This is a genomic window from Rhizobium sp. AC27/96 (genome assembly GCF_001692325.1).
In the GTDB taxonomy this organism is placed as follows: domain Bacteria; phylum Pseudomonadota; class Alphaproteobacteria; order Rhizobiales; family Rhizobiaceae; genus Rhizobium.
Genome location: NZ_LXKN01000005.1, coordinates 54635 through 168211 on the forward strand (window position 1 = coordinate 54635; position 113577 = coordinate 168211).

The 113577-nt window shown below is 60.5% G+C and carries 106 protein-coding genes and 1 tRNA gene (1 of these 107 running past the window's edge); 68 read left to right on the top strand and 39 right to left on the bottom strand.

Features of this window, described 5'->3' with window-relative positions:
- From sdhA to A6U86_RS08250, 18 genes are all read left to right on the top strand, one after another.
- Positions 1–313 carry the 3' end of a succinate dehydrogenase flavoprotein subunit gene (gene sdhA, locus A6U86_RS08165; RefSeq protein ID WP_068388853.1) on the top strand. Its footprint begins 1529 nt before the window's first position, so 313 of the gene's 1842 nt are visible here — the last part of the coding sequence; its start codon lies off the left edge, out of view; it ends in the stop codon at positions 311–313.
- A gap of 17 nt (positions 314–330) precedes the next feature.
- Positions 331–1110 carry a succinate dehydrogenase iron-sulfur subunit gene (locus tag A6U86_RS08170; RefSeq protein ID WP_068388856.1) on the top strand — a complete coding sequence of 260 codons (780 nt, stop codon included), beginning with the start codon at positions 331–333 and terminating at the stop codon, positions 1108–1110.
- Positions 1111–1157: 47 nt separating this feature from the next.
- A complete protein-coding gene (locus tag A6U86_RS08175) occupies positions 1158–1964 on the top strand; it encodes a nucleotidyltransferase domain-containing protein (protein WP_068388859.1) in 807 nt (268 codons plus the stop codon).
- Between the two features lie 145 nt (positions 1965–2109).
- The gene (locus tag A6U86_RS08180) at positions 2110–2631 is read left to right on the top strand and encodes a protease inhibitor Inh/omp19 family protein (RefSeq protein ID WP_068389205.1); all 522 of its coding nucleotides are present in this window, start codon (positions 2110–2112) and stop codon (positions 2629–2631) included.
- A 61-nt stretch (positions 2632–2692) separates the two neighbouring features.
- Positions 2693–3856, top strand: coding sequence for a cell division protein ZapE (gene zapE, locus A6U86_RS08185; protein WP_068388862.1), 1164 nt, complete (start codon positions 2693–2695; stop codon positions 3854–3856).
- Between the two features lie 180 nt (positions 3857–4036).
- Positions 4037–4999: a malate dehydrogenase gene (gene mdh, locus A6U86_RS08190; protein WP_068388864.1), complete on the top strand. Its 963-nt coding sequence runs from the start codon at positions 4037–4039 to the stop codon at positions 4997–4999.
- Positions 5000–5026: 27 nt separating this feature from the next.
- Positions 5027–6220, top strand: coding sequence for an ADP-forming succinate--CoA ligase subunit beta (sucC, locus tag A6U86_RS08195; protein WP_068388866.1), 1194 nt, complete (start codon positions 5027–5029; stop codon positions 6218–6220).
- A gap of 5 nt (positions 6221–6225) precedes the next feature.
- Positions 6226–6717, top strand: a complete 492-nt coding sequence (locus A6U86_RS08200; RefSeq protein ID WP_068388869.1) for a DUF1579 family protein — start codon at positions 6226–6228, stop codon at positions 6715–6717.
- Positions 6718–6729: 12 nt separating this feature from the next.
- Positions 6730–7632: a succinate--CoA ligase subunit alpha gene (gene sucD, locus A6U86_RS08205; protein WP_068388874.1), complete on the top strand. Its 903-nt coding sequence runs from the start codon at positions 6730–6732 to the stop codon at positions 7630–7632.
- Between the two features lie 177 nt (positions 7633–7809).
- On the top strand, positions 7810–10794 hold the full coding sequence (locus A6U86_RS08210; RefSeq protein WP_068388877.1) for a 2-oxoglutarate dehydrogenase E1 component: 2985 nt from the start codon (positions 7810–7812) through the stop codon (positions 10792–10794).
- Between the two features lie 11 nt (positions 10795–10805).
- On the top strand, positions 10806–11048 hold the full coding sequence (locus A6U86_RS08215; protein ID WP_068388880.1) for a hypothetical protein: 243 nt from the start codon (positions 10806–10808) through the stop codon (positions 11046–11048).
- Positions 11038–12270, top strand: coding sequence for a 2-oxoglutarate dehydrogenase complex dihydrolipoyllysine-residue succinyltransferase (gene odhB / locus A6U86_RS08220; RefSeq protein WP_068388883.1), 1233 nt, complete (start codon positions 11038–11040; stop codon positions 12268–12270). Before A6U86_RS08215 ends, odhB begins: the two co-directional genes overlap by 11 nt.
- Positions 12271–12281: 11 nt before the next feature.
- On the top strand, positions 12282–13031 hold the full coding sequence (locus tag A6U86_RS08225; RefSeq protein ID WP_068388886.1) for a DUF4241 domain-containing protein: 750 nt from the start codon (positions 12282–12284) through the stop codon (positions 13029–13031).
- 53 nt (positions 13032–13084) lie between these two features.
- Positions 13085–13555: a hypothetical protein gene (locus A6U86_RS08230; RefSeq protein WP_198929036.1), complete on the top strand. Its 471-nt coding sequence runs from the start codon at positions 13085–13087 to the stop codon at positions 13553–13555.
- Positions 13552–14307: an SDR family oxidoreductase gene (locus A6U86_RS08235; RefSeq protein WP_068388889.1), complete on the top strand. Its 756-nt coding sequence runs from the start codon at positions 13552–13554 to the stop codon at positions 14305–14307. Before A6U86_RS08230 ends, A6U86_RS08235 begins: the two co-directional genes overlap by 4 nt.
- An 18-nt stretch (positions 14308–14325) precedes the next feature.
- Positions 14326–14964, top strand: a complete 639-nt coding sequence (locus A6U86_RS08240; protein ID WP_068388892.1) for a LysE family translocator — start codon at positions 14326–14328, stop codon at positions 14962–14964.
- 28 nt (positions 14965–14992) lie between these two features.
- Positions 14993–16399: a dihydrolipoyl dehydrogenase gene (lpdA, locus tag A6U86_RS08245; RefSeq protein WP_068388895.1), complete on the top strand. Its 1407-nt coding sequence runs from the start codon at positions 14993–14995 to the stop codon at positions 16397–16399.
- Between the two features lie 114 nt (positions 16400–16513).
- Complete coding sequence (locus A6U86_RS08250) at positions 16514–19375, top strand: pitrilysin family protein (protein ID WP_068389211.1); 2862 nt, start codon at positions 16514–16516, stop codon at positions 19373–19375.
- A gap of 68 nt (positions 19376–19443) precedes the next feature.
- Here A6U86_RS08250 and A6U86_RS08255 read toward each other — a convergent pair whose 3' ends face one another.
- From A6U86_RS08255 to A6U86_RS08270, 4 genes are all read right to left on the bottom strand, one after another.
- A complete protein-coding gene (locus tag A6U86_RS08255) occupies positions 19444–19947 on the bottom strand; it encodes a hypothetical protein (RefSeq protein ID WP_141683657.1) in 504 nt (167 codons plus the stop codon).
- A gap of 42 nt (positions 19948–19989) precedes the next feature.
- Positions 19990–21033: a TraB/GumN family protein gene (locus tag A6U86_RS08260; protein ID WP_068388901.1), complete on the bottom strand. Its 1044-nt coding sequence runs from the start codon at positions 21031–21033 to the stop codon at positions 19990–19992.
- Positions 21034–21127: 94 nt separating this feature from the next.
- Complete coding sequence (locus tag A6U86_RS08265) at positions 21128–22219, bottom strand: TraB/GumN family protein (protein WP_068388904.1); 1092 nt, start codon at positions 22217–22219, stop codon at positions 21128–21130.
- Between the two features lie 130 nt (positions 22220–22349).
- The gene (locus A6U86_RS08270) at positions 22350–23285 is read right to left on the bottom strand and encodes a tyrosine recombinase XerC (protein ID WP_068389213.1); all 936 of its coding nucleotides are present in this window, start codon (positions 23283–23285) and stop codon (positions 22350–22352) included.
- A 244-nt stretch (positions 23286–23529) separates the two neighbouring features.
- Here A6U86_RS08270 and A6U86_RS08275 point away from each other — a divergent pair, with 244 nt between their 5' ends.
- The 12 genes from A6U86_RS08275 (at position 23530) to A6U86_RS08330 (ending at position 37203) form a co-directional block, all read left to right on the top strand.
- The gene (locus A6U86_RS08275) at positions 23530–24474 is read left to right on the top strand and encodes a GNAT family N-acetyltransferase (RefSeq protein WP_068388907.1); all 945 of its coding nucleotides are present in this window, start codon (positions 23530–23532) and stop codon (positions 24472–24474) included.
- Between the two features lie 25 nt (positions 24475–24499).
- Positions 24500–25636: an AAA family ATPase gene (locus A6U86_RS08280; protein ID WP_068388910.1), complete on the top strand. Its 1137-nt coding sequence runs from the start codon at positions 24500–24502 to the stop codon at positions 25634–25636.
- Positions 25637–25662: 26 nt separating this feature from the next.
- Complete coding sequence (locus A6U86_RS08285; RefSeq protein ID WP_068388913.1) at positions 25663–26373, top strand: uridylate kinase; 711 nt, start codon at positions 25663–25665, stop codon at positions 26371–26373.
- 183 nt (positions 26374–26556) lie between these two features.
- Positions 26557–27306, top strand: coding sequence for a hypothetical protein (locus tag A6U86_RS08290; RefSeq protein ID WP_141683658.1), 750 nt, complete (start codon positions 26557–26559; stop codon positions 27304–27306).
- 300 nt (positions 27307–27606) lie between these two features.
- Positions 27607–28908, top strand: coding sequence for an SIR2 family protein (locus A6U86_RS08295; protein WP_068388920.1), 1302 nt, complete (start codon positions 27607–27609; stop codon positions 28906–28908).
- A 356-nt stretch (positions 28909–29264) separates the two neighbouring features.
- Positions 29265–31496, top strand: a complete 2232-nt coding sequence (locus A6U86_RS08300) for a primosomal protein N' (RefSeq protein ID WP_068388925.1) — start codon at positions 29265–29267, stop codon at positions 31494–31496.
- 112 nt (positions 31497–31608) lie between these two features.
- Positions 31609–31992, top strand: a complete 384-nt coding sequence (locus A6U86_RS08305; RefSeq protein WP_068388928.1) for a DUF4345 domain-containing protein — start codon at positions 31609–31611, stop codon at positions 31990–31992.
- A 262-nt stretch (positions 31993–32254) separates the two neighbouring features.
- A complete protein-coding gene (locus tag A6U86_RS08310) occupies positions 32255–32821 on the top strand; it encodes a F0F1 ATP synthase subunit delta (protein WP_068388931.1) in 567 nt (188 codons plus the stop codon).
- Positions 32821–34350 carry a F0F1 ATP synthase subunit alpha gene (gene atpA, locus A6U86_RS08315; protein ID WP_068388934.1) on the top strand — a complete coding sequence of 510 codons (1530 nt, stop codon included), beginning with the start codon at positions 32821–32823 and terminating at the stop codon, positions 34348–34350. Before A6U86_RS08310 ends, atpA begins: the two co-directional genes overlap by 1 nt.
- A 29-nt stretch (positions 34351–34379) precedes the next feature.
- Positions 34380–35264, top strand: coding sequence for a F0F1 ATP synthase subunit gamma (locus A6U86_RS08320; RefSeq protein WP_068388937.1), 885 nt, complete (start codon positions 34380–34382; stop codon positions 35262–35264).
- Positions 35265–35287: 23 nt separating this feature from the next.
- Positions 35288–36718 carry a F0F1 ATP synthase subunit beta gene (atpD, locus tag A6U86_RS08325; RefSeq protein WP_068388939.1) on the top strand — a complete coding sequence of 477 codons (1431 nt, stop codon included), beginning with the start codon at positions 35288–35290 and terminating at the stop codon, positions 36716–36718.
- A 77-nt stretch (positions 36719–36795) separates the two neighbouring features.
- Complete coding sequence (locus A6U86_RS08330) at positions 36796–37203, top strand: F0F1 ATP synthase subunit epsilon (RefSeq protein ID WP_068388942.1); 408 nt, start codon at positions 36796–36798, stop codon at positions 37201–37203.
- Between the two features lie 410 nt (positions 37204–37613).
- Here A6U86_RS08330 and A6U86_RS08335 read toward each other — a convergent pair whose 3' ends face one another.
- The gene (locus tag A6U86_RS08335; RefSeq protein WP_068388944.1) at positions 37614–38519 is read right to left on the bottom strand and encodes a LysR substrate-binding domain-containing protein; all 906 of its coding nucleotides are present in this window, start codon (positions 38517–38519) and stop codon (positions 37614–37616) included.
- 116 nt (positions 38520–38635) lie between these two features.
- On the opposite strand from A6U86_RS08335, the gene A6U86_RS08340 reads away from it, so the two are divergent.
- The 3 genes from A6U86_RS08340 (at position 38636) to A6U86_RS08350 (ending at position 42477) form a co-directional block, all read left to right on the top strand.
- The gene (locus tag A6U86_RS08340) at positions 38636–39781 is read left to right on the top strand and encodes an iron-containing alcohol dehydrogenase (RefSeq protein WP_068389215.1); all 1146 of its coding nucleotides are present in this window, start codon (positions 38636–38638) and stop codon (positions 39779–39781) included.
- 1 nt (position 39782) lies between these two features.
- Positions 39783–41282: an aldehyde dehydrogenase gene (locus A6U86_RS08345; protein ID WP_068388947.1), complete on the top strand. Its 1500-nt coding sequence runs from the start codon at positions 39783–39785 to the stop codon at positions 41280–41282.
- Between the two features lie 73 nt (positions 41283–41355).
- Positions 41356–42477: a mandelate racemase/muconate lactonizing enzyme family protein gene (locus A6U86_RS08350; RefSeq protein WP_068388950.1), complete on the top strand. Its 1122-nt coding sequence runs from the start codon at positions 41356–41358 to the stop codon at positions 42475–42477.
- A gap of 40 nt (positions 42478–42517) precedes the next feature.
- Here the strand turns inward: A6U86_RS08350 and A6U86_RS08355 are convergent, their stop codons facing one another.
- A complete protein-coding gene (locus A6U86_RS08355; RefSeq protein WP_068388953.1) occupies positions 42518–43729 on the bottom strand; it encodes an acyltransferase in 1212 nt (403 codons plus the stop codon).
- A gap of 194 nt (positions 43730–43923) precedes the next feature.
- A complete protein-coding gene (locus tag A6U86_RS08360; RefSeq protein WP_068388956.1) occupies positions 43924–44499 on the bottom strand; it encodes an NADPH-dependent FMN reductase in 576 nt (191 codons plus the stop codon).
- Between the two features lie 74 nt (positions 44500–44573).
- Between A6U86_RS08360 and soxR the strand changes: the two genes are divergently transcribed.
- A complete protein-coding gene (gene soxR / locus A6U86_RS08365) occupies positions 44574–45038 on the top strand; it encodes a redox-sensitive transcriptional activator SoxR (protein WP_068388960.1) in 465 nt (154 codons plus the stop codon).
- A 111-nt stretch (positions 45039–45149) separates the two neighbouring features.
- Here soxR and glpD read toward each other — a convergent pair whose 3' ends face one another.
- Together glpD and A6U86_RS08375 are read right to left on the bottom strand one after the other, a co-directional pair.
- Positions 45150–46661 (bottom strand): glycerol-3-phosphate dehydrogenase, encoded by a 1512-nt coding sequence (gene glpD, locus A6U86_RS08370; protein WP_068389217.1) that lies wholly within the window; start codon positions 46659–46661, stop codon positions 45150–45152.
- A gap of 115 nt (positions 46662–46776) precedes the next feature.
- A complete protein-coding gene (locus A6U86_RS08375) occupies positions 46777–47550 on the bottom strand; it encodes a DeoR/GlpR family DNA-binding transcription regulator (protein WP_068388965.1) in 774 nt (257 codons plus the stop codon).
- Positions 47551–47646: 96 nt separating this feature from the next.
- On the opposite strand from A6U86_RS08375, the gene A6U86_RS08380 reads away from it, so the two are divergent.
- The 3 genes from A6U86_RS08380 to A6U86_RS08390 all read left to right on the top strand — a co-directional run bounded on the left by A6U86_RS08380 (position 47647) and on the right by A6U86_RS08390 (position 49182).
- Entirely contained in the window at positions 47647–48417 is a 771-nt protein-coding gene (locus A6U86_RS08380) for an SDR family NAD(P)-dependent oxidoreductase (RefSeq protein WP_068389221.1), read from the top strand.
- Positions 48418–48519: 102 nt separating this feature from the next.
- A complete protein-coding gene (locus tag A6U86_RS08385) occupies positions 48520–48858 on the top strand; it encodes a helix-turn-helix transcriptional regulator (RefSeq protein WP_068388969.1) in 339 nt (112 codons plus the stop codon).
- 108 nt (positions 48859–48966) lie between these two features.
- Positions 48967–49182 carry a hypothetical protein gene (locus A6U86_RS08390; RefSeq protein ID WP_068388972.1) on the top strand — a complete coding sequence of 72 codons (216 nt, stop codon included), beginning with the start codon at positions 48967–48969 and terminating at the stop codon, positions 49180–49182.
- Between the two features lie 121 nt (positions 49183–49303).
- On the opposite strand, the gene A6U86_RS08395 is transcribed toward A6U86_RS08390, so the two are convergent.
- Positions 49304–49789, bottom strand: coding sequence for a MarR family winged helix-turn-helix transcriptional regulator (locus tag A6U86_RS08395; RefSeq protein ID WP_068388974.1), 486 nt, complete (start codon positions 49787–49789; stop codon positions 49304–49306).
- A 63-nt stretch (positions 49790–49852) separates the two neighbouring features.
- Here A6U86_RS08395 and A6U86_RS08400 point away from each other — a divergent pair, with 63 nt between their 5' ends.
- From A6U86_RS08400 to A6U86_RS08435, 8 genes are all read left to right on the top strand, one after another.
- The gene (locus tag A6U86_RS08400; protein ID WP_068388977.1) at positions 49853–50818 is read left to right on the top strand and encodes a zinc-binding dehydrogenase; all 966 of its coding nucleotides are present in this window, start codon (positions 49853–49855) and stop codon (positions 50816–50818) included.
- A gap of 99 nt (positions 50819–50917) precedes the next feature.
- Positions 50918–51811: a LysR family transcriptional regulator gene (locus A6U86_RS08405; RefSeq protein ID WP_068388980.1), complete on the top strand. Its 894-nt coding sequence runs from the start codon at positions 50918–50920 to the stop codon at positions 51809–51811.
- Between the two features lie 162 nt (positions 51812–51973).
- Positions 51974–52453 (top strand): formate dehydrogenase subunit gamma, encoded by a 480-nt coding sequence (locus A6U86_RS08410; RefSeq protein WP_068388983.1) that lies wholly within the window; start codon positions 51974–51976, stop codon positions 52451–52453.
- The gene (locus A6U86_RS08415) at positions 52450–54006 is read left to right on the top strand and encodes an NADH-quinone oxidoreductase subunit NuoF (protein WP_068388987.1); all 1557 of its coding nucleotides are present in this window, start codon (positions 52450–52452) and stop codon (positions 54004–54006) included. Before A6U86_RS08410 ends, A6U86_RS08415 begins: the two co-directional genes overlap by 4 nt.
- Positions 54007–54011: 5 nt before the next feature.
- Positions 54012–56891, top strand: coding sequence for a formate dehydrogenase subunit alpha (fdhF, locus tag A6U86_RS08420; protein ID WP_068388992.1), 2880 nt, complete (start codon positions 54012–54014; stop codon positions 56889–56891).
- A 229-nt stretch (positions 56892–57120) separates the two neighbouring features.
- Positions 57121–57948, top strand: a complete 828-nt coding sequence (gene fdhD, locus A6U86_RS08425) for a formate dehydrogenase accessory sulfurtransferase FdhD (RefSeq protein WP_068388995.1) — start codon at positions 57121–57123, stop codon at positions 57946–57948.
- Positions 57938–58204 (top strand): formate dehydrogenase subunit delta, encoded by a 267-nt coding sequence (locus A6U86_RS08430; RefSeq protein ID WP_068388999.1) that lies wholly within the window; start codon positions 57938–57940, stop codon positions 58202–58204. Before fdhD ends, A6U86_RS08430 begins: the two co-directional genes overlap by 11 nt.
- Positions 58205–58311: 107 nt before the next feature.
- Positions 58312–59973: an OFA family MFS transporter gene (locus A6U86_RS08435; protein ID WP_068389002.1), complete on the top strand. Its 1662-nt coding sequence runs from the start codon at positions 58312–58314 to the stop codon at positions 59971–59973.
- A gap of 68 nt (positions 59974–60041) precedes the next feature.
- Here the strand turns inward: A6U86_RS08435 and A6U86_RS08440 are convergent, their stop codons facing one another.
- From A6U86_RS08440 to rocF, 3 genes are all read right to left on the bottom strand, one after another.
- The gene (locus tag A6U86_RS08440; RefSeq protein WP_068389005.1) at positions 60042–61715 is read right to left on the bottom strand and encodes a PAS domain-containing methyl-accepting chemotaxis protein; all 1674 of its coding nucleotides are present in this window, start codon (positions 61713–61715) and stop codon (positions 60042–60044) included.
- A gap of 301 nt (positions 61716–62016) precedes the next feature.
- Positions 62017–62493, bottom strand: a complete 477-nt coding sequence (locus A6U86_RS08445) for a chemotaxis protein CheW (protein ID WP_068389008.1) — start codon at positions 62491–62493, stop codon at positions 62017–62019.
- Between the two features lie 371 nt (positions 62494–62864).
- On the bottom strand, positions 62865–63800 hold the full coding sequence (gene rocF / locus A6U86_RS08450; protein WP_068389011.1) for an arginase: 936 nt from the start codon (positions 63798–63800) through the stop codon (positions 62865–62867).
- A 125-nt stretch (positions 63801–63925) separates the two neighbouring features.
- Here rocF and A6U86_RS08455 point away from each other — a divergent pair, with 125 nt between their 5' ends.
- Positions 63926–64366 (top strand): Lrp/AsnC family transcriptional regulator, encoded by a 441-nt coding sequence (locus A6U86_RS08455; RefSeq protein ID WP_198929033.1) that lies wholly within the window; start codon positions 63926–63928, stop codon positions 64364–64366.
- Between the two features lie 3 nt (positions 64367–64369).
- Here the strand turns inward: A6U86_RS08455 and A6U86_RS08460 are convergent, their stop codons facing one another.
- From A6U86_RS08460 to A6U86_RS35135, 4 genes are all read right to left on the bottom strand, one after another.
- A complete protein-coding gene (locus tag A6U86_RS08460; RefSeq protein ID WP_068389014.1) occupies positions 64370–68554 on the bottom strand; it encodes a translocation/assembly module TamB domain-containing protein in 4185 nt (1394 codons plus the stop codon).
- 65 nt (positions 68555–68619) lie between these two features.
- The gene (locus tag A6U86_RS08465; protein ID WP_068389017.1) at positions 68620–70545 is read right to left on the bottom strand and encodes an autotransporter assembly complex family protein; all 1926 of its coding nucleotides are present in this window, start codon (positions 70543–70545) and stop codon (positions 68620–68622) included.
- A gap of 317 nt (positions 70546–70862) precedes the next feature.
- Positions 70863–71150, bottom strand: a complete 288-nt coding sequence (locus A6U86_RS08470; protein ID WP_068389020.1) for a glycine zipper domain-containing protein — start codon at positions 71148–71150, stop codon at positions 70863–70865.
- A gap of 91 nt (positions 71151–71241) precedes the next feature.
- Complete coding sequence (locus A6U86_RS35135; RefSeq protein ID WP_141683659.1) at positions 71242–71487, bottom strand: hypothetical protein; 246 nt, start codon at positions 71485–71487, stop codon at positions 71242–71244.
- Positions 71488–71664: 177 nt separating this feature from the next.
- Here A6U86_RS35135 and hemA point away from each other — a divergent pair, with 177 nt between their 5' ends.
- Entirely contained in the window at positions 71665–72876 is a 1212-nt protein-coding gene (gene hemA / locus A6U86_RS08475) for a 5-aminolevulinate synthase (protein WP_068389233.1), read from the top strand.
- A 67-nt stretch (positions 72877–72943) separates the two neighbouring features.
- Here hemA and A6U86_RS08480 read toward each other — a convergent pair whose 3' ends face one another.
- The 3 genes from A6U86_RS08480 to dxr all read right to left on the bottom strand — a co-directional run bounded on the left by A6U86_RS08480 (position 72944) and on the right by dxr (position 75866).
- Positions 72944–73576, bottom strand: coding sequence for a LysE family translocator (locus tag A6U86_RS08480; RefSeq protein WP_068389023.1), 633 nt, complete (start codon positions 73574–73576; stop codon positions 72944–72946).
- A 144-nt stretch (positions 73577–73720) separates the two neighbouring features.
- On the bottom strand, positions 73721–74635 hold the full coding sequence (locus A6U86_RS08485; RefSeq protein ID WP_068389026.1) for a pyridoxal-phosphate dependent enzyme: 915 nt from the start codon (positions 74633–74635) through the stop codon (positions 73721–73723).
- A 37-nt stretch (positions 74636–74672) separates the two neighbouring features.
- Positions 74673–75866, bottom strand: a complete 1194-nt coding sequence (dxr, locus tag A6U86_RS08490; protein WP_068389035.1) for a 1-deoxy-D-xylulose-5-phosphate reductoisomerase — start codon at positions 75864–75866, stop codon at positions 74673–74675.
- Positions 75867–76065: 199 nt separating this feature from the next.
- Here dxr and A6U86_RS08495 point away from each other — a divergent pair, with 199 nt between their 5' ends.
- Together A6U86_RS08495 and A6U86_RS08500 are read left to right on the top strand one after the other, a co-directional pair.
- On the top strand, positions 76066–76332 hold the full coding sequence (locus A6U86_RS08495) for a BON domain-containing protein (RefSeq protein ID WP_068389039.1): 267 nt from the start codon (positions 76066–76068) through the stop codon (positions 76330–76332).
- 84 nt (positions 76333–76416) lie between these two features.
- The gene (locus tag A6U86_RS08500) at positions 76417–76866 is read left to right on the top strand and encodes an Ivy family c-type lysozyme inhibitor (protein WP_198929034.1); all 450 of its coding nucleotides are present in this window, start codon (positions 76417–76419) and stop codon (positions 76864–76866) included.
- Between the two features lie 500 nt (positions 76867–77366).
- Here the strand turns inward: A6U86_RS08500 and A6U86_RS08505 are convergent.
- Both A6U86_RS08505 and A6U86_RS08510 read right to left on the bottom strand, forming a co-directional pair.
- A tRNA-Arg gene (locus A6U86_RS08505) sits at positions 77367–77443 on the bottom strand.
- Positions 77444–77562: 119 nt separating this feature from the next.
- Positions 77563–78723: a M20 aminoacylase family protein gene (locus A6U86_RS08510; protein ID WP_068389045.1), complete on the bottom strand. Its 1161-nt coding sequence runs from the start codon at positions 78721–78723 to the stop codon at positions 77563–77565.
- Positions 78724–78917: 194 nt separating this feature from the next.
- Between A6U86_RS08510 and A6U86_RS08515 the strand changes: the two genes are divergently transcribed.
- Positions 78918–80084 (top strand): D-alanyl-D-alanine carboxypeptidase family protein, encoded by a 1167-nt coding sequence (locus A6U86_RS08515; RefSeq protein WP_068389047.1) that lies wholly within the window; start codon positions 78918–78920, stop codon positions 80082–80084.
- A gap of 15 nt (positions 80085–80099) precedes the next feature.
- Complete coding sequence (locus A6U86_RS08520; protein WP_068389050.1) at positions 80100–81299, top strand: GTP-binding protein; 1200 nt, start codon at positions 80100–80102, stop codon at positions 81297–81299.
- 405 nt (positions 81300–81704) lie between these two features.
- On the opposite strand, the gene A6U86_RS08525 is transcribed toward A6U86_RS08520, so the two are convergent.
- From A6U86_RS08525 to A6U86_RS35575, 5 genes are all read right to left on the bottom strand, one after another.
- Entirely contained in the window at positions 81705–81938 is a 234-nt protein-coding gene (locus tag A6U86_RS08525; RefSeq protein WP_068389053.1) for a sulfurtransferase TusA family protein, read from the bottom strand.
- A complete protein-coding gene (locus tag A6U86_RS08530) occupies positions 81931–83226 on the bottom strand; it encodes a murein L,D-transpeptidase family protein (protein WP_068389236.1) in 1296 nt (431 codons plus the stop codon). The genes A6U86_RS08525 and A6U86_RS08530 overlap by 8 nt, the downstream gene beginning before the upstream one ends.
- A gap of 230 nt (positions 83227–83456) precedes the next feature.
- The gene (locus A6U86_RS08535) at positions 83457–84410 is read right to left on the bottom strand and encodes an acetyl-CoA carboxylase carboxyltransferase subunit alpha (RefSeq protein ID WP_068389056.1); all 954 of its coding nucleotides are present in this window, start codon (positions 84408–84410) and stop codon (positions 83457–83459) included.
- A gap of 63 nt (positions 84411–84473) precedes the next feature.
- Positions 84474–85430, bottom strand: coding sequence for a site-specific tyrosine recombinase XerD (gene xerD, locus A6U86_RS08540; RefSeq protein ID WP_068389239.1), 957 nt, complete (start codon positions 85428–85430; stop codon positions 84474–84476).
- 14 nt (positions 85431–85444) lie between these two features.
- Positions 85445–85612, bottom strand: coding sequence for a hypothetical protein (locus A6U86_RS35575; RefSeq protein ID WP_174072410.1), 168 nt, complete (start codon positions 85610–85612; stop codon positions 85445–85447).
- A 158-nt stretch (positions 85613–85770) separates the two neighbouring features.
- Between A6U86_RS35575 and A6U86_RS08545 the strand changes: the two genes are divergently transcribed.
- From A6U86_RS08545 to A6U86_RS08555, 3 genes are read left to right on the top strand one after another with little or no spacing between them, the layout of a single operon-like run.
- Positions 85771–86364, top strand: a complete 594-nt coding sequence (locus A6U86_RS08545; RefSeq protein WP_068389061.1) for a shikimate kinase — start codon at positions 85771–85773, stop codon at positions 86362–86364.
- The gene (gene aroB, locus A6U86_RS08550) at positions 86361–87491 is read left to right on the top strand and encodes a 3-dehydroquinate synthase (RefSeq protein WP_068389064.1); all 1131 of its coding nucleotides are present in this window, start codon (positions 86361–86363) and stop codon (positions 87489–87491) included. Before A6U86_RS08545 ends, aroB begins: the two co-directional genes overlap by 4 nt.
- Entirely contained in the window at positions 87491–88801 is a 1311-nt protein-coding gene (locus tag A6U86_RS08555) for an HlyC/CorC family transporter (RefSeq protein ID WP_068389068.1), read from the top strand. Before aroB ends, A6U86_RS08555 begins: the two co-directional genes overlap by 1 nt.
- A gap of 18 nt (positions 88802–88819) precedes the next feature.
- Here A6U86_RS08555 and A6U86_RS08560 read toward each other — a convergent pair whose 3' ends face one another.
- A complete protein-coding gene (locus tag A6U86_RS08560) occupies positions 88820–89107 on the bottom strand; it encodes a BolA family transcriptional regulator (protein ID WP_068389069.1) in 288 nt (95 codons plus the stop codon).
- A gap of 106 nt (positions 89108–89213) precedes the next feature.
- Between A6U86_RS08560 and A6U86_RS08565 the strand changes: the two genes are divergently transcribed.
- The 4 genes from A6U86_RS08565 (at position 89214) to A6U86_RS08580 (ending at position 94154) form a co-directional block, all read left to right on the top strand.
- Positions 89214–89834, top strand: a complete 621-nt coding sequence (locus tag A6U86_RS08565; protein WP_068389070.1) for a J domain-containing protein — start codon at positions 89214–89216, stop codon at positions 89832–89834.
- Between the two features lie 308 nt (positions 89835–90142).
- Entirely contained in the window at positions 90143–91132 is a 990-nt protein-coding gene (gene cobS, locus A6U86_RS08570) for a cobaltochelatase subunit CobS (RefSeq protein ID WP_068389242.1), read from the top strand.
- Positions 91133–91149: 17 nt separating this feature from the next.
- On the top strand, positions 91150–93051 hold the full coding sequence (cobT, locus tag A6U86_RS08575) for a cobaltochelatase subunit CobT (protein WP_068389076.1): 1902 nt from the start codon (positions 91150–91152) through the stop codon (positions 93049–93051).
- Positions 93052–93089: 38 nt separating this feature from the next.
- Complete coding sequence (locus tag A6U86_RS08580) at positions 93090–94154, top strand: esterase-like activity of phytase family protein (RefSeq protein ID WP_083196764.1); 1065 nt, start codon at positions 93090–93092, stop codon at positions 94152–94154.
- A gap of 134 nt (positions 94155–94288) precedes the next feature.
- Here the strand turns inward: A6U86_RS08580 and A6U86_RS08585 are convergent, their stop codons facing one another.
- Complete coding sequence (locus tag A6U86_RS08585) at positions 94289–94924, bottom strand: queuosine precursor transporter (protein WP_068389080.1); 636 nt, start codon at positions 94922–94924, stop codon at positions 94289–94291.
- A gap of 117 nt (positions 94925–95041) precedes the next feature.
- Positions 95042–95344 carry a 50S ribosomal protein L28 gene (rpmB, locus tag A6U86_RS08590; RefSeq protein WP_068389082.1) on the bottom strand — a complete coding sequence of 101 codons (303 nt, stop codon included), beginning with the start codon at positions 95342–95344 and terminating at the stop codon, positions 95042–95044.
- Positions 95345–95581: 237 nt separating this feature from the next.
- Between rpmB and A6U86_RS08595 the strand changes: the two genes are divergently transcribed.
- Together A6U86_RS08595 and A6U86_RS08600 are read left to right on the top strand one after the other, a co-directional pair.
- On the top strand, positions 95582–96358 hold the full coding sequence (locus A6U86_RS08595; protein WP_068389087.1) for a DUF3108 domain-containing protein: 777 nt from the start codon (positions 95582–95584) through the stop codon (positions 96356–96358).
- Between the two features lie 140 nt (positions 96359–96498).
- Positions 96499–97398 (top strand): DMT family transporter, encoded by a 900-nt coding sequence (locus tag A6U86_RS08600; RefSeq protein WP_068389245.1) that lies wholly within the window; start codon positions 96499–96501, stop codon positions 97396–97398.
- A 21-nt stretch (positions 97399–97419) separates the two neighbouring features.
- On the opposite strand, the gene A6U86_RS08605 is transcribed toward A6U86_RS08600, so the two are convergent.
- The 3 genes from A6U86_RS08605 to gloB all read right to left on the bottom strand — a co-directional run bounded on the left by A6U86_RS08605 (position 97420) and on the right by gloB (position 99908).
- Positions 97420–98577 (bottom strand): esterase, encoded by a 1158-nt coding sequence (locus A6U86_RS08605; protein ID WP_068389090.1) that lies wholly within the window; start codon positions 98575–98577, stop codon positions 97420–97422.
- A 135-nt stretch (positions 98578–98712) separates the two neighbouring features.
- Positions 98713–99138 (bottom strand): cupin domain-containing protein, encoded by a 426-nt coding sequence (locus tag A6U86_RS08610; RefSeq protein WP_068389093.1) that lies wholly within the window; start codon positions 99136–99138, stop codon positions 98713–98715.
- Positions 99138–99908 (bottom strand): hydroxyacylglutathione hydrolase, encoded by a 771-nt coding sequence (gene gloB / locus A6U86_RS08615; RefSeq protein ID WP_068389096.1) that lies wholly within the window; start codon positions 99906–99908, stop codon positions 99138–99140. Before gloB ends, A6U86_RS08610 begins: the two co-directional genes overlap by 1 nt.
- Positions 99909–99961: 53 nt before the next feature.
- On the opposite strand from gloB, the gene A6U86_RS08620 reads away from it, so the two are divergent.
- The 4 genes from A6U86_RS08620 to A6U86_RS08635 all read left to right on the top strand — a co-directional run bounded on the left by A6U86_RS08620 (position 99962) and on the right by A6U86_RS08635 (position 103335).
- Positions 99962–100741, top strand: a complete 780-nt coding sequence (locus A6U86_RS08620; protein WP_068389259.1) for a class I SAM-dependent methyltransferase — start codon at positions 99962–99964, stop codon at positions 100739–100741.
- A gap of 102 nt (positions 100742–100843) precedes the next feature.
- Positions 100844–101953: a histidinol-phosphate transaminase gene (gene hisC, locus A6U86_RS08625; RefSeq protein WP_068389099.1), complete on the top strand. Its 1110-nt coding sequence runs from the start codon at positions 100844–100846 to the stop codon at positions 101951–101953.
- Positions 101950–102879: a prephenate/arogenate dehydrogenase family protein gene (locus A6U86_RS08630; protein ID WP_068389102.1), complete on the top strand. Its 930-nt coding sequence runs from the start codon at positions 101950–101952 to the stop codon at positions 102877–102879. The genes hisC and A6U86_RS08630 overlap by 4 nt, the downstream gene beginning before the upstream one ends.
- A gap of 27 nt (positions 102880–102906) precedes the next feature.
- The gene (locus tag A6U86_RS08635; RefSeq protein ID WP_068389105.1) at positions 102907–103335 is read left to right on the top strand and encodes a GNAT family N-acetyltransferase; all 429 of its coding nucleotides are present in this window, start codon (positions 102907–102909) and stop codon (positions 103333–103335) included.
- Positions 103336–103339: 4 nt separating this feature from the next.
- Here A6U86_RS08635 and A6U86_RS08640 read toward each other — a convergent pair whose 3' ends face one another.
- Positions 103340–104353, bottom strand: coding sequence for a DUF2125 domain-containing protein (locus A6U86_RS08640; protein ID WP_068389107.1), 1014 nt, complete (start codon positions 104351–104353; stop codon positions 103340–103342).
- A gap of 52 nt (positions 104354–104405) precedes the next feature.
- Here A6U86_RS08640 and A6U86_RS08645 point away from each other — a divergent pair, with 52 nt between their 5' ends.
- Positions 104406–104939, top strand: coding sequence for a gamma-glutamylcyclotransferase (locus tag A6U86_RS08645; protein WP_068389108.1), 534 nt, complete (start codon positions 104406–104408; stop codon positions 104937–104939).
- 33 nt (positions 104940–104972) lie between these two features.
- Here the strand turns inward: A6U86_RS08645 and A6U86_RS08650 are convergent, their stop codons facing one another.
- From A6U86_RS08650 to ftsE, 4 genes are all read right to left on the bottom strand, one after another.
- A complete protein-coding gene (locus A6U86_RS08650) occupies positions 104973–105773 on the bottom strand; it encodes a 1-acyl-sn-glycerol-3-phosphate acyltransferase (RefSeq protein ID WP_068389109.1) in 801 nt (266 codons plus the stop codon).
- A gap of 98 nt (positions 105774–105871) precedes the next feature.
- The gene (locus A6U86_RS08655; RefSeq protein WP_068389262.1) at positions 105872–106588 is read right to left on the bottom strand and encodes a YdcF family protein; all 717 of its coding nucleotides are present in this window, start codon (positions 106586–106588) and stop codon (positions 105872–105874) included.
- A gap of 75 nt (positions 106589–106663) precedes the next feature.
- Positions 106664–107611 carry an ABC transporter permease gene (locus tag A6U86_RS08660; RefSeq protein ID WP_141683662.1) on the bottom strand — a complete coding sequence of 316 codons (948 nt, stop codon included), beginning with the start codon at positions 107609–107611 and terminating at the stop codon, positions 106664–106666.
- 91 nt (positions 107612–107702) lie between these two features.
- Positions 107703–108362: a cell division ATP-binding protein FtsE gene (gene ftsE, locus A6U86_RS08665; RefSeq protein ID WP_068389118.1), complete on the bottom strand. Its 660-nt coding sequence runs from the start codon at positions 108360–108362 to the stop codon at positions 107703–107705.
- Between the two features lie 208 nt (positions 108363–108570).
- Here ftsE and A6U86_RS08670 point away from each other — a divergent pair, with 208 nt between their 5' ends.
- The 3 genes from A6U86_RS08670 to A6U86_RS08680 all read left to right on the top strand — a co-directional run bounded on the left by A6U86_RS08670 (position 108571) and on the right by A6U86_RS08680 (position 110599).
- Positions 108571–109230 (top strand): FxLYD domain-containing protein, encoded by a 660-nt coding sequence (locus A6U86_RS08670; RefSeq protein WP_068389120.1) that lies wholly within the window; start codon positions 108571–108573, stop codon positions 109228–109230.
- Between the two features lie 201 nt (positions 109231–109431).
- Positions 109432–109977, top strand: a complete 546-nt coding sequence (gene hpt, locus A6U86_RS08675; protein WP_068389122.1) for a hypoxanthine phosphoribosyltransferase — start codon at positions 109432–109434, stop codon at positions 109975–109977.
- 262 nt (positions 109978–110239) lie between these two features.
- Positions 110240–110599 (top strand): response regulator, encoded by a 360-nt coding sequence (locus A6U86_RS08680; RefSeq protein ID WP_068389128.1) that lies wholly within the window; start codon positions 110240–110242, stop codon positions 110597–110599.
- A gap of 74 nt (positions 110600–110673) precedes the next feature.
- On the opposite strand, the gene A6U86_RS08685 is transcribed toward A6U86_RS08680, so the two are convergent.
- On the bottom strand, positions 110674–113427 hold the full coding sequence (locus A6U86_RS08685; protein ID WP_068389130.1) for a TIGR02302 family protein: 2754 nt from the start codon (positions 113425–113427) through the stop codon (positions 110674–110676).
- Between the last annotated feature and the right edge of the window lie 150 nt (positions 113428–113577).

The window sequence follows — 113577 nt, forward strand, 5'->3', positions numbered from 1 at the left end:
CAAGGTCACCGACCGCTCGCTGATCTGGAATTCCGATCTGGTCGAGACCCTGGAACTGCACAATCTGATGGCCAACGCCATCACGACGATCTACGGCGCCGAGGCCCGCAAGGAAAGCCGCGGCTCGCATGCACGCGAGGATTATACCGAGGGCAAGTTCGCCGGCCGCGACGACGAGAACTGGCGCAAGCACACGCTTGCCTGGATCAACGAAGCCGGCGATGTGAAGCTCGACTATCGTCCCGTCCACACCGACCTGATCGCCGAAGGCATCGATCCGCACAAGATCGAGCCGAAGGCACGCGTGTATTGATCTGAGAGGAACTGACCATGGTTGAACTCGCTCTCCCCAAGAACTCTCAGATGCGCGAAGGCAAGGTCTGGCCGAAGCCGGTCGGCGCCAAGAATACGCGCGAATTCCGCGTCTATCGCTGGAGCCCGGATGACGGCCTGAACCCGAGCATCGATACCTACTATATCGATATCGACGATTGCGGTCCGATGGTGCTCGACGGTCTGCTCTACATCAAGAACAAGATCGATCCGACCCTGACACTGCGCCGTTCCTGTCGCGAGGGCATCTGCGGCTCCTGCGCGATGAATATAGACGGTACCAACACGCTCGCCTGCACCAAGGGTCTCGACGAGATCAAGGGCACGGTGAAGATCTATCCGCTGCCGCATATGCCCGTCGTCAAGGACCTTGTGCCTGACCTGACGAACTTCTACGCCCAGCATCGCTCGATCGAACCGTGGCTGAAGACGGTTTCTCCGCCGCCGGCCAAGGAATGGAAGCAGAGCCATGAGGACCGCCTGAAGCTCGACGGCCTCTACGAATGCATCCTGTGCGCCTGCTGCTCGACCTCCTGTCCGAGCTACTGGTGGAACGGCGACCGCTATCTCGGTCCTGCCGTGCTGCTGCAGGCCTATCGCTGGCTGATCGACTCCAGAGACGAAGCCAAGGGCGAGCGCCTTGACAATCTCGAGGATCCGTTCCGCCTCTATCGCTGCCACACGATCATGAACTGCGCGCAGACCTGCCCGAAGGGTCTGAACCCGGCCAAGGCGATCGCCGAAATCAAGAAGATGATGGTCGAGCGGCGGGTCTAACCCGCCGGCGACTACCCAAGCCAAGTGGCGATGAGGAAGATGCTCGCATGACCATCGAAGGCTTTGCCCCGGAGGCCGTGGCCGAAATCCGGCTGCGGCTTGCTTCGGTCAAGGCCGAGGGCATCCGCATCGGTTTTGCCATCGAAAGCGGGAGCCGTGCCTGGGGTTTCCCTTCGCCTGATAGCGACTACGATTGCCGCTTCGTCTATGTCAGGTCGGAGCAGGATCATCTGACCTTGTTTCCTCATCGCGATGTCATCGAGTTTCCAACCGTCGGTGATATCGATACCGGTGGATGGGATCTGCGCAAGGCGCTGCTTCTGGCGCTGAAGGGCAATGCCGTTCTTGTCGAGTGGCTGAAATCGCCCATCGTTTATGAAGAGGAAATCGGTTTTCGTGATCGACTAGGCACGTTGCTGCAGGAAATCATGGTGCCGGAGAAGGTCGCTCAGCACTATATCGGCCTGATGAAACAGCATCGGCCCGATGGGAGCGCTGAACCCGTTCGCTTAAAGAAGCTGCTTTATTCCATCCGCCCTGCAATAGCGCTCGAATGGATGCGGCAAACGGATTTTGCCAGGCTGCCGCCAATGAACATGCTCGAATGTCTTGCCGATATCGATTTGGACAAGGACATTCGGGCAACCATTCTGCAGTTGGTGGCGGTCAAGAAGGAGACGCGCGAAATGGGAGAAGGCGTACCGCCGGCACCGCTCACGGAGTTTCTATCGGTCTCGCTCGGACGCTATTCCGATTTCTCGGTCAAGTTTCGCGAAGACCATGGGCGGGACAAAAGCATGCAGGAATTTGCCGATCGCTTCTATCTGGATGAGGTTCGTCGCGTTAGGCCTTGAAACCACCCGATTCTTGTCCAGCTATGGCCTGCGGCAATTTATGGCGGTATCGACTTGATTAACCAAAGTGAAATACGATAATTCCCACATCATTGAGCATCACTTTGCAAATGTCAGCGGTGGACGATTAATTAGGAGTGTGATGATGCAGTTCAGATATGCAGTGACGGCTGCGGTGATAGGCCTGTCGCTTGCCGGTTGCCAGCGCACAGCATACAACGACAATTATTCGGCTCCGCCGGTGCAGGCAGCGCCTGTTCCCTCCGTTCAGTCAAGCCAGCTTCCTCCTGCGAACGGCGGCGACCCCTCGCAGTTTCCGGCCGCGCCGTCGAATGCGCCGAATGCGGGCAATCCGCAACAGCAGCAGGCGATGGCCGCTTCCGCCATGGACGTCACCAAGGAGTCGATGGTCGGCAGTTGGAAGGTCAGCAACGGCGGATCGAGCTGCGACATGTTCCTGACGCTCACCAATCTCGGCAGCGGCTCTCGCGGCGGCACGCGCGGTTGCTCGGGCGAGCTTACCGCAATGGGCTCCTGGGAAGTTTCCGGTAAGCAGATTCTTTTGAAGAATCGCGACGGCAGCACGATCGGTACCCTCTACAAGACGGCCGATTCGCGCTTTGACGGCTCTACCGCTTCCGGCCAGCCGATCGGCCTTAGCCGATAAGCTTATCTGACGGGGCAGCGTCTTTCGGCGCGCCCCTTTTTGCACAGGCGGATATTTCCCCATGCAGCCCATGCCCGACTATTCCCTCAGCGTCAGCGAGCAGCTGAAGGCGTTGACGGCTTCCGGATCGCTTCAGGTGGATTCGGCGCAGATGAATGTGGCGAAACTGCTCGATCGCGTGCTTGCCGATCTCAAGCGGAGGCGCCCGGCCAGCAAGGCGAGCGCGCTCGGCTGGATGTTCGCCGCGCGCAGGAAGCCGGTCGAAACCGTCAAGGGCCTCTATATCCACGGCAGTGTCGGGCGCGGCAAGACGATGCTGATGGATATGTTCTTCGCCATGGCGCCCTGCCAGAAGAAGCGCCGCGCGCATTTCCATGAATTCATGACCGATGTTCACAACCGCATCGCGGCGCAGCGGTTGAAGTTCAAGAATGGCGAGACGAAGCAGGCCGATCCGCTGCCGCCGATCGCGGCCGATCTTTATGGCGAGGCCGAACTGCTCTGCTTCGATGAGTTCACCGTCACCGATATCGCCGATGCGATGATCCTGTCGCGGCTATTTTCCGAGCTTTTTTCGCTCGGATGCGTGCTGGTTGCCACCTCGAATGTGGAGCCGGACAACCTCTATCGTGACGGGCTCAATCGCGGCCTGTTTCTACCCTTCATCGATCTCTTGAAGCGCTACGTCGATGTGGTGACGCTCGATTCGCCGACCGATTACCGCATGGAGAAGCTGAACAGCCAGCCCGTCTATCTCACACCGCTCGACCAGCGCACCGATATGGCGATGGATGCATCCTGGATGCAGGCGCTGCACGGACGCCGGGCGCAGCCGATGGAGATTCCGCGGAAGGGGCGCTCCATTCACGTGCCGCTGGCGGTCGACCGCATGGCGCGCTTTTCCTTCACCGATCTTTGCGAAGCCGCACTTGGTCCTGCCGATTTCCTCGCCATAGCCGAGCGTTTCGATACGATCTTTCTCGACCGCGTACCGAAGCTCGGGCCGGACAAGCGCAACCAGACCAAGCGTTTCATCATTCTGATCGACACGCTTTACGATCATAATATTCGCCTTTATGTTTCCGCAGCGGCCATGCCTGAGGAATTGCTGGTCGAGCGGCGTGGAACCGAAGGCTTTGAATTCGACCGCACGACCTCCCGGCTTTTCGAGATGCGCAGTGCCGAATATCTGGCCCAGACTCCGGCTAAGCGAGCCGCCGAGTAACAATTCGGTGACAGAATTTCTTACGTTTACGTAAGAAATTATCGATCTAACCGATTGAAATTGCTGATCTCAAAATAATCAATTGCCAATTTCCGCCTTTGGGTCTATGCGATTGGCGGCTATTGTGGATGCCTTGCATGGCGTCCCGCCACGGATTTTGATCGCAAAGGATACACCGAAATGGCGCGCAACAAGATCGCACTTATTGGTTCTGGCATGATTGGTGGCACGCTGGCGCATCTCGCCGGCCTGAAGGAACTGGGCGACATCGTCCTGTTCGACATCGCGGACGGCATTCCTCAGGGCAAGGGTCTCGACATCGCCCAGTCTTCTCCTGTCGAAGGCTTCGACGCCAATCTGACCGGCGCCAGCGACTATTCGGCGATCGAAGGCGCTGACGTCTGCATCGTCACCGCCGGCGTTGCCCGCAAGCCGGGCATGAGCCGCGACGATCTTCTCGGCATCAACCTCAAGGTCATGGAACAGGTCGGCGCCGGCATCAAGAAGTATGCCCCGAACGCCTTCGTGATCTGCATCACCAACCCGCTCGACGCCATGGTCTGGGCGCTGCAGAAGTTCTCAGGCCTTCCGGCCAACAAGGTCGTCGGCATGGCCGGCGTGCTCGATAGCTCGCGCTTCCGCCTGTTCCTCGCCAAGGAATTCAACGTCTCCGTCGAAGACGTCACCGCTTTCGTTCTCGGCGGCCACGGCGATTCGATGGTTCCGCTCGCTCGTTACTCCACGGTTGCCGGCATCCCGCTGACGGACCTCGTCACCATGGGCTGGCTCACCGCCGAGCGCCTTGAAGAAATCATCCAGCGCACCCGTGATGGCGGCGCCGAGATCGTCGGCCTGCTGAAGACCGGCTCGGCCTATTACGCTCCGGCCGCCTCCGCCATTGCAATGGCTGAATCCTACCTCAAGGACAAGAAGCGCGTTCTGCCCAGCGCTGCCCATCTCGATGGCCAGTATGGCGTCAAGGACATGTATGTCGGCGTTCCCACGGTTATCGGCGCCGGCGGTGTCGAGCGCATCATCGAGATCGACCTGAACAAGGCCGAGAAGGAAGCCTTCGACAAGTCGGTCGCATCCGTCGCCGGTCTTTGCGAAGCCTGCATCGCCATCGCGCCGTCGCTGAAGTAATTTCTGCGTTATAACAGGGATAAATCCATGAACATTCATGAATATCAGGCCAAGGCTCTGCTGAAGACCTATGGCGCACCCGTCGCGGACGGCGTTGCCATCTTCTCTGCCGACGAAGCTGCCGCCGCTGCCAAGCAGCTTCCGGGCCCGCTTTACGTCGTCAAGAGCCAGATCCACGCCGGTGGCCGCGGCAAGGGCAAGTTCAAGGAACTGGGCCCCGACGCCAAGGGCGGTGTTCGCCTCGCCAAGTCTGTCGAAGACGTGGTTGCCAACTCGAAGGAAATGCTCGGCCACACGCTGGTGACCAAGCAGACCGGCCCGGCCGGCAAGCAGGTCAACCGCCTTTACATCGAAGACGGCGCCGACATCGACCGCGAACTCTACCTCTCCATCCTGGTTGACCGTTCGGTCGGCCAGGTTGCCTTCGTCGTTTCGACCGAAGGCGGCATGGACATCGAAACCGTCGCGCATGACACGCCGGAAAAGATCATCACCGTCGCCATCGAGCCTTCGACTGGCGTTACGGCTGCCAACTCGGCTGCTCTTTCCGATGCGCTGAAGCTCGAGGGTGCTGCCCGCGAAGACGCCGCCACGCTCTTCCCGATCCTCTACAAGGCCTTCGTCGAGAAGGACATGGCGCTCCTGGAAGTGAACCCGCTGATCGTCATGACCAATGGCCGGCTGCGCGTTCTCGACGCCAAGGTTTCCTTCGACGGCAACGCGCTGTTCCGTCATGAAGACATCCGCGCGCTCCGCGACACGTCGGAAGAAGACGAGAAGGAAATCCAGGCGCACGAATACGATCTCGCCTATGTCGCCCTCGACGGCAACATCGGCTGCATGGTCAACGGCGCCGGTCTCGCCATGGCGACCATGGACATCATCAAGCTCTACGGTGCTGAGCCGGCGAACTTTCTCGATGTCGGCGGTGGCGCCACCAAGGAAAAGGTTACGGCCGCTTTCAAGATCATCACTGCCGATCCGGCTGTCCAGGGCATTCTGGTCAACATCTTCGGCGGCATCATGAAGTGCGACGTCATTGCCGAAGGCGTGCTTGCAGCCGTCAAGGAAGTCGGTCTGAAGGTTCCGCTCGTCGTTCGCCTCGAAGGCACCAATGTCGAGCTCGGCAAGAAGATCATCAACGAATCCGGTCTCAACGTCATCTCCGCAGATGACCTGGACGATGCCGCCCAGAAGATCGTCAAGGCAGTCAAGGGCTGATCGGGATGGCTGCTTCCTTTACTCCAACGGCTGCTCATCTTCGCCTCGGTGCCTTTGCCGGCACCTGGGAAGGGGAAGAGCATGTCGCGGCTTCGGCCTGGACGAAGGAAGGCACGGCAACAGCGCGGCTCACGGCCGAGTGTCTGTTCGGCGGATTCTTCGTCGAGCAGCGCTACGTGCAGACGCGTGATGGCGAAACCTCCTTCGAAGCGCGGAATATTTTCGGCTTCGACGGAACGGATCAGGCCTACAAGCTCTATCAGTTCGATACGGTGGGCTTCGTGCCCGCAGCGCCGGCCGCCGGCGAATGGATCGACGACAGGCTGGTTCTGACCAGGGTCTCGCCGCGCGGTGCGCAGCGCACTCTCTTCCAGTTCGAAAATGAAGACTGCTACCGCATGGGCGTCACTTTTGCGCCCGCCGGCAGCGATACATGGCAGGAGGTTGTCAGCGGCTTGTACCGTCGCGTTGCCTCTGCGTCTTCCAACCTCTCGTAACAAAGGCCTCGCATGTCTATTCTCATCAACAAAGACACCAAGGTTCTGGTTCAGGGCCTGACCGGCAAGACCGGCACCTTCCACACTGAACAGGCGCTTGCCTATCACGGCACGAAGATGGTCGGCGGTATCCATCCCTCCAAGGGTGGCGAAACCTGGACCGGCAAGGACGGCGAAAAGCTGCCGATCTTCAAGTCCGTTGCTGAAGGCAAGGACGCCACGGGCGCCAACGCCTCGGTCATCTACGTGCCGCCGGCAGGTGCCGCGGCTGCGATCCTCGAAGCGATCGAAGCCGAGATCCCGCTCATCGTCTGCATCACGGAAGGCATTCCGGTTGCCGACATGGTCAAGGTGAAGGATCGCCTGATCAAGTCGAAGTCGCGCTTGATCGGGCCGAACTGCCCGGGCGTTCTGACCCCGAACGAATGCAAGATCGGCATCATGCCGGGCTCCATCTTCAAGAAGGGCTCGGTCGGCGTTCTCTCGCGTTCCGGCACGCTGACCTATGAAGCCGTGTTCCAGACCACCAATGAAGGCCTCGGCCAGACGACGGCTGTCGGCATCGGCGGCGACCCGGTCAAGGGCACGGAGTTCATCGACATTCTCGAGATGTTCCTTGCGGACGACGAAACCAAGTCGATCATCATGATCGGCGAAATCGGCGGTTCGGCTGAAGAAGAAGCCGCACAGTTCCTCAAGGACGAAGCCAAGAAGGGCCGCAAGAAGCCGATGGTCGGCTTCATCGCCGGCCGCACGGCACCTCCCGGCCGCACCATGGGCCATGCTGGCGCCGTGATTTCCGGCGGCAAGGGCGGCGCGGAAGACAAGATTGCGGCGATGGAAGCGGCAGGCATTCGCGTGTCGCCGTCGCCGGCGCGTCTCGGCAAGACGCTGGTGGAAGTCCTGAAGGGCTGAGCCTACCTATAGCAAGACCCGGACGGGGAGCGGCAAACGCCCATCCCGTCCGGCCTTCCAATTCGCAAGTGCAGATGTGCGGTCCAAGAGGGCCGCTGACGAAATAGGGTCGCCGGACGTCCATAAGCCGGCAATGCAAACAAGTCGGGAGGCGGACGAAGGCGTCCGCATATCACCATGGCAAGGCAAGAAGCCAACGAGCAATTTCAGATCACTTCGTTCCTGGACGGCGCGAACGCTGCTTATATCGAGCAGCTCTACGCGCGCTACGAGGACGACGCATCGTCGGTATCCGACGAGTGGCGGTCATTCTTCAAGGCGCTGGAAGACAGCCCCGGCGATGTGAAGCGGGCGGCCAAGGGCGCTTCGTGGCAGCGCAAGAACTGGCCGATCCCGGCAAATGGCGAGCTGATCTCCGCCCTCGACGGCAATTGGGGCATCGTCGAAAAGGCCATCGAAACCAAGGTCAAGGCCAAGGCGGAAGCCCAGGGCAAGCCGACCGATACCGCAGACATCCTGCAGGCGACGCGCGATTCCGTCCGCGCCATCATGATGATCCGCGCCTATCGCATGCGCGGCCACCTGCATGCCAAGCTCGACCCGCTCGGCATCGCCGCTCCGGTCGAAGACTACAAGGAACTGTCGCCGGAAGCCTATGGCTTCACCGAGGCTGACCTCGACCGCAAGATCTTCATCGATAACGTGCTCGGCCTCGAATATGCGAGCGTGCGCGAAATGATCGAGATTCTCGAGCGCACCTACTGCTCGACGCTCGGCGTCGAATTCATGCACATCTCCAATCCGGAAGAGAAGGCCTGGATCCAGGAGCGCATCGAAGGCGTCGACAAGGGGATTGCTTTCAATCCCGAGCGCAAGAAGGCGATCCTGCAGAAGGTCATCGAAGCCGAAGGCTACGAACAGTTCCTCGACGTCAAGTTCAAGGGCACCAAGCGTTTCGGCCTCGACGGCGGTGAATCGCTGATCCCGGCGCTGGAGCAGATCCTGAAGAGCGGCAGCCAGCTCGGCCTCCGGGAAGCTCTGTTCGGCATGGCCCATCGCGGCCGCCTGAACGTGCTTTCGCAGGTCATGGGCAAGCCGCATCGCGCCATCTTCCACGAGTTCAAGGGCGGCTCCTACGCACCGGACGAAGTCGAAGGCTCGGGCGACGTCAAGTACCATCTCGGCGCCTCCTCGGATCGCGATTTCGACGGCACCAAGGTCCACGTTTCGCTGACGGCCAACCCGTCGCATCTGGAAATCGTCAATCCGGTCGTCATGGGCAAGGCCCGCGCCAAGCAGGACATGGGCGCCACCCTCTGGGACGGCGATATCATTCCGTTGTCCGAACGCGCCAAGGTCGTGCCGTTGCTGATCCATGGCGACGCGGCTTTCGCCGGCCAGGGCGTGGTTGCCGAAATCCTCGGTCTGTCGGGTCTGCGCGGTCATCGCGTCGCCGGTACCATGCACGTCATCATCAACAACCAGATCGGTTTCACCACCAATCCGGCCTTCTCGCGCTCGTCGCCCTATCCGTCCGACGTCGCCAAGATGATCGAAGCGCCGATCTTCCATGTGAATGGCGACGATCCGGAAGCCGTCGTCTATGCGGCCAAGGTTGCGACCGAATTCCGCATGAAGTTCCACAAGCCGGTCGTGATCGACCTGTTCTGCTATCGCCGCTACGGCCATAATGAAGGCGATGAACCGTCCTTCACGCAGCCGAACATGTACAAGGTCATCCGCGCCCACAAGACGGTGCTGCAGCTCTATTCGCAGCGCCTGATCAGCGAAGGCGTGCTGACCGAGGGCGAAGTCGAAAAGATGAAGGCCGACTGGCGCGCTCATCTCGAGGAAGAGTTCGAGGCCGGCCAGCATTACAAGCCGAACAAGGCCGACTGGCTTGACGGCGAGTGGTCGGGCCTGCACACGGCAGACAATGCCGACGAGCAGCGCCGCGGCAAGACCGCCGTGCCGATGAAGACGCTGAAGGAGATCGGGCGCAAGCTGTCGGAAATCCCGGCTGGCTTCCACGCGCACCGCACCATCCAGCGCTTCATGGAAAATCGCGCCAACATGGTGCAGACCGGCGAAGGCATCGACTGGGCCATGGCGGAAGCCCTGGCATTCGGCGCGCTTGTCGTCGAAGGCCACAAGATCCGCCTCTCTGGCCAGGATTGCGAACGCGGCACCTTCTCGCAGCGTCATTCGGTTCTCTACGATCAGGAAACCGAAGAGCGCTACATTCCGCTCGCCAACCTGTCGCCGACCCAGGCCCGCTACGAAGTCATCAACTCGATGCTTTCGGAAGAGGCTGTCCTCGGCTTCGAATACGGCTATTCGCTGGCCCGCCCGAATGCGCTGACGCTCTGGGAAGCCCAGTTCGGCGATTTCGCCAACGGTGCGCAGGTCGTCTTCGACCAGTTCATCTCGTCCGGCGAACGCAAGTGGCTGCGCATGTCCGGTCTCGTCTGCCTGCTGCCGCATGGCTATGAAGGTCAGGGTCCGGAACACTCTTCCGCCCGCCTCGAGCGTTATCTGCAGCTCTGCGCCGAAGACAACATGCAGGTCGCCAACGTCACGACGCCGGCGAACTACTTCCACATCCTGCGCCGTCAGCTGAAACGCGACTTCCGCAAGCCGTTGATCCTGATGACGCCAAAGTCGCTGCTGCGCCACAAGCGCGCCGTGTCGAGCCTTGCGGAGATGGCGGGGGAAACCTCCTTCCATCGCCTGCTCTGGGACGATGCGGAAGTGATCAAGGATAGCCCGATCAAGCTGCAGAAGGACAACAAGATCCGTCGCGTCGTCATCTGCTCGGGCAAGGTCTATTACGATCTGCTGGAAGAGCGCGAAAAGCGCGGCATCGACGATATCTACCTGCTGCGCATCGAACAGCTCTACCCGTTCCCGGCCAAGGCGCTCATCAACGAGCTCAGCCGCTTCCGCAATGCGGAGATGGTCTGGTGCCAGGAAGAGCCGAAGAACATGGGCGCATGGTCCTTCATCGATCCTTATCTGGAATGGGTACTTGCCCATATCGATGCCAAGTACCAGCGCGTTCGCTACACCGGCCGTCCGGCCGCCGCCTCGCCGGCGACGGGCCTGATGTCCAAGCATCTGTCGCAGCTTGCGGCGTTCCTCGAGGACGCGCTCGGCGGTTGAGGGGTTGCGCGATGACACGTTTTCGTTTGAAAATCGCGTCGTCGCGCTCCAGCCTTCCGCAGGATGCGACGGGGGAGAAGATGGCAGCCATGCAGCAATACGCCACCTATCGCCTGCACGAAGCAGATGCCCGATCGGCCGCCGCCGGTTGGGCAATTGCTGCGCATGGCGCTATTCGTTCCCCGGCCATCTGTCGCCGGAATTCCATCCAAACTCATAATGACGAAAATCAGGATCTGAACAATGGCCACTGAAATCCGCGTTCCTACCCTCGGCGAATCCGTCAGCGAAGCGACCGTCGGTACCTGGTTCAAGAAGGTCGGCGACGCCATCAAGGCCGATGAGCCGCTTCTCGAGCTCGAAACCGACAAGGTAACGATCGAAGTTCCGGCACCTGCGGCCGGCACCCTGTCCGAAATCGTTGCCCAGGCCGGCGAAACCGTAGGTCTCGGCGCGCTGCTCGGCCAGATCGCAGCCGGCAACGCCGCCGCCGCACCGGCTCAGGCTGCGGCGCCCGCCGCTCCGGCACCTGCCGCTGCCGCACCGGTTGCAGCGCCCGCCGTCTCCGCTCCGGCTTCCGCCATGCCGGCGGCTCCGGCAGCCGCCAAGCTGTTGGCCGAAAACAACATCTCCGCCGATCAGGTCGATGGCAGCGGCAAGCGCGGCCAGGTGCTGAAGGGTGATGCGATCGCCGCCGTTGCCAAGGCCGCCTCGGCGCCGGCCGCCGCACCGGCTGCTCCGGTCGCCGCGCGCGCGCCGACCGCCGTCGAGGACGTCAGCCGCGAAGAGCGCGTCAAGATGACCCGCCTGCGCCAGACGATCGCCCGCCGCCTCAAGGATGCGCAGAACACCGCCGCCATGCTCACCACCTATAACGAGGTGGACATGAAGGCCGTCATGGACCTGCGCAACAAGTACAAGGACATCTTCGAGAAGAAGCATGGCGTGAAGCTCGGCTTCATGGGCTTCTTCACCAAGGCCGTCACCCACGCACTGAAGGAACTGCCGGCTGTCAACGCCGAGATCGACGGCACCGACATCATCTACAAGAACTACTGCCACATCGGCATGGCTGTCGGCACCGACAAGGGTCTGGTCGTTCCGGTCATCCGTGATGCCGACCAGATGTCGATCGCCGAAGTCGAGAAGGAGCTTGGTCGTCTGGCAAAGGCTGCCCGCGACGGCACGCTGTCGATGGCTGACATGCAGGGCGGCACTTTCACCATCACCAATGGTGGCGTCTATGGTTCGCTGATGTCCTCGCCAATCCTGAATGCGCCGCAGTCGGGCATTCTCGGCATGCACAAGATCCAGGAACGTCCGGTCGCCATCGGCGGTCAGGTCGTCATCCGTCCGATGATGTATCTGGCGCTCTCCTATGACCACCGCATGGTCGACGGCAAGGAAGCGGTGACCTTCCTCGTGCGCGTCAAGGAAAGCCTGGAAGATCCGGAACGTCTGGTTCTCGATCTCTAAGGAGCTGGATCATGTCGACATGGCCCATGCGGACGCTGCGCGGATTGATGTGCGCCGTTGCCGCATGGATGCCGTCATCCGCCGGTGCGGGTGATCTCGACATTTCCAAGCTCAGCAGCAATCTCGATCTGGCGTCGCTCGGCGACGCCGATCTTGCAGCCCGGTCGATCTCCGTCCTTCGCATCGGCAATGTCGCACTGACCTCCGGCCGCATCGTTGCCAGCGACCCGCTGGTCGAGCCGGAGCGTTCGGCGCTCGCCAGAACCGTGACCCCGGGCGAATATCCCGTGACGCTCTTCGGAGCCTTCGGCCGTATTGCGGCTGCGAGCATGCGATTTGCCGAGGGCAGACCGGTGCGCTGGGAGCTGGCCGTGATCCCGGGTCAGGATATCAATTCGCTGAAAGGCGACGAGTTCTTCGGCTATCCGGTCGATGCCGGTCTCGGTTGCTATATGGATGCCGATACCTATGCTCTCATTCAGGAGCGGGAAAAGCAGGTCCAGGCGGAGAAATCGACATCCGATATCAATTATTACGACGATGTCCTGGCGCCGGAGCTGGAGGCGAACAAAGACGATTATGCCATGCACCGGCCGATATCGGGAAAGCACGGCAATGTCGCCATCTTCTCCAGCGGCTGGGGTGATGGTTTCTATCCGGTCTTCTGGGGTCTCGATGCCGGCGGAAGGCCGCTGGTTCTGTTTACCGATTTCGGCGTTACCGAGAATGCCGACGGTCGACGCGAGCCGGGAGGTCAATGATCATGCCGGCTGACCGCATGATGACACGATTGGCGGCTTCATGCTGCACGGCGATGGCTTTTGCCGTGGCTTCATTGCCTGCACATGCGGACGAATGCGTGCAGGAAAAAGCCGTTTACGTTGATATGGACAATGCCTACGAGCTTCGTTTCGAGCCCATGGGCTCGGAATCGGCGCTCAGCAACAGGTTCAAGCTGACCGTGCGCAATACTGCCGTCGTCGCCGATGGCATTGTCATGCGCACCGACGATCAATTGCGCGCGGACGGCCGGATCATGTTTGCATGTCCGGAAGGCGATGTGACCGGGGCTGATCTCAGAGCCTGCACCGTCTGGCAGGGCATGGTCTACGCCTCCGATCTCAAGGGGCATATTCGCGTGCTGCCGGCCGAAGGCGAAAGCGCGGCGGACCGGCTCTTCCTGCCGGCACTCGGCCCCTCGATCCAGAAGTCGTCCCTCTGGGGCGAAGGCAAGGCAACCGTTGCGCCCTGGGATGTCCTCAGCCTGAAAGGATGCGGCCAATGACCGACGATACACCTGTTCTTCTCGTCACCGGCGGCAGCCGCGGCATCGGCGCCGCGGTTTGCATTGCCGCCGCGCAGCATGGCTGGGCGGTTGCGGTCAATTACGCATCCAACAAGGATGCGGCCGAAGCCGTGGTAGAGACCATCCGCCAAGCGGGCGGCGAGGCCATTGCGATTGCCGGCGATGTCGGCAAGGCCGAAGACATCAAATCCATCTTTGCCCAGGTCGACGCGCATTTCGGCCGCATCGACGGCCTGGTCAACAATGCCGGTATTGTCGGGGTTATCCAGCGCCTCGACGAAATGACGCCGGAGCGGCTGGACCGCATGTTCCGCGTCAATATCACCGGCTCGATGCTGGCGGCCGCCGAGGCCGTGCGCCGCATGTCGACCCGCCACGGCGGCAAGGGTGGCGTGATCGTCAACGTCTCTTCGCTGGCCGCTACCTTGGGCGGTGGCGGGCAGTATGTCGATTATGCCGCCTCGAAGGGCGCGATCGATACCTTCACCGTCGGGCTCGCGCGAGAAGTTGCGGCCGAAGGCATCCGCGTCAATGCCGTCCGTCCCGGCATCATTGATACCGATATTCACGCCGCCGCCGGCCTGCCGGACCGGGCTCGCGACATCGCGCCGCAACTGCCGATGAAACGGGCGGGAACGGCCGATGAAGTCGCCGACTCCATCCTCTATCTCTTGAGCCCGCATGCATCCTATATAACGGGTGCGCTGCTCGACGTGAGCGGCGGCCGCTGATCAGAATGGGTGGGTGACATGCAATATATTCTCGAATTCCTCGGCCTGATGGCTGTCTTCTCGATCTTCATCGTTGTTCCCGGTGCCGATTTTGCCGTGATCCTGCGCCAGAGCATCGTGCATGGCCGCCGCGCCGCCATGATGACCGGGCTTGGCATGGGCTTCTCTCTGCTCTTTCACATCAGCTACACCATTCTGGGTCTCGGCCTGATCGTGTCGCAATCATTGATGCTGTTCAGCATGATCAAATGGGCCGGCGTTCTCTACCTGGTCTATCTGGGCATCAAGTCCTTCCGCGAGCCGGGCTTCAAGGTGGCCGAAATCGAGATCACCGATGCGGACCGCAAGCCGGTCTCCGTCTGGCGTTGCCTGGCGACGGGCTTCATCACCAATGCGCTCAATCCGAAGCCGGTGCTGTTTTTCCTGTCGCTGTTTTCGACGCTCGTGCACCACGACACCCCGGCCTTGATCCAGTTCAGCTATGGCATCGGCATGGCTACGGCGCTCGTCGCCTGGTTTGCCGGCGTCTCCATCTTCTTCACCGTCAAGCCGGTTCGCGATCGCTTCATCGCGTCGGGCAAATGGTTCAACCGCATCACCGGAGCGGCGCTCGTCGGCTTCGGCATCCGCCTCGCCCTGGCGCGGGCGGCCGACTAACAGAGATATAAAACAAGGAAATTAAACCATGTCCTACGATGTGATCATTATCGGAACCGGTCCCGGCGGCTATGTCTGCGCAGTCAAGGCAGCGCAGCTCGGCCTGAAGGTGGCGGTCGTCGAAAAGCGTGCGACCTATGGCGGCACCTGCCTCAACATCGGCTGCATCCCTTCCAAGGCGCTGCTGCATGCTTCCGAAATGTTCCACCAAGCGGGCCATGGCCTGGACGCGCTCGGTGTGGAAGTTGCCGCGCCGAAGCTGAACCTGGGCAAGATGCTGGCGCACAAGGATGCGACCGTAAAGTCGAACGTCGAGGGCGTCGCCTTCCTCTTCAAGAAGAACAAGATCGATGCCTTCCAGGGCACCGGCAAGATCGTTGCCGCCGGCAAGGTTGCCGTGACGGCCGACGACGGCAAGGTCACCGAGATCGAGGGCAAGAACATCGTCATCGCCACTGGCTCGGATGTTGCCGGCATTCCCGGCGTGCCGCTCGAGATCGATGAGAAGGTCATCATCTCGTCGACCGGCGGCATCGCGCTCGACAAGGTGCCGGGCAAGATGATCGTGGTTGGCGGTGGCGTTATCGGCCTCGAGCTCGGCTCGGTCTGGTCGCGCCTTGGCGCCAAGGTTACCGTTGTCGAATATCTCGACAGCATCCTCGGCGGCATGGACGGCGAAGTCTCCAAGCAGTTCCAGCGCATGCTCGCCAAGCAGGGCCTGGAATTTCACCTGGGCGCCAAGGTTGTTGGCGTTGAGAAGTCTGGCAATGGCGCGAAGGTCACCTTCGAGCCGGTCAAGGGCGGCGACAAGGTTGTACTCGACGCCGATGTCGTGCTGGTCGCGACCGGCCGCAAGCCGTATACGGCTGGCCTTGGCCTGGAAGAAGCCGGTGTCGTGCTCGATAATCGTGGCCGTGTCGAAATCGACGGCCACTTCAAGACCAATGTCGCCGGCATCTATGCTATCGGCGACGTCGTGAAGGGCCCGATGCTGGCGCACAAGGCCGAAGACGAGGGCGTGGCGCTGGCCGAAATCCTCGCTGGCCAGGCCGGTCACGTGAACTACGACGTCATTCCGAGCGTCGTCTACACCCAGCCGGAAGTTGCTTCCGTCGGGAAGACCGAGGAAGAGCTGAAGGCTGCGGGTATTGCCTACAAGGTCGGCAAGTTCCCGTTCTCCGCCAACGGCCGTGCCCGCGCCATGCTGGCGACAGATGGTTTCGTCAAGATCCTGGCCGACAAGGAAACCGATCGGGTTCTCGGCGGCCATATCGTCGGCTTCGGCGCCGGCGAGATGATCCACGAGATTACCGTTCTGATGGAGTTCGGCGGCTCGTCCGAGGATCTCGGACGCACCTGCCATGCGCATCCCACAATGTCGGAAGCGGTGAAGGAAGCAGCGCTTGCGACCTTCTTCAAGCCGATCCACATGTAAGATCGGGCATTTAAGCTCGGTCGAATACTGGGATTGCAATGCACAAACGATGATGCGATGAACGGGACACTCGTTCATCGCATCAGCGATCCGCTCCCATCCAGCGAAGCAAGCATGTCACGCCAAATCCCAGTCATTGCCATCTCCCTGAAGCTTTTCATTGCAACTCTGCTCACGGTCCTTGTGCCCGCTGCGTTGCCGGCCCTTGCGGAAACGCAAGCCGTCGCCTGGCCGCAGGCCACCAGCGATCTGCCCGTGGAAACCGGTATCCGTTTCGGCACGTTGCCGAACGGAATGCGCTTCGCCATCATGCACAATGCGACGCCGGCGGGGCAGGTGGCGATCCGGTTTCGCATCGGCACCGGCTCGCTCCAGGAGAATGACGATCAGCAGGGCCTGGCGCATTTTCTAGAGCATATGGCCTTCAAGGGTTCCACCCATGTCGCCGAAGGCGAGATGATCCGCACGCTCCAGCGCCTTGGTCTGGCCTTCGGCGCGGATACCAATGCGTCCACCAGCTACAATGAGACCGTCTATGCGCTCGATCTGCCCGAGGCCGACAAGGAGACAGTATCCACCGGCCTGATGCTGATGCGCGAGACGGCGAGCGAACTGACGCTCGATGCCGGCGCCTTCGACCGCGAGCGCGGTGTCATCCTCTCGGAAGAGAAGCTGCGCGACACGCCGCAATATCGGGGCGGGATCGGCTTCGTGAACCTGCTGCTGCCCGGCCAGCGCGTGCCGCAGCGGCCGCCTATCGGCAAGACCGATATTATAAGCAATGCTCCGGTCGATCTGGTACGCGACTATTATCGCACCAATTACCGGCCCGAGCGTGCGACGCTGATCGTGGTCGGCGACATCGATCCGGCTGCTCTTGAAGCCGATATCCGCAACCGGTTCGGCAATTGGACGGCGAAGACGCCGGCGCCGGCGGATATCGATCTTGGTGCGCTTGAAAAGCATGGAGAGCGTGTCGGGACGGTGATCGTGCCGGGTGGTGCCACCCGCGTGCAGATCGCCTGGACCCGCCCTTACGATGCCTCGCAGGATACGGTTGCCAAGCGTCGGCAGCAACTGGTCGAAGGAATCGGCCTGGCTGTTCTCAACCGCCGCATATCTCTCTTGGCACAACAGCCCAACCCGCCCTTCGTCAGCGTGCAGGCCGGCTCACAGGACCTGTTGAAGTCCGCTCACGTCACGATGATTGCCGCTGACAGCGATCCAGACAAATGGCAGACAGCGCTCAACGCCATCGATCAGGAGCAGCGCCGCATCGCTGAGTTCGGTGCCGCGCAAAGCGAGGTTGACCGCGAGATTGCGGAATACCGCTCGACATTGCAGGCAGCGGCGGGTGGCGCGGCAACGCGCACGAGCCCGGACATCGCCGCATCGCTCGCCTGGAGTGTCGGTGAAGGCGCGGTCTTTACCTCGCCTGCAGATGATCTCTCGCTGTTCGATGCCGCAATGAAGGGTCTGACTGCCGCCGAGGTCAACCAGAGCCTCCAGGCTGCATTTGCGGGCAATGGTCCGCAACTGGTGCTGCAAATTCCGCAAATGCCCGAAGGTGGTGATGCGGCCGTCGAAAAGGCCTATGCCGATTCGCGTGCGACGCCGGTTACCGCGCCAGAGCATACGGCAGCGGTCGCATGGCCTTACACCAATTTCGGGCCATCGGGCGATGTTGCTGAACGGCGTGTGATCGATGACCTCGGCGTGACGATGGTGCGCTTTGCCAATGGTGTGCGCCTGACCGTCAAGCCGACCAAGCTCCGCGCCGATGAGGTTCTGGTCCGTGTCAATGTCGGCCACGGCCGGCTCGATCTGCCGCATGATCGGCCGCTGCCGCTTTGGGCGGCGCCGGCGGTGCCGCTGTCCGGTCTGAACGCTATCAGCTATGACGACATGCAGAAGGCATTCGCCAGCAATGTCCTCGGCAGCGATTTTTCCGTTCAGGATGGCGCCTTCAAGTTCGAGGGAGCCACGCGGCCGAGCGATCTGGCGACGCAATTGCAGCTTCTCACGGCCTATGTCTCCGATCCGGCTTATCGCCCCGATGTCTTCAAGCGGGTGCAGCAGGCCTATCTGAACAGCCTGCCGCAGCTTCAGGCAGCGCCGGGCACCGTGGTCGGCCGCGATCTTCCCGGCCTTCTGCATTCCAGCGATCCGCGCTGGGCTTTCCCGGACAGGACGCAATTGCTCGATGCCAAGCCGGAAGATTTCGAGGCGGTCTTGCGGCCGGCCATTGCCAAGGGACAGATCGAAGTCATCGTCGCCGGCGATGTTCAGGTTGATGATGCCATCCGCATGACCGCACAGACCTTCGGCGCGCTGCCGGCTCGCCCCGATACGCAGGAGCAGGCCGAGGACAGTGATGTGCATTTCCCGGCACCGACGCCACAACCCGTCGTGCTGCTTCATGATGGGCGCAGCGACAATGCCGGCGCGCTCGTCGCCATGCCGATCGGCGACTTCTTCTCCGATTTGCCGCGCGCGGCTGCTGCCAATGTCACAGGTGCGATCCTCCGCAATCGTCTGATCGATCAGTTCCGCATTGCAGAGGGCGCGACTTACAGCCCACAGGGAGATGTCGATCTGTCGCGGTCGATACCAGGCTATGGCTTTGCCTATGTCTATCTGGAGACGACGCCCGCCAAGGTGGATCACTTTTTCGATCTCGTGGACAAGATCGCCGCCGATTTGCGGGACAGGGACGTTTCTCCAGATGAGCTGACGCGGGCGAGGGCTCCGATCGTTGAGGAGATAAAGCGCTCGCAACAGAGCAATAATTATTGGCTGGAGGGCCTTCGCAACGCCCAGACGGACCCACGCCGTCTCGAGCGTATTCGCGGCAACATCACCGGCTATCAGTCGATTACGGCGCAGGATGTCCGTGCGACCGCGACCACATATCTGAAATCGGATACGGCCTGGCGGCTGAAGATATTGCCGGCTAACGCATCGGCTCTACGCTAGAGCGACCCAGCACTTGGCGAATTTTGTCTAGGTGCTGTTGCTGGAATAGGGGTGATTGCGGTTACCGGTCAAAAGCCATTCTCATATTCAACATGTCCGAGCGTTACCGGCGCGATTTGAAATCCGCTTGGCCGGCTCCGAAATCCTGGCTGATTCAATCGATCCTCGACGGATCGCTTCGCCAATTTCAAATCGGTATAGAGGCCGATTCCGAACGTATTGGTGCACTGCCATTGATCGGCATAGGAGTGAAAAACATACCACAGTCGATCCGGACTGTTTTGGATGTCGGAATCGAGAACCGTTTCTCCCGAGGTGGGTGATTCAGGCTCGGGCATAGCTTTGTCACCTTGCATCGTGACAAAACCTTCCATCCAGCCACCCCGGTCAAGTACCTCCTTGCGAATGAAAAATCCCTTCCGGTATTCCTTGAATCCCGGCATTTGCTTCAGCTTTGCAACAACGGTCCGAGCCTGTGCGCGGCTCTGAAAGAAGCCGATTATCTTAACATGTTCGCAAAAAGCATCATCTTCGAACTCATGCAAAACAGACCATACGTTGTTCGTTCTCATCATCTCTCTCGCTGCACTCGTTCCCTCGACGCGCGAGCACGGTCAGTTGACGGCAGTCAGCGTATAGCCCTGCTTGCGCAGCAACTGGACGACGCCCTGATCACCGGGAAGGTGGAGGGCGCCGACTGCCATCATCACATTGCCTTTTTCCAGATAGGGCACGATGCGCTTTGCCATAACTTCATTGCGGTCGGTGATGATGCGCTGGTTGAATACGGCCTCGATGGTCTTCTCATCGGAGAGGTCGTCGGCGAAGGCCTTCATCAAACCGCTGTTCCCGGTCAAATAAAGCGCGATCAGAGTCTCCGTGACGTCATTCATGTTGTAGGGCAATTGGAAAGCCTGCAGGAGGCCCTTCATCGTCAGGTCATCAGGCAGATCCGCCATCGCCTGGAATTGCTCGAGCGGCGTTTCTAGCCCTTCGACATCCACGCCCTTGGTCTCGGCCTGCACGGCCAATTGCCTGTCCAGAACAAAGCCGCCGTTGGAATTCCGTTCGGGGGCGCACATCAGAAGCGAGGTGTAAAGAAACCAGGGGCGCATGCGGAGAACCGAGGTGATCGGTATGCCTTTTTTCGCAAGCGCGGCTGCGATCTGCGCCGTCTCGTCAGCCGGCAGGATATGATCCAGAGGCTTTTCAGCCGGCAACATCGTCAGTTCCGGATGTTTCAGAAGCTCTATCGCGATGGTGTTGGGCTTGGAGATTTCCTTCAACTCCAGCACCAGAGTGTTGATATGGTCGAAGGCACTACGAAATTCAGCGGGCAATTTCAGCACGCGCTCGTCGCTGGAATGGATGGTGCCGAAAAGCCACGAAGGCTTCACGCCGGGCTTTTCGATCTTCCAGAAGATGCTGTGGCCGTTTCTGACATTCGCTGCATCGTCCATCATCGTCTGGTAGCGTGACGGGTCTTTTTTCCGTAACTCCAGGAGAATATTGCTGCCGGCGCAGTTTCCGAAGCCATCCGCCCGTGCCGGCGTGCCGGCTGGTGCGAACAGGAAAGCGGCCAGAAGAAGCATCGCGGCGATGCGGGATGCGATGCCTTTGAAGCAGCCTCCCAATTTTACAGGAAAGCTGTTTCTCATAAAAATCCGGATGTGGGTTTGACCAACATCGCATGAGTATGGCTGAGCGATCTGCCCAACTCAAGCACTAGTTGCGGGCGTGCGGATCACCGGTTCAGTTTGCTGCGGTAACGGTAAAGCCCTGCTTGCGGAATAGCGCCACCAGGCCCTGATCTCCCGCCAGATGCAGCGCGCCGACGGCGATGAAAACATTGCCCTTGTCTAGGATCGGCGCGGAGCGTTCGGCCATGACCTTGTTGCGGTCGAGGATGATGCGCTGCTCGAAAGCGGCGGTATCGTCATCCGAGATATTCTGGTCGGGCTCGATCACCTTCAGCATGGGGATCATCGCGCCGATATTGCCGGCAAGATAGAGGTCGGTCATCGTTTCGTTGACGTCGTTGATCTTGTCGCCGAGGCTGAGCGTCTGGATCAAGGACTTCAGATGCAGCGCCACCGGCAGATCGCTCATTGCCTTGGCCTGCTCCGCCAGCGTTTCCAGACCCTTCACCTGCTTGCCTTCCGCCGTGGCGTCGGTTGCCAGCTTCTGATCGAGGAATTTCGCGCCGGCGGTCTTGCGGCGAACTTCGCAGCCGGTCATCTCGAAGGAGCTTGCGATCAGCCAAGGCTGCATGCGGGAGACGGCGGCAAGCGCGATGCCACGCTGCTTCAATCCGGCCTCCAGCTTGGCGTTATCCTCGGGCGACAGATGCTCGCTGATGGTCGAACCATCGCTGAGCATCATCAGGGACGGATTGGCGAAGAGGGCGGCAGCGGCCTTCTTGTCGTCGAGGATTTCGTCGGATTCGACGACGATCGTATCGGCGGCGGCGACTGCTTCTGGTGCACCCTTCGGCATGGTGAGCACGCGCGAATCCGAGACATGCATGGTGCCCAGCAGCCAGGACGGCTTCAGGCCCTGCTTCTCGATCTTCCAGAAGATGCCCTTGCCGTTTTCCACCTTGTCGCCGGCCTCGATGATGGAGGCGTATTTGGCGGGATCGCTCTTTTGAAGTTCGGCCATCAGATCCTTGCCGCCGCAGCTGTCGGATGCGATTTCGTCAGCGCGTGCCGGCTGCAGCGCCAGCATGGTTGCGATCAGGGCGATGGCCAGCATCAGCGGGAAGCTGGTTGCAAGCCAAAAGAGGATATCGCCGAGTGCCGGCTTCGTCGACCGCATCGCCTTGGATCCGAGGGCAGAAATCATTGAAACCTTCCGCTGGCAAAGAGCATGCTTACTGAAGCGCGAAAGCGGCTTTCAGGAGACATGCGAATACATGCTCCTGCTCTACCCCGAGGAGACGGATATTCCCTTAACGCGAGGGGTTAATGCTTCCTTACGCGCGTGGATGAGCGCGATCATAGACCTCGAGCAGCCGCGAGGAATCGACGCCGGTATAGACCTGCGTCGTCGACAGGCTGGCATGGCCGAGCAATTCCTGGATCGTGCGCAGATCGCCGCCACCGGCCAGCAGATGGGTGGCGAAGGAATGGCGCAGGGCATGCGGCGTGGCGGTATCGGGCAGGCCGAAGGCGCCGCGCAGTTTCTGCATGCCGTGCTGGATGATCCCAGGCTGGAGCTTGCCGCCGCGCGCACCGCGGAAAAGGGGACCGTCGGTGTCCAGATGATAGGGGCAGAGTGCGCGATAGTGGCTGACTGCCTCGGCGACAACGGGCAGCAGTGGCACCAGCCGTGTCTTGTTGCCCTTGCCGGTGATCCGCAGCGAGGTTGCGCCCGGAGAAAAATCCTGCGGCTTTAGGTCAAGCGCTTCGGAAATGCGCAGGCCGCAGCCATAGAGCAGCGTCAGAACGGCCGCATCGCGCGCGGCGATCCAGGGTTCCTCGTTCAACTGTGCTTCGTCGCTGACGACGGTGATCGCCTGCGTGTCGGAAAGCGGCTTGGGCAGCGATTTCGGCTGTTTCGGCGAGCGGACTGCGGCCGCACCGGCGGCATTCACCAGCCCCTTCTTTTCGAGGTAGCGCAGCAGCGAGCGAAGGCCGGCGAGATTGCGCCCGAGCGAGCGGGCGCCAGCCCCTTCCTTTCGTCGCGCGGCGAGAAAGCCGCGAAAATCGGCGGGGCGCAGCGCGCGAATATCCGCGATCGTGGCCGGGCCGCCGAGATGACCGGTGAGAAAGGTCAGGAACTGCCGTGTGTCCCGCTCATAGGCATTCAACGTGTGGGCAGCGAGGCGCCGCTCCTGGCCAAGGGTCTCCAGCCAGCGGCTGCGTTCCGCCATCAACCCGGAGTCGGCGATAACAAGCAATTCGTTCAGTGGAAAACCCCTTGAAATTCGGATTCCTTCTGCCACTTTGAATGAGGGAAGGTTATGGAATCACTAACTTTCCCGTTGCTCCGCCCGCATTTCCCGTGCATTGCGGGCGTAGCGGTACTTTAGAAACTGCATATAGGCCCTACTCACCAATCTCCGATGGTTCAGCGGCTATATGCGAGGCGCTTGTCATGCTTCGATCATATTCGATTGCGATAGAATATATCCCAACCATTCAGGACACTTCATGGCACGCCGGGGTTCGATAACTGCATTGGGACAACTTGCAGAGGCGATCGCTTTGGTGTCCCAGGGCCAGCCGGGACATATCGTCGACACGCTGATCGCCGAACGTGGCCAGAAGATCGTCCGCAATCCGCTCTGGCCGGTCATGCGTCCCTTCCTCTATACGCTGCTGCGCTATAACAGGGCGATCGAATTCGCCAATGATGTCGCCAAGCTTTCCGGCTTTCAGTGCTTCGAGTACATGAGCGATCTCCTGAGACTGGATATCGGCGTGACGCATGCCGATCGCATTCCGGCGTCGGGCGGCTTCATCCTCGTTAGCAATCATCCCACCGGCATTGCCGACGGCGTTGCCGTGTTCGACCTATTGAAATCACGCCGCCCCGACATGATGGTCTTTGCCAATCGGGATGCGGTGCGCGTCAATCCGCGTTTTGCCGAGATGATTATCCCCGTGGAATGGCGCGATGAATATAAGAGCAAGCTGAAGACGCGCGAGACGCTGCAGCTCACCAACCGGGCGGTGGCCGAGGGAAAGGTCACCGTACTGTTTCCATCCGGCCGCATTGCCTATTGGGCGAACGGCAAGCTGAACGAGCGGCCGTGGAAGACATCGGCCGTGGGGCTGGCACGCAAATATAATCTGCCGATCCTGCCCGTTAATCTGACGGCGCGCAATTCCGGCCTGTTCTATTGGTTTGCCAAATGGTCGACCGAGCTGCGCGACATGACGGTCTTTCACGAGCTTCTGAACAAGCGCGGCGACCGGTTCGATTTTCTCGTCGGCAATCTCATTCCCGTCGAGCATCTGGACGGCGACGTCAACGAGGTGACGAAGGCATTGGAGAAGCACACGGTCGTCGATCTCGCAGCCGACGGCAATGCGCGATTTTCGCCGCTCCTGTCCCCAAGGCAGGATGAGGCGCTGGCCGCGCATTCTCTTTAAATCGGGAATCGGTTAGAGCGGGCCTATGCAACTTCGCTCCATGTTCGCCCAGAATTACCGCTCTTTGCGCTCGATCCGCATGGATCTGGCCGACGTCAACCTGTTCATCGGCGAGAACGGGGTCGGCAAGTCCAATCTCTATCGTTCGCTGCAGCTCGTGCAGGCGGCGGTTCGCGGCCGGCTGGCGCATGAGATTTCCAGCGAGGGCGGCATGTTTTCGGCCATGTGGTCGGGCAAGCGGCGTTCACACGAATCCGCCCGTATCCGCTTCGATGTCGAACTGCTCGACATGGAGCGGGCGGCGACCTTCCGCTATTGGATCGAAGCCGGTATGCGCCCGCCGCTTGCCTCCGCCGGCTTTCCGCTGGAGCCTCAGGTCAAGGCCGAGGAATTATTGATCGAGACGGGCCGGCGGCCGGTGACGATGATGAAGCGCGACGGGCCGGGCATTTCCGTTCGCGGCGAGAATGGCCGCATGCAGGCCCATCCAGAGCAGGCGCTGACATCGGAAACGGCGATCGCCCTTCTCGGCGATGCCGGATACTATCCCGAGATCGGTACTTTCCGCCGAGCCGTCGACGCCTGGCGGTTCTATCATGGCTTTCGCACCGATCGCGGCTCGCCGCTGCGCGCGCCCTGCCTTGCCGTGACATCCCCGATGCTGGATGAAGACGGCGCCAATATCGCTGCCGTCTTTGCCACGCTTGTCCATACGCGCGAAGATACTGTTGAACTCGACAGGGTTCTGGCTGCAGCCCTTGGCGGCGCGCGTCTCGTCGTGCCGGAGCCGCAGGAGACGGCGGATTTCGGCCTGATGCTGCCGGAATTCCCGAAGCGCGTCTTCCAGCCGCGCGAATTGTCTGACGGCCAGATCCGTTTTCTCGGGCTCGCCGCCGCCCTGATGTCCTATCGCCTGCCGCCGCTGATCGCGCTCAACGAGCCGGAGGCGAGCCTGCATCCCGACATGCTGGTGCCGCTTGCCGAGATGATCGCCCAGGCCGCCAGGACCAGCCAGATCTGGATCGTCACCCATTCCGAGGTGCTGGCCGCCGCTGTGCGCGAGCGCTGCGGCGTGCGGCCGCGCCGGGTGATCCGCGAAGACGGCGCCACCTGGATCGACGGCATGCGGCTGACCGGTGTGATCGACGATGACGACGAATAGAAATCGAATGAAATAGGATTGGTGATATGACGTCTTCGCCCAGAGCCGCTGTGTTGAACGACCTCGCCGTCATGATCGCAAAGCTGGAGTCGGCAAGGCCTATCCGCGTTGCGATCGACGGGAGGACGGCATCCGGCAAGACGACGCTGGCCAACGAATTGGCCGATTGCCTCAGGGCCAAGGGCCGGGAGGTCATTCGCACCTCGATCGATGGTTTCCACAGGCCGAAGGTGGAGCGCTATGCGCGCGGGCGGCATTCCGCCGAGGGTTACTACCATGATGCCCGCGATCTTCCCGCCATCAACGCGCTCCTTCTCGACCCCTTGGGGCCGGGCGGCGACGGCTGGTATCGCACGGCGTCGTTCGATCTGCACGATGACCTGCCGATCGAACAGGAGCCGCAATTGGCACCCGCCGACGCCATCCTCATTGTCGATGGCACGTTTCTCCAGCGACCGGAGCTGCGTGGGGGCTGGGATGTCACGATCTTCGTCGAAACCTCGGAGCATGTTTCCGAACAACGCGGCATAGAGCGCGACACTCAGCTTCTGGGCGGAGCCGAAGCTACCCGCGAGCTCTATGCCAACCGATACCGGCCGGCCTTTGATCTATATGAAAGTCTGGTTGCGCCTGCTGTTTCTGCCGATGCGATTTTCAGCAATGATAGTTTTGAGGAGCCTGCTCTGTGGATTAGGGCGGATGGCAGGTTTTCTGGGTTATCTGCAGGGCTCTCATAGTCGCGGAATTTGGTAACAGATGTTGCCATTCGGGATGGAGGCGTTCACGGCCCCTTTGGGCCATCAGCGATCGTCGTCTGACGAGCCGCAAGCAAACATCCACTTCCTCGCGCTTTTCAGGCGGCGCGTTCGCCGGTATTCCTTCTCTTCGGTCCGCAACTACGTTTGTTGGAGAAGCTGCCATTGTTCGGGCATAGTTTGGATACTTTCGAAAAAGCCATTATTGCCGAGCGGGTTAGATCGCTTTTCCGGCTTATTGACGCACGTGAAGGAAGCTTTGCTGCAATCAATTACATTGGCGTGGACGATTTTCTCGCAGAGCCGTTCGTTGGGATGCTGCGAGTGAGAACCGACGCAATTCTGGAAGCTTTCAATGAATATCGTTCGGCAAGAGTTTTGCGCGGGGAAGTCTCTAAAGAGTCTTCTAAAACCTTTGCAAAGATCATGTCTTGCGCCGAGCGCTGGGCCCTTGAGAATAACTACTTATGGCTGCATGACGGATTCAGTCGTGCGGAATTTAAGCAAACAAAGGAAATCCGAACAATCATCAAACGGATTTTTTTGGAATACGGCATAGAATTTATTGATAGCGAGAATTCGAGGAGTGAATTGCTTGTCCGAGGAAAAGCTAATTTTGATCTGCTTGGTCCAATGGCAATAAGGTTTAGGCTGTCGAAAACGGAGTTGGGCCGCCTCACATTCGGGATCTTTCGACGTGAACTACAACCCTTCGATCAAATGTTCGAGCTTCGGGATTTCGAGGTGTCCGCGTCCTGGTTGTATCAAAACGCGAAACTGATTTTTCCGGGAAAATACAGTTCGCTGCAGCACGATAACCCCAGCTTTGACGTTCTTGAGAACTGTGTGCGTCTTATGGGAGCCTGCGTTCAACACTTCCAAAATGGCTCGATCGGACCTGCTGCGATTAGCTAAACACAGCGAATTATCAGAGTTAGAAGTAACGACTGCAATGCGCCAATAGTGGTCACGGTGGCATCGCTACATAGGGCCCTGATATTTAGGGAGTTTGCTGGCAGATGGCACTATCGGGGATGGCGGCATCCACGGCAGGCTCGGGTCACTAGCGGGTAATAGCCACCAGTACTGAGTGATCTCAAATAGGAGGCCGTCCTAGGAGGAGAATTTCCCGACTGGGATAGAGAATCGCTGGACAATCCTAACTTGATCTTCTGCCTTTGGATGCGGCGAGCAGAAGCACCATAAGGGGGCCGAATGAGCGAGTTTTTTGAGATTGCTTACGCTGCCGCTGCAAGGCGCCTATGTATCTTCACAGGAACTGGCTTTTCTAAAGCGTTGACGGCGAATGCCGCACCGGGATGGCAAGAGCTTTTAGAAACAATTTGCGACCAGCAGATAGGAAACAAAGCCTTCAAGGCAGCATTGTTTCCTTCGGTAGGCGTAAATTCTCTGCAGCTAGATGAAGCCGCACAGGTTATCGCGATTGAGCTGACCAAGATTGGCAAAGATATTCATGAAGAAATTGCGGCATTAATATCCAGCGTTGCCTTGTCGGGCAATTACCCGGAAACACAGAAGTTTTTTGAGAATCGTAGTTTTCGAGTTGCGACAACAAATTACGACAAACTGGCTGAAACCTTGGCTGGAGAAGGTTGCCAATCGCTCTCTCCAGGTCGGCCAATTCCGCGTTCGAGCAGCCGCGTGAAAGTATATCATGTTCACGGGTCAACAGAAGTTCCTGGGAGGATGATTGTTACGGCGGATGACTACTTTAAATTCATGCACTCAGAATCGTATTTCTCGCGAAAGCTGAGTACGGTTCTGCATGAAAATACGGTTGTCATCATCGGGTACTCTCTAGGGGATACAAATCTGAAATCTATACTAAATGACTATCGTGGGTTTGTGATAAATCATGTGGTTAGCAATAGTATATTTTTCGTCTCCCACAAGCCAGTAGATCGGAGAATTTCCGACTACTACTCGAATTGCTATGGGATCCGAGTGATATCGAATACTGGCGTCGAAGAGTTTTTTAAAGCTCTAAACGATACTTTCGTTGATGTCGAAAAATGCCTAGAGGATTCGGTCAATAATATCAAAAAAGTCCTTTATGAAGATCACGCTTTTGAGGAGATATACCTGCAAGTCGAGAGCTCATTCTATGAAATAGTATCATCGATAGGAGCCGTCGGAGCGAGTCTTGAGGAGGATGTGGTGGTGGAGACCTTCCAAGATGTTATTTCGAAGAAAATGGCATTGACCGGGCAGTCGGGAGCATGGCCCCAGTATGTTCAGTTGGCGTCTTGGTTAACGTATCTTGGAAGCCTCATTGATGTCAGAAAGACCGCAGTTGAGACAACGTTTCTCAAAGCCGTCAGATTCTCGATGGATCACATGAGCAAGAGCATGAAACTGGGTTATTCATGGCACGCATATAAGGTGTGGGATGCCCGCTGGAGCAGTATTAGTGCCGATAATCGAGCATTGATCGCCAAATCCATTCTTGAATGCTCGACTGAGGCAGATGCGATAGAGGTAGTCTCTCGAGGATAAAGCTCTGGTTTCAGCACAAATTATGTAGCTTCCGGAACTTCGATCCGCATATAGCCAAACTCTAAACTTTGCCGATTTGTTCCACTGTCATGAGTTTTAGGTGGTTGCCGTTTTCGCTATGCCATGAGCCAATCTTGGCGAGCAGGTTTGCTCATCTTGTTGGGGCTTCCTGTGAATTGGTGAAAGTGGGTCGATCATCAAGCAACAGGTCCGCAATAGGCCGGCAGCGCCCGCTGGTAGCATCGCTGTGTAAGACCCAATATTTATGCTAGCTCCTAAGCCGCCCCCATTTTACGATCCGCCGTTCGCTACTCCCGGGTTTTCTTTTCAGCCCGTCCGGGGCATGGTCTGGCGCAATGAGTAAAGATTCTTCCGATCTGTTCGGTGCGCTTTTCGAGGCGGCGCCCGAAAAACCTGTGATGAGCCGCACGGTTCCGGTCCTAGTGCCGCTGCCGGCGCCGAGGGCCTATTCCTATGCGGTGCCTGAGGGGGTGGCGGTCGAGCCTGGGTCTGTCGTGCAGGTGCCGCTCGGGCCAAGGCAGGTCATCGGCGTCGTCTGGGATGGCGATGAGGATGACGGTGTCGATCCGAAGAAGCTTCGGCCCATCACGCGCGTCTTCGATTGCCCGCCGCTCGGCAAGCATATGCGCGATTTCATCGACTGGGTCGCGACCTACACGCTGTCGCCGCCGGGGCTGGTGGCGCGCATGGCCTTGCGGGCGCCGGCCGCCTTCGATCCCGAACCGATGGTCGAGGGATTGCGTTTCATCGGCGGCCAGCCGGAGCGGCTGACGCCGGCACGCACGAGGGTCATGGAGACGGCCGCCGACGGGCTGTCATGGACACGCATCGGCCTGGCGCATGCGGCCGGCGTTTCCACAAGCGTCGTCGAAGGGCTGATCTCGCAAGGCATTTTCGAGACCATTTTTCTGCCGCCGCCGCCCGTCGTTGCCAAGCCCGATCCAGAGTTTATTCCGTCCCGGCTGGAAGGCCCGCAAAAGGATGCGGCCGACGAGATATTGGTGGATGTGCGCAAGGGCGAGTTTGCTGTTTCGCTGATCGACGGCGTTACCGGCTCCGGCAAGACGGAGGTCTATTTCGAGGCGATTGCCGAAACGCTGCGGCGCGGCAAGCAGGTGCTGATCCTGCTGCCGGAGATCGCGCTGACGGCAAGTTTCCTCGAACGTTTTCAGGATCGCTTCGGTGCCAAGCCGGCGGAATGGCATTCCGATCTCGCGCCGAAGATGCGTGAAAAGGTCTGGCGGCAGGCCGTGACGGGTGAAGTCAGGGTCGTGGCCGGCGCGCGCTCGGCGCTGTTCCTGCCCTTCGAGGATCTTGGCCTCATCATCGTCGATGAAGAGCATGATCCCGCCTACAAGCAGGAAGATCGCGTTTATTATAATGCGCGCGACATGGCTGTCGTGCGCGGCCGCATCGGCGATTTCCCCGTGGTGCTGGTCTCGGCCACGCCATCGGTCGAAAGCCAGGTCAACGGCCAGAGCGGGCGCTACACGACAATCCATCTGCCGACCCGCTTCGGCGACGCGGCTCTTCCCGATCTGCATCTGGTCGACATGCGCCGGCACGCGCCGGAGCGCGGCGGTTTCCTCTCGCCGGTGTTGATCCGCGCCATCGGCAAGACGGTCGCCAAGGGCGAGCAGGCGTTGCTGTTCCTCAACAGGCGCGGCTACGCGCCGCTGACTCTCTGCCGGGTCTGCGGTCATCGCTTCCAATGCCCGCAATGCTCGAGCTGGCTGGTGGAACACCGGTTTCGCGGCCAGATCCAGTGCCATCAATGCGGCTATGCCGAGCGCACGCCGGAAGCCTGCCCCGAATGCGGCACGCTCGACCATCTCGTCGCCTGCGGGCCGGGTGTCGAGCGCATCGCCGAGGAGGTGGAGCGCCACTTCCCCGAGGCGCGGACGATCATGCTCTCGTCCGACATCATGGGCGGGGTCAAGCGGCTGCGGCTTGAGCTTGAGGCCATTGCCAAGGGCGAGGCGGATATCGTCATCGGCACGCAGTTGGTCGCCAAAGGCCACAATTTTCCGCTGATGACGTTGGTCGGCATCGTCGATGCCGATCTCGGCCTTGCCAATGGTGATCCGCGCGCCGCCGAGCGGACGTTCCAGCTATTATCGCAGGTGACGGGACGCGCTGGGCGAACCGGGCTGAAGAGCCACGGGTTGCTGCAGACCTATCAGCCGCAGCATCCCGTCATGCAGGCGATCGTCTCCGGTGACGCCGCTGCCTTCTACGATCGCGAGATTACCGAGCGGGAGAGGGCGGTGCTGCCGCCCTTCGGCCGGCTGGCCTCGATCATCGTTTCGGCTGAAACCCGGCAGGATGCCGAGACCCACGCCCGCGGCATGCGCAACGCCGCGCCGCAGGTCACGGGGATTTCAGTGCTCGGGCCGGCGGAGGCCCCGCTTGCGCTGGTGCGCGGGCGCCACCGGTTCCGGCTGCTGGTGCACGGGCGGCGCAATTCGGACATGCAGGGGTTTCTTCGGGCCATGCTGGCGCAATCGCCCAGGGAGCGTGGCTCGGTGCAGGTGCAGCTCGACATCGATCCACAGAGCTTTCTGTGATTGACCCCACTGATATTGTGGCAACGGCTTTCCCTGATCGGCCGGATCATGCCATAAGTCGGCCGTCTCATTGACCTGATTTGCGCACCGACCGATCTTTTGGGGACGACCGATGGAGTTCTATTTTCCAACCGAATTCGGCGAGCAGCTTGCCTTCTGCTCGGCGGCGTTTACGGCGCTGATCGGTTTCTTCATGATGTTCGCGCCGGGTTACACCTATCGCTTCCTCAAGCTCCAGGTGCGCGAGGGGCGGCCGGAGGCCTATGGCGAGGCGCGTTCGGCGGGCGGCTTCCTTGTCGGCTTTGGACTTGTGGCGATCCTGCTCGCCCAGCCGATGATCTATCTGGCGCTCGGCGCCTCCTTCGGCGTTTCGGCCTTTGGCCGCATCCTGGCGCTTATGTCGGATCGGGGAGGCGTGCTCCTCAGCCTTCTCCTTCTGGTTGTGCAGGCGATTCTGGCGGCGCTACCTCTTCTTTACGGATTGGGCTATATTTGAGCTGAAAAGTGGCGTGTCCGGCCCATATTCGTCCACGCGATCCCCACGCTTTTCGATTTTTGCCATCATAATTTCACCCGAATGGCGTATTCCGTGGATACGCGTGTTGCGAGTCTCAATATCCTATGTTAGACGAACCCCGAATTTCGGATGAGGCAGGAACGCACTCCTGCTGATTTCTGGGGGAAATCAAAACGAATTCAAGGGTATATGGCTTCCGTCACCCGGAAGCCGAGTTCTTGGGTTGAAATCAGGGAAATTTGTGCCCGTGGCAGACACATCCCAGCATATTTCTGGTGTTTCAGAACGATATGCCTCGTCATTGTTCGAATTGGCCCTTGAGGAGGGTGCAATCCCGGCAGTGACCGCCGATCTCGATCGGTTCCAAGCCATGCTTGACGACAGCGCGGATCTGAAGCGTTTCGTTCTGAGCCCGGTCTTTTCGGCTGAGGAGCAGGTCGGCGCCGTCCAGTCGCTGGCTGAAAAGGCAGGCTTCGGCGCGTTCGTTACCAATTTTCTGAAGCTTGTGGCCAAGAACCGGCGCCTTTTTGCGCTGCCGGGCATGATCAAGGCTTTCCGTATTATCGCCGCGCAGCATCGTGGCGAAATTTCCGCCGAGATCACCTCGGCACATGCGCTGACAAAGGCGCAGGAAGATGAACTGAAGGCGGCGCTGAAGGGCGTCACCGGCAAAGACGTAACGATCGCCGTCACTGTCGATCCGTCGATCCTCGGCGGGCTGATCGTCAAGGTCGGTTCGCGTCAGATCGATACGTCCCTTCGCACCAAACTCTCCACTCTTAAGCTTGCATTGAAAGAGGTCGGCTGATGGATATCCGCGCCGCGGAAATTTCCGCAATTCTGAAAGATCAGATCAAAAACTTCGGCAAGGAAGCTGAAGTCTCCGAAGTCGGCCAGGTTCTTTCCGTCGGTGACGGTATTGCCCGCGTCTACGGTCTCGACAACGTCCAGGCCGGCGAAATGGTCGAATTCCCGGGTGGCATTCGCGGCATGGCGCTGAACCTTGAAGCCGACAATGTCGGCGTGGTCATCTTCGGATCGGACCGCGACATCAAGGAAGGCGACACCGTCAAGCGCACCGGCGCCATCGTTGACGTTCCGGTCGGTCCGGAACTGCTCGGCCGCGTCGTCGATGCTCTCGGCAACCCGATCGACGGCAAGGGCCCGATCAATGCGAGCCGCCGTTCGCGCGTCGACGTCAAGGCTCCGGGCATTATCCCGCGCAAGTCGGTTCATGAGCCGATGTCGACCGGCCTCAAGGCCATCGACGCTCTGATCCCGGTTGGCCGCGGCCAGCGCGAGCTCGTCATCGGTGACCGCCAGACCGGCAAGACCGCCATCATTCTCGACACGATCCTGAACCAGAAGGCCATCCACGATGCCGGCCCGGACAGCGAAAAGCTGTACTGCGTCTACGTCGCCGTCGGCCAGAAGCGTTCGACTGTCGCCCAGTTCGTCAAGGTGCTCGAAGAGCGCGGCGCGCTGAAGTACTCGATCATCGTTGCTGCAACGGCCTCCGATCCGGCCCCGATGCAGTTCCTGGCACCGTTTGCCGGTTGCGCCATGGGCGAATACTTCCGTGACAACGCTCAGCACGCCCTGATCGGTTACGACGACCTGTCCAAGCAGGCCGTTTCCTACCGTCAGATGTCGCTGCTGCTGCGCCGCCCGCCGGGCCGCGAAGCTTACCCGGGCGACGTTTTCTACCTGCATTCGCGTCTCCTCGAGCGCGCTGCAAAGATGAACGACGAGCTGGGCGCTGGTTCGCTCACCGCTCTTCCGGTCATCGAAACGCAGGGCAACGACGTTTCGGCCTTCATTCCGACCAACGTGATCTCGATCACCGACGGCCAGATCTTCCTCGAAACCGACCTGTTCTATCAGGGCATTCGTCCGGCCGTTAACGTCGGTCTGTCGGTTTCGCGCGTCGGCTCGTCCGCACAGATCAAGGCGATGAAGCAGGTTGCCGGCTCGATCAAGGGCGAACTCGCCCAGTATCGTGAAATGGCCGCTTTCGCCCAGTTTGGCTCGGACCTCGATGCCGCAACGCAGCGCCTCTTGAACCGCGGTGCCCGCCTGACCGAACTCCTGAAGCAGCCGCAGTTCTCGCCGCTGAAGACGGAAGAACAGGTTGCGGTGATCTTCGCTGGCGTCAACGGCTACCTCGACAAGATCGCCGTTCCGCAGATCGGCAAGTTCGAGCAGGGCCTGCTGTCCTACCTCCGGTCGGAAGGCAAGGAAATCCTCGACACGATCCGCACCGAAAAGGCCATCAGCGACGCGACCAAGGGCAAGCTCACCGCTGCTCTTGATAGCTACGCCAAGTCTTTCGCCTGATCGGGCCTCACTTCTAGGACGGATACCGGATGCCTTCACTTAAGGATCTGAAAAACCGGATCGCCTCCGTCAAGGCGACGCAGAAGATCACCAAGGCGATGAAAATGGTCGCCGCGGCGAAGCTTCGGCGTGCCCAGGAGGCGGCCGAGGCCGCACGGCCCTATTCGCAGCGCATGGGCGCCGTTCTCGCCAACATCACGGCTGCCGTCAGCGATGCTGATGGTGCGCCTCTGCTGATGACCGGCACCGGCAAGAGCGATGTGCATCTGCTCGTGGTCTGCACGGCTGAACGCGGTCTTTGCGGTGGTTTCAATTCGCAGATTGCGCGCTTTGCCCGCGATCACGTTCGCAAGCTGCTCTCCGAAGGCAAGACCGTGAAGATCTTCACGGTCGGCAAGAAGGGCTACGACATTCTGCGTCGTGAGTATGCTTCGCTGATCATCGAGCGCAAGGAATTGCGCGACGTCAAGCGGATCGGCTTCGAGAATGCGGATGCCATCGGCAAGCGCGTCATCGAGATGTTCGAGGCCGGCGAGTTTGATGTCTGCACGCTGTTTTATTCCGAATTCAAGTCGGTGATCAGCCAGGTGCCGACCGGTCTGCAGCTCATCCCGGCATCGGCTCCGGCCGTTGTCGAAGAAGACGCCGCCCACAAGGGTGCTGTCTACGAATATGAGCCTGATGCGGCTTCGATCCTTGAGGATCTGATCCCGCGCAACATCTCCGTTCAGATCTTCCGCGCGCTCCTTGAGAACGTTGCGGGTGAAATGGGCGCCAAGATGAGCGCGATGGACAATGCGACACGCAATGCCGGTGAGATGATCAACAAGCTGACACTGAACTACAACCGTCAGCGTCAGGCGCAGATCACCAAGGAATTGATTGAAATCATTTCGGGCGCGGAAGCGCTCTGAGGTTAGGGAAAGAGGGTAAGATTATGGCTGACGCAGCTAAGGCCGCAGTTTCGGTCGGCAAGGTTACGCAGGTTATCGGCGCCGTCGTGGACGTTTCTTTCGACGGCGATCTGCCGAAGATCCTGAATGCTCTCGAAACCAGCAACAACGGCAACCGCCTTGTTCTGGAAGTCGCGCAGCACCTCGGCGAAAACTCGGTCCGCACGATCGCCATGGACTCCACCGAAGGTCTGGTTCGCGGCCAGGCCGTTTCCGACACCGGTGCTCCGATCTCGGTTCCGGTCGGTCACGAAACGCTCGGCCGCATCATGAACGTCATCGGCGAGCCGGTTGACGAAGCCGGTCCGCTGGTTACCGCCCACAAGCGCGCCATCCACCAGGATGCTCCGTCCTACGTCGAGCAGTCCACCGAAGGCCAGATCCTGGTCACCGGCATCAAGGTCGTCGACCTGCTCGCGCCTTATGCAAAGGGCGGCAAGATCGGCCTGTTCGGCGGCGCCGGCGTCGGCAAGACCGTTCTCATCATGGAACTGATCAACAACGTCGCCAAGGCGCACGGTGGTTACTCGGTGTTTGCAGGCGTGGGTGAACGTACCCGCGAAGGCAACGACCTTTACCACGAAATGATCGAGTCCGGCGTCAACAAGCATGGCGGCGGCGAAGGCTCGAAGGCAGCCCTGGTTTACGGCCAGATGAACGAACCGCCGGGCGCCCGCGCTCGCGTCGCTCTGACCGGTCTGACCGTTGCCGAGAACTTCCGCGATGAAGGCCAGGACGTTCTGTTCTTCGTCGACAACATCTTCCGCTTCACCCAGGCAGGTTCGGAAGTGTCGGCTCTGCTCGGCCGTATTCCTTCGGCCGTGGGCTATCAGCCGACGCTTGCTACCGACATGGGCCAGATGCAGGAACGCATCACCACGACGACCAAGGGTTCTATCACCTCGGTTCAGGCCATTTACGTTCCGGCCGACGACTTGACCGACCCGGCGCCAGCTACCTCGTTCGCCCACCTGGACGCAACGACGGTTCTGTCGCGCTCGATCGCTGAAAAGGGTATCTACCCGGCCGTCGACCCGCTCGACTCCACCTCGCGCATGCTCGACCCGATGGTCGTCGGCGAAGAGCACTACGAAATCGCTCGTAAGGTTCAGTCGACGCTGCAGCGCTACAAGGCCCTGCAGGACATCATCGCCATCCTGGGCATGGACGAACTGTCGGAAGACGACAAGCTGGCCGTTGCCCGCGCCCGCAAGATCGAACGCTTCCTGTCGCAGCCGTTCTTCGTTGCCGAAGTCTTCACCGGTTCGCCGGGCAAGCTGGTTGCGCTCGAAGACACGATCAAGGGCTTCAAGGGCCTGGTCAACGGCGACTACGATCATCTGCCGGAAGCTGCTTTCTACATGGTCGGCTCGATCGAAGAAGCGATCGAAAAGGCCAAGAAGCTGGCTGCCTGATAAGGCCAATCCATTGGCGCGCGGCATTGCCCGCGCGCCTTTGCCTTGCGAATAAGACAATCGAGAAGTGACGGGTCATGGCTGACAATTTCAATTTCGAACTGGTTTCTCCGGAGCGTCTGCTCCTCTCGGAGCAGGTTATCGATGTCGTCATTCCCGCCACCGAAGGCGAAATGACCGTCATGGCGCATCATGCGCCGACCATGACGACCATCAAGCCGGGCGTCGTGCGGGTGCATTCCGCTTCCGGCAAGAAGCAGGACTACGTCGTATTCGGTGGCTTCGCCGATATCCTGCCGACCGGTTGCACGCTGCTCGCTGAATCGGCCGTTCCGGTCGAGGACATGAGCCGCGACGAGCTGGAGCGCCGCATCAATGCCGCAAAGGCCGAGCTTGAGGATGCCGAGCATCACGAGCACAAGTCGCGCCTCGAGCATTTCATCATGGAACTCTCGCATCTGCGCGGCTCGATCCCGCAGGATTGATCCGGTCTGGATGCAGTGATTGAGACGAAAGCGGTCCTATGGGCCGCTTTTTTGTTTTGTCGAAATGTCCGGGCCATCCTCGCCCTTTGAGGCTTCGCACCTCAAGGTGAGGATGGAGCAAATCTCAAGGTTGGATAACTTCCGGCGCAAACCCGGGCCACTTCGTGGTTCGAGGCATCGCCGTTTTCGCTCCGCTTAACGGCGCTGCACCTCACCATGAGGTGGAGCGTGCCTTGTGGCGAGGTACGCAAAAGCCCCGTGGTTAGGCACGCATGAGCCCTGTGGTGAGGCACGCAAGATCTGCCCTCATGGTGAGGAGGCCCAAAGGGCCGTCTCGAACCACGAGGGCGAGTGGCGACGCATCCTTCGAATCCCCAACCTCTCACCGCCAAGGCGCCGCGATACCCCCATCAGGCCTGTTGCCCCTGCAACAGGAACCGATGCAGTTGCAAAGCTTCCGGAGAGAGCGAGCGAAAACGCGGTGCGCCGAGATAATATCCGAAGCCGCTTTCGACGCTGTCATTGCCGACGGTGACGAGCGCGCCGGATTGTAGATACTCCTCAATAAGGCCGAGGCTGCCGAGCGCTATGCCTTCGCCTCTGAGCGCCGCCTCCACCGCCATGATGTAGGTTGAAAAGGAAAGGCGCGGCCTCGGCAGCTTGCCCTTCAAGGGGTCGCCGATGCGGCCGAACCATTGGCGCAGACTGATCCAATGGGCGTTGGCGCGCTCGTAATCGATGAGATCGAGCGCGGCGATATCGACCGCCGTTAGGGATTGCGGATCGAGACCGCGGATTGCCAGGTAGTCCGGCGAGGCAACTGGCACCAGCACCTCCTTCATCAGCGGCGTCAGGCTCCAGCGCGGATGCTCGCCGGTGGAATAGATGATGATGAGGTCGTGGTTTTCGGAAGCGAGTTCGGAATGGACGTCTGTCGTCAGCAGACGCACGGAAATGCCCGGGCTTTCCTTGCCGAAGTCCCTCAGCCTCTGCCCGAGCCAGAGATGCGAGATCGAACCGCTCGCCGCAATCGAGATGATCTCACCCGTACCGGCGCGGAATGGCTCGAGGCTCTCTTCGAGATATTCCAGCGTGGCACGCACGCGCTGGAACAGCCGCTCTCCCTCAGGCGTCAGCGCCAGATTTCGGCCGCGGCGGGTGAAGAGCGCCGCGCCAAGATGGTCTTCAAGCCCCTTGATGCGGCGACTGACGGCTGCCTGGGTGATGTTCAGCTCGCGGCCGGCGCGGGAAAAGTTCATCGCGCGGGCGGCTGCGTCGAAGACGCGAAAGGCTTCCAGGGGTATTTTTTCGAGCATGGGCTCTCCATAACTTCAGATCATCAATATTCCTGATAATTGCCCGGATTTGAAGATCTGAAATTGTGATGCAGGATCACGTCATCATATCATCCGCATTTATCAGGGGATCCCTCGTGTCCTTTTCCATTTCCGCCATCCCAGATATTCGTTTCGGCGAGGGCGCACTCTCCGGCCTTCCGGCTGCCGTCAAATCCTTCGATGGCGTCGGCTCCGTCCTACTCGTCATCGACGCCTTCCTGGCGCAGTCGGGCCTTGCCGCCAAGATCAGCGCCGAGCTCGCGCAAGCTGGTGTGACGACGCAGGTCTTTTCGGATTTCGCCGGCGAGCCGAAGCTTGCGCATCTGCATGCTGCCATCGCCGTGGGGCAGGGCGCGGATATGGTCATCGGCATTGGTGGTGGTTCGGCGCTCGACATCGGCAAGATCGTCGCCTGCTGCATCGCCTCCGGTGAAGATCCGATGCACTATGCGCTGGCGGCCAATCCGTTGCCGAAACATCCGCTCAAGAAGATCATGATACCGACCACGGCCGGTACGGGTTCCGAAACTTCGGCGACGAATATCTTCGCCGGGCCGGAGGGCAAGAAGCTCTGGATCTGGGGTCCGGAAACGAAGGCCGATCTCGTCATTCTCGATCCGGCGCTGACGAAGACTTTGCCCGCCAATCTGACGGCATGGTGTGGTCTCGATGCCTTCATCCATGCTTTCGAGGCGGCGACCAACCGCAATACCCATCGCGGCGCGCAGTTCTACGCGCACCAGGCGCTGCGGCTGCTGACCGGCTCTCTGGAAACCGCGGTCAAGCAGCCGGATGATATCGCCGCGCGCGGCGACGTGCTGCTTGGCTCCTGCTTCGGCGGCATTGCCATCGACAATTGCGGCACGGCGATCGCGCACAATGTCAGCCATGCTCTCGCTGGCCTCGGCCCGGTCCATCATGGTCTTGCAACGGCGCTTGGCTTCGAGGCAACGCTTGCGTGGCTGGTCGAAGCGGACACGGCGGATCTCAATGCCGCAGTCAATGCATGCGGTGTCGAGAGCGCTATCGAGCTTCCCGCCTTCGTCTCCGACTGGATGGATCGCTGCGGCATCACGCGTTCGCTGCCCGCTGCCTTCAAGCCGTTCGATGCCAGTGACCTTGCCCGCGAAATGCGCGCCACCGAAAACCAGCCCATGCGGCGCTCGACCATCCGTGACGTGACGGATGCCGATATCGACCGCTTCGCGGCCGCCGTCATGACGCTGCCGAAAGGAATTTGAGATGACCAAGGAATATACGCGCGACTATTGGGAGAATGTCCTTTCCGGTTTGAAGCCTGAGGGACGCCATTTCATCGATGGTGCTCATCGCGCCGCCGCCTCCGGCGAGACCTTCACCCGCATCCGTCCGATGGATGGCAAGCCCGGCGCTGAGCTCGCGCGCGGCAATGCCGCCGATATCGACGCCGCCGTCGCCTCCGCTCGCGCCGCGTTTGAAAGCGGCGTATGGCGCAAGAAGGAGCCGCTGGAAAAGAAGAAGATCATGCTGAAATGGGCCGAGCTGATCCGCGCCCATGGCGACGAGCTTGCCATGCTCGAGACCATTGATGTCGGCAAGCCGGTCATGGCGTCGCTTGGTGTCGATGTCCGCCTCTGCGCCGACGGCATCCAGTTCTACGGCGAGATGATCGACAAGATGTATGACGAGATCGCGCCCACAGGCCCGAACGCCCGCGCGCTGGTGCGCAAGGTGCCGCTCGGTGTCATCGGTGCAATCACGCCCTGGAACTATCCGATGATCATCGATGCCTGGAAGCTCGGGCCGTCGATCGCGGCTGGTAATTCCGTGGTGCTGAAGCCGGCCGAGCAATCCTCGCTTTCGGCGATCCGTCTTGCCGAACTTGGTTTCGAAGCCGGCCTGCCCGCTGGTGTCTTCAACGTTGTCACGGGCTATGGCGAAGAGACGGGCAAGCCGCTGGCGCTGCACATGGATGTCGACATGATTGCCTTTACCGGCTCGACCGAGGTCGGCAAGCTGATCATGGGTTATGCGGCGCAATCGAACGTCAAGCGCGTGGCGCTGGAGCTCGGCGGCAAGTCGCCGCTCGTCGTCTTCGAAGATGCCGATCTCGATGCCGCCGCCGTGGCTGCTGCCTGGGGCTGCTTCTACAATTCCGGCGAGACCTGCCATGCTTCGACAAGGTTGATCGTCCAGCGCTCCGTGCAGGACAAGTTGATCGAGAAGATCGAGGCGGTAACCCGCTCCGATATCGCGCTCAAGCATCCGCTCGACCCCTCCGCGCAGATCGGCGCCTTGATCGAGGAAGAGCACATGAACAAGGTGCTGGCGATGATTGCTGCCGGCGAGAAGGAAGGCGCGCGCCGCGCTTTCGGTGCCGAGCGTGTGCTCAGCGAAACCGGCGGCTATTATGTTTCTCCGGGTGTCTTCGTCGACATGACAAACGACATGAGCCTGGCACGGCAGGAAATCTTCGGGCCGGTACTTGCCGCCATTCCCTTCGATACCGAGGAGGAAGCGCTGAGGATCGCCAACGACACGATTTACGGGCTTGCCGGCGCCGTGTTCACCAAGGATATGGATCGGGCGCATCGCCTTTCCGAAGAGATCCATGCGGGCACGGTGTGGATCAACACCTATGATATGTCGAACTTCGCGACGCCCTTCGGCGGCTTCAAGCAATCCGGTTTCGGGCGCGACCGCTCGGTGCATGCGATCGATAAATATTGCGACTACAAGACCATCTGGCAGCAATTCGGCTAAGACATAAGAATCAACATGATCCCGAAAGCAGCTTTACGCTTTTCGGGATCATGCTTGGGGAGAGGGAGCCACCATGAGCAAGATCGTTTCCATTGAGATTACCCATCATCGCCTGCCGCTCGATCCGGCATTCAAGGCAAGCTGGGACGGCCGTCCGCGCAAGCATTTCGATGCGACCATCGTGCGCGTCAGGGACGATGAGGGCCGCGAAGGCATCGGCTCCGGCGATCTCATGAAGGGCTTCGAGGGCCACGAGGATCTGTTCATCGGCCAGGATCCTCGCCATCTTGAGCGGCACTACGAAGTGCTGTCGCATATAAACTTCCATTATGGCCGCTGCTGGCCGATGGATCTGGCGCTCTGGGATCTCTCGGGCAAGATCACCGGCGAGCCGGTCTGGCGGATGCTGGGCGGCCGCGCCAGCCGCGTGCGGCTCTATGCGTCTTCCGGCGTGCTGCGCGAACCCGCCGCGATGGCGGATCAGGCCGAGCGCTATATCGAGGAAGGCTTTCCGGCGATGAAGGTGCGCTTCTCCTCGTCATCGGGCGGCCGTGGAGGCTGGCGCGAAGACGTCAAGGCGCTGGAAGCGATCCGCGCTCGCGTCGGCGACCGGCTAGAGTTGATGGTCGACTGCAACCAGGGTTGGCGCATGCCCTGGGACACGACGCTCTCCTGGACCTTCAAGGATGCTCTGACCGTTGCCAGAGAGCTGGAGCGGCTCGGCGTCTACTGGATGGAAGAGCCGCTGCATCGGTCCGACCGCAAGGGTATGAAGGAATTGAAGCAAGCAACCTCTGTCCGGATCGTTGGCGGCGAAATGACGCGCGAACTATACGAATTCCGAGATATCATCGAAGAGCGTGCTTTCGATGTCATTCAGCCTGACGTGGCGCTTGTCGGCGGCATTACCGGGTGCCGGCGTCTGGCCTATCAGGCGCGTGAAGCTGGCGTGCAGTTCACGCCGCATTCCTGGACGAACGGTATCGGGGTTCTCGCCAATGCGCATTTGACCGCCGGCGTCGCCGACGCCTCCTGGCTCGAATATCCCTATGACAATCCGGAGTGGAGCGAAGCCCGGCGCGACTATCCGATGGCATCGCCGCTGAAGCATGAAGCGGGCTGGCTGGATCTTGGCGTCGCGCCGGGGCTCGGTATCGTTCTCGACGAAGAGCGGCTGAAGGCAACGCGCATCTGAGATCGCTGCCGATCTATGCTCTCGCTGATTTTTCGTCCCGTCACGCCGTGGCGGGACGTTTTGCACTTTGCTCCTGGGTGCGCGCCCAGCGCATGACGGGACGCTCCAGAAGACCATAGCTCAGCGTGCCGATGGCGAGGATGATCGCGGTTGCGATCAGGCTTGAGACTATCCAACCGGGGAGCACGTCGTCCGAGCCTGAGCCAAACGACGAAGGCAACAGCTTCTGCATCAGCGTCAGCACGATATCCTGCCAGATATAGACGCCGAAGGAGACCGTGGCGATGTAGCGGCTGAGGCCATTGTCGAGCAAGTTTCCGAGAAATGCAGATTGCGGTAATGTGATGAGTGCGCCGGCAACGGCAAGCGGGAAGACCGGGAAGCCATAGGGAATGCCGAGCCAGCCATAGCCTTCCCAATCGCCGCCGATGGAGAGGTAAAGCCGCAATACACCGATGACCATCGTCATGATGGCCATGACATCATAGACCGGCGAGCGTCTCGGCGGGATCATGGTCTGGATACCTGCCGCCAATGCACCGATGGCAAATATCGCAAAGAAGCCGATGGGATTATAGCGCGGCATCCATTCCTTGGCGCCGCCCTGAAAGCCGTACAGCCATCCCCGGCCGGCACTGTCTGTCGGGAGGTAAGTGACGACAAGCCAATGGCCGGCCAGCGCCGCTGCAATAACGAGAATCCAAAGCATGCGGCCGACGAAGGCGGAGCGCGGTCTCAGCCTGGGGCTGAACAACAGCAGGAAGCCGATCGGCAGGAGCACATAGCAAGTCGTCTCGAAGGGGATGGACCACAGAGGTCCGTCGCCCTGCACCGGAAAGAAGGTGAGCCAATGCCATTGGCTCATCAGGAAAAAGCCGGCGAGATAGCGGCCGATCAATTCACCATCGAGCGGAAATCCATAGACGGCAAAACTGAGCACGAAACCGATGGTCAGGGCGACCCAAAACCCTGGCAGGATGCGCGCGGCGCGGCGCATGATGTAGATTTTCAGTGATGGCAGCGGCTGTGCTCTGTCCAGCGCCAGCCAGAACGGCCGCGAAAGAAGAAAACCGCTGAGAACGAAGAAGACCGCAACACCGTAGCTGCCGAAACGTGCGATGTGAAAGGGCAGAGACAGGGCGTCGGGAATCTTGTCGAAGTTCATGCGAAGCACGAGATGGTGGGCAAGCACCAGCAGGCACGCGACGGCGCGCATGAAATCCGCCCCTCCAAGACGTGCAGTCCTGTCCATCAGCCTCCCCGCCGAAATCTCCCAGGTAGCGGGTTAAGCCATGGACGCAGCATCGGCAAGCATCGATCGAAACATCCGTTGCTGTAGCCGAGAGATAGACGTCCGGGTCCGTGTTGGAGGAGGGCCCGGACGTCAAGCCGGTCTTTCGCACCTGCCAGAAACGAAAGGCCGGATTCCGAATGTCGAAGTGATGGTCAGGCGGCGACCGAGCGATAGGGGCGCGTATCGCGGGCCGGCTTCAAGGCCGTGCTCCACCAGTTCAGCCGCGCGATCATGCGGACCAGCGATTGACGGGCCTCGAGCGGATTTTCGAGCGTGCCGTCTTCGGCGAACCTGCCCCAGGGATTGGCGAAGCTCACCGTGTCGCGCACGGTGACGGTATGGAGTTCGGAAAACACCACGCGCAATTGCTCGACGGCACGCAGGCCGCCGGAGATGCCGCCATAGGAGACGAAGGCGACCGGTTTGCCGTGCCAGGGTTCGTAGACGAGATCGAGCACGAATTTCAGCGAGGCCGTGAAGCTGTGATTGTACTCCGGCGTGACGATAATGAAGGCATCCGCCTCCGAAAGCCGGGCGGAAAGAGCGGCGACGCCGGCGTGCTCGCGGTCATGGTGGAACGGCAGATCGAATTCGAGGGGATCGATCACGTCGATCTCGATGAGGGGATAGTGTACCAGTTCCCGTGCGACCCAGTTGACCACCCGATCGCATAGCCGGCCCGGGCGGGTGCTGCCGTAGACGATCGCCAGCCGGGTTGGTTCAGTCATGTCTTGCTCCTGCTTTACGCGGTTTGGAGCTCGGGTTATAAAACCTTAAGTAAAGTTGAGGTCAATAGAGTAAAATGGAAAAAATCGAGCCCAGCCAATTTTCCAGGTTGCTGACGGTCGGCGAGGTGGCGTCGCGAAGCGGCGTGGCGGTATCCGCACTGCATTTCTACGAGGCGAAAGGGCTGATCGAGAGCCATCGTAGCCGCGGCAACCAGCGGCGCTATCCACGCGAGGTGCTGCGACGGGTCGCGGTCATCAAGATCGCGCAAAGGGTCGGCATACCGCTTGCCGAAGTTCAAGCCGCGCTCGATGCCCTGCCGCAGGGACGCACGCCGACGGCGGCAGACTGGAAAGTCCTTTCCGCAGGCTGGAAGGATGATCTTGACGCCCGGATCAGGCGCCTCCAGGGGCTGCGCGATCAGCTCGATGGCTGCATCGGTTGCGGTTGTCTCTCGATGAAGAGCTGTCCGCTGCGAAATCCCTGGGACAGGCTTGCCGAGGAAGGAGCAGGGGCGCGGCTGCTCGACCCCGAGGAGTGAGGCGAAAGCATAGAACGGACTGGTTTTTACGGAATCACTCAGTCGCCCTTGCCGTTGCTTTTACGCAATTGCGGACGGGGAAAACCGCTACGCAGTTTTCCTGGAATTGCTTTATGCGTGGACGTGGCTCTCGGCGACGTAACCGTCAAGCGCGGCTGCTTCTTCCTTCGAAAGGTAAAGGCCCTTCTTGGAGCGGCGCCAAAGAATGTCGGCGGCCGTATAGGCCCATTCATGTTCCATCAGATAGCGCACCTCCGCCTCGTATAGATCGCTGCCGAAGCAACGGCCGAGATCGGCTGTTGTCTTTGCGTCGGCAAGGATCATGCTGGCGCGGGTGCCGTAGCGGCGCACCAGCCGGCGGGCGTGCGCGTCGGCAAGGAAGGGGTAGCGTGACTTCAACTTGGTGACTTCGGCCTCGTAGCCGCGAGCGGGGAAGTCACCGCCTGGCAGCGAGCTGTTGGCCGTCCAGGGCGTGCCCTTGAGGCCAATGGCTTCACCGATCTTCTCCAGTGCATGCTCGCCCAGGCGGCGATAGGTGGTCAGCTTGCCGCCGAAGACGTTGAGCAGCGGTGCCTGGCCTTCCTCGCCTTCGATCTTCAGAACATAGTCGCGCGTTGCTTCCTGTGCTTTCGAGGCGCCGTCGTCGTAAAGCGGGCGCACGGCGGAGTAGGTCCAGACGATATCCTCCGGCCGCACCGGCTCCTTGAAATATTCGCTGGCCGCATTGCAGAGATAGACTGTTTCCTCTTCGCTGATCTTCACATCCTTCGGATCGTTGTTGTAGTCGCGGTCCGTGGTGCCGATCAGGGTGAAATCCTGCTCGTAGGGAATGGCGAAGATGATGCGGTTGTCCGGATTCTGGAAGAAATAGGCGCGCGGATCGTCGAACTTCTTGCGCACGATGATGTGGCTACCCTGGACGAGGCGGACATTGTGCACCTGGTTCTTGCCGAAAGTGTCGGAGAGAACGTGATCGACCCACGGCCCCGCAGCGTTGACCAGCATGCGCGACTGGAAGACGCGTTTCTCGCCGGTAATCGTGTTTTCCGTTTCGATTGACCAGCCCGCGCCTTCGCGACGCGCCGAGATCACCTTCGTACGCGGCATGATCGTCGCGCCGCGGTCGGCCGCGTCGCGGGCGTTCAGCACCACCATGCGGGCATCGTCCACCCAGCCGTCCGAATATTCGAAGGCTTTGGTGAAGAGCGCCTTCAGCGGCTTGCCGGCCGGATCCTTCTTCATGTCGAGCGTTGCCGTTGGCGGCAGCAGCTTGCGTCCGCCGAGATGATCGTAAAGGAAGAGCCCGAGGCGGATGAGCCAGGCTGGCCGGATACCGCCCTTGTGGTAGGGCAGGACGAAGCGCATCGGCCAGATGATGTGCGGCGCCATCGCCCAGAGCACTTCGCGCTCCATCAGGGATTCGCGCACCAGACGAAATTCGTAATGTTCGAGATAGCGCAGGCCGCCATGGATGAGCTTGGTGGCGCCGGAGGATGTGCCTGAGGCGAAGTCGTTCATCTCGGCAAGGGCGACCTTATAGCCGCGCCCCGTGGCGTCACGGGCGATGCCGCATCCATTGATGCCGCCACCGATAACGAAAATATCGTAGATCTGCTCGCTCACCCGCTTCTCCGCAAAGGTACGCAATCTCGTGAAGACGAAAAATCGAAAATCAACCTATCTAAAGTGAAATAGATACGAATGTCAAACGAACGTTTCGCGACGGAAAGCGTGCCGATCAGGCTGATCGGCGGGAGGTTTCCACCAGGCGAACGTCATGCTCCGACGCGATGGTGCGCACGGATTCAATACTGCATTCATCGGTGACAAAGGTATGAACCTGCGACAGATGGCCGATCCTCACCGGCGCGGTGCGCTCGAACTTGGTGCTGTCGGCCACGAGAATGACATGCCGGGCATTGGCGATGATGGCCTGCGCCACTTTCACTTCGCGGAAATCGAAATCCAGAAGCGCGCCATCCGCATCGATTGCGGATGCGCCGATGACGGCATAATCGACCTTGAACTGCCTGATGAAATCGACGGCCGCCTCACCGACGATGCCGCCATCCGAACCGCGCACGACACCGCCGGCAATGACGACCTCGATCGTGGGGAAGATGCGCAACTTGTTGGCAACGTTGATATTGTTGGTGATCACCATCAGCTCGTGGTGACCGAGAAGCGCCTCGCCGACAGCCTCCGTCGTCGTGCCGATATTGATGAAAAGCGAGCTGTTGCTGGGAATAAGGCCAGCGGCTGCGCGGCCGATCGCCTGCTTTTCGAGCGCGGCGATCGAGCGGCGCGCCTCATATTTCACGTTTTCGGTTCCGCCGGGGAAGATCGCGCCGCCATGTACGCGAGACAGTACGCGGCCGTCGCAAAGGTCGTTGAGATCCTTGCGGATGGTTTGCGGCGTGACTGAAAAGCGCTGCGCCAGCTCCTCCACCAGCACGCGCCCCTCCGCCTTGGCGATTTCGAGAATCTCGGTCTGGCGTCCGGATAGGAACATGGTTTTCGCTCCCTTTCTTTCGTTTTTTCGTCATCATATGGTAAAGTGAAAATTCCGCAATTACCGGCGCGCGGATTGTATCGTTGGGAGATCAAGGTGTTTCATCCGAAGCTATTCGAAAATCGCAATGTCGTGGTCACCGGCGCCGGTCGTGGCATCGGACTGGAAGTGGCCAGGCAGTTTCTTGATTGCGGTGCCCGTGTCCTCGTTCATGTCGGTCGCGATGCGGATCGGGAATTGCCGGATTTCCTGATGGAGGCGGAATCAGACCGCCGCGCTTTTCTCATTGCCGGTGATTTTTCCAGCGGTCACGGCACGCGGGATTTCGTCGGTGCAGCCGGCGAGCGTTTCGATCGCGTCGATGTCCTGGTGAACAATGCCGGTACCATGGTCGGCCGTTTTCCCGCTGGCGAATTGACGGACGAGCAATATGACAGCATCGTTCATCTCAACCAGACCTCCGTCATGGAGGTGACCAGGGGATTGCTGCCGCTGCTGCGGGCAGCAGGGCAGGCGGCCGTCATCAACACCGTGTCGATCTCGGCCCTCACCGGTGGGAGCCCCGGATCCGCGATTTATTCGGCATCCAAGGCCTTTGTTGCAACCTATTCGAAAGCACTGGCCCGCGAGCTTGCGCCAGCGGGGATTCGGGTGAACTGCGTCTCGCCGGGCACGATATCAACGGATTTCCATGAGCGTTATTCATCCAGGGAGAAGCTGGAACAGACGCGCAAGTCCATTCCGCTTCAGCGCCTGGGTACACCGGAAGATTGTGCTCCGGCCTATCTTTTCCTCGCCGCGCCCGCACTCTCCGGTTACATCACCGGCCAGGTGATCGAGATCAATGGCGGTCAGCTTATCTGCTGAAAAATCGGACCTTTTTTGGTTCGCATGTCTTTTTTGAATCAGCTTATGGTTAGATAATATTATAAGCATACCTCTATACGAATTCTCACCAGAGGCTGTAATATGTCGTCGTCTCCACCGCAGGGCGGTGCCGCTGAACATAATATCGGGGAAGTTACAGAGAAGGCGCGAAAGGCAAGCGCTTTGCTGAAGGCGCTTTCGCACGAAACCCGGCTAGCTATTTTATTCATGCTCGCCAAGCGCGAGAAAACCGTGATGGAGCTTGAAGCGCTTCTCGATCTGCCGCAGGCGGTGGTTTCGCAGCATCTGGCACGTCTCCGTCTCGACAAGCTCGTCGATACGCGTCGCGAGGGACGACTCATTCACTACGCCGTCGCGCGCTCTGAACTTTGCGCCGTGGTTGATTCGCTGCAGGAAGCCTTCGGCCAACGCGATTGCTGATCGCTGCCCCGTTTTGGCCTTCAATTCATCATCGAATGGTCAACTGCCTGACATGACAGTGTTAAGCGGGAGCGCTAATTCACCTTCGTTCGTCGAAGGAGGATAGCTATGCAGAACAATGAAATGACGATGTCGGAAGCTCTGCGAGATCCGATGATCCGCCAAATGCTTCGTGCCGATCGCGTATCGTTGAGCGATTTTGCGAAGCTTCTGGAAAAGACGGCCCGTGCAAGACATGCAGCTGCCGGCGAACGGGATGCAATAGCACTCGCGCCGCACGTGTTCGTTGACGGCCCATGTGCCGGCCGCGAGATCGGCTACTGAAAACCCACCCAGTGACGCTACCGCAGGCGAAATGATTGCGGTAGCGGCAGAGATGCGAGCCGGCCAGGATTGTGTGAAACGGTCTTGGCCATTTTAGTTCGTGCTTCCAAGCGCCTTGCGGCTATGTAGCCGGCGGTTCCTCGTTCAGTGCATCGGCAAATTTTCGCATGAGCCTCACAAGCTCGTCGATGTCATTGACGTCCCAAGCTCCGAAGATGGAGCTGGCGATCCTGTCACGGGCCGCGTCCACCGCGTCCGTCATCAGCTTTCCCTTCGGCGCGATAACCGCCTCACGCACCCGCCGGTCCGTGGCGCCGGCCTGTCGCGCCACGAGCTCGAGACTTTCGAGCTTTGCGACCTGACGGCTGACGGTTGTATAGTCGCGGCCAATGCGATCCGCGAGCTCGACGACGCCGATCGGGCCGAAGCGCTCGATCGAGACCAGCAGCGGAAAAAGCGCCCGTTCGAGCGGAATTCCGGCTTCCTTGATCAGGATTTCGTCGCGCTGCGGCCGGTTCATGACGCTGACAATATCCAGCACCGACGCATGCAGTTTCCGAAATTGCAGCCGTATATGTGTATTTTGCACATTATTTCTTGACGTCATGGTCGATCTCCCATATGAGTGCATTATGCACATAATTTGGATGATCAAAAAGGAAAATATGCGATGAAAGCTGCAATTGTATGGGATGCCGGGCGCGTGCCCGTCTTTGGTGATTTCGAGACACCGGTCGCTGATGGAGACGAGAAACTTGTCTCCGTCAGCACTGCCGCCATCAGCCAAGTCGTCAAGAGCCGGGCATCGGGCAAGCACTACAGCTCCGGCAATCAATTTCCCTTCATCGTCGGGATCGATGGTGTGGGGAGGCTTAATGATGGCCAGCGGGTCTATTTCGTCCTGCCAAAGGCGCCTTATGGCAGCATGGCCGAAATTGCCGCGGCTCGGTCTGGACACCTTATTGAATTGCCTGACGATCTCGACGATGTCACGGCGGCCGCTATCGCCAATCCCGGCGTGTCGTCATGGGCGGCCTATCACGAGCGGGCAAAGCTCAGATCCGGCGAGACCGTTCTGATCAACGGCGCAACCGGGACCTCGGGGCGGCTGGCCGTTCAGATTGCCAAATATCTGGGAGCGGGCAAGGTCATTGCGACGGGACGCAATCCCGACAGCCTCGAGGCGCTGGAAGGGCTTGGCGCGGATGTGATCATTCCGCTGGTCCAGGATAAAGCGACGCTGGAAGAGGCCTTCAAGGAGCAGTTCGCTGCAGGTGTCGATGTCGTCATCGATTATCTCTGGGGTGAAAGCGCCGAAAGCCTTCTCCTTGCCGCCGCCAAGGCCGGCAAGGATGCGGTACCGATCCGCTATGTCCAGGTCGGTGCGATCAGTGGTGGGGATATAAGCCTGCCGAGTGCCGTGCTGCGGTCGTCGGCCATCACGCTGATGGGCAGCGGTATCGGAAGCATCTCTCTCGACCGCTTCGTCAACGCGACCGCCGGGCTGCTCCGGGCAACAGTGCCGGGCAACTTCCAGATTGCTTCCAAGACGGTTCCGCTCTCCGACGTCGAAAAGGCCTGGCCGCTTGATGACAGCAATCGGCGCACCGTCTTCAAGATCGGCGACGGCGCGTGATTGCCAACGGAGCACGGTGATCCGCCATCTGCCGTGCTCTTCTTTCCTGTGTTGCGCTCGCGACCCAGCCCATTTAACTGTCTCATTCGGGAGAGCTAAATGATCGAAAAGCTGGAATTCTTCATCGCGCTTGCCAATCAGAAGCATTTTGGCCGTGCGGCCGAGGAATGCGGTGTGACGCAGCCGACCTTGTCGGCGGCGATCCGGCAGTTGGAAGATCAGCTCGGCGTCATGCTCGTCAGCCGCGGCTCGCGCTTTCAGGCGCTGACGCCGGAGGGGCAGCGCGTGCTGGAATGGGCGCGCCGCATCGTCGGTGATAGCCGCACCATGCGCGAGGAAATGCGGGCGGCGCGCAAAGGTCTTGCCGGTCATATGCGGATTGCGGCCATTCCAACGGCACTTGCCATGGTGCAGAAAATCACCACGCCTTTCCAGGAGAGGCACCCCGACGTCACCTTCTCCATCTTATCGCGCAACTCGCTTCAGGTACTGAGCCTGCTCGAAAATCTCGAGATCGATGCCGGTATCACCTATCTTGAGAACGAACCACTTGGGCGTGTCACCAGCGTGCCGCTTTATGCGGAGCGCTATCATCTAATCACGGCTGCTGGCAGCCCGTTTTCCGAGCGTGCAAGCGTCACCTGGAAGGAGATCGGCGATCTTCGGCTTTGTCTATTGACTGCCGACATGCAAAACCGCCGGATTATCAACCGACATCTTGCTGAAGCCGGCGCCACGGCCAAGCCGACGCTCGAGTCTAATTCGATGATCGTGTTGTTTTCGCATGTCCAGACCGGGCGTTGGGCGAGCATCATGCCGAAGAATATCGCCGATTCCTTCGGTTTTCCGGTCGATATCCGCAAAATCCCGATCACGGAGCCGGATGCGGAGCATCTCGTCGGGCTGGTTGCCACGCATCGTGAGCCCTTCACGCCGCTCGTCTCCGCTTTGTTGCATGAGGCAAGATTACTCGCGGAAGCTGATAGGTCTTGATAGAAATTTTCTATCGAGTGACGGGACTGCCTTATTGATCCTTTGCCTTCTCCCTGCGACCTTACTCGCAGGCGTGTCGATCGCGCGCCTCGGAGGAAATGCCGCATAAGTCTTTCTGAAATTGCCGCGGCGGTTTTCGGATTATGCGTGGGAGGTTTGTTTATGAGTTTGAACCTGGGTGCGGGCGAGATTGCGACCCGTGCCGGCACCATCATCGATAGCATGAAATCGATGGAAGGGCCGCTTTTGCCGATCCTGCATGGGATTCAGGAGGAGTTTGGCTATGTGCCGCAGGATACGCTGCCGCTGATCGCCAAGGCATTGAACCTTTCGCGCGCCGAAGTGCACGGCGTCATGACCTTCTATCACGACTATCGCGACCACCCCACGGGTCGCCATGTCCTGAAGCTCTGTCGTGCCGAAGCCTGTCAGTCGATGGGCGGCGATGAGGTTGCCGAGCGCGTCAAGCGCCTGCTGGGCATCGATTTTCATCAGACGACGCTGGATGGCAGCGTGACGCTGGAGCCGGTCTACTGTCTCGGGCTCTGTGCCTGCGCGCCGGCGGCCATGCTGGATGGCGAGCTCTATGGCCGGCTCGACGACGAGAGCGCCGACGACCTCGTGAAGGAGGCGCGTCAATGACCCTCACCATCTATATCCCCCGTGATGCCGCCGCCCTCTCGCTTGGTGCGGAGAAGGTGGCGAAAGCCGTTGCACAAGAAGTTGCCAAACGCGGCCTCGATGCGCGCATCGTGCGCAATGGTTCGCGCGGCATGTTCTGGCTCGAGCCATTGGTCGAAGTCGAGATCGACGGCAAGCGTATCGGCTACGGACCGGTGAAGGCCAAGGATGTGCCAGCCCTTTTCGATGCCGGGCTCACGGAAGGTGGCGAGCATACGCTCTGTCTTGGGGAGGTTGAAAACCTCCCATTCCTTAGGGAACAGACACGCCTCACCTTTGCCCGCTGCGGCATCACCGATCCTCTTTCCCTCACAGATTATGAAGCCCATGGCGGCCTCAAGGGGCTGCGCCGCGCCATCGGCATGGCAGCGGCCGATATCGTCAAGGACGTTACTGATTCCGGCCTGCGCGGCCGTGGCGGTGCTGGGTTCCCGACCGGCATCAAATGGAAGACGGTGCTCGATGCGCCGGGCGACCGCAAATACATCGTCTGCAATGCCGACGAGGGCGATAGCGGCACGTTCGCCGACCGGATGATCATGGAAGGCGACCCCTTCGTGCTGATCGAGGGCATGGCGATTGCGGGTCTGGCGACCGGGGCGACGAAGGGCTTTGTCTATACGCGTTCGGAATATCCGCATGCGATCACCGCGATGACCGCAGCTGTCGAGATCGCCCGTAAGGCCGGTATTCTCGGTGCCTCAGTTCTCGGTTCCGGCAAGGCATTCGACATGGAGATCCGTACCGGTGCGGGTGCCTATGTCTGCGGCGAGGAAACGGCGCTGCTCAACAGTCTGGAAGGCAAGCGCGGCATCGTGCGTGCCAAGCCGCCGCTGCCAGCGCATAAGGGCCTGTTCAACTGCCCGACAGTCATCAACAACGTGATTTCGCTCGCCTCCGTGCCTGTGATCATGGACAAGGGAGCGGCTTTCTATCGCGATTTCGGCATGGGCCGTTCGCGCGGCACGATCCCGCTGCAGATCGCCGGCAATGTCAAATATGGTGGCCTTTACGAGACGGCCTTCGGCCTCTCGCTGGGTGATATCATCGACAAGATCGGTGGCGGCACGGCAACCGGGCGGCCGGTGAAGGCCGTGCAGGTCGGTGGCCCGCTCGGTGCCTATTTCCCGCGCGCGCTGTTCGACACGCCGTTCGACTATGAATCCTTTGCGGCCAAGGACGGCCTGATCGGTCATGCCGGCATTGTCGTCTTCGATGACACGGCCGACATGCTGAAGCAGGCACGTTTCGCCATGGAGTTCTGCGCGGTCGAAAGCTGCGGCAAGTGCACGCCCTGCCGCATCGGCTCGACCCGCGGCGTCGAGACGGCGGACAAGATTGCTCGCGGCATCGAGCCCGAGAAGAACAGGGCGCTGCTTGCCGATCTCTGCAACACGATGAAGTTCGGCTCGCTCTGTGCGCTCGGCGGTTTCACGCCCTATCCCGTCACCAGCGCAATGACCCATTTTCCGGAGGATTTCTCTCCGGTTCCCTTGATTGAAGCGGCGGAGTAAGACCCATGTCTCTCGTTCCAGAAATCGACTACGGCACGCCCGCATCCCTCTCCGAAACCATGGTGACGCTGACCATCGATGGGCGCGAGATTACCGTGCCCGAGGGCACGTCGATCATGCGGGCCTCGATGGAGGCCGGCATTCAGGTGCCGAAACTCTGCGCCACCGACATGGTCGATGCTTTCGGCTCCTGCCGTCTCTGTCTCGTCGAGGTCGAGGGCCGCAACGGCACCCCGGCCTCCTGCACGACGCCGGTCGCACCGGGGATTGTCGTCCATACGCAGACCGGCCGCCTCAAGGATATTCGTCGCGGGGTTATGGAGCTTTATATCTCCGACCACCCGCTCGACTGTCTGACCTGCGCCGCCAACGGCGATTGCGAGCTTCAGGACATGGCCGGCGCCGTCGGCCTGCGCGATGTGCGCTATGGTTATGAGGGTGACAATCACGTCAAGGCGCGCAATAGCGGCGACATCAATCTGAAATGGATGCCGAAGGACGAGTCCAACCCTTATTTCACCTATGATCCTTCGAAGTGCATCGTCTGCTCACGCTGCGTTCGCGCCTGCGAAGAGGTGCAGGGTACGTTTGCGCTGACCATCGAGGGCCGGGGCTTCGGCTCGCGCGTCTCTCCCGGCATGCACGAACATTTCATCGACTCGGAATGCGTTTCCTGCGGCGCCTGCGTGCAGGCTTGCCCGACGGCGACGCTGACGGAGAAGTCGGTGATAGAGATCGGCCAGCCGGAGCATTCGCTCGTCACCACCTGTGCCTATTGCGGCGTCGGTTGCTCTTTCAAGGCGGAAATGCGCGGCGAGGAGCTTGTGCGCATGGTGCCGTGGAAGGATGGCCAGGCCAATCGCGGCCATTCCTGCGTCAAGGGCCGCTTCGCCTATGGCTACTCGACCCACAAGGACCGCATCCTCAATCCGATGGTGCGCGAAAAAATCACCGATCCGTGGCGCGAAGTCACTTGGGACGAGGCCTTTGCCCATATCGCCACCGAGTTCAAACGTCTTCAATATCAGTATGGCCGCGAATCCGTCGGCGGCATCACCTCGTCGCGCTGCACGAATGAGGAAACCTTCCTCGTGCAGAAGCTGGTGCGCGCCGGCTTCGGCAACAACAATGTCGATACCTGCGCCCGTGTCTGCCACTCTCCCACAGGCTATGGCCTGGGTCAGGCTTTCGGCACGTCGGCCGGCACGCAGAATTTCGACAGCGTCGAGCATTCCGATGTTGTCCTCGTCATCGGCGCCAACCCGACTGACGGCCATCCCGTGTTCGGTTCACGCTTGAAGAAGCGTCTGCGCCAGGGCGCCAAGCTCATCGTCATTGATCCGCGCCGCATCGATCTGGTGCGCACCCCGCATGTCGAGGCGAGCTTCCACCTGCCGCTGCAGCCGGGCACCAATGTCGCGATGATGACGGCGCTCGCCCATGTCATCGTCACCGAGGGCCTGTTCGACGAAAAGTTCATCCGCGAACGCTGCGACTGGTCGGAGTTTGAGGATTGGGCAGCCTTCGTCGCCGAACCACAGCACAGCCCGGAGGAAACGGAAAAATACACCGGTGTTTCCCCGGATCTCGTACGGGGCGCTGCTCGTCTCTTCGCCAAAGGCGGCAATGGCGCGATCTATTATGGTCTCGGCGTCACCGAGCACAGCCAGGGCTCGACCACGGTCATGGCGATCGCCAACCTCGCCATGGTGACCGGCAATATCGGCCGGCCCGGCGTCGGCGTGAACCCGCTACGTGGCCAGAACAATGTGCAGGGCTCCTGTGACATGGGCTCCTTCCCACACGAGCTGCCGGGCTATCGCCATATCTCCGACGACGCGACGCGTGATATCTTCGAAAAGCTCTGGGGTGTGAAGCTCAACAATGAGCCGGGTCTGCGCATCCCGAACATGCTGGATGCCGCCGTCGACGGCAGCTTCAAGGGCCTCTACATCCAGGGCGAAGACATTCTCCAGTCCGATCCGGATACCAAGCATGTTGCCGCCGGTCTTGCCGCGATGGAATGCGTTGTCGTCCACGATCTCTTCCTGAACGAGACCGCCAATTACGCCCATGTCTTCCTGCCGGGCTCGACCTTCCTGGAAAAGGACGGCACCTTCACCAATGCCGAGCGCCGCATCAACCGTGTGCGCAAGGTCATGACCCCGCGCAATGGCTATGCCGACTGGGAAGTGACGCAGAAGATGGCGCAGGCCATGGGCCTTGGCTGGAACTATACGCATCCCTCCGAGATCATGGACGAAATTGCCGCAACGACCCCGAGCTTCGCGCTCGTCTCCTACGACTATCTGGAGAAGATGGGCTCGGTGCAGTGGCCCTGCAACGAGAAGACGCCGCTCGGTTCGCCGATCATGCATGTCGATGGCTTCGTGCGCGGCAAGGGCAAGTTCATCCGCACGGAATATGTCGCGACCGACGAACGCACCGGCCCGCGCTTCCCGCTGCTGCTGACGACGGGGCGCATCCTCAGCCAGTACAATGTCGGCGCGCAGACGCGGCGAACGGAGAATGTCGTCTGGCATGCCGAGGATCGTCTGGAGATGCATCCGCATGATGCCGAGCAGCGCGGCATTCGCGAGGGTGACTGGATCAAGCTGACCAGCCGCTCTGGCGACACGACGCTTCGGGCACTCATCACCGACCGCGTGGCTCCCGGCGTCGTCTACACGACCTTCCACCACCCGGACACACAGGCAAACGTCATCACCACTGACTATTCGGACTGGGCGACGAATTGCCCGGAATACAAGGTGACGGCAGTGCAGGTCTCGCCGTCCAACGGCCCCTCGCAATGGCAGGTCGATTATGATGAACAGGCCCGGCAGTCTCGCCGTATTGCGGGCAAGATGGAGGCCGCGGAGTGAATTTGAACGTGGGGAAAGATACCCCCCTCTGTCACTTTCGTGACATCTCCCCCACAAGGGGGGAGATTGTTGGGACTTTGCCGTTTGTCACTCGCAAGACAACAGACTGCGATGTCAGCGGACTTGATGTTCGCTTGAGGCAAGAGAGTGCTGCGGGTTACCAATCTCCCCCCTTGTGGGGGAGATGTCACGAAGTGACAGAGGGGGGTATTCCGCGCCCCGTCACGCAATGACCAAATTCACCCCCACCACCACTGTCCCCGAAACCGCCCGCCGCAATGGCGTCATCAATTCGGGCTCCCGCATTGTCCCCGAGGAAGTGCCGATCGCCTTTTCCTATGGTGGCTCCTCGCATGCGGTCATGATGGGCACGCCCGATGATCTCGAGGATTTTGCCTTCGGCTTCAGCCTGACCGAGGGCATCATCGCTGATATCGGCGAAATCGCCGCGGTCGAACCGCTCGAGGATGAGCAGGGGATCGATGTGCAGATCACGCTGGTCGATGATGTCGCCGACGCGCTGCGGCTGCGGCGCCGACATATGGCCGGCCCCGTCGGCTGCGGTCTCTGCGGCATCGAATCCATCGAGCAGGCGGTGCGCAAGGTTCCCGATGTTTCGAAGGTGGCGTTGACGCTGACGCAGAAGGATATCGTCCGCGCTATCGCCTTGCTCAACGATGCCCAGCCGCTGCATCGCGAAACGCGCGCGGTGCATGGGGCGGGATTCTATATTCCATCCGAAGGGCTGCTTGCCGTGCGCGAGGATGTCGGCAGGCACAATGCGCTCGACAAGCTCTGCGGCGCCGTCATCCGCTCCGGCCGCAAGGGAGCGGAGGGCGTGGTGGCCGTCACCAGCCGGCTATCGGTCGAGATGGTGCAGAAGGCTGCCATATTGGGCAGTTCCGTGCTGGTGGCCATCTCCGCGCCGACAGCACTTGCCATCCGCACGGCTGATGAGGCCGGCATGACGCTGGTGGCGCTCGTGCGCGGCGACGATTTCGAAATTTTCACCCATCCGCATCGCATTATCACGGGGAGCATTGCCGATGTCGCCTGACGAAACGCATCACGGCAAGACCGGAACGAAGCTCATCTATATGGCAAACCAGATCGCGACTTTCTTCAAGACGCAGCCAGCGAGCGAAGCGGTCCAGGGTGTCGCCACCCACATCAACAAGTTCTGGGAGCCGCGCATGCGGCGTCAGCTATTCGAAATCATCGATCAAGGCGATAGTGGGTTGAGCCCTCTCGTCCTGGAAGCTGCCCTGTTGATCCACAGGCCAGCGCCAGTGGAGAAAGTCACGTCTGCTTAACATCCGAAGCTGATGAATGGTATTGGATGGTACGAGAATCCGTCTACCTAGGTGATTCTTGCCGACCAAATGCGGGTGCTGGTCTCTGAAACGAGGAGGAGTTGTTCATGACGGCTGCGGATACGAATATTTCCAGGGGGGCGGCAGCGGCGGGCCTGCTCGATCGAGAGCGCATCATCGCCAAGCCGGGCTTCAACCGGTGGCTTGTGCCGCCGGCCGCGCTTGCGATCCATCTGTGCATCGGCATGGCCTATGGTTTCAGCGTTTTCTGGCTGCCCTTGTCCAAGGCGCTCGGCACGCCGACGCCCGCTCCCGCTGAATGTACAAGCCTCAATCTTCTATCCGCCCTGTTCACCACGAGCTGCGATTGGCGCGTCAGCGATCTCGGCTGGATCTATACGCTGTTCTTCGTGCTGCTCGGCTCTTCCGCCGCCATTTGGGGTGGCTGGCTGGAGCGGGTCGGGCCGCGCAAGGCCGGTGTCGTTTCGGCCTGCTGCTGGTGCGGCGGTATCCTGATCGCTGCTGTCGGCGTCATCTACCATCAGCTCTGGCTAATGTGGGTCGGTGCCGGCGTCATCGGTGGCGTCGGTCTTGGCCTCGGCTATATCTCGCCCGTGTCGACGCTGATCAAATGGTTTCCCGACCGGCGCGGCATGGCGACCGGCATGGCGATCATGGGCTTTGGCGGTGGCGCGATGATCGGTGCGCCGCTCGCGAACCTGTTGATGACCCACTTCCGCACCGACAGCTCGGTCGGCGTCTGGCAGACCTTTATCGTCATGGCGGCGATCTATTTCGTCTTCATGATGGGCGGCGCCTTCGGCTATCGCCTGCCGCCGGCCGGCTGGCGTCCGGAAGGCTGGACGCCGCCCGTTGCCAAGAGCACGATGATCACGACGAAGCATGTGCATCTGCGCGATGCGCACAAGACCAAGCAGTTCTGGCTCATCTGGGCCGTGCTGTGCCTCAACGTCTCGGCCGGCATCGGCGTCATCGGCATGGCTTCGCCGATGCTGCAGGAAATCTTCGGCGGTGCGTTGATCGGCCTGCCGGACCTGAAGTTCACGGATCTCAGCAAGGATCAGGTGGCTCTGGTCGCGGCGATCGCCGCCGGCTTTGCCGGGTTGATTTCGCTTTTCAATATCGGCGGACGCTTCTTCTGGGCCTCGCTCTCCGACAAAATCGGCCGCAAGAACACCTATTACTGCTTCTTCGTCATCGGTATCGCGCTTTATATTTTGGCCCCTTGGGCGGCGGGCATTCACAGCAAGGTGCTGTTCGTCGGTGCCATCTGCATCATCCTGTCGATGTATGGCGGCGGCTTTGCCACGGTTCCGGCCTATCTCGCCGATATATTCGGGACGCAGTTCGTCGGCGCGATCCATGGCCGGCTGCTGACGGCCTGGGCGACGGCGGGCATCATCGGGCCGGTCGTGGTCAACTATATCCGCGAGGCGCAGAAGGCCGCCGGCGTCGAAGGCGCACAGCTCTACACCTTCACCATGTATATCCTCGCCGCCATGCTGGCGCTTGGCCTCATCGCCAATTCGCTGGTCAGGCCGCTTGCGGACAAGTGGTTCATGTCGGATGAGGAAGTGGCGGCGCTACAGGCAAAGACCGCCGCCGCCAATGCCGGCCCCACCGGCTCCTTCGGCATCGGCAAGGGCGGCTTCGACGGCAAGGCGCTGATCGCCTGGGCCATCGTCGGCATTCCGCTGCTCTGGGGCGTCTGGGTGACGATCAAGAGCACCTACGCACTGTTCGGTTAAGCAATTCCGTAAAACAACGAAGCCGCCTCGATCCCTCGGGGCGGCTTCGCTTTGCGCTGAAAAGGAAATCATGCCACCCGGCGCAAGACCATGTCCCTGACCTTCGCGTCGGCGAGGCGGAATTGCGCCAGCAGCGTATGCAGCGCGTCCGCCTCACTGGCAAGTCTGAGGCTTGCGGCCGTGCTTTCCTCGACCATGGCGGCATTCTGCTGTGTCGTCTGATCCAGCGAATTGATGGCCGAGTTGATTTCCCTGAGGCCGATCGTCTGTTCCTTCGAGGCTTTGACGATGGCGGCGACGTTGGTGTTGATGTCGGCGACCTGGGTGACGATCTGTTCCAGCGCGGTGCCCGTCTGGCCGACAAGGCCGACGCCATTCTTCACATGCTCGCTTGAAGCCGTGATCAGCGCCTTGATCTCCTTGGCCGCACTGGCGGAGCGTTGCGCCAGTTCGCGCACTTCCTGGGCCACGACGGCGAAGCCCTTGCCCGCCTCGCCGGCACGGGCTGCCTCGACACCGGCGTTGAGCGCCAGCAGATTGGTCTGGAAGGCGATGTCGTCGATGACGCCGATGATATTGGTGATCTCGCGGGAGGATTTCTCGATCTGATCCATGGCGGCAACGGCGCTGCGCACCACCGTGCCGGATTGCTCGGCGCCATGCTTGGTCTCGGCGACGAGGCGTCCGGCTTCCTCTGCACGCTGGCTGGAATCCGCGACCGTGGTGGTGATTTCCTCCAATGCGGCTGCCGTCTCTTCCACCGAGGCGGCCTGCTGCTCCGTGCGTCGCGAGAAGGATTCGGCGGAGTCGCCGAGCTCGCGTGAGCCGGCGGCAATGGCGCTGGCATTGTCGCCGACCGTGGTCAGCGTGTCGGACAGCTTGCGCACCGTCGCGTTGAAATCGTGGCGGAGTTGCTCCATGGACGGCACGAAGGATCGATCAAGCGTCTTGGTCAGGTCGCCCTCCGACAGGTTGCGCAGCGCGCCGCCAAGTTCGCTGATGGCGCTCATACGCGAGGTCACGTCGGTTGCGAATTTCACCACCTTGTAGACCTTGCCGTCGGCGTCGGTGATTGGGTTATAGGCAGCCTGGATCCAGATTTCCTTGCCGCCTTTGCCGTAGCGGACAAATTCGTTGGCGATGAATTCGCCCTGCGCCAGACGTTGCCAGAAACGCTGGTATTCCTCCGTGCGGGCATAGGTTGGCTCGCAGAAGATGCTGTGGTGCTTGCCGACGATTTCGCTGAGCGCATAGCCCATGGCGCCGCAGAAGTTTTCGTTGGCGGTCAGGATCTCGCCTGTGGGAAGGAATTCGATGACGGCCTGCGAGCGCGAGAGCGCTTCGAGCTTGCCGGCATCGTCGATCGCCTTCTTCTTGGTCTCGGTAACGTCAGCGGCGAACTTTACAACCTTCACCGGTTTGCCGTTGCGGAAAACCGGGTTGTAGGAAGCCTGGATCCAGATCTCGCGATTGCCCTTGGCGAGCCGCTTGTAGGTGCCGGCGTCATATTCGCCGCGGCCGAGGCGCGCCCAAAAGTCATGATAGGCGGGAGTGGCGACATAGGCCGGCTCGCAGAACATGCGGTGATGATTGCCGACGATTTCCTTCAGCTCATAGCCGAGCGCGCGGCAGAAATTCTCGTTTGCAGTCAGCACTTTGCCCTGAAGATCGAATTCGATGATGGCCTGCGACTTGGAAACGGCAGACAGGATGCGGCTGGCATCCGATGATAGGCTGAACATTCCTTTTCCCCTCTCCGAGAGCTCACGCTTGCCGGGCGTCGACTTGATGGCAACGAAGCGGGCGGCCGCGCTCGTCAGAGCGCCGACAGGACAGCGCTCCGCACGGGATGGTCGGAATGTTTTGATTGTATTTTCTCACCTCACCTCACAATCGATGATGGAGCTGGCTCCATTAATTTTGAGTAAAATTAGATGTATTAGAAATCGTAATTTAAATAAAATATAACTAACTAAAATTAGGAGCAAATAAAAAACCGCCACTGGAAAGGTGGCGGTTCTTAAGAAATTGAGCTTTGCGAAGTTAAGCGGCGAGTTCTTCCGTTTCGCTTTCCTTGAACATCTTGGCGAGGTTCAGGAAGCAGATCATGCCATTCTCGGTGGCGATGATGCCTTCGCAATAGGCGCGATCGAAGGAGGCAGTCACTTCCGGAACCGGCTGCACCTGGCTGGAGGCGATGGTCAGGATATCGGAGACGCGATCGACCAGCATGCCGATGACCATGTTGTGGACTTCGGCGACGACGATGGCGCTGCGCTCATTGGCAACCGTGCTCTGCATGCCGAGCTTGTAGGCGAGGTCGATGATCGGGATGACCGAGCCGCGCAGGTTCATGACGCCGATGACATCGGCTGGCGCATGCGGGATCGGCGTCGATGGCGCCCAGCCGCGGATTTCGCGGATCGTGGTGGTCTTGACGCAGAATTCCTGCTCATGAAGCCGGAAAGCAATGATTTCCAGAGTATCGCCGCTGAAGCTGGTGGAATTGATCGTGGCCATGAACGTTCTTCCCATTGACGCCTGACGCCAAATACGGCGTGTTGATGGCACGATAGAGCAAGAATGTTGCTCAAACCTAAATCTGCCGACAAGGTTTCGAATAGGGGAGGCTGGCGAAGCATGCCGCTGGAAGTATGGGGGTTGCAAAAGGAGGCCGGCCACCCGCCCTCGTGGTTCGAGACGGCCCTTTGGGCCTCCTCACCATGAGGGCTGGTCTTCTGACGCTCCGCCGCCCAAGAACGTGGCTATATCGAGGAAGGGCTCACTCCACCCTCATCCTGAGCCTGTCGAAGGACGAGGGTGGCCCGAGATAGGAATAGGCCGCCCGCTGGCGAACCGTCGTCGGATTCCGCCGCCAGCCAAGCAGCGCCTCAGGCGGCCCTTGTCGGGCGGTCGAAGATGCGGCGGCCGAAGAGGCTGGCGGCCATCTCCACCAGAACGCGGGCGCTCTTGCCGCGGTCGTCGAGGAACGGGTTGAGTTCGACCAGATCGAGCGACGAGACCAGGCTGCTGTCGGACAGCATCTCCATGATGAGATGCGCCTCGCGGTAGGTGGCACCGCCCGGCACCGTCGTCCCCACGCCCGGTGCGATATCAGGATCCAGGAAATCGACGTCGAAGCTGACATGCAGCAGGCCATTGGCGGCGCTGACCGTGTCGAGCACCCTGCGCATGATCGCAGCCACACCCTGCTCATCGAGCGAGCGCATGTCGAAGACGTTGACGCCATGTTCGCGGATTTCCTCGCGCTCGCGCGCGTCGACGGAGCGGATGCCGACCTGGAAGACTTTCGTCGGATCGACCAGCGGCCGGCCGGCCGGCAAAACATTGGCGATCTCGGCCTCGCCGCAATAATAGGCGACAGGCATGCCGTGAATATTGCCCGATGGCGATGTGGCGGGCGAATTGAAATCCGAATGCGCATCCAGCCAGAGGACGAAGAGCGGGCGACCGACTTCAGCGGCATGGCGTGCCATGCCGGAGACGCTGCCCATGGACAGGCTGTGGTCGCCGCCGAGGATCAGCGGAAAGCTCCCGGACGATACGACGTCGTAGACTTTTGCCTCCAGCGCCCGCGTGAAGGCGCCGACGATCTTCAGATTATGGGCCTGCGGATCGTCAGGCAGATCGGCGGCCGGGGCGGGGTGCAGATCGCCGCTATCGGTAACGCGGTGGCCGAGTTCGATGAGCGTCGTTTCGATGCCGGCGATGCGGAGCGCCGTCGGGCCCATGCCGGCGCCGCGGCGGCCGGAGCCTTCCTCCAGGGGAACGCCGATCAAGGTGATGGGAGTGGATTGCGTATTCATCGGCATTGCTCCGAGGGTTAGAGGCAGTCGAGTCGCATTATTGATTTTCTGCATGACAGCAAAAAGATGGAAAATTGTCGAAAATTGATTAGGTTTCGACAGATTGCTCAATACGATTTAGCAGAATGACAAGCCATATGGATGACCTCGACCGCGACCTCCTCAGTGCGCTGCGCAACAATGCACGCATCTCCGTTTCCTCCCTGGCGGCTGCGATCGGCGCTTCGCGCGCCACCGTCGCTGCCCGCATAGAGCGGCTGGTGGAGAGCGGCACCATCGCTGCCTTCACCATCCGCACCGGTCATGAAACCCGCGCCGCCGGCGTCAGGGCCATCGTGTTGATCGAAGTGCTCGGCAAGCTGGCGGACAAGGTCGCCGACCAGCTTCGCGGCCTGCCGCAGGTGAGGGCCTTGCACAGCACCAACGGCAAATGGGATTTCATCGCCGAACTCGAGGATCGCGATCTCGCCTCCTTCGACGAGACGCTGCGCCAGATCAGGCTGATCAACGGCATCAACACGACGGAATCCAATATATTGCTGAAGACCAGCAAGATGGGGTTTTAAAACCTAATACTCATGCTCATAGACGATGCCGGCTTCGCCTGCACCATCCGAGCCGGCCGCACCGCGCAGCTTCACGCCACGGCCGACATCGAGATTGATGATCGCCTTGGTATTGTTGGAAGCGCCTTGCTGCAGTTCGATATAGGTGCGCTTGTTGATGTATTTGCCGGCGCCGACCTGCGCCTGGCCGTTGGCATCCGTCGAGATGTCGAGATCGTCGACGCCGAGATGGCTGCGCAGGCCCTCGAACAGCGATGTGGAGCGGCCGCCGGCCAGCTGGCTTGCGGCATCGGCGAGCTGGGCAATCTGCATGGCGGAGAGTTTCGACATGGACTGGCCGAAGATCAGCTGCGCCATCACTTCGTCCTGCGGCAAGGCAGGGGAGGAGGAGAACCCGATCTGCGGGTCGGTGGCGAGGCCGGTAACATCGACGGTGATCGTGGTGGAACTTACGGAAGACGTGGCTTCCATATTGAGAGCCGGCGTCAAGTCGCCGCCGAAGGTGATCTTGCTGGTGTCGGTGAAATCCAGTCGGCGGCTGAGGATGGTCAGGCGCCCACGCCGCATGGTGAAGCCGCCTGATACCACAGGTGCTGCCGCCGTGCCGCGAACGGTGATATTGCCGCCGAGCTCGGCATCGATGCCGCGGCCGCGCACGAACATCTGCGAGGGCGCTTCCAGCTGCAGATCGAGGCCGAGGGTCGTCGATTTGTCTCGCGGTCCCTCCGGCTTCTGATCCTTGAATTGGGCAGTCACCGCGGCTGGCGCATTCTTGTGCTTCACATTGATTTCAGACAATGAAGCCGGCAGCTTTTCAGGCACTGTAATCGATGCCTTGTTAATCCTGAGATTGCCCGTCAGCATCGGCGCGGTCAGCAACGGACCCTTGATGCCGAGCGTGCCGTTGACGGTGGCGGTCACCAGCGTTCCGTCCACATAGGTCGCGTTGTTGAACTTCATCTGGATATCGGCCGGGAAGCCGCTGTCCGGAGTGATGCCGACCGTGCCGCTGCCGGCGATGCTGCCGCCGCTCGTCAGGTTGCCGCTAAGCCGCGAGATGACGGCCTGCTTGCCGTCGAGGCTCACGGTGACGGCAAGGCCACTCAGGGTCAGGTTGCGGCGGACATCGACGAGCTTGGCGCCATCGGTGGTAATCGTGCCCGTAACCGCAGGTGCTGCCGTCGTGCCGCCGATCTGCATGTCGACCTTGGCGGAGCCTGTCATCACCAGACCCTGGGCGGCAAGCTGGCCGGCGAGGGCGTCGAATGGCAGATTGCCGGAAAACTTCAGCGCCATCGCCTTGTTGCCGGCAACCGCGACCGTGCCGCCGCCATTGAGCGCCAAGCCGCTCTGGCCTGTCAGGTTGGTGTTGATCGTGACGACATTGTCGGCGAACTTGCCGTCAGCCTTGATGCCGAGCGGCGTGAGGCCAGCGGATTTCGTCTGGCTGGTGGCGGCGCCTGTCCAGTTGGTCTGGAACGCCACCACGGGCGATGTGGCCTTGCCGGTCACAGCCACAGTGCCTGATATGACGCCTTCGGCGGCAAGTGTCGGCGCGAAGACATTGGCAAGGCTTGCCGGCAGGTTGGCGATCTTGGCATTGATGTTGAGGGCCTGGCCGGCAGTGCCGTCGACCGTGACGGAGCCACCGCCGGTCTGAATGGTCAATCCGTTCAGCGTGGCGACGCCGTCCTTGACGACGATCTTGGTCGGCGATGCCAGCTTGACCGGGACCGTCTTTGGCGCACCGGCAAAGGAATCCAGGCTCACGGTCGTCTGGCCGCCGGAAGTTTCGACATTGCCGCGGGCGGTCAGGGGGGCATTGTCATAGTTCGACTTCAGGTCGAAATCCGTGCGGCTGCCTTGCTGGGTAAAGGTCAATGCGAGATCGGCGATGCGGTTGGCGCCGGAGGCGATGGTATCGGCGCGGATGCTGCCATTGGCCGAGAATGCCTTGAGATCGTCGACACTAAGGGCGACTGCGGGCTTGCTGATGACCAGATCGTCGCGGCGGATGCCGTTACCGTTGGCATTGACCTTCAATCCGATCTTGCCGTTGGTGCTGGCGATATCGAGCGACCCCTTGAGGTCGCCCTCTGCCTTCTGTCCGGCAAGGGCTGCCAGCAGGCTGAGATCAGGCAGATCGAATGTCAACGCGCCGTTCGGCTCGAAACTCGGCGACAGATCCAGCTTGCCCTGCAATTTGTTCGTGCCGATTTCAGCCGATAGCGAGGGAATGCTGGTGCGGCCATCCTTGGAAATGGCGTCGGCGGCAATGCGGATCGGCTTTCCGTCGATCGCGCCGTTTGCCTGGATATTTGCCTGCGGAGCCTTGGGATCGGCGGTTCCGGTCACGTCGATATCGAGCGTATCGAGAAGCCGCCCGGCCAGCTTGACGTTGACCGCTTTCAAGGTCGCATCGATGCCGAGTGCGGTGAGCGGCCCCTTGGCCTTGAGGCCGATATCGGCCTGCCCCTGCGCATTGGGGACGAGCTTGGAAAGATCGAGCAGCTTGCCGGTGAGATTCGATGTCAGCGACTGATCATTGAGCGCCAGATTGCCGTTGATCTCGGCGATGTTGGATTTTATCGCCAGATTGGAGAGCGTCATCTTGGTCGGCACCGTGCCGCCAACCTGGCCCTCAAGCGAAATCGTTCCCTCGAACTTGTTTGACACGCCGTCCGGCAGCACGCCAGGCAGGGCGAACAGCTTGAAATTGCCCGTAAGCGCCTTCGATGATAGCGTGTACTTGCCATTGACGGTGCCGCCGATGCTGGCACTTTCGAGCGTCGTGTTGTTGAAACCGATCGTATCCGGCGAAAGCTGCAGCGGCGCGGTCAGCGAGATAGGCGCGCGGATCAGCCGGTTGAGATCGGCGCCGACAAAAGCGGTCTGGCCAACGACCAGACGCAACTGCACCGGTCCGGACATGGTTGCCAGATTGAAGGCATCGCTCCTGGCGCTAAGGTTCACCTGGCCGATCTGGCCTTGTGGCGCGCTGGCACTGTCAACCGCCGCCTTGGCGTCGATCTTCACCGATTGTGCCGCACCGGTCAGTGCGACGTCGACGCGCGAAATCATGGCGCGAAGCTCGCCGTCTTCCATCGGCCAGCGGAAGTCGACGGGGCCGGAAGTGCCGATCAGGTTGGCGTTGAGGCTGTTGTTGCCGGCTGGATCGAGCGTGCCGGACGCGGCAATGACAACGCTGCCGGTGGCGAGATTGCCGGTCTGGATGTCGATCTTGCCCTTGCCGTCGAAGGTTGCCGAGAGATCGATGGTCGTCTGGCCGGTAAAGAGCGGCCGCATCGTCGGCGGCAGCAGCGAATCCACGTCGCCGCCGCCCTTGACGTCGATATGGTGCAGACCATCGGCGGAAAGGCTGTGATGGCCGTTGATCGCAACCGTCGGCTTGCCGTCGAGTGCTGCCTGCAGCTTACCGGCCCAGTTGGAGAGCGGGCCGTCGCCCGAAAGGTCGATGTTTATGGCCGGGCCACCCGGCAGATGCAGCATCCCGGCCAGCATGCCGTCGCGCGGTTCGGAAATCTGCGTCTTCAGTTTCAGCTGGTTTTCGGCCGGAGCGAAGGCGATGTCGGCGGATAGCTTGGCGTCGGGCACATCATGTCTGGTGGCATTGAGCGTAAGGCCGACGCTGCTGCTGTTGGCCTTGACGCTGCCGTCGGCGGCGAGAGCGAAGTCTTGTCCTGCAACGGCCTGTCCGATGCGAAGGTCCGGCAGGGTAATGGCGCCGATATTGACGGCGATGGGCAAGGAGAAGCCGCTGCTGCTGGATGTCTGAGGCTCTTGCGCGGGTGTCGCCGTTGAGACCGGCAGACGCTGGAAGTCGACCACATCAGCCGCGACGCGATCGGCATGGAAGGTGCCGGTCAGCAGCGATAGCGGCGACCAGTCGACGGCGAGATTTTGAACCTTGGCGAAGACGCCCTTGGTGTCGGCGACGGTGATCGAGCCGACTTTCAGATTGCCGCTGAGCAGTCCTGACGGTGCTGTTATGGTGATGGTGTGGTCAGGTGTCGAGGCGAGCTTTGCCGCCTGGTCAACGGCATAGTTGGTTGCGGAGGGTACCAGGCCGATGACAAGCACAGCTGCGATCACGAGCAACAGGACCGCCACGACCGCATAGGCGATCCAGCGTACCAGTTTCCCGAGGATTCGAATCAATATGCTCATGAAAGCGACAGTAACCTCAATTTTGTAACCGTGTGCTGAAACGTCCGCAACAACCGTACGTTCCGTCAGAAGGCCTGACCGATACCGGCATAGATGCCATAGGCCGTGCCATCGTCATATTTCTTCAACGGAACGGCGACATCGAGCCTGATCGGACCGAATGGCGTAGCGTAGCGCAGGCCGACGCCCGCGCCAATGCGCAGATCGGAAAAGTCCGGAGCGATGGTGTCGGTGACGCTGCCCATGTCGACGAAGGGTACGACGCCGATGGTATCGGTGATCTTCACGCGGGCCTCGAACGAGGCTGTCGCATAGGAGCGGCCACCAAGCGCATCGCCCTTGGAGTTATAGGGCGAGATTTCCTGATATCCATAGCCGCGGACCGAACCGCCGCCGCCGGCATAAAAGCGCCGGGTGGCGGGGATATCCTCGATACTATTGGCGCCGATGAGCGAGCCGAGGGCAAGCTTGCCGGCGAAGACGACGTTGTTGTTGGCGCCGACACCCTGATAGCCGGTGACCGAGCCCTCGAAGGAGCTGAACACCGTGCCGCCCATTGCCTCGTAACTCGGCTTGGCGCTGATTGCGGCGCGAAAGCCTTCCGTCGGGTCCAGCTTGTTGTCGCGCGTATCTCTTATATATTCGAGCGGGATCGCCACCGTCAGATAGTTGCGCTTCCCGAAGGCGTCTGTCGTGTCGGACTCGTAGCTGACTTCGCCGCCGGCCGAGACCGTGTCCTGATCGTTGATTTCGTAGGCGAGGCTGCCGCTTCCCGTCACCGTATTGGCGTCGTAGGCATCCGGATGCAGGCTCTGCATCTTCAGCGCTGCGGTAAAGGTTGCCGAAGGATAGAAGGTTGCGGGCCTGACATAGGTGATGCCCGCTGTGTAATCGAGCTGGCCGACGTCGGTGGTTTCGCCAAGACGCGAGACGGCCCCTTCGATGCGCAGCGAATCCGCCCGTCCGGTCAGGTTGCGGTGTCCCCAATAGCCTTGCAGGCCGAAGCCGTCGATGGTGGAATATTGCGCCCCGACGCCGAAATAGCGCTGCTTGCCTTCCGACACCTCGATGGTGGTGGGAATGCTGCCATCCGGCGCCAGCTTGTCGGCCTCGCGAATGGTAACACTGGAAAAGACACCGAGCTTTCTGAGACGGTCCGAGGCCTTCTTCAGATCGTCAGGCGAATAGGGCTTGCCTTCGTTGATGCGGGCATAGCGCTTGATGAAGTCCGGATCGACCGACTTCTGGCCGGTGACGCCGACATTGCCAAAGGGTGCGACGGGGCCGCTTTCTACCTTCAGCGAGACATCGACGGTATTGGTGGAGTGGTCGGCGACGACATCGCGCTTGTCGAGCGTGGCGAGCGGATGCCCTTCATTCTTGAAGTCGGCGACCATCTTGTCGCCCGCCTTCAGGATGGTCAGCGAGCCGGCATCCCCGCCGCGTACCAGGCCGTAGCGCGAGGGATCCAGCCTGCCGGCATCGCCAAGCAGATTGATCTTGCCGAGCTTGAAGACCGGGCCAGGGTTTACGCTGATGGTGACGGCAACGGGCTTGGAGCGACCAAAGGTCGGCGTTGGCGGCAAGGCATCGAGCGGGGTGCCATTGACGGTGATGGTGACCACGCCGCCATAGCGGGCTTTTTCATAAAGTGAGGCAATCAGCCGATCGCGGTCGTCACGCGCTTTGACGACGACGCCGAGGTCGCCGGAGACGGCTTTGTCCTTGTCGGCGACCAGCATCGAGGTGTCGTTCAGGGCTTCCTTCAGATCCTTGTCGAGATTGTCAGTCTTGAAATCGACCGTGTATTGGACGGGATCGGAAACCTGATCCGTCGCCTCGTCCTTACCCCAGAGCTTTATGCCGAAGAGCTTGAAGGCGAAGGCATTGCTGGCGCAAACAGGCCCGAGCGCGAGCGCTGCCGCAACCGCTGCAACGGTTCCTGCCTGCCGATACGCAATACTCTTCCTCGGTTCAGTTCTTTTATGCATACGCCGCTTTACGGTTACATGAGAACTTACTCAGTTTGACGTTTCCCCGGGGTTAACGCGGGGCCACCATAGAGGCAAAAGTCTCTCAGGTGTACCAGTTTGGAGTCAAAAACCTGGAAAAGATGACCAAAATGGACAGGAACGCCGGGATTTCCGATGAAGTTGCTGCGCCTAGGGACGGACCTTCAAGCGACGCGCAAGGGTTGTCGTCCCCGTGCCAGCACATGATGTCGGCGTCTTGAGGGGGTATTTGCCCGCCTGGAATCAAAAAGTCCCGGGCTTGCGGCCCGGGACTCGATATCTCGATCTGATAGCGATCAGTAGCCGCCGTAACCGCCACGATAGCCGCCGCGCGGGCAATCGTCGATGTAGCGACGACCGTAGCGGTCGCGATAGTAGCATTGGCCAGGCTGTTCCTGGACGCTGCCGATGACAGCGCCGGAAAGACCGCCGATAGCCGCGCCGACGGCGGCGCCGCGGACGTTGCCGGTGACTGCGCCGCCGATGATGGCGCCGCCTGCCGCGCCGATGCCGGCGCCCTGTTCAGTCGGCGTGCAGCTTGCGATGGACAAGCCGATCAATGCGAGCATGAGAACTTTTTTCATTTACTCTCTCCAACGTTAGTTAAGCCGAACCCGGCAACGTCGTCCCAATTCTTCAGCTCCAACACGATGGGCTGTTTTTTCAGTCCTGCAACTACGAAAAAATATCGTGCAAAATGTGATTGTCCATTGGGGATAAACAGTTTTTTTGTTGCTGAACGAAGGCAGCCTCACATTCGGACAGTAAAACGATCGGCGCAGCGTAGAAAATCCGCCGCTTTTCCAAAGAAACTCCACGTTGGTGCTGATCTATCGTCGTGCCACGCTGCTGTTCGGGCGAGCATGCGATCTGCGAGATCGGCGCAGATATCCGCATGGTTTTATCGTCGTGATAGCTCAAAGACTTTCGCCCTTTTCGGGCATGGTTTCGATTGTCAATTTGATGCGATTGGTTATTCTTGTCTGGAACTGTTCAAAATTAGGGGCCATTTGCCGCAGAGGAGCCCGAAAGCAGTTGGGAGGGGTTGACGTGTGAACCGCCATTCTTGAAAACGGTTGCACGCTACTGGAGCAGATGATGGATTTCGAAGCATTTTTTAAGGGCGAGCTGGACGGCCTGCATGATGAAGGTCGTTACCGCGTGTTCGCCGATCTGGAACGCCGCCGGGGCAATTTTCCGCGCGCGACGCGTTATACGCCCAACGGCCCGCAGGAAGTCACGGTCTGGTGTTCCAACGACTATCTCGGCATGGGCCAGCATCCAAAAGTGATCGAGGCGATGAAGCAAGCCATAGATCACTGTGGCGCGGGTGCGGGAGGCACCCGGAATATTTCTGGTACCAACCACTATCATGTTCTGCTCGAGCAGGAACTCGCCGATCTGCACGGCAAGGAATCCGCGCTGATCTTCACCTCCGGCTACATCTCCAACTGGGCGACGCTCGGCACGCTCGGCGCGCGCATCCCCGGCCTCATCATCTTCTCGGATGCGCTCAACCATGCATCGATGATCGAAGGCATTCGCTATGCGAAGTGCGACAAGGTCATCTGGAAGCATAACGACCTGCACGATCTCGAAGCCAAGCTGAAGGCCGCCGATCCGAAGGCGCCGAAGCTGATAGCTTTCGAATCCGTTTATTCCATGGATGGCGATATCGCTCCCATCAAGGAAATCTGCGATCTCGCCGACAAGTATGGCGCGATGACCTATCTCGACGAAGTGCATGCCGTCGGCATGTACGGCCCGCGCGGCGGCGGCATCGCTGAGCGCGAAGGGTTGATGGATCGTCTGACAGTCATCGAAGGCACGCTTGGCAAGGCATTCGGCGTCATGGGCGGCTATATCGCGGCTTCGACGGCGCTTTGCGATTTCATCCGCTCGTTCGCATCCGGCTTCATCTTCACGACGTCGCTGCCGCCGGCACTTGCCGCCGGCGCGGTCGCCTCGATCCAGCATCTGAAGGTCAGCCAGTTCGAACGCGCCCGCCATCAGGACCGTGTTCGCCGACTGCGCGCCCAGCTCGATGCTGCTGGCATTCCGCATATGCCGAACCCGAGCCATGTCGTGCCTGTCATGGTTGGCGATGCCGCCAAGTGCAAGTGGATTTCCGACCTGCTGCTCGATGCCGGCGTCTATGTCCAGCCGATCAATTATCCGACTGTGCCGAAGAAGACCGAGCGCCTGCGCATCACGCCGACGCCGCTGCATTCGGATGGCGATATCGAGCATCTGGTTGGCGCGCTGCATGCGCTCTGGTCGCGCTGTGCGCTGGCCCGCGCTGTCGCTTAAAACTGCTGTTTGCATCCAGTATCGCGGAAATGCATGGGCATTTCCGCGATATTGTTTTCAAGTTAGGTTAGTTGCGGCTTGCCAAGGCCAGGCGGCATGCCAGGCCGGCAAAGACCGTCGCCAGAAGATATTGCGGCAATTTCGGCACGCGCTTGATCGCCGACAGACGTCCTCGGATATGGCTGCCGAGCAGGATGACGGAGCCGTTCACGAGGAAGCCGATCCCATTCAAAATGCTGGCCAGCAGCGCCATCTGCAGGATTAACGAGCCGCCATGCGGGTCGACGAATTGCGGGAACAGTGCCAATACGAAGAGTGCCATCTTCGGGTTGAGTAGATTGGTCGCCAGCCCCTCGGTGAATATGCGTTTTCCAGAGAGGCGCTTGAGGGCCGCGGACGGCGCGAAAGCCGAGCCTTGCGAACGGATGGTCTTGAAAGCGAGATAGAGCAGATAGGCGCAGCCTGCCCAGCGTACGATCTCATAGGCAACAGGCACGGTGAGAAACAGCCTGGAGAGGCCGAGTGCGGCGGCCATGGCGTGGCAATAGGTTCCGAGCGCAATGCCCGCATAGGTGAGGAAGCCGGCCGAGCGGCCCTGGCTGATGCTGCGCGAGGCAATGAGCAGCATATCGGGACCGGGTGTGGCGGTGAGCACCAACGACGCGGCGGCGAATAGAATGAGGGTGGAAAAGTCCGGCATCCTTGATTCCTTTGAAAGTGAGGCCGGAATTCCTCTCTAGCGATCGATATCGGGAATGGCAACAGCAGAAATCAATCGGTAAGATTCTCCTTACCTATTGGTCTCAGGAGCCGACGGCAATCCTGCTGAAGGCATGCCGTACAATCAGGATGCTTGCCAAGCCTGCAACTGCGCCAAAGTGGCGGTGGCTCCCCCACAGACAATCATCAACACCCGCTCAAAGCGCGCCAGCCGATCGGTATAGGTGTAGGCGACGGCCAGTGCGGCGCCGCAGGCAGGCTCCACGAGAGTGCGGTGATTGTCGAGGAAGCGCATGCATGCGTTGACGGCCGCGCGGTCATCGACGACGACGCAGTCGACTGGTCTGTTCCGGGTAATCTCAAAAGCGCGCTGGCAGACCTTTCGGGCGCCGAGCGATGTTGCGATGCTGGTGATGGCGGGCAGCTCCGCCAGCTTGCCCGATGTCACCGAAGCTGCCAGCGAGGCGGCACCTTCCGTTTCGGCGGCGATAATGGGGATATGTTCAAGACCATTGCGGTCAAGTCCTTCCGACACACCGGCGAGCAGCCCGCCGCCGCCGACCGAAAGAACGACCGCATCGAACCGGACACCGGCGCTGACGACTTCATCGATCATCGTCGCGTGGCCCGTCCAGAGCAGTGGATCATCGAAGGGGTGGATGAAGGCGGTATCGGCATCCATCGCCTGGAGCGCGCGTTCGTTTGCCTCCTGCCAGGATGCGCCATGTACGAAGACCTCGGCGCCTTCCTGGCGGATCAGCGCCTTCGCCCGCTCCGTCGTCGTCTCGGGAACGAAGACCGACACCGGGATGGAAAGCCGACGCCCGGCATAGGCGACGGCGATGCCGGCATTGCCGCCGGAAGAGGATACGAAGCGCCGTTTCCCGTTAGCGGCATGATGTTCGCAGGCAGCACCGACACCCCTGATCTTGAAGGAGCCGGGCGGCTGTAGCGCATCCATCTTCAACCAGATGGAGCGTTCCGAGGCATGGCTGAGCGGCTGGGACTCGATGAGCGGAGTTTCAAGGTGAAGTGGCATGGAGTATCTGTCCAAAAGGCGCTGCTGGCGAGGCGGGTTAGGCTGCTTTTTCCCGCTGGGCGATCAGCGCGGCTGCCCGGCCGCGCGCTTCCCCGTCGGCGGCAAAGACGGCGTCCATGGTTTCGGCGCTGCCGGTCGCGATCATCTCGTCCATGACGGCTTCGGCGATATCGGCCATTCCCAGGAAGCCGATGCGGCCATCCACGAAGGCATGGAAGGCTATTTCTTCGGCGGCGTTCATGATGGCGCCCTGCAGGCCGCCACGCTCGAGCGCGGTGCGGGCAAGCCGCAGTGCGGGGAAGCGAACCTCGTCGGGCGCCTCGAAATCGAGCCGCGCCAGCTTGGCGAAATCCAGCCGGTCGACGCTGAGCTTGGTGCGGGCGGGGTAGGTCAGCGCATAGCCGATGGCGGTGCGCATGTCGGGACAGCCGAGCTGCGCCAGCACCGAGCCGTCGCTATAGCCGACCATGGAATGGATGACGGATTGCGGATGAACCACCACTTCAATCTGATCGGGGCGGACATTGAACAGGTGTCTGGCCTCGATCATCTCCAGCGCCTTGTTGAACATCGAGGCGCTGCCGACGGAAATCTTGAAGCCCATCGACCAATTGGGATGGGCACGCGCGATCGCCGGCGTGACATTGGCCATCTGCTCGCGCGTCCAGGTGCGGAAGGGGCCGCCCGACGCAGTGATGATAATGCGCTCCACCGCGTGCTGCTGATCATCCTCCAGTGCCTGGAAAATGGCGCTGTGCTCGCTATCGACCGGGATCAGCCGTCCGCCGCCTTCTGAAACGGCGCGCACGAAAAGATCGCCGGCGGAAACGAGGCATTCCTTGTTGGCAAGCGCAATATCGGCGCCACGGCGGGCGGCTGCAAGCGTCGGTGCAAGGCCGGCCGTGCCGATGATGGCGGCCATCACCCAATCCGATGGCATGGAGGCGGCTTCGATCAGGGCGTTCTTGCCAGCGCCGACTGCAATACCGGTGCCGGCCAGCGCGTCCTTCAGTGCCTGATAACGCTCCTCATTGGCGGTGACGGCGAAGGCGGCGCCGCAGGCCTTTGCCTGCTCCGCCAAAAGCTCGATATTGTCGTGGCCTGTAATGGCGGCGATGTCGAAGGCTTCACGCCCGCCCAGCTGGGCGATGACGTCAAGCGTATTCTGGCCGATGGAGCCGGTCGAACCCAATATCGTCAGGCGGCGTCGCGCCTTGCTACCGGTGGTCATTCAGGTATCCGCATGTTGCTGAAAGTCTCCAAGGCTCTACAGGGGATCGCAGGAAGCGGCAAGTGTGCCGGCTTACAACCCCCTGCGACTGGGATGCGCGTTTAAGGCGAAATCACTGATTTAATGATATTTTTCGATCATTATTGAACCAATTGCCAAGTGCTGCGTTTTTCGTCCACTCGAATGCGGAGGGCGATGAATGGTTTTCAAAGCGGCGACATTTCACGGCATGGAGCTTTATCTGGAAAGCGAGCATTCCAGGCGTTCGGAACTGGAGTCCACAGTTGCCAATGCGCTTGCCGTTGCCGGTGGGATCGACGCCTCCGAGGTGACGGTGACGGCCGCCGGCCAGGAGATCCGCCTCGATGGCACCGTCGCCACTCAGCAGGAAGTGATGCGGGCAACCGCGGTCGCCGAGTCGATCCGCGGCGTGAGGCTGGTGAGGAACAGGATTGCGGTGGGGTGAGCGCGAGCTTCAGTTTTCGTTCATTCTCCGCCCGGTAGGGATCTAGTCTGGATTGCATTTCGAGGGAGACGCATGAAAAAGCTCATGATGGCCGCCGCGCTCGCAGGGACCCTTTTGGCCGCGACAAACGCATCCGCAGAAAATCATCCCGCCACATTCCGCGAAATCGCCTCCGATCCGGCTGCTACCGCCGCCTTCAAGGCGATGGCCAAAGGCCACACGTTGCCGGACTGGATCAACGGCAAGACCGTCGAATCCCCCGGCAACGAGGTGACGTTTGGCGGAGACAAGGTCTATGTCATGAGCGCCTGCAAGCAGCATGACTGCGGCTCTGAACGGATCGCCGTGATGTACGATCCCGCCAAGAAGATCATGTACGGTCTGCTGCTCTCAGCCGACCAGAAGACCGTGACCGAGAAGCTGACATGGCTGAACATCGGGCCGGGTAATGAGGCGATCGATGGCAGGACCATACTCTACGCGGCGCTGACGGGCAGTTTGGAGAATCATCCGGGGGCGTTTGATTACAAGTAAGCGGTAATGGGCAATGCCTCTCGGAGAGCCGATCCTTAGCTGCCGTCTGCCGGAATTGGGAGCATGCGGCCTTTTTGAAGATGCCCACCATTCCATAATCTAATTGCTCTCCAGCGACGGAATATCCTTTCCGTGCCGTTTAAGCTCCATCGGGGCGGGCTTGAGAGGTAATTATGCTACGATTTGTGTTGAAGCTGGGTTCGGCGTTTATCCTCGCCACAATGCTGGCAGGCTGTGTTGTAACCGGCCCCTATTACTATCACCCTTACTACTACCACCCGTATTATTATCATCCCTATTATCATTATTATGACGGCGGATTTTATCACCGGTGCTGGCACTGCTGGTAATTTCTTTTGTGTGTCGGAGTTCGCCTAACGGCGAACTCCCGGTCATATATCGTCAGCGTGCGAATGCATCGGGGACAGGCGTGCAGGAACGCCGCCGAACCCTTATAGATCTGATGGATATACTAACAGATTGTTTTAATTGGGGAATATTGGTGATCTCGACGCGATTCGAACGCGTGACCCCCAGATTAGGAATCTGGTGCTCTATCCTGCTGAGCTACGAGACCACTCGGGATGATCCATACAAAAGCAAAGGCAGGAAGCCAAGCCCTTTTACGTCCCGGGGACAATTCGCTTTTGTGGTGCCGTGCGCCGCATGAGGCGCACGGATCGTGGCGATGGTGTCTCAGGCGTTGAGGCGCTGTTCGGCAAGGCGCACCCAGTAGGAAATGCCGTGGGCGATGGCTTCGTCGTTGAAGTCGTAGGCCGGATTGTGCAGGCCGGCGGTATCGCCGTTGCCGACGAAGATGAAGGCGCCGGGGCGTGCAAGCAGCATGTAGGAGAAATCCTCGCCGCCCATCATCGGGTCGATATCCGGAATGACATTGTTCGCACCGGCGATTTCCTCGGCGATGGCGATCGCATGATCGGTCTCGTCGGCATGGTTGAAGGTGACAGGGTAGTTGCGCTGGAATTCGATGTCGACCTCGGCGCCGTGGCTGGCCGCGATGCCGGAGACGATCTGCCTGAAGCGCTGTTCGGCGAGATCGCGCATCTCGGGATCGAGCGTGCGCACCGTGCCGGCAAAGCTTGCCTCGCTCGGAATGACGTTGTGGGCATTGCCGGCATTGAACTTGGTGACGGAGACAACAACCGATTTCAGCGGATTGGCGCTGCGCGAGGCGATGAGCTGCAGGTTGGAGACGATTTGCGCGCCGATGGCGATCGGGTCGATGGTCTTGTGCGGCATGGCGGCATGGCCGCCGACACCCTTGATGGAGACGGTGAATTCATCCGTTGCCGCCATGATCGCACCCTTGCGAATGGCGAAGTGGCCGACCGGCAGGCCTGGCATGTTGTGCATGCCGTAGACTTCGGCGATGGCGAAGCGCTCCATCATGCCGTCCTTGACCATGGCGTCGCCGCCGGCGCCACCCTCTTCGGCCGGCTGGAAGATGACAGCGACATTGCCGTTGAAATTGCGGTTTTCGGCGAGGTATTTCGCAGCGCCCAAGAGCATCGCGGTGTGACCGTCATGGCCGCAGGCATGCATTTTGCCGGGTGTCTCGGAAGCCCAGGGCTTGCCGGTGATTTCGGTGAGCGGCAGGGCATCCATGTCGGCGCGCAGGCCGACTGTGCGACCCTCGCCCTTGCCGCGGATCAGACCGACGACGCCGGTGCGGCCGATGCCGGTCACCACCTCGTCGACCCCGAAGGAGCGAAGTTTTTCAGCGACGAAGGCGGCGGTGTTTTCCACCGCATAGAGAAGTTCGGGCCGCGTGTGGATATAGCGGCGCCATTCGGTCACTTCGCCCTGGAGTTCGGCGGCTCTGTTCAAGATCGGCATGCTGATTTTCCTGCTGCTCACTATCGGTTGTGGTTCAACTCTTCGGTTCTTCGTTCCGCCCCTGCCGGCTCTTCGCGTCTAGCGTGGCCTGCTCAGGGGCAAATAAAGTCGTCAATCGCCTTTGCCTTCTCCTAGCCATATAGGTTAAATAGACGAAGCTTTCGAGAAAATTCCGGAACTCTGAAGGATAGATCGTGCCGACGAAGCAGAATCGTTTGTATGCCGCCCTGCGGCTTGTTCCCGTAGCCGCAGCTGCATCCATGCTTTTCCTGTCGACCGCGCAGACGGCCGGAGCCAATCCGCATATTCTCGTCGATGTCAGCACCGGACGGGTGCTCGACCAGCAGGAGGCGTTTCGCCGCTGGTATCCGGCTTCTCTCACCAAGCTGATGACCAGTTACGTCACCTTCCGCGCCCTCCAGTCCGGCCAGATCAAGCTCGATACGCCCGTCGTCATGTCGAAGCTCGCCGCCGCGCAGCCGCCGGCGAAGATGTACTTCAAGCCCGGGCAGAAGATGACGCTCGACAATGCCTTGAAGATGATGCTGGTCAAATCTGCAAACGATCTTGCCATGGCGGTGAGCGAAACCGTCGGCGGTTCGCAGCCGGCATTCGTGGCGCGAATGAATGCGGAGGCGGCTCGCCTTGGCATGCGCGACACGCATTTCATCAATCCGAACGGCCTTCCGGGCAAGGGGCAATATACGACGGCGCGTGACCTTGCCATTCTCAGCGTCGCGCTGCGCCGCGAATTTCCGCAATATGCCGGCTATTTCTCGCTGGAAGGCTTTACCAACGGTGTGAAGCAGGTGCCAAACATCAATATGCTCATCGGCCGTTTCGACGGCGCCGACGGCATGAAGACCGGCTTCATCTGCGCGGCCGGCTTCAACCAGATCGCCTCGGCAACTCGCAACGGCCGCACGCTGATCTCCGTCGTGCTGGGCACAGACAGCCTGGCGGCGCGGGCTGATGATTCCGCCAACCTGCTGGAAAAGGGTTTCCAGAACCAGCTGTCGACCCGCGACACACTCGCGACCTTGAGGCCCGACGCGCCGCTTGCGGCCGATGTCGCCGACGTCACCGCCGATATATGCAGCACCAAGGGCGCGCAGGCACGCAGCGAAACGCGCGATCCCTTCGGCCGCACCAAGGTACAGTCGCCCTATATCCACGAAATGGATCATGAGCCCAATTTCATCTATGCCGGCCTGATCGGCGGCCAGGACATCGCCACCGCCGCCAAGGGCGACAAGGACGATGCCACTGCGAAAGGTGACAAAGCCACCAAGGGCAACAAGATCGCCATCTCCGGCCGGGCGGACAATGTGCCGGTCCCGATGCCACGTCCCACTTTCTAATATCGGATTTTAGCCATGAGCGTTTCGCAGCAAAGAGTGCCGGTCGCAATCCTGACCGGTTTCCTCGGTGCGGGCAAATCGACCCTGCTCAACCGCATCCTCAAGGATGAGGCCATGCGCGATGCGGCCGTCATCATCAACGAATTCGGTGATGTTGGCATCGACCATCTGCTGGTGGAGAGCTCCGGCGATGCCATCATCGAGCTGTCGGACGGCTGCCTGTGCTGCACGGTGCGCGGCGAGCTGGTGGATACGCTGGCGAACCTGATGGATGCCATGCAGACCGGTCGAATCCGGCCGCTGAAGCGCATCGTCATCGAAACCACCGGCCTTGCCGATCCCGCGCCTGTCATGCAGTCGATCATGGGCAACCCGATCATCGCGGCCAATTTCGATCTGGATGGCGTCGTCACCGTCGTCGATGCGGTCAACGGGCTGCAGACGCTCGACAATCATGAAGAGGCGCGCAAACAGGTGGCGGTCGCCGACCGGCTGATCGTCTCGAAGAGCGGGATTGCCGGCGCTGTGCCTGAAGACTTGCTGGTCGGCCGGCTAAGGATGTTCAATCCGCGTGCGCAGATCCTGAGCGCCGATAGCGAGGAGGCCGGCCGCGCCGCCATTCTCATCAACGGTCTCTACGATCCGATGTCGAAGATCGCCGATGTCGGCCGCTGGCTGCAGGACGAGCTGAAGGCGGATGAGGATCACCATCACGATCATCATCATCACGACGGCCATGATCACCACCACCACCATCATCATGGCGGTCACGGCCATCACCATCATGGCCACCACCACGACCATCGCCACCAGCACGGCCATGACGTGACCCGCCACGATGAATCGATCCGGTCCTTCTCGATCATCGAGACACAGCCGATCGACCCGGCGGCGCTGGAGATGTTCATCGATCTCCTGCGTTCGGCCCATGGTGAAAAGCTTTTGCGCATGAAGGCGATCGTTGCCGTGTCGGACAGGCCGGAGCGCCCGGTCGTGCTGCATGGCGTGCAGAACATCTTCCATCCGCCGGTGCGCCTGCCGGCCTGGCCCAACCCGGAGGACCGGCGCACGCGCATGGTGATCATCACCAAGGATCTGCCCGAGGATTTCGTGAAGGGCTTGTTCGACGCCTTCCTCAGCAAGCCGCGCGTCGACACGCCGGATCGGGCAGCGCTTCAGGACAATCCATTGGCGGTGCCGGGGATGCGCTTCTAGGCACCCGGCAACCGCCTCGCCCTTCGACAGGCTCAGGGTGAGGCTGATCTTTGTGCGTTGCCGCCCGGTTCGTCGTAATCGGAGCACAGCATCAGGTTGAGCGCGCGGCCGGACTGCCTTTATCCTCAAGGTGAGGGGTAGGGTAATCGCATATGAGATGAGATGGTTGCCGCGCACCCCCTTCTCCCCTTGGGGAGAAGGTGCCGACAGGCGGATGAGGGGGCGCCAAGAGCATGAAAGCTGATAAATCCAAGACCATACACCCCCTCAGCCGACCCTTCGGGCCACCTTCTCCCTGAGGGGAGAAGGAGTTATCAGCGCTGACATGCCCCATGTGAAATCGCTGTTGTGAGGCGGGAGCGAAGCGACCCTCGAACCATTGGGATGGTCACCGGCTGCTGGAGATCACCCCTTGCGGATAATGAAGCGATGGCCGCTGTCCGTCTTCTCGCTGGCGAGAAGCGTGTGGCCCTTTTCATTGCAGAGATGCGGAATGTCGATGACGGCGAGGGGATCGGTCGTCTCGACCGTGAGCATGGCGCCGCTCGGCATGCCGCGCAGGCGCTTTTCCGTCTTGATCGCCGGATAGGGGCACTTCAGTCCGCGCAGATCGTAGATCTCGCCGTCCGGACTATTCACTCTTGGCCCAGAACTTCCAGAATGGCGGCTTCTTTGCCTGCTCGGTCTGCGCCGTCTCTACATCCGGATTTTGCGCATAGGCGAGCGGGTTGACGGCGGGACCGGGAACCATCGGGTTTGCCGTCGGGATCGGAACATTCGCCGGAATGTTGGCGGCGACCAGCGGGCCGCCGGTCTGCTGCGCCGTTGCGTCCGGAGCGGCGGTTGCCAAGCGGATGCTTGCCGTCGTCGTCGGGCTGGCGACGGTGCCGCCGCGCGCGATCTGTTGCGCCGATTGGTTAGACATCATCGACTCGAGATCGGCAACCTTCATCATCTTGCCGGCGGCAAGTGCGGTGCCTGTGGGAGCATAGGCAAGATCGTGGCCCTTGCGCTGCTTGGCGACCACAGCCTTGCGCTCGGCCTCGGTCGGATCGTACCAGGCCATATCGCTATATTTCTTCGTCGCCGCGGCGTAATCGGTCTGATACTGCTTGTCGTAATTGGCAAGGGCAACCTGTAGGGCAGGCGGTGTCGTCATGACCGGGCATTTGCCGCCGGCGTTGAACTGGCCGCTGGCCTGCTGGTTGAAGACATATTTCTTTTCGCAGACTTCGACTTCCGGCGGCCGCTTTGTGACTTCGAAATTGTCGTAGCCGACCTTCAGCATCTTCCAGAAATCGATATTCGGGCTGAGACGGTGCTTCCACATGTTTTCCGCCGTCATGCGGAAGGGGAATGCCTCGAGCTGGATGGCCTTCTGACCGCCCTTGAAGGCGTCGCGCGCGAAAGCGTAGATTTCCAGCACCTGCTGGTCGGTCATCGAATAGCAGCCCGACGACGAGCAGGCGCCGTGGATCATCAGATTGTTGCCGGTGCGGCCGTTGGCTGCGTCATACCGGTTGGGAAAGCCGGTGTTGATGGCAAGATAGTATTTCGAATTCGGATTGAGATTGGCCGGCGTCAGCATGTAGAAGCCTTCCGGCGCTTGCCGGTCGCCTTCCTTGACTTTCGGGCCGAGACGGCCCGACCAGGCGCAGATGCTGTAGCTGGCGATGACCTCGAAACGGTTGCTCTGGTTCGCCTTCAGGATCTCCATCGCACCTTCTTCCTTGAAGATGCGGATCATGATCGGCGAATTGCGGTCCATGCCCTTCTTGGTCATATCCGCCAGGATACGGCTCGGCAGCGGCTGTTCGACCTTGTTCGTCACCTTCGACAGATCGATCGACGCGGTATCGAGCGCGTCGTTACAGCCGGCAAGAGCCAGCGCCATCAAGGATACATAAGCAAGGTTACGGATGCGCATTCTGACTTGGCCCATAAATGCGAAGAGCGGCAGCTCGATCTGTTTCGCCACTCCCCTCGAAGCATGAAACGGAATCATAAACGGCTTATACTTGAAAATTCCTTACCAGCCTATGACGCTCTCGCGTCGTATCGGCAAGCTTTTCTTTGCCATAGAAGCTTCGATAACAGGAATGTGGCCAAGATTTGGCCTCATTCCTATTTTTCGCAATTGGATTTTCACAAAGCCGCTTAGAGATTGCGGCCGATGTTGAGGAATTTCTGGCGACGGTCGCTCCGCAGCTGCTCGCCCGTGCGGCTGGAAAGCTCGCCAAGCGCCTTGGAGATAATGTCGCCGGTTGCGGCGATCACATTCTGCGGATCGCGATGCGCGCCGCCGAGCGGTTCCGGGATGATGCCGTCGATCACACCCAGGCCCTTCAGGTCTTCGGCGGTGATTTTCATGTTGGTGGCGGCTTCCTTGGCGCGGGTGGAATCGCGCCAGAGGATCGAGGCGGCACCTTCGGGCGAAATCACGCTGTAGATCGAATGTTCGAGCATGTAGACGCGGTTGCCGGTGGCAATGGCGATGGCGCCGCCGGAGCCGCCTTCGCCGATGACGACGGAGATGATCGGCACCTTGACGCCGAGACACATCTCGGTCGAGCGGGCGATGGCTTCGGCCTGGCCGCGTTCTTCAGCGCCGACGCCGGGATAGGCGCCTGCGGTGTCGACGAGCGTGATAACAGGCAGCTGGAAGCGGTCTGCCATTTCCAGGATGCGGATTGCCTTGCGGTAGCCTTCGGGACGGGCGCTGCCGAAATTGTGCTTCAGGCGCGTCTTGGTGTCGTTGCCCTTTTCCTGGCCGATGATGGCGATGGGCTGGCCGCGGAAGCGGGCAAAGCCGGCCTGGATGGCGGCATCCTCCGAAAACTTGCGATCGCCGGCGAGCGGCGTGAACTCGGTGAGCAGTGCACTGGCGTAATCGACGAAATGCGGCCGCTGCGGATGGCGGGCCACCTGCGTCTTCTGCCAGGCGTTGAGCTTGGAGTAGATATCCGCCGTCGCCTCGCGAACGCGGATTTCAAGCCGACCGACTTCGTCCGAAGTGTCGATGCTTTCGTCTTCGCTCGCCAGTTTCTTGAGCTCGTGAATCTTGCCTTCGAGATCCGAGATGGGTTTTTCGAAGTCGAGATAATTGTGCATGAGGTGCGTTTCCGATCCTTTTGCGCGTAACGAGAGACGGCAGGTTTAACCCTTATGCCGGTCCTAATCCTGTTTTTTAGCCTGTTTGGCAAGGGGGTGATGCGTTTGGACGAGCTGATGAAGGCGTTCTTCCAGTACATGCGTATAGATTTGTGTCGTCGAAATGTCCGAATGCCCCAGAAGTTCCTGCACCACGCGCAGGTCGGCGCCGTTGGCAAGCAGGTGGCTTGCAAAGGCATGGCGCATGACGTGCGGCGAGATTAGCGAGGGCGTGAGCCCGGCGCGGATGGCAAGATCTTTCAGATCGCGCGCGAAAACCTGGCGCGGCAGATAGCCCTGCTGCGAGGCCGAAGGGAAGAGCCATGGGCTTTCGGGTGCGGACTGCTTGGCATTCGCTGCGAGTTCGGTTTGCAGCCGCCCATAGGCTTTCAGCGCCGATATGGCCGACTGCGACAGCGGCACCAGCCGTTCCTTGTTTCCCTTGCCGCGAATGATGAGAAAGCGTCCTTCGTGATCCAACACTTTCGCGGGCAATGACACGAGCTCGCTCACGCGCATGCCGGTGGCGTAAAGCAGTTCCAGCAGCACGAGCATGCGCAGGCGCTGAAGCCGGTCGGGTCCATCCGCGGCTGCTTCCTGTTCCGCCTGGGTCAAAAGACGCGTCACGTCGTCGACGCCCATGGTCTTCGGCAGGGGGCGGCCTTTTTTCGGTGCATCGAGAATTCCCGTGGGATCGTCGGTGCGCAGGCCTTCCGCGTAGAGGAATTTATAGAATTGGCGCATGGCCGAGAGCCGCCGCGCCTGGGAGGAGGGTTTGAAACCTTGGGCCGAGAGGCCGGAGAGATAGGCGCCAAGGTCGTTCGGCCCGGCATCGGTCATGCGGACGCTGCGCTCGGAAAGGAAGCCATGAAGGTCTTCAAGGTCGCGCTCGTAGGATTGCAGCGTGTTGACGGCCGCGCCGCGTTCGGCGCTCATCATTTCCAGGAAGGATTCCAGATGCGCGCGGCTCAGATCTCTCACGCCAGCCCTCGCGTTCATGGTTTCAGCGAGCCGGTCGTCGGCGGATTGATGCGCTCCGACGGAATGCGGATCGTTATCTCGCGCGGCTGCGGATCGACGAAGAGCGCGAGCGCCCACATTGCCCCATATATCGATCCGCCGATCACCGCGCAGATGACAAGGAAGCGAAACAGGGTCGGCATTCGAAAACTCTCCTCGTCCCAGCATGGGTCCGGCGACGCACTAATTATACCCAACAAGCGTTAGCGGAAGGATATTGCAGACATGTTTACGCGAGCGGCGTCTTGACGCTACAGGCGCATTTGACGATACCGTTTCCAAAGAAATTGTGAATGGGCCGATGAGTGAACAAGTCCTGACCCTTGCAGAGAGCCTAAAAGACAGGGCGCGCGCCGCGCTGGGCCAGCGCAATCTTGTCCTCGTGGGATTGATGGGGGCAGGCAAATCCTCGGTCGGCCGGCTTGTTGCACAGCAACTGGGCATCCCCTTCGTTGATACCGACGCCGAGATCGAGCGCGTGTCGCGCATGACGATCCCGGAGCTTTTTGCCGCCTATGGCGAACTGGAGTTCCGGTCGCTGGAAACGCGTGTCATCAAGCGGTTGCTCAAGGGCGGGCCACGCGTCGTGTCAACCGGCGGCGGCGCCTTCATCAACGAGGGCACGCGGTTTCATGTCAAGCGCAGCAGCCTTTCCGTCTGGCTGAAGGCCGATCTCGAAGTTCTCTGGGATCGGGTCAACAAGCGGGATACGCGCCCCCTCCTCAAGACCGACAATCCAAAACAGACCCTCGAGGACCTGATGAACGTGCGCTATCCGATTTATGCGGAAGCCGATCTCACGGTTCTGTCCCGCGATGTGAGCAAGGAAGTCATGGCCAAGGAAGTCCTTGTTGCCGTTGCCGAGGGAAAGACAGCAGAAAGCAAAGCACCATGAATGCGATTACGGCGGCCTCCGCAGAACGCCTCGTGCGCGTGCCTCTCGGCGAGCGCGCCTATGATATCCTCATCGGCCCTGGCCTGATCGCCCGGGCAGGGCGCGAGATCGCCGCGCGGCTGAAGGGCCGCAAGGCCGCTGTCATAACGGATGAGAACGTCGCGCCGCACTATCTTAATGCCCTGGTCGCCAGCCTGACGGCAGCAGGCATCGAGGCATCCAGCCTCGTGCTGCCGGCCGGTGAGAAGACCAAGAGCTTCGAGCATCTCATGACGGTTTGCGATGCCGTGCTGACCGCGCGCGTCGAGCGCAACGATGCGGTGATCGCATTGGGTGGCGGCGTCATCGGCGATCTCGCGGGTTTTGCGGCCGGCATCGTGCGCCGTGGCGTCCGCTTCGTGCAGATTCCGACCTCGCTTCTGGCGCAGGTCGATTCCTCGGTTGGCGGCAAGACCGGCATCAACACCCATCACGGCAAGAACCTCGTCGGTGTGTTCCATCAGCCGGATCTGGTACTTGCCGATATCGACGTGCTGAATACGCTCAGCGAACGCGAGTTCCGCGCGGGTTATGCCGAAGTCGCCAAGTATGGTCTGATCGACAAGCCGGATTTCTTCGCCTGGCTCGAAGCCAACTGGAAAGATGTGTTTGCCGGCGGTGCCGCCCGCATCGAGGCGATCGCGGCGAGCTGCCAGGCGAAATCCGATGTCGTCGTTGCCGACGAGCGCGAAAACGGGCCGCGCGCGCTGCTCAATCTCGGTCACACCTTTGGCCACGCGCTCGAAGCCGCCACCGCCTATGACAGCCGCCGGCTGGTGCATGGTGAGGGCGTTGCCATCGGCATGGTGCTTGCGCATGAGTTTTCCGCCCGCCTCAATCTGGCAAGCCCGGATGATGCGAAGCGCGTCGAGGCCCATCTGAAGACCGTGGGCTTGCCGACACGCATGGGCGATATACCCGGCGAACTGCCGCCCGCCGAGACGCTGATGGACGCAATCGCGCAGGACAAGAAGGTCAAGAGCGGCAAGCTCACTTTCATCCTCACACGCGGTATCGGCCAGTCCTTTGTCGCCGATGACGTGCCGTCTTCCGAAGTCCTGAGTTTCCTAAAGGAAAAGCATCCCTGATGACGGTCGAGGGCACGCTGGCTGTATTGTTCGAATATTGGCCCGAGATCCTCTCGATCGTCGTGCTTGTATTGCTGTCGGCTTTCTTCTCCGGTTCGGAGACGGCGCTTACCGCCGTGTCGCGCAGCCGTATCCATACGCTGGAAGCCAATGGCGATCAGGATGCCGGCATCGTTCGTCGTTTGATCGAGCGTCGGGACCGGCTGATCGGAGCGCTGCTCATCGGCAACAACCTTGCCAACATCCTGTCGTCCTCGCTGGCGACCAGCGTGTTCCTCGGACTGTTCGGCAACTCTGGCGTCGCGCTCGCGACCGTCGCCATGACGGTCATTCTGGTGATCTTCGCGGAAGTCCTGCCGAAGAGCTGGGCCATTTCGACGCCGGACCGGTTCGCGCTCAATGTCGCCGGCACGGTTCGGCTCTTCGTCGCCGTCGTCGGTCCGGTATCGAGCTTCGTCAATGCCATCGTCCGGTGGATTCTCGGTGTTTTCGGCGTCAACCTCTCGAAAGAGGTTTCGATGCTGTCGGCGCATGACGAGTTGCGCGGTGCGGTGGATCTGCTTCATCGGGAAGGGTCGGTGGTCAAGGCCGACCGTGACCGGTTGGGCGGCGTGCTCGATCTCGGTGAGCTGGAACTGTCTGATATCATGGTGCATCGCACGGCGATGCGCGCCATCAATGCCGACGACCAGCCCGAGGTGGTCGTGCGTGCTATCCTCGACAGCCCCTATACGCGTATGCCGCTTTGGCGCGGCACGATCGACAACATCATCGGCGTGGTGCATGCCAAGGACTTGCTGAGGGCGCTTGCGGAGCCGAATGTCGAGCCGGAAAACCTCGACATCGTCAAGATCGCGCAAAAGCCCTGGTTCGTGCCCGACAGCACCAATCTCGAGGATCAGCTCAACGCCTTCCTGCGCCGCAAGCAGCATTTCGCCGTCGTCGTCGACGAATATGGCGAGGTGCAGGGCATCGTGACGCTTGAGGATATTCTGGAGGAGATCGTCGGGGATATCGCCGACGAGCACGACATCGATATCCAGGGTGTGCGGCAGGAGGCCGACGGTTCGATCGTGGTCGACGGCGTCGTGCCGATCCGCGATCTCAACCGGGCGCTCGACTGGAACCTGCCTGACCAGGAGGCGACGACGATCGCCGGCCTCGTCATCCATGAATCGATGACCATTCCGGAAGAGCGTCAGGCTTTCACGTTCTACGGAAAGCGCTTCATCGTCATGAAGCGGGAAAAGAACCGCATCACCAAGCTGCGCATTCGCCCCGCCGAGACGGAAGAGGCGAAGACGCCCTAATTGGGGTTTGCCTGTAGCCTACCAGCGCACAGCTTCGCCCGGTGCGGCGGGCTCCACGGCTAGGGCATGAAGGCCCGCATCCAGTTCCGGTTTCAGAAGCTCGTTGATCGCCCTGTGGCGCGCAAGGCGCGGCATGCCCGCGAACTTGGCGGAGACGATGCGAATTCTTATATGGGTTTCGCCGGTTCCGGTCATGTCGGGCTGATGGCCGGCGTGCAGGTGGCTCTCGTTGATGACAGAGAGGCGCTCGGGGGCGAAAGCGTCATTGAGCTTCGTCTCAATGCGTGATTGCAGTGTCGTTTCCATATTCACGCATCGAGCTCCCTAGCGAAAAAGGTTCCCACAAAGCCTGCAACATTCCTGTTTGTCAATTCTTGTTGTGGGCCAATCGAGGCCCCATAATTAGGGCGCTATGGGACTTGATTCAAAATACTTCGATCGCATTCGCACGCGCCGCAAACGCCCGCAGGAGCCCGAGGCGGGGCCGCCGACGTGCCAGTGGGATGGCTGCGAAAAGCACGGTACGCATCGCGCCCCGGTCGGGCGCAATGCGGAAGGGCAGTTCTTTTTGTTCTGCTTTGAGCATGTCAAGGACTACAACAAGGGCTACAATTATTTCTCCGGCCTCTCGGACGGGGAAATCGCGCGCTATCAGAAGGAAGCCATCACCGGCCATCGTCCGACCTGGACGGTGGGTGTCAACAAGGCTGCCAAGAACAGCCCGCTCCACTCCGATATCCGCTCCGGCTCTTATTCCCGCGTTCGCGATCCCTTCGGCTTCGTCAAGGAAGGGCAGGGGCAGGGGCGCGGGCCGCGTTTCCCGGAACAGCGCAAGCTGAAGACGCTGGAGGCGAAGGCATTCGATACGATGGGGCTGAACGCCACCGCCGCAGCACCGGAGATCAAGCGTCGCTACAAGGAACTGGTGAAAATGCATCACCCGGATGCCAATGGCGGCGACCGCGGCTCCGAGGAGCGTTTCCGCGCGGTCATACAGGCCTATCAATTATTGAAACAGAACGGTTTTTGTTAATTCCTGTCCTTGCTCTCCGCCTTCAATCAGGTATGGTCCAAATCGGCTGAAGCCGTGGGCAACCGCGGCAGGGTGCGCATTTGGCTGTCTGCACCTCGGCCAACTTTCCGGACGCGGCGTTTCTTGTCCGGGGCTCTGTTCAAGGATGCTCGCAAGCGATCATTTCATCGCGCCGAGATTTTGCTTTAGTCCCGGAGAAGTATCGCCGCTGTTCCGACCGAACGGATGCGGGCAATAAGCCGTGGCGTTTCGGATCAAACGGCTGAGATTGATATGGCTGGGTGAGAGCCACCCGCCCTGGAGACATGATGAGCAAGATTGACCTTGATATTTCCGAAGTTCCCGACACCACCGTTTCGGTTCGTGAAGTTTTCGGCATTGATTCCGACATTCGCGTTCCGGCCTACAGCAAGGGCGGCGCCTACGTACCCGATCTGGATCCGGACTATCTTTTCGACCGCGAGACCACGCTCGCGATCCTCGCAGGTTTTGCCCATAACCGCCGCGTGATGATTTCTGGCTATCACGGCACCGGTAAATCCTCGCATATCGAGCAGGTTGCCGCGCGGCTCAACTGGCCTTGCGTGCGTATCAACCTCGATAGCCATGTCAGCCGTATCGATCTCGTCGGCAAGGATGCGATCGTCGTCAAGGACGGACTGCAGATCACCGAGTTCAAGGACGGCATCCTGCCCTGGGCCTATCAGCATAATGTCGCGCTCGTCTTCGACGAATATGATGCCGGCCGCCCGGACGTGATGTTCGTCATTCAGCGCGTGCTGGAATCGTCGGGCCGCCTGACGCTGCTCGACCAGAGCCGCGTCATCCGTCCCCACCCGGCTTTCCGCCTGTTCGCGACCGCCAACACCATCGGTCTCGGCGATACCACGGGCCTCTATCACGGCACGCAGCAGATCAACCAGGCCCAGATGGACCGCTGGTCGATCGTGTCGACGCTGAATTATCTGCCGCATAATGTCGAAGTCGATATCGTGCTGGCGAAGGTGAAGTCCTTCCGGAACGACAAGGGTCGTGATGCGATCTCCAAGATGGTGCGCGTCGCCGACCTGACGCGTGCGGCCTTCATGAACGGCGATCTGTCGACCGTCATGAGCCCGCGTACCGTGATCACCTGGGCTGAAAATGCGGAAATCTTCGGCGATATCGCCTTTGCCTTCCGCGTCACCTTCCTCAACAAGTGCGATGAGCTGGAGCGGCCGCTGGTCGCCGAGCACTATCAGCGCGCCTTCGGCATCGAGCTGAAGGAAAGTGCCGCCAACATCGTGCTAGAAGCATAGGGAAGAACCCACACATCATGTCAGGTCGCGGAGACAATTCCAAAGCGAAGCCGGGTGCCCCGGCGGACATGGAGCCGTTGCGCCGGGCGATCACGGGCTGTGTGCGCTCGATCGCCGGCGATGCCGAGGTCGAGGTGGCATTCGCCAACGAACGCCCGGGAATGACCGCTGAACGCATCCGCCTACCGGAGCTTTCGAAGCGGCCGACGGCGCATGAGCTGGCGGTGACACGCGGGCTTGGCGATTCGATGGCGCTGCGGCTTGCCTGTCACGACGCGCGCGTCCATGCCGTCATGGCGCCGCAGGGTGCCGATGCGCGCGGGATCTTTGATGCCGTCGAGCAGGCCCGCGTCGAGTCGATCGGCTCGTTGCGCATGAGCGGCGTTGCCGCCAACATCAACTCGATGAATTCGGAAAAATACGCCAAGGCGAATTTCTCCGGCATCGAGCGCCAGGAGGACGCGCCGCTCGGCGAGGCCATGGCGATGATCGTGCGCGAGAAGCTGACCGGTCAGAAGCCGCCGGAAAGCGCCGGCAAGGTGCTCGACCTCTGGCGGTCCTTCATTGAGGACAAGACTGGCGGCGAGCTCGACAAGCTGATTTCGACCATCAACGACCAGCAGGGCTTTGCCCGCGCGATCCGCAACATTCTGACGGCCATGGAAATGGCCGAGGAATATGGCGACGAACAGTCGGATCCGGACAGCGAAGACCAGCAGAGCGAAGAGGACAAGCCGAACGGCGAAGACCAAAGCAGCGACGACGTCAACGAAGACGAAGGCTCCGACGCGGCACCCGCCGAGGACAGCGAAACCTCCGACGAGCAGATGGACGACGGCGCGACGGAAGACGGCGGCGAGATTTCCGACGACGATATGAGCGAGGAAGGCGAGGAGGATTCGGAAACGCCCGGCGAGACCCGCCGTCCGAACACACCCTTCTCCGACTTCAACGAGAAGGTCGACTATCACGTCTATACCGAAGAGTTCGACGAGACCACGACTGCGCAGGAGCTCTGCGACATGGTTGAACTCGAACGGCTTAGGGCTTTCCTCGACAAGCAGCTCGCGCATCTGCAGGGTGCGGTGGGGCGGCTTGCCAACCGTCTGCAGCGCCGCCTGATGGCGCAGCAGAACCGCTCCTGGGACTTCGATCTCGAAGAAGGGTATCTCGATCCGGCCCGTCTGCCGCGCCTGATCATCGACCCGACGCAGGCGCTGTCCTTCAAGATGGAGCGCGATACGCAGTTCCGCGATACCGTGGTGACGCTGCTGATCGACAATTCCGGCTCGATGCGTGGCCGGCCGATCACGGTTGCCGCTTCCTGTGCCGATATTCTGGCGCGCACGCTGGAGCGCTGCGGCGTCAAGGTCGAGATCCTCGGCTTCACCACCAAGGCCTGGAAGGGCGGGCAGGCGCGCGAGAAATGGCTTGCCAGCGGCAAGCCGCAGACGCCAGGCCGGTTGAACGACCTGCGCCACATCATCTACAAGTCGGCTGACGAGCCCTACAGGCGGTCTCGCGCCAATCTTGGCCTGATGATGCGCGAAGGCCTGCTCAAGGAGAATATCGACGGCGAGGCACTGATCTGGGCGCATAACCGTCTTCTCGGTCGCCGTGAGCAGCGGCGTATCCTGATGATGATTTCGGACGGTGCGCCGGTTGACGATTCGACGCTGTCGGTCAATCCGGGCAACTATCTGGAGCGACACCTGCGCGCCGTCATCGATCAGATCGAGACGCGGTCTCCCGTCGAGCTGCTGGCGATCGGTATCGGTCACGATGTGACGCGCTACTATCGCCGGGCCGTGACCATCGTCGATGCCGATGAACTGGCTGGCGCCATGACGGAACAACTGGCCTCGCTGTTCGAGGATCAGGCAAGCATGCCGCGCTCGCGCATGCGCCGCGCAAGCTGAGCCCGTTCAGGCTTCTCTCCGCATCGGCCCGCCGGCCGATGCATTTTCCCATCGGCAATACCGATTCCAAATGCCGGTCCACGGCGATGAAATGCGTCGGCCTCATCGCCATGTTGGTGATACTCGGCGGCTGTAACCCCGGCGACAAGGCTGACGACGGCGGTCCGGCCGATATTCGCGCCACCGCTATTTCCAGCTTCAGACCCGGCTCGCAGGAAACGCAGTTCGGCGCGCTGGAATTTCTCGGCGGTCTTGAGCTCAGTTCGGACAATGCGCTGCTTGGCGCCATCTCGGCCATCCGCCTTCGTCCCGATCAACGGCAATTCGTTTCGGTGCTCGATACCGGCCACTGGCTGACGGGGACGATAGAGCGCGACGACAAGGGCCGCTTGAAGGGCATCGCCGAGGCACGGATCATGCCCATGATCGACCGCTATGGCGGCACGGATGCCGGCAAGGGGGCGATGGATGCCGAGGGGTTGGCCCTGCGTGGCAATCATGTCCTCGTCGGCTATGAGCAGAACCATCGCGTCGACGTCTATCCCGATCCCGGGTTCGAGATATCGCCGCCGGACGACAGCTTGCCTATCCCCATTCCCAGATGGCAGTTGCGCTCCAACCGCAGCCTCGAGGCACTGATGATCGCGCCGCAGTCGAGCCCGCTTGCGGGCGCCGCCGTCATCGTCACGGAAGACAGCCTGGACGACAAGGGCAATATGATTGCGGCCATTCTGGACGGCCCGCTGCATGGCCGCTTCACCGTGCGCCATTACGGCGGTTTTGACGTCAGCGACGGCGTCTTTCTGCCCGATGGGGATCTCTTGCTGCTGGAGCGCCGTTTCGGGCTGGCGCGCGGGCTCGGCGTGCGTATCCGCCGCATTGCCGGCGCGGACATCAAGCCGGATGCGGTCGTGGACGGCAAGGTGATCTTCAAAGCCGATACCAGCGAGCAGATCGACAATATGGAAGGGATCGACGTGTTCCGCGCGGCGGATGGCTCCCTCCACCTCATCCTCGTCTCGGACGACAATCACTCGATCCTGCAGCGTAGCCTGATGCTGGAATTCCGCCTGCATGACGAAAACGTCGTCAGCCAGAACTAGAAGAGCACTTGCAGGAAAAATGCGCAGCGATTTTCCGTCTGGAATGCTTAAAGACAAAGCGGCAGAGCGCTTTCGCGATTCGAAGAAAAGCGAAAATGCTCTGGATTATGCGGCTGGCCGGGATTATCGCTTGATCAAGCCGTGGGCGCCTGTGGCACCGGCTTCAGCATGTTCATCAGCGCGCCGTAGGGCAGAAGCATGACGAGGCCGACGGTCACCTTGACCGAGAAATCGCCGATTGCCCATGAAATCCAGCGCGGTGCCGAGGTGGCGAAAATGCCAAGGATCGGAGCCGATTCGATCGCAAATGGTTCGTTCGGTCCGAAGAAGACGAAGAAGGGCGCGAAGGCGAAGGAGAAGAAGATCAGCGTGTCCAGCATCGAGCCGATCAGCGAGCCGAAGAGCGGCGCGCGCCACCAGGCCATGCGGCGCAGGCGGTTGAAGACCGAGATATCGAGCAGCTGGCCGGCCAGATAGGCCGAGCCGGATGCAATCGCGATTCGCGGCTGGGCGGTATAGAACGACAGGGCGACGCCGACGACGAAGCCGGCAAACACCACCTTGCGCGCAGCCTTCGGGCCGAACTGGCGGTTGGTCAGATCGGTGATGAGGAAGGCGACGGGATAGGTGAAGGCGCCCCAGGTCAGGATATCCGCGAGATTGATGCCCGCAAGCTGGGCCTGCAGCGGATACTGCACAAGGATGTTGGAGGCGACGACGACCAGCGTCATCAGCAGTACGTAGATAAGGGTATGACGCGCTGTCAGCATTTTTTTATCCTGGGAGATGCCACCAGTTGGAGGAAACCGGACATGGAAAAAGGCTTGTCCGGATATAAACCGTGCAAGCCTCTTAACCGGTATGATATCGCGAAGCGCTGGAACTGCTTATGCAGCAGCGACGGCAACTTCAGCGGTCTTCTTGATGATCTGACGACGCAGCAGGCGAGCGCGCATGCTGAGTTCGTTTTCGCTTGCCTTCAAAAGGAAAGCGTCAAGGCCGCCACGATGCTCGACCGAGCGCAGGCCTGCAGCGGAAACGCGCAGACGGTAACGCTGGCCAAGAACGTCAGAGATCAACGTGACCTGGCAGAGGTTCGGCAGGAACCGACGCTTGGTCTTGTTGTTGGCGTGGCTGACATTGTTGCCCACGAGGACGGCCTTGCCGGTCAATTCGCACATGCGGGACATGATACACCTACTTTTGTTTTTCTCGGCTATCGGATAAGCATTCCCGGCAAAATCGGGCACGCAATCCAACGGGCCATAATTGGAAAGTTGCGGTTCTATAGTCAGAGCGGCCGGCCGCGTCAAGCCAAACCTTGTGTTTTCCCGCAATTCCGTCAAAAAGCTGCTGTTCTGTGGAACTCGCAGCCGGCGAGTATAGTGTCTATATATCTTGCCTGATCCTCGTTGAAGGCCTTGAACATGTTTCAAATTCGGAAGTGGCTTGTTATTTCGGCCGTCATTGCGTCAACGCCATCCCTGGCCTTGGCCGATGTGCTGCGGCACGAGACCCGGTATCGCGTCTCGCTCGCCGGCCTGCCGATTGCGAGAGCGGATTTCAAGACCGAAGTCACGGGCAAGCAGTTCACGATCCGTGGTGATATAACCTCCGCCGGCCTTGCGGATCTCGTGACGTCGATCGATGCGAAAACCGATGTGACGGGTGTCGTCAACGAGAACAAGCTTCAGGCAACGCATTATTCGCTGTTCTACAAGAGCGGCAAGAGAGAGCGTACTTATGATGTCGCCTATACCAACGGCAATGTGACGTCGAACACGATCACGCCGGAGCCCAAGCGGCCGGATACCTGGGTGCCACTGGGTGCGAGCGATCTGAAATCGGTGCTGGATCCGATTTCCGGCATGATCTTTCCGATCACGCCCGGCCTCAATCTCTGCAATCAGACGCTTGCTGTTTTTGACGGCGAGATGCGCATGGATCTGAAATTGTCGCCGAAGGGATCGCACCCGTTTTCGACCGAGGGTTTCAAGGGCAAGACCATCGCCTGCGGTGTCCGCTTTACGCCAAAGGGCGGCTACAAGGGCACGCGCAAGGACTATCTCTACCTTGCCAAGAGCGACGGCATGGAGATCTGGTTTGCCAAGGCCGACGCCATGAATGTATATGCCCCGGTCTATGTCCGCATACCCACGCAATACGGGACGGTGACGATTACCGCCGTGAAATACGGCAGCTAGGGCCATCGAGCACTTCACAGAATCGCCTGACCACCCTACCGTTGTTTCCACGCAATTCCGGATAGAGCACGACTGCGCATTTTTCCCGGAATTGCTCTAGCGGGCCGGGGACGCCCGTGGCGTTTGTCTTGGGGGCGGAATTGAAGTTTCGTGCGACACTGACGGGTTTCTCGGCCATCGTGATGTGGTCGTTTCTGGCGCTTTTGACGGTGGCATCCGGCAAGATGCAGCCGTTTCAGCTGCTGGCCATCTGCTTTGCCATCGGCAGCGTACCCGGCATTGTCGTCCTGGCGTTGCGGCCGGAACGATTGCAGCTGCTGCGCCAGCCGGCAAAGGTCTGGATCACGGGCATTGTCGGCCTGTTCGGCTATCATTTCCTCTATTTTACGGCGCTGCGCCACGCGCCGGCGGTCGAGGCCGGATTGATCGCCTATCTCTGGCCGCTGCTGATCGTCGTCGGCTCAGCCCTGCTGCCGGGTGAGCGGCTGCGCTGGTTTCACATCGTCGGTGCGCTGATGGGCCTGGCGGGTACGGTTCTGATCGTCGGCCGCAACGGTTTCCATTTCGAGGGCGCCTATGTCGTCGGTTATGGCGCGGCCTTGCTCTGCGCCTTTACCTGGTCCGGCTATTCGCTGATCACACGCCGTTTCGAGGCGGTGTCGACCGATGTCGTCACCATCTTCTGCCTCGTGACGTCAATCCTCTCCTTCGTCTGCCACCTCGGACTGGAGGAGACGATCTGGCCCGAGAGTCCGACGCAGTGGATCGCAGTGCTCGGTCTTGGCCTCTTCCCCGTGGGCGCGGCATTTTACGCCTGGGATTTCGGCATCAAGAACGGCGACATCCAGATTCTCGGTGCGGCAAGCTATGCCGCGCCGTTGCTGTCGACGCTGATCCTGACCTTGTTTGGCTTTGCAGAACCGAGCTGGGGTATTGCGCTTGCCTGCCTGCTAGTCACCGGTGGGGCGGTACTCGCGGCGCATCGCATGATCCTGCGCCGGGATAGTGGCGGTTCGGCGCAGGCGGAGGCGGCGGAGTAGCTCCGCCGCAGCCATTGCCGGCTATTTCTTGAAGACCTTCTCCAGGAAGGCGGCAAGCGACGGACGCCAGACGTCCATCTCGTGCTGGAGATCCGGATATTCGTGGTATTCGTGCGTGATCTTCTTTTCCTCAAGCGTCGCCTTGAGGCCGGCCACATCCTTGCCGACGACCTGATCCTTGCTTCCCACAGTCACCGTGAAGTTGCGCAGCGCCTTGTTGATCTTGGCCGGCTCGTTGAGCGCGGCATCGACAGCCTTGTTCGGCACCGTGCTCGTGCTGACGCCGCTGAAGGTCGCAACCCAACTGAAGGTATCGAGATGCGACAGGCCGGAGACGAGCGCCTGGTATCCGCCCTGAGACAGACCCACGACGGCGCGACCGTCGGCATCGTTGCGCACCCGGTAATGGGCTTTCATGTAGGGAATGAGATCTTCGATCAGTTCGCGATCGGCCGCCTCCGCATTGGCGGGATAGAAATCCTTGCGACGGTCGGCGGCGGGGAAATTCTCGGCGATTGCTTCCGCTATATCGGTTTCCGTATCGGGAATTACCACGATCATCGGCTCGATCTTCTTTTCGGCAAGGAGATTGTCGAGGATCTGCGGCGCGCGGCCCTGCGCCACCCAGGAGCCGACGGTGTCGCCGAAGCCGTGATAGAGGTAGAGCACCGGCAGCGGCTTGGAGGCATCGGTGTAGCCGGGCGGCGTGTAGACATACATTTGCCGCTCCGATTTCAGCGCCTTGGAATGTAAGGTTACCAGCCTGAGGTCGCCATGCGGCACGTTGCGGATATCGAGAATGCTGCCCGGCACGAGGATGAGGCTGGTATTGACCTGCCGCTGCGGCTTGGGCGCATTGGTGCCGGTATCGATGCTGCGGAAGCCGTCGATGTTGAAATAATATTCGTAGAGATCTGGTTTCAGGACCTCGGTCTTCACGCTCCATGTGCCATCGTTACCCTTCTGCATGGCCAGCGGATCGCGCGACCCAAGGGCGACCGAAACCGCCTTTGCCGACGGCGCATAGAGCCGGAAGGTGATGGAGCCGTCTTTCTCGACAGACGTGACGAAGTTTTTCAGGGGCTGTTCGGCCGGGGGCGATGCCGGTGCATCAACGGCAAGGACAGGGGCGCTCATGACACAGCCTGCCGCGACGAGCAAAGGAAACAACAAACGCACGAAAAATCCTCCTCCAAATGATCCAACTTCTCTCTCCGTGGGTAAAGCTGACGCTGCGGGAAGCTTTTTCAAGATGGAAGACATCGCGCCGGCACTCCATGCGTGGCGCGAAGTCGACGGGCGGTAAAGGCGTATTCAGCTGGCGGTGGGTTTCCAGTTCGGCGCGGCCATCTCGAAGCTCGAAAATTCAAAGCCCGGGGATACCGTGCAGCCGACGAGCGTGAATTCGCCGAGGCTCTCGGCCGATTGCCACCAGTCGGCCGGAATGATCGCCTGCGGACGCTCGCCCTTTGCGAGATCGAGCCCAAGCACCAGCCGCTCGCTCGCCTTGCCATCGGCGGAGCGATGCAGGGCAAGCGGTGCGCCGGCATAATAGTGCCAGACCTCGGCGGCGTCGCGGACCTTGTGCCAATGCGAGCGATCACCCGCTTCAAGCAGATAGTAGATCGCAGTCGAATGGCCGCGAGCGCCGCCCTGCTCGTCACGGAAGGTCTGCACGTACCAGCCGCCTTCCGGATGTCGCTGCATGGAAAGCGTTTCGATGATCTCTTTCACCTGCATCAGAAATTGTCCTTGCGCTTGCGGATTTCCGCGAAAACCTCTTCGTTGCTGCGGCTTTCCATCAGCAAGTGGCGGCGGATCGAGGGGTCGGCGGCGCGCAGGAAGGGATTGGTTTCCTTCTCCAGCGCCAGCGTCGTCGGGATGGTGAACTTGCCCTCCGCCCTCAGCGCCTCGATATCGGCGGCGCGAGCTTTCAGCCGCTCGTTGTCGGGGTCGATCGTCAGCGCGAAACGGGCATTGGAGAGCGTATATTCGTGGCCGAAATAGACGGCTGTCTCATCCGGCAGCACGGCAAGCTTCTGCAGCGAGGCCCACATGTCGGCGGGCGTGCGCTCGAACAGCCGGCCGCAGCCCAGTGCAAACAGCGTGTCGGCGGCAAAGAGCAGCTTGTCATCCACGAAATGATAGCAGACATGGCCCGCCGTGTGGCCGGGCGTCTCGATCACATTGATGGTGTGACCGGCGAACTCGAAGGTATCCCCGTCGCCGACGGCCTTGTCGAGGCCGGGAATGGCGACGGCTTCATTGATCGGGCCGACGATCTGGCAGCCGAACTGTTCCTTCAGCGCGAGGTTGCCCTCGACATGGTCGTTGTGGTGATGGGTCGTCAGGATATGGCTGATCGTCCAGCCGCGGCGATTGGCCGCCTTCAGGATGGCATCCGCCTCGGGGGCGTCTATCGATGCAGTCGATCCGGTTTCCGGATCATGGACCAAGACGCCGTAATTGTCGGAACGGCAGATAAAAATCTCTAATTCCAATGGTTTCATGATCGAAATCGTCCTCGTCTTTTGGGTTGCTACAGAATGTAAGCCGTTCGGCCTTGAAGTCCAACGCTCGGCTGATAACATTTGTTTCGATGCACGCCGATATTGTCGATCTCCGTCAGTTCTATCATTCCGAGCTTGGTCGCTTGGCGGAGCAGTCCATTGCCATGGCGCTTTCCTCCATTTGGGCACGCATGCCGGAGGAGCGCCTTGTCGGCCTCGGCTATGCCGTTCCCTATCTCGACCGCTTCCGCGCCGATACCGAACGCACCTTCGCCTTCATGCCGGCAGGGCAGGGCGCGGTGAACTGGCCGCTGGGCTCGGCATCGTCGACGGCGTTGATTTTCGATGAAGAATTGCCCCTGCCAGACAGTTCGATCGACCGGGTGCTGATGGTGCATTCGCTCGAGTTCGCCGAAAGCCCGCGCGAGACGCTGAAGGAACTATGGCGGGTGCTGGCGCCGGGTGGGCGGCTCGTCATCGCAGTACCCAACCGCCGTGGCGTCTGGGCGCGCATGGAACACACGCCGTTCGGTTCCGGCAGGCCCTATTCGCGCGGCCAGCTGACCTCGCTGCTGCGGGAAACAAACTTCACGCCGGGCGCAACGGCCGAGGCGTTGTTCTTTCCGCCCTCCAAGCTGCGTACCGTGCTCAGCCTGCGCCGCGCCTTCGAAAGGGTCGGCCGTACCCTATGGCCTGCCTTTTCCGGTGTGATCATCGTTGAGGCACAGAAGCGGCTCTATCAGGGCCTGCCGGTTGCCGTCCGCGCTTCACGCCGCGTCTTCGTGCCGGTGCTGGCACCGCGCGGCATACCGACGACGCGAGATGGCCCTTGATGCAGCCGAAAAAGCGCTGACACTCGACAAAATTGTCAATCCGCATTAATGCGACGGGGTGTTTCAAGCCGGAATTTTCCGGCCCTTCCCAAGGTCGATCCCATGAGCATGGAAATGAGCAAGCCCGCCCCGCGTCCCGGTATTCTCGATATCTCAGCCTATGTGCCGGGCAAGGAGCATGCACCGGGCGTTGCGCGCGTGTTCAAGCTGTCCTCGAACGAGACGCCGCTTGGCGCCAGCCCGAGTGCCCTTGAGGCATTCCGCAGCGCTGCCGGGCATCTGGAGCGCTATCCGGACGGGCAAGCCAAGGAATTGCGCCAGGCGATCGCCGACGTGCATGGATTGAACGTCGCCAACATTCTCTGCGGCAACGGCTCCGACGAGCTGCTCGGCCTGCTTTGCCACACCTATCTTGGTACCGGCGACGAAGGCATCATCACCGAGCATGGCTTCCTCGTCTACAAGATCCAGATGATGGCTGCGGGCGCGACGCCGGTTACCGTGAAGGAAAAGGATTGCACCGTCGATGTCGATGCGATCCTCGCGGCCGTGACCGAAAAGACGAAGATGGTCTTCATCGCCAATCCGGCCAACCCGACCGGCACCTATGTTCCGGTGAGCGAGATTCGCCGCCTCCAGGCGAGCCTGCCGAAGCATGTTATCCTCGTGCTCGACGCAGCCTATGCCGAATATGTTCGCCGCAACGATTACGAGGCCGGTCTCGAGCTCGTCTCCAGCAACCAGAATGTCGTGATGACGCGCACCTTTTCGAAGATCTACGGCCTGGCGGCGCTTCGCATCGGCTGGATGTACGGACCGGTCGATATTGTCGATGCCCTTAATCGCGTGCGCATGCCGTTCAACCTGAGCGGTGCCGCCATCGCTGCGGGTGCCGCTGCCATCCGCGACCAGGCGTTCACCGAGAAGGCCGTTGCCTACAACACGCTCTGGATCGAGAAGGTAACCTCTGCGCTTGAGGCCATCGGCCTCAAGGTGACGCCGTCGGTTGCAAATTTCGTTCTCGTTCATTTCCCCGATAGCGACGGCAAGCGCGCTGTCGAGGCTGATGATTTCCTCACCAGCCGCGGCTACATCGTCCGGGCCGTGCGCGCCTATGGCTTCCCGAATTCGCTGCGCATGAGCATTGGCACCGAAGAGGCCAATCTCGGCCTCCTCGATACCCTGACAGAATTTATGGGACGCAAGGCATGAGCACGATCCAGTTCGACCGTATCGCGCTGATCGGCATCGGCCTGATCGGCTCTTCCATCGCCCACGATATCAAGCGCCTCGGCCTTGCCAAGGAAGTGGTGGTCTCGACCCGCAGCAGCGAGACGCTGAAGCGCGCCGAAGAGCTGAAACTTGGCGACCGCTACACGCCGTCCTCGGCCGAAGCGGTCAAGGATGCCGATCTCGTCATCGTCTCCGTGCCCGTGGGAGCCTCCGAGAGCGTTGCCAAGGAGATTTCGGCCCATCTGAAGCCGGGAGCCATCGTAACCGACGTCGGCTCCACCAAGGCGTCCGTCATCGCGCAGATGCAGCCGCATATGCCCGACAACGTGCATTTCATTCCGGGCCATCCGCTGGCTGGTACGGAGAAATCCGGACCGGATGCGGGCTTTGCCGGGCTCTTCGAAGGGCGCTGGTGCATCTTCACGCCCGTTCCCGGCACCGATGAGGCTGCGATCGGGAAACTTCGGGAATTCTGGCAAACACTGGGCTCGCGCGTCGACGAAATGGATCCGGAGCATCACGACAAGGTGCTGGCGATCGTTTCGCATCTGCCGCATCTCATCGCCTATAATATCGTCGGCACCGCCGATGATCTGGAGACGGTGACCGAGTCGGAAGTCATCAAATATTCGGCCTCCGGCTTTCGCGATTTCACCCGTCTTGCCGCGTCCGACCCCACAATGTGGCGCGATGTCTGCCTGCACAATCGCGATGCCATCCTGGAGATGCTGTCGCGCTTCTCCGAGGATCTGGCGTCGCTGCAGCGCGCCATCCGCTGGGGAGACGGCGACAAGATCTTCGAACTCTTCACCCGCACCCGCGCCATTCGTCGCTCGATCGTCGAGGCGGGCCAGGACGTCGACGTGCCGGATTTCGGCCGCCACGCGCTGGATACGAAGAAGTAGGCGCTCCGCTCGAAGGGAGGGTTGCCCATGATCATCAGAGACGGGCGCCCACAGGATCTTCCATGGCTGTCCAAGCATGATGACGTGAGTGAGGACTGGATCACACGCTGTATCCAGTCCGGAGAATATCTGCTCGCCGAGCAGGACGATTTGCCGGTCGGCTTTCTGCGCTTCAGCCGCTTCTGGGGCAAGATACCCTATATGGACATGATCCGCGTGCTGCCGTCACACCGCCATTCCGGTGTCGGCACAGCATTGTTCCGGGCATGGGAGAGCGCGATGATCGTGCAAGGCGCTGAGGTCCTGATGACCTCCAGCGAGTGGGCGGAGGCGGAACCGCAAGCCTGGCATCGCCGCAACGGCTTTCGCGCCGCCGGCAGCATCGATTTCCGCGCGGTTCAGCCGAGCCCGGAGATATTCTTTCTGAAGGATATCTCCGGAAAAGATAAGCCGTAGCGCATCAGATCGGCGGGATTTTTCCGAGCGGAATGAAACCGCTGAGCGAGAGGCGGCCGCGATCGGCCGTGAGGTCGACGGAGACCTTGTCGGCACCGCTTGCAAGAGCCTTCAGCATCTTGGTGGCTGTCTTGATGATGCTCTTGGCAGCCGGGAGCGTCTCCGTCAGGCTGTCGCCCCACGGTCCGATCTGGTTGATCTCCAGCTTGAACTGGCCGGACAAAAATCCATCACTGTCGAAGTTGAAGGGACCGGAGAGCGTCATGACACGACCGTCGCCGATATCGATGACGGCCTGGTGCAGTACGCCTGCGGCTCCGCGAAGACCTTCACGATCGCTGCCGTCGAGCAGGCCGGCCTTGCCCGTCAGCGTGACGCTGGCGCTTGTCGAGGCGGTCGGCAGCGTCTGCGGGAAATCCTTGATCACGGCGTTGGCGTTCTCGATGCCGATTGCGAAATCGAGATCGCTGCCATTCTGATTGGCGTGCATTTCGGTATGGGCGGCCGTCACATTAGCGCTCTGGCCCGTCAAGGAGGAGACGATGCCTGCTTTCAGCCCGTCGATGACAGTCTGGCTTTGCGCGACGCCACGGCCGTGTGCGACCAGGTTGGATTGCAGGTCCGTCCATTCGGCCGAGATCGTCAGGCCTTCGGTCGTCCGCAATTCTGCCGGTGATTTCAGGTTCCAGCTGACATGGTTGGGCTGGAAGACCGGCGCAGAGGCGCTCAGGGTGTCGAAGTTGGCCGAGACGCCCCGGGTCTGATTATCGACCGTCACCGTGTCGCAGGTTAGCCCGATGGAGAAGGGGAAGCCGCTGAAGGCCATGTTCTCGCATTTGCCGGCAATGCCGGCGCTATTTTGCTGGCCAAGCGCCTTCAATACGTTGGCTCTGACGAAGCCGGTCGCGTAATACCATCCTCCGGTATAGAGCGCGGCCAGGACTATCAACAGACCCAGCACGACGATCCAAAGACGTTTGCCTCGGCCGGTCGTTACGCTCTGGCTTGACGCTGCCATGTTGTTCTCCAATGGTTGGACTGAAAGTTCTCACACTGATTTGGCGTTGGATATGGACGAATTTTGGGTGTTTGGCTACGGATCGCTCATGTGGAATCCGGGCTTCGAGTATGAGGAAAAGGCCGAGGCGCTTGTTTTCGGCTACCGCCGTTCGCTTTGTGTGCATTCCTGGGTTCATCGCGGCAGCGAGGCGAGCCCCGGTCTGGTCCTTGGCCTCGATCGCGGCGGCTCCTGCCGCGGCATGGCGTTTCGCGTCTCGACTGCGGCGTGGGATGAGGTCCTGTCCTATCTGCGCGAGCGCGAGCTTGTAACCAATGTCTATCTGGAGAGGACGACGGCCATCCGGCTCGCCGATGGGCGCCGGGTGACGGCGGTTGCCTATGTCGTCGATCGCGCGCACAGGCAATATGCCGGCGCGCTGGACGCCATTGACGCCGCCCATATCGTCGAATCCGCCAGTGGCCAATCTGGCCCGAACGACGCCTATGTCTTCAATACGCTGACGCATCTGCGCGACATGGGCATTCGCGATCATTGGCTGGAGCAGGTTGCCGGCGAGATCGACAGGATGCGGGAGCCATCCTGAGCCGGCGCCTCCTTTGATGTTGCCGCAGGCAAGTCAAACCGCGGCGGCGACCTTTGCATCTCGGATTTCCGCGAGGCGCTTGGCTGCCGTCGGCGGGATGGGGAGATGCGGATTGTTGGCGAAGGTCTCGACCAGCAATTCGTCGCTCGCCCTTTCCGTCTCCTCGATCAATCGGGCGAAGAAGACATCCGGGTCCAAGCCCGGCTCGATCGGCGGCAGGATGCGGACCTTGAGGTGGCCCGGATATTTGCGGAAGGTGCGGCGCGGCCAGAACAGGCCTGGATGCATGGCAACCGCAACGACCGGGATATCGAGATCGCGATACATGCGGGCGATGCCGTATTTGTAGACTGGTTCGGCGCCGGGCGGCCGACGGGTGCCCTCGGGATAGATGATGAGCTGGCGGCCGGTGGCGAGCTCCTCCTGGGTGCGTTTCAGCACGTCGAACATGACCTTGCCGCGTGCGCCGCGATCCACCGGGATCATGCGCTGCTTTCCCGCATACCAGCCAAACAGCGGAATCCACATCAGCTCGCGCTTGAGGATGTAGACCGGATCGTCAAGGTAGGGCAGCAGTGCAAACGTATCCCAGAAGGATTGATGCTTGGGCGCGAAGATGTAGCTGCCCTTCGGAATATTCTCCAGGCCTTCAATCTCGAAGGTGGTGCCGACGATCTTCTCCATCAGCCATGTGCTGGATTTGGCCCATGCCTTGGGGATCGCATAGGCCGCCTTGCGCGGCATCAGGAAATAGATCGGCGAGAGCACGATCATGCGAATGATGAGGTTGGCGTAGAAGACGATATTGAACAGGATCGAACGCAAGGTGATCATCAAGGCTTTCCCAACACGCCGGCTTTCGCCAGCATCAGAAGCCTTGCCTACACGATTACGCTGTCAATAAAAAGTCGGTCCGCGTGCGGTCCAGCATCTCAGTCCGGATCGTCGCTCTGTTCCTGCGAGCGCAGGCCGACTGGGCGCCCCAGGCCGGTGATATTGCGGGCACCGGCGAGAAGAACCTTGGCATATTCAGCAATCATCGTACGCAGTGCATTCGGATCGGAGAACCAGTTCGTGGTCTTCAGGTCGGAATTGACCACCGGGTAGGGAATGAAATCGGTCGACGGGTCGACATATTTCAATTCCGCCAGGCTGCGGGGCATATGGTAATTGTTGGTCACCACCAGCACGCTCTTGTAGCCCCGGGCATGGATCCACTTCGCGGCTTCGCGGGCATTGCCGATCGTGTCGATGGCGTCATAGCCGATATCGACGCAGCAATTGAAGAGATTGACCGAGCTTTGCGTCAGCCTGCGGATCTGCGATGGGGTGGTGGTCGGATGCACGCCCGAGATCAGCAGGCGGTTGCCGGCGCCGGAGCGCAGCAATTCCACTGCCTGATCGATCCGCTGATAGCCGCCCGTCAGGACAACGATGCCATCCGCCTTGGGAGCCAGCGGCGGTTTCAGCGTGGTGATCGAATCGGCAAAATGCAGGAAGCCGCCGAAAATGATGGCGACCAGAAATATGAAACCGAAGCCGCCCCAACGCAGCAGCCGCCGGAACAGGCTACGTCGCACGGGTCTATCGCTGCTGGATTGTTCTTCCAGCGGCTGCGAACTCACGGTCTTGCGAGTCGTCAGATCCATGCTCATGATTCGCTATTATACGACAATTGCGGCAAGCTACGGGCTGCCAGACGGCAAAAAATCATCACCACAGTGTCAATTCTGCACACTGTCCGACCTGCCGGGGTCGGAGCGGATCAGATCGATCTCGTAGATCGTGCGCATGACGGTAAATCGCGCGGTGAGCGTGGTCAGCAGCGCGATGACGATCATGGTCGCGAGAATGCCGAGATAGCCGAGCGCGCCGACGGAAAACGTGCCGAAGAGGGCGGTCGCCTGATCGGTCTGCGGCGTGGCGATCGTGCGGCTCTGCAGGAGGCCGGCGCTGGCAAAGAACAGGGCGGCAAGCGCGCTGCCGGCCCCCGATCCCTTCAGGCTGATCTTCAGGAAATGCTTCTGAAACTCGGTGGCGACGAAGGTGCTTTCGGCGCCAACGAAGTGCAGGACTTCGACGATATGGCGATTGCCCGACAGTGCACCGCGCGTGGCGAAGACCACGGTCAGCACCATGGCCGTAAAGACCAGCAGCAGGATGCCCGTACCGATGAGCACGGTGGTATGCGCCATCGAAACGAGCCGGTCGACCCAGGTGCGATGGTCGTCCAGCGTCGCTTGCGGGATCTGCGCCTTGATCAGGCTGCGTATGGCCTCGAAATCAGGCGGGTGCGTCTCATCGATTGTGATGATGACGAGGCGCGGCACCGGCAATTCCTTGATATCGAGACCGGCGCCGAGCCAGGGCTCGAGAAGACGCGCCGTTGCCGCCTCATCGAGGATCTGGCCGGACTTGGTGCCGACGAAGCTGAGTGCGATATCACGGGCGCTGGTGAGCGCTTTCTCCATGTCCAGATTATCATCCGGCTTGATCTGGATGGTGATCTCGCGGGAAATCTGGCCTTCCCAGCTTGCTGCCGTCGAACGGACCATGCTGACCGCGCCAAGCGTGAGGCAAGCGAGAAAGGCCATGATGGCGATGACGACGATCAGCGCATTGCCCTGAATATTCGAGGAGGGCACGATCGGGCCGGTCGGGCGCACGCGCATTTCCGGCCGCTTGCGCTCCGGCGGTGGTGTCGTGGGTGCCTGCCGCGCTTGCGGGGCCTTGGCGTTCTGTGCGTTGCTGCGAGGGGCGGGCTTAGTCATAGATATCGAGATGCCCTCCCGACAGGATCATGCGCCTGGCTTCGATCTGGTCCATCAGGGCAAGGTCGTGCGTAGCGATGACGACGGCGGTGCCGAGGCGATTGAGCTCGAGGAACAGATTGAGCAGCCGGCGTGCCATCGGCGGATCGACATTGCCCGTTGGCTCGTCTGCAAGCAGGATTTCCGGGCGGTCGATGAGCGCGCGCGCAATGGCGGCGCGCTGCTTTTCGCCACCCGAGAGCACCGGCGGCAGCACGTTGATGCGCTCACCCAGGCCGACCCATTTCAGCAGCTCCAGCACATCGGTGCGATAGGAGGTTTCGTCCTTGCCGCGCACGCGCAGCGGAAGGGCGACATTTTCGTAGGTGGTGAGGTGATCGAGCAGCCGGAAATCCTGGAAAACGATGCCGACGCGGCGCCGCAGCAGCGGCAGCTCGTTGCGCGGGATCGAGGAAATCTCGCGATCGAACATGCGAATCAGCCCACGGGTGGGCTGCAGCGACATAAACAGCAGCCGCAACAGCGTCGTCTTGCCGGCGCCGGAGGGACCGGTGAGGAACTGGAACGATTTTCGCGGAATGTCGAAGCTGAGGTCGCGGAGGATTTCCGGGCCCATGCCGTAACGCAAACCGACGTTCTCAAAATGAATCAACGGGCATCCAGTCTTCCGCGGGGTTCAATCAGGCGACTTGTTAACCAGCGGCGTTAACAGCCGGTAAATTTTCTGGAAAGGCGCGCCATTCATGGCGATCTTTGCGAAGCATTAACCATTAAAATTTACGACTGGGCAGGATTCGTTTCAATGCCCTCATTCGCGATGGGCGTCGAAACCATGTGGATCACCGAAACGGGAGGTCATCATGGGCGCTTTTCGCCACCGTCCGCAACAGGCGGGGCTGGTTTATGACCTCATTCCGCCCGAACGCGGATCGGGTTCGGGCCAGGTGCACCATTTCACGCCGAAGCCTGACATCGTCGATGCTGAGTTCGTGACCGTTTCCGGCAGAAGCGTCTCGGGCGCTAATATGCGCCATGGCGGCCCTTTGCGAGCAAAATTGCGGCCGCAGCCGGCGCGCAGGACCGTGCTCTCGCGCACATTGGCTTCGCTGCGCTTTATCGAAGAGATTTTGCAACAGGCCTCGCGCCGCAGTTTCGTGGCGCTCATCGTTTCGCTTGCGGTGCTGATCTTCGGTCTTTCCGGCGGATTTTCCGGCCTGTCTGATACGACGGGTGAGATGGCTGGCGAGCCGTTGCAGTTCGAGCATGTAACGCTGACGCCGCGCGACGAGAACGGGCTGGGTGTGCTGACATTGAATGGCATCATCGAGAATGTCAGCGGCGCGACGCTCTCGGTCCCGCCGATACGCGCCAATCTTTTTGCCGGCGATCAGCTGGTCAGAAGCGTTGTCGTGAATGTGCCGATCGATCGTCTCGCCCCGCATGAGAGCCGAGGGTTTTCGACGCGATTGCAGCATCCCGGCGGAAAAACACCGGATGTTCGCCTGACCTTCATGCCCTGAAGCGCGGGGCTGAAAGATGTAGATCGCCTTCGGGCGGCACCGCCCTCCAGCTATTTGATTCCAGGGCAAATTCGGATTTTAGGTGGATTGGGCCCAAAATCATCCGACTCCGGGGGGTGTGTCGGCTGTGCTGATTGTGCTAGGGGCTAGAGCTTGATCAGCGGACAAGTGCCGCAGCACAGCCATGGAGCATGCCAATCAATGCCTGTCGTACGCGGGAAAAATATCGAGCCGCTTTTCACTGCCGAGCAGATTGCCGAGCGTAACAAGGCTCTGGCGCAGCAGATTGCCAGCGGCCCGACGAAGGATCTCCTCGTCATTGCCATTCTCAAGGGCTCGTTCATCTTTGCGGCCGACTTGCTGCGCGCGCTGCATGACACCGGGCTTGCGCCGGAAGTCGAATTCATCACCTTGTCGAGCTATGGCGCCGGCACGACGTCCCAGGGTGTTCGCATCGTCAAGGACATCGACAGCGATGTGAGAGACCGCGACGTGCTGCTGGTCGACGATATTCTCGAATCCGGCCGTACCCTGCGTTTCGCCAAGGAATTGCTCTATGAACGCGGCGCCCGCAACGTCTCGCTGGCGGTGCTGCTCGACAAGAGCGTCAAACGTCAGGAAGAGCTGGAGGCCGATTATGTCGGCTTCGAATGCCCCGATTATTTCGTTGTTGGTTATGGCATGGACGTCGCCTATGCCTTCCGCGAGCTGCCCTTTGTGGGCGTTGTCACGGGCGACGCTACCTGACGCAATTTCAGGAAAATGCGTGGCGGTCTCCCGCCCGTAATTGCGCAAAGACAATAACCCGGAGCGGTCAAGCGATGCCCTGAAACGCGCGACCGCTCTGGCGAATCTGAGTTAACGCGGGCAGCTGTCCTGGCTGTCCCATTCTGCTCCAGTGATGACGACTCGTTAACCACGGAGCCTGATCGACCCTCCTCGTTTACCTATCGCAAACGGAATTCTGGTGATTTCGGTCGCGGAACATGACGGACCAGGAGCATAGGCCATGGCAAAAATTCTCATCACGGAAGACGAAGATTCGCTTCGCACCTTCGTCGCCCGCGCGTTGCGCCTGGACGGCCACGAGACCGAAGAGGCAGCCGATGGCGCCGAAGGTTTGGAAAAGCTGAAATTGGGTAGCTACGACCTGCTGCTGTCGGATATTCGCATGCCCGTCATGGACGGCATCGAGCTTGCGCATCAGGCGCATTCGACCTGCCCGGGAATGAAAATCCTGCTGATGACCGGCTATGCCGAGCAGCGCGAGCGCGCCGACGATCTCATGGAAAAGATCGTCGATGTCGTTGCCAAGCCTTTTGCTCTGCCTGATATCCGCAAGGCTGTCGCCCGCGCCCTGGCTGCCTGAAATTAATCCCCAGCCAGCACGGCTGTCCCTGTGCTGGCTCTGTCCGGTCATAGGCGGTTAGGTCCGAAGCAATCTTACTCAGCCAGATTTAGCAGGCGCTCCAGATAGCGCCGTTCCTCGGTAAATGCTGGATTGTTGCTCAGCCGCTCGCGGATGGCGTCGAGAATTTGGCGGGCGCGCTCGGCTCTGATGATGTCGGGCACCATGTTGTTGTCAGGATTGTCCGAGAAGCCGCCGTCATTGCGTGATCGGCCGAGCGGATCGCGCCCATTTTGGCCGCCCTGGCCCATTTGTCCCGGCATTTGCCCTTGCCCTTGGCCTTGTCCCTGCTGCTGCATCTGCGCCATGAGCTGGTTCATCATGTCGCGTGTGCCCTTGCGCAAAGCGTCAAGCGCGCGGCCCTGGCCCTGTACGGCGCCTTCGCCGTTGCCTTCGGTCAGCTGGCCTGCGGCACCCTTCATTTCCTGCTGGGCCTTGCCGTAATTCTGGTTCGGCTTCATGCCCATCGAGCCGAGGCTTTTCTGGAGCTCGCCGAGCTGCTTGGCCAGGTCGTCCTGCTGCTGGCGCAACTGCTTCAATGCGTCGCGCAGCTGATCGGCGGTCATGCCATCGGTGGGGTCGCTATCCTTCTTGCCCTGCTGATTCTGGCCCTGTTGCTGGTCCTGCTGTTCTTGATTTTTCTGGCCCTGATTTTTCTGGCCCATGTCGGGTCGGTTCTGGTCGCCGAGGTTGGGCAGCGGCTGATCCATCAAGCCGTCGCCATCCTCGTTGGAATCGCCGCGCTGCATGCGATCACGCATGGCCTGGTCGAACTTGAAGGTCTGGTCCATGAGCTTCTGCTGATCGCGCATGATGCGGCCGAGCTTGTCCATCTGCTCGCGCATCTTGTCGTTGGCCTGGTTCTGCTGCTGTCCGGGCTGGGGCTTACCCGCCTGAAGGCTGTTCATCAGCTGCTGCAGCTCGGACAGCATCTGCTGCGCCGCCTGACGATTGCCGGAGCGAGCAAGGTTTTCAATCTGGTCCATCATCCGCTGCAGGTCCTGCTGGCGCAGAATATTGGCGGAACGCTGGTTGGGCTGGGCCGGCATGTTGCGCATGCGTTCGGCCAGCTCCTTCATATAGGCATCCATCGCCTTGCGTAGCTCGGCCGTCAGCTTCTTGATTTCCTCATCCGAGGCGTTGCGCTGTAGCGCGTCGGAAAGCTTCTGCTGTGCATCCTTCAGGGCCTTTTCGGCATCGGTCAGCTGGGCATCTTCCATGCCGAGCGCGATCTGCCAGAGATAGTCGGCGGTGTCCTTCAGTGCGGCATTGCTGCTGGCAAGCTTCATACGTGTAAGTGCTGATTTGATCGCCAGATAGTTGCCAAGATCGGGAATGGTTTCTTCCGGCCGGATGGTCAGCGATTTGTTGAGCTCGATCGCCTCCGGCATCTTGCGCGTATCGAGCGCGAAGACCTGGCGCTCCTCGGCGACGGCGGCGGCCAGCGGCTGGCTGAAATTGCGGGGCGGCAGAACCATCTCATAGGGCGCGCTGCGTCCGGTCTGCCCGGCACCGTCCTTGGCGACCAGGGTGATGCGCACGCGCTTGCCGGCAAGCGGATCCTGCGTCAGGTCATGGCTTCCAAGACCCTTGCCATTGCGGCGGTCGCGGCGCAGAATGTCCAGCTTGTATTCGGGCAGGCCGTAGAGCGGCGTCGCGGCCGGATCGGAATCGACGGGCACGATCTCGGCACGGGCTTCCTCGACGCCGTAATCATCCTTGACCCTGAAGCCGAGTTCCAGTGCACCGTTGGCATTGGCACGCGGAATGCCGTCAAAGCTGATTTCCGGCGGCTTGTCGACCACGACATTGAAGGACCAGGACTTGCCGTTGACGGTGAGCGCTCCGCCCTTTTCGAGCTTCAGCACATGGGTGCGGGCTATCATGCCATCGGCTGCAGGTGGGGTGGCGTTGCCTGGTGCCACCGGCGGCGCTGCAGCAGGCTTGCCGCCGGCCGGTGTGGCCTGCTGATCGGTATCGGCGACTTGTTCGGGAACTTCGACGCCCTTGTCGGCGCCAGCTGCCTGGAACAGCACCTTCTCATCGGCCGAGGCGCCGGTGACGCGCACGGTAAGCTCGGAGAATTGCGGTACGTTGAGATTGTCGCTGGCATTGGCGACGTTGCCGGTGAGATAGACCGGTGGCTCGCCGGTATAATAGGGCGGTGTGACCCAGGCGTCGACGCGGACATCCGGATTGCTCGAGCCGGAGGCGGATGCGGTGAAGACATCGCTCAGAGAGCCGCCGCCATTCGACATCGAGAAGCTGAAGGCCGTTACCAGCAGCAATGCCGGAATAGCGCGCAGGGCGAAACGGTCGTAACGCGCGATATCCGGCCGCGGGAGGCCCGCATCCAGCGCGGCGATACGTTCCGCCATGCGGGTCTGGTGCTCGCGCCAGAGTGCGCGGGCAAAGGGTGTGTCGAGCGCCGGCTCATCTTCCTGCACGGTGACTGGCTGGTGGGCGAGGCCATTGCGCTCTTCCAGCAGCCGATCCGCCTCGCTGATATCGGGCCAGCGCAGACGGCGCAGCGGATAGAGGGAGACGGCAAAACCGATGACGAAGACGGCGAGCATCAAGAGGCGCAGAATATCCGGCGCGACGCGGAAAATGCCGAACCATGCAGCAGACAGGAACAGGGCAAAAATGGATGCCGGCAACAGCAGCCGGGGCAGAAGCTGTTCGGAAACCAGCACGAACCGTGCAAAGAGACGCTTGACCGCAACCATGCGCGCCAGCGCCGGACGGGTGGCGAAAGCGCCCTTCTTGGGGTTGCTGGGGCTGGTCATCGGTCCGGTTTTCTCCCGATCTGACGTTGATGGCTATTTGCCCGTTGGAAATTGGCCGGATGTCCCACACATCCAAGCTCGCGGCGCCCGGCGAGACACCAATTCAGCAAAGATAACATTCTTTGTGGCGAAGACGAGGGCAAGCCACGC

What these genes read in the sequence shown, in the direction of transcription:
- A6U86_RS08170 (WP_068388856.1), top strand. Translation starts at nt 331, where the DNA reads ATGGTTGAACTCGCTCTCCCCAAGAACTCTCAGATGCGCGAAGGCAAG.
- A6U86_RS08175 (WP_068388859.1), top strand. Translation starts at nt 1,158, where the DNA reads ATGACCATCGAAGGCTTTGCCCCGGAGGCCGTGGCCGAAATCCGGCTG.
- A6U86_RS08180 (WP_068389205.1), top strand. Translation starts at nt 2,110, where the DNA reads ATGCAGTTCAGATATGCAGTGACGGCTGCGGTGATAGGCCTGTCGCTT.
- zapE (WP_068388862.1), top strand. Translation starts at nt 2,693, where the DNA reads ATGCAGCCCATGCCCGACTATTCCCTCAGCGTCAGCGAGCAGCTGAAG.
- mdh (WP_068388864.1), top strand. Translation starts at nt 4,037, where the DNA reads ATGGCGCGCAACAAGATCGCACTTATTGGTTCTGGCATGATTGGTGGC.
- sucC (WP_068388866.1), top strand. Translation starts at nt 5,027, where the DNA reads ATGAACATTCATGAATATCAGGCCAAGGCTCTGCTGAAGACCTATGGC.
- A6U86_RS08200 (WP_068388869.1), top strand. Translation starts at nt 6,226, where the DNA reads ATGGCTGCTTCCTTTACTCCAACGGCTGCTCATCTTCGCCTCGGTGCC.
- sucD (WP_068388874.1), top strand. Translation starts at nt 6,730, where the DNA reads ATGTCTATTCTCATCAACAAAGACACCAAGGTTCTGGTTCAGGGCCTG.
- A6U86_RS08210 (WP_068388877.1), top strand. Translation starts at nt 7,810, where the DNA reads ATGGCAAGGCAAGAAGCCAACGAGCAATTTCAGATCACTTCGTTCCTG.
- A6U86_RS08215 (WP_068388880.1), top strand. Translation starts at nt 10,806, where the DNA reads ATGACACGTTTTCGTTTGAAAATCGCGTCGTCGCGCTCCAGCCTTCCG.
- odhB (WP_068388883.1), top strand. Translation starts at nt 11,038, where the DNA reads ATGGCCACTGAAATCCGCGTTCCTACCCTCGGCGAATCCGTCAGCGAA.
- A6U86_RS08225 (WP_068388886.1), top strand. Translation starts at nt 12,282, where the DNA reads ATGTCGACATGGCCCATGCGGACGCTGCGCGGATTGATGTGCGCCGTT.
- A6U86_RS08230 (WP_198929036.1), top strand. Translation starts at nt 13,085, where the DNA reads ATGGCTTTTGCCGTGGCTTCATTGCCTGCACATGCGGACGAATGCGTG.
- A6U86_RS08235 (WP_068388889.1), top strand. Translation starts at nt 13,552, where the DNA reads ATGACCGACGATACACCTGTTCTTCTCGTCACCGGCGGCAGCCGCGGC.
- A6U86_RS08240 (WP_068388892.1), top strand. Translation starts at nt 14,326, where the DNA reads ATGCAATATATTCTCGAATTCCTCGGCCTGATGGCTGTCTTCTCGATC.
- lpdA (WP_068388895.1), top strand. Translation starts at nt 14,993, where the DNA reads ATGTCCTACGATGTGATCATTATCGGAACCGGTCCCGGCGGCTATGTC.
- A6U86_RS08250 (WP_068389211.1), top strand. Translation starts at nt 16,514, where the DNA reads ATGTCACGCCAAATCCCAGTCATTGCCATCTCCCTGAAGCTTTTCATT.
- A6U86_RS08255 (WP_141683657.1), bottom strand. Translation starts at nt 19,947, where the DNA reads ATGAGAACGAACAACGTATGGTCTGTTTTGCATGAGTTCGAAGATGAT.
- A6U86_RS08260 (WP_068388901.1), bottom strand. Translation starts at nt 21,033, where the DNA reads ATGAGAAACAGCTTTCCTGTAAAATTGGGAGGCTGCTTCAAAGGCATC.
- A6U86_RS08265 (WP_068388904.1), bottom strand. Translation starts at nt 22,219, where the DNA reads ATGATTTCTGCCCTCGGATCCAAGGCGATGCGGTCGACGAAGCCGGCA.
- A6U86_RS08275 (WP_068388907.1), top strand. Translation starts at nt 23,530, where the DNA reads ATGGCACGCCGGGGTTCGATAACTGCATTGGGACAACTTGCAGAGGCG.
- A6U86_RS08280 (WP_068388910.1), top strand. Translation starts at nt 24,500, where the DNA reads ATGCAACTTCGCTCCATGTTCGCCCAGAATTACCGCTCTTTGCGCTCG.
- A6U86_RS08285 (WP_068388913.1), top strand. Translation starts at nt 25,663, where the DNA reads ATGACGTCTTCGCCCAGAGCCGCTGTGTTGAACGACCTCGCCGTCATG.
- A6U86_RS08295 (WP_068388920.1), top strand. Translation starts at nt 27,607, where the DNA reads ATGAGCGAGTTTTTTGAGATTGCTTACGCTGCCGCTGCAAGGCGCCTA.
- A6U86_RS08300 (WP_068388925.1), top strand. Translation starts at nt 29,265, where the DNA reads ATGAGTAAAGATTCTTCCGATCTGTTCGGTGCGCTTTTCGAGGCGGCG.
- A6U86_RS08305 (WP_068388928.1), top strand. Translation starts at nt 31,609, where the DNA reads ATGGAGTTCTATTTTCCAACCGAATTCGGCGAGCAGCTTGCCTTCTGC.
- atpA (WP_068388934.1), top strand. Translation starts at nt 32,821, where the DNA reads ATGGATATCCGCGCCGCGGAAATTTCCGCAATTCTGAAAGATCAGATC.
- A6U86_RS08320 (WP_068388937.1), top strand. Translation starts at nt 34,380, where the DNA reads ATGCCTTCACTTAAGGATCTGAAAAACCGGATCGCCTCCGTCAAGGCG.
- atpD (WP_068388939.1), top strand. Translation starts at nt 35,288, where the DNA reads ATGGCTGACGCAGCTAAGGCCGCAGTTTCGGTCGGCAAGGTTACGCAG.
- A6U86_RS08330 (WP_068388942.1), top strand. Translation starts at nt 36,796, where the DNA reads ATGGCTGACAATTTCAATTTCGAACTGGTTTCTCCGGAGCGTCTGCTC.
- A6U86_RS08335 (WP_068388944.1), bottom strand. Translation starts at nt 38,519, where the DNA reads ATGCTCGAAAAAATACCCCTGGAAGCCTTTCGCGTCTTCGACGCAGCC.
- A6U86_RS08345 (WP_068388947.1), top strand. Translation starts at nt 39,783, where the DNA reads ATGACCAAGGAATATACGCGCGACTATTGGGAGAATGTCCTTTCCGGT.
- A6U86_RS08350 (WP_068388950.1), top strand. Translation starts at nt 41,356, where the DNA reads ATGAGCAAGATCGTTTCCATTGAGATTACCCATCATCGCCTGCCGCTC.
- A6U86_RS08355 (WP_068388953.1), bottom strand. Translation starts at nt 43,729, where the DNA reads ATGGACAGGACTGCACGTCTTGGAGGGGCGGATTTCATGCGCGCCGTC.
- A6U86_RS08360 (WP_068388956.1), bottom strand. Translation starts at nt 44,499, where the DNA reads ATGACTGAACCAACCCGGCTGGCGATCGTCTACGGCAGCACCCGCCCG.
- soxR (WP_068388960.1), top strand. Translation starts at nt 44,574, where the DNA reads ATGGAAAAAATCGAGCCCAGCCAATTTTCCAGGTTGCTGACGGTCGGC.
- A6U86_RS08375 (WP_068388965.1), bottom strand. Translation starts at nt 47,550, where the DNA reads ATGTTCCTATCCGGACGCCAGACCGAGATTCTCGAAATCGCCAAGGCG.
- A6U86_RS08385 (WP_068388969.1), top strand. Translation starts at nt 48,520, where the DNA reads ATGTCGTCGTCTCCACCGCAGGGCGGTGCCGCTGAACATAATATCGGG.
- A6U86_RS08390 (WP_068388972.1), top strand. Translation starts at nt 48,967, where the DNA reads ATGCAGAACAATGAAATGACGATGTCGGAAGCTCTGCGAGATCCGATG.
- A6U86_RS08395 (WP_068388974.1), bottom strand. Translation starts at nt 49,789, where the DNA reads ATGACGTCAAGAAATAATGTGCAAAATACACATATACGGCTGCAATTT.
- A6U86_RS08400 (WP_068388977.1), top strand. Translation starts at nt 49,853, where the DNA reads ATGAAAGCTGCAATTGTATGGGATGCCGGGCGCGTGCCCGTCTTTGGT.
- A6U86_RS08405 (WP_068388980.1), top strand. Translation starts at nt 50,918, where the DNA reads ATGATCGAAAAGCTGGAATTCTTCATCGCGCTTGCCAATCAGAAGCAT.
- A6U86_RS08410 (WP_068388983.1), top strand. Translation starts at nt 51,974, where the DNA reads ATGAGTTTGAACCTGGGTGCGGGCGAGATTGCGACCCGTGCCGGCACC.
- A6U86_RS08415 (WP_068388987.1), top strand. Translation starts at nt 52,450, where the DNA reads ATGACCCTCACCATCTATATCCCCCGTGATGCCGCCGCCCTCTCGCTT.
- fdhF (WP_068388992.1), top strand. Translation starts at nt 54,012, where the DNA reads ATGTCTCTCGTTCCAGAAATCGACTACGGCACGCCCGCATCCCTCTCC.
- fdhD (WP_068388995.1), top strand. Translation starts at nt 57,121, where the DNA reads ATGACCAAATTCACCCCCACCACCACTGTCCCCGAAACCGCCCGCCGC.
- A6U86_RS08430 (WP_068388999.1), top strand. Translation starts at nt 57,938, where the DNA reads ATGTCGCCTGACGAAACGCATCACGGCAAGACCGGAACGAAGCTCATC.
- A6U86_RS08435 (WP_068389002.1), top strand. Translation starts at nt 58,312, where the DNA reads ATGACGGCTGCGGATACGAATATTTCCAGGGGGGCGGCAGCGGCGGGC.
- A6U86_RS08440 (WP_068389005.1), bottom strand. Translation starts at nt 61,715, where the DNA reads ATGTTCAGCCTATCATCGGATGCCAGCCGCATCCTGTCTGCCGTTTCC.
- A6U86_RS08445 (WP_068389008.1), bottom strand. Translation starts at nt 62,493, where the DNA reads ATGGCCACGATCAATTCCACCAGCTTCAGCGGCGATACTCTGGAAATC.
- rocF (WP_068389011.1), bottom strand. Translation starts at nt 63,800, where the DNA reads ATGAATACGCAATCCACTCCCATCACCTTGATCGGCGTTCCCCTGGAG.
- A6U86_RS08455 (WP_198929033.1), top strand. Translation starts at nt 63,926, where the DNA reads ATGACAAGCCATATGGATGACCTCGACCGCGACCTCCTCAGTGCGCTG.
- A6U86_RS08460 (WP_068389014.1), bottom strand. Translation starts at nt 68,554, where the DNA reads ATGAGCATATTGATTCGAATCCTCGGGAAACTGGTACGCTGGATCGCC.
- A6U86_RS08465 (WP_068389017.1), bottom strand. Translation starts at nt 70,545, where the DNA reads ATGCATAAAAGAACTGAACCGAGGAAGAGTATTGCGTATCGGCAGGCA.
- A6U86_RS08470 (WP_068389020.1), bottom strand. Translation starts at nt 71,150, where the DNA reads ATGAAAAAAGTTCTCATGCTCGCATTGATCGGCTTGTCCATCGCAAGC.
- hemA (WP_068389233.1), top strand. Translation starts at nt 71,665, where the DNA reads ATGGATTTCGAAGCATTTTTTAAGGGCGAGCTGGACGGCCTGCATGAT.
- A6U86_RS08480 (WP_068389023.1), bottom strand. Translation starts at nt 73,576, where the DNA reads ATGCCGGACTTTTCCACCCTCATTCTATTCGCCGCCGCGTCGTTGGTG.
- A6U86_RS08485 (WP_068389026.1), bottom strand. Translation starts at nt 74,635, where the DNA reads ATGCCACTTCACCTTGAAACTCCGCTCATCGAGTCCCAGCCGCTCAGC.
- dxr (WP_068389035.1), bottom strand. Translation starts at nt 75,866, where the DNA reads ATGACCACCGGTAGCAAGGCGCGACGCCGCCTGACGATATTGGGTTCG.
- A6U86_RS08495 (WP_068389039.1), top strand. Translation starts at nt 76,066, where the DNA reads ATGGTTTTCAAAGCGGCGACATTTCACGGCATGGAGCTTTATCTGGAA.
- A6U86_RS08500 (WP_198929034.1), top strand. Translation starts at nt 76,417, where the DNA reads ATGATGGCCGCCGCGCTCGCAGGGACCCTTTTGGCCGCGACAAACGCA.
- A6U86_RS08510 (WP_068389045.1), bottom strand. Translation starts at nt 78,723, where the DNA reads ATGCCGATCTTGAACAGAGCCGCCGAACTCCAGGGCGAAGTGACCGAA.
- A6U86_RS08520 (WP_068389050.1), top strand. Translation starts at nt 80,100, where the DNA reads ATGAGCGTTTCGCAGCAAAGAGTGCCGGTCGCAATCCTGACCGGTTTC.
- A6U86_RS08530 (WP_068389236.1), bottom strand. Translation starts at nt 83,226, where the DNA reads ATGCGCATCCGTAACCTTGCTTATGTATCCTTGATGGCGCTGGCTCTT.
- A6U86_RS08535 (WP_068389056.1), bottom strand. Translation starts at nt 84,410, where the DNA reads ATGCACAATTATCTCGACTTCGAAAAACCCATCTCGGATCTCGAAGGC.
- A6U86_RS35575 (WP_174072410.1), bottom strand. Translation starts at nt 85,612, where the DNA reads ATGCCGACCCTGTTTCGCTTCCTTGTCATCTGCGCGGTGATCGGCGGA.
- A6U86_RS08545 (WP_068389061.1), top strand. Translation starts at nt 85,771, where the DNA reads ATGAGTGAACAAGTCCTGACCCTTGCAGAGAGCCTAAAAGACAGGGCG.
- aroB (WP_068389064.1), top strand. Translation starts at nt 86,361, where the DNA reads ATGAATGCGATTACGGCGGCCTCCGCAGAACGCCTCGTGCGCGTGCCT.
- A6U86_RS08555 (WP_068389068.1), top strand. Translation starts at nt 87,491, where the DNA reads ATGACGGTCGAGGGCACGCTGGCTGTATTGTTCGAATATTGGCCCGAG.
- A6U86_RS08560 (WP_068389069.1), bottom strand. Translation starts at nt 89,107, where the DNA reads ATGGAAACGACACTGCAATCACGCATTGAGACGAAGCTCAATGACGCT.
- A6U86_RS08565 (WP_068389070.1), top strand. Translation starts at nt 89,214, where the DNA reads ATGGGACTTGATTCAAAATACTTCGATCGCATTCGCACGCGCCGCAAA.
- cobS (WP_068389242.1), top strand. Translation starts at nt 90,143, where the DNA reads ATGAGCAAGATTGACCTTGATATTTCCGAAGTTCCCGACACCACCGTT.
- cobT (WP_068389076.1), top strand. Translation starts at nt 91,150, where the DNA reads ATGTCAGGTCGCGGAGACAATTCCAAAGCGAAGCCGGGTGCCCCGGCG.
- A6U86_RS08580 (WP_083196764.1), top strand. Translation starts at nt 93,090, where the DNA reads ATGCATTTTCCCATCGGCAATACCGATTCCAAATGCCGGTCCACGGCG.
- A6U86_RS08585 (WP_068389080.1), bottom strand. Translation starts at nt 94,924, where the DNA reads ATGCTGACAGCGCGTCATACCCTTATCTACGTACTGCTGATGACGCTG.
- rpmB (WP_068389082.1), bottom strand. Translation starts at nt 95,344, where the DNA reads ATGTCCCGCATGTGCGAATTGACCGGCAAGGCCGTCCTCGTGGGCAAC.
- A6U86_RS08595 (WP_068389087.1), top strand. Translation starts at nt 95,582, where the DNA reads ATGTTTCAAATTCGGAAGTGGCTTGTTATTTCGGCCGTCATTGCGTCA.
- A6U86_RS08610 (WP_068389093.1), bottom strand. Translation starts at nt 99,138, where the DNA reads ATGCAGGTGAAAGAGATCATCGAAACGCTTTCCATGCAGCGACATCCG.
- gloB (WP_068389096.1), bottom strand. Translation starts at nt 99,908, where the DNA reads ATGAAACCATTGGAATTAGAGATTTTTATCTGCCGTTCCGACAATTAC.
- hisC (WP_068389099.1), top strand. Translation starts at nt 100,844, where the DNA reads ATGAGCATGGAAATGAGCAAGCCCGCCCCGCGTCCCGGTATTCTCGAT.
- A6U86_RS08630 (WP_068389102.1), top strand. Translation starts at nt 101,950, where the DNA reads ATGAGCACGATCCAGTTCGACCGTATCGCGCTGATCGGCATCGGCCTG.
- A6U86_RS08635 (WP_068389105.1), top strand. Translation starts at nt 102,907, where the DNA reads ATGATCATCAGAGACGGGCGCCCACAGGATCTTCCATGGCTGTCCAAG.
- A6U86_RS08640 (WP_068389107.1), bottom strand. Translation starts at nt 104,353, where the DNA reads ATGGCAGCGTCAAGCCAGAGCGTAACGACCGGCCGAGGCAAACGTCTT.
- A6U86_RS08645 (WP_068389108.1), top strand. Translation starts at nt 104,406, where the DNA reads ATGGACGAATTTTGGGTGTTTGGCTACGGATCGCTCATGTGGAATCCG.
- A6U86_RS08650 (WP_068389109.1), bottom strand. Translation starts at nt 105,773, where the DNA reads ATGATCACCTTGCGTTCGATCCTGTTCAATATCGTCTTCTACGCCAAC.
- A6U86_RS08655 (WP_068389262.1), bottom strand. Translation starts at nt 106,588, where the DNA reads ATGGATCTGACGACTCGCAAGACCGTGAGTTCGCAGCCGCTGGAAGAA.
- A6U86_RS08660 (WP_141683662.1), bottom strand. Translation starts at nt 107,611, where the DNA reads ATGCGCGTGCGCCCGACCGGCCCGATCGTGCCCTCCTCGAATATTCAG.
- A6U86_RS08670 (WP_068389120.1), top strand. Translation starts at nt 108,571, where the DNA reads ATGGGCGCTTTTCGCCACCGTCCGCAACAGGCGGGGCTGGTTTATGAC.
- hpt (WP_068389122.1), top strand. Translation starts at nt 109,432, where the DNA reads ATGCCTGTCGTACGCGGGAAAAATATCGAGCCGCTTTTCACTGCCGAG.
- A6U86_RS08680 (WP_068389128.1), top strand. Translation starts at nt 110,240, where the DNA reads ATGGCAAAAATTCTCATCACGGAAGACGAAGATTCGCTTCGCACCTTC.
- A6U86_RS08685 (WP_068389130.1), bottom strand. Translation starts at nt 113,427, where the DNA reads ATGACCAGCCCCAGCAACCCCAAGAAGGGCGCTTTCGCCACCCGTCCG.